Source organism: Streptomyces sp. NPDC005866, assembly GCF_040629895.1.
Taxonomy (GTDB): domain Bacteria; phylum Actinomycetota; class Actinomycetes; order Streptomycetales; family Streptomycetaceae; genus Streptomyces.
Map to the genome: position 1 here is coordinate 1 of NZ_JBEXWP010000009.1, position 115,343 is coordinate 115,343.

The window sequence follows — 115,343 nt, forward strand, 5'->3', positions numbered from 1 at the left end:
AAACGCCCGGTTACATTCCGAACCCGGAAGCTAAGCCTTACAGCGCCGATGGTACTGCAGGGGGGACCCTGTGGGAGAGTAGGACACCGCCGAACGATTATTGAAAGGGTTGGACCCGGAACTTCCGTTCCGGGTCCAACCCTTTTTTGATATGCGTAACTCAAAGTTCATGTTGCGCGCTGAGCATCCAAGCATGGGTACTGCTGCAATGCTCAGGGCCGCCGGTGTCGGAGTCGGTGACGAGGTCATCGTGTCGGCCTTCGGGAACGTGGAAGTCGCCGAGGCCGTGACACTCGCCGGTGCGCTTCCGGTGTTCGCCGACATAGATCCGGTGACCTACTGCCTCGACGTCCCGGCGGTGGAATCGGCGGTAACTGCCCGGTCCGCGGCCGTGGTTGTGGTCCATCGCTTTGGCCGGTGGGCCGACATCCGGCGGTTGCGGGAGCTCGGGCAGCGGCACGGGCTGCTGGTGCTGGAGCAGGGTGAGTCCGAGGCGCCGTACGACGAGATCGCGCAGCGGCGGCAGCGGGCGGCCTACCTCGATGCGAAGCTGCGCGGGGTGCGGACGCCGGACGGTGGTGACGGGCATACCTACCAGCAGTACGTCGTGCGGGTGCCGGGGAACGGCCGGCCCGACCGGGACGCCTTCGCACGGGCCCTGCGGGGCAAGGGGGTTGACTGCCGGGTGCCGGTGAAGACGCCCGTGCACCGGCTGCCGGAGTTCCGGCGCTGCGTCTCGCTGCCGGAAAGCGAGCTGGCCGCCGAGGAGACGCTGGCGCTGCCCGTGGACGCCTCGTTGACGAAGCGGGAGATGCAGCGGATCGTCTCGGCCTGCAACGCCCTCGGCGGACTGCTGCAGCCCGCCTTCTGAACGAGTTTGGGAACACGGGTCCGTTCAGGGTATGATCTCTTCCGTTGCCGCGGGGGAAACCTCAAAAAGGCAACAGGCCCCTATAGCTCAGTCGGTAGAGCGTCTCCATGGTAAGGAGAAGGTCAACGGTTCGATTCCGTTTGGGGGCTCCAGCGAAAAGTCCCGCCCGAAAGGGCGGGACTTTTTTGTGTCCTCTTCCGTCCCCCCGCCCTCAGTCCTGCTGAAGGCCGGGGACCCGCATCGCCAGAATCGCCATGTCGTCCGACGGAGCGTCCGACGCGAAGCGTTCCACCGCGCGCATGATGCGTGCGGCGACCGCGCCGGCCGTCAGGCCCGTGCAGGTCGTCAGGACGTCCGCGAGGCCGTCGTCGCCGAGCATGCGCGTGCCCTCCCGGCGTTCCGTCACGCCGTCCGTGACGCACAGGAGGACGTCACCAGGGTCGAGGTTGACCGTCTGCTCGTAAAGTTCCAGGTCCTCGATGACGCCGAGGAGCGGCTGCGGTTCGGCGGCGGCCTCCACCGTGCCGTCCTGGCGCAGGCGCAGCGGGAGCGGGTGGCCGGCGCAGACCACCTTCATCTCCGCGCTGCCGTCCTCCTGCGGACGCATCTCGCCGTACAGGAGGGTCAGGAAGCGGCTGCGGGAGCCCTCGTCCAGGATGGCCGAGTTGAGGCGCTCCAGGACCGCGGGGCCGCTGAGGCCTTCACGGGCCAGGAGGCGCAGTGCGTGCCGGGCGAGGCCCGTCACGGCGGCCGCGTTGGGACCCGTACCGCAGACGTCGCCGATGGCGAAGCCGTACGCGCCGTCGGAGATGGGGAAGACGTCGTAGAAGTCGCCGCCGACCTCGTTGCCCTCGCCGGCCGCGCGGTAGATGACCTCGACCTCGACGCCCTCGATGTGCGGGGTCCCCGGGGGCAGGAGGCTGCGCTGGAGAGCCTGGCTGATGGCCGTGCGCTCCGAGTACAGGCGGGCGTTGTCCAGGGCCAGAGCGGCCCGGCGGGACAGGTCCTCGGCGAGTTCCAGGATTTCCTGGCGGAAGTGGTCGTCGGCGGGCTTGCCCAGGGTGAGCATGCCGATGACGCGGTTGCGGGCGACCAGGGGGAGGACCACCGTCTCGCCGCCCACGGCCGAGGCCGTGGCGAGCGTCGGGCCGATGCCGGAGGAGAGCTGGCGGGTGGGGCCGCCGGTCAGGCCGAGGCTGCGCATGGAGGTGCGCAGGGCGGCCTGGTGGGCGTGTTCGCCGGGGACCGTCCAGACGCGGGCGCCCGGGGTGGGCACCGGGTCCGGCGAGGGTACCTTGGCGAGCAACGACTTGATGCCGTCGATGAGTTCCTCGTCCTCGTGCAGGACGTACGACAGGTACGGCTCGGAGGCCTGGTCGGCGATCGTGTAGACCGCGCACCAGGTGGCGAGGGTCGGGACCGTCATCTGTGCCATCAGGGCGAGGGTCTGGTCGCGGTCCAGGGTGCCGGCGAGCAGGTCGGAGGCCTCGACGAGGAAGCTGAGCGAGCCGCGGCGCAGCCGCTCCAGCTCGCCCAGGCGGGCCGACTCGACGGCCAGGGCGATGCGGTCGGCGGCGAACTGGAGGCGCAGCGCCTCCTCGTTGGAGTATCTGCCGGGGGCCTCCGCCGCGACGCCCAGGGAGCCCGTAAGACGGCCCTCGACCTTCAGCGGGACCGTGACGACCGAGCGCATGCCGGTGCCGCCCAGGAGGGGGACCGCGCCCGGAACGGCCGTCAGATCGTCGTGGACGGCCGGCATACGGGCCGAGCTGTAGCGGCCGGGGCCGGCTTCGACGGGCACGCGCGCGAAGCGCTGACGGGCGGAGGGCAGACCGGTGGAGGCACGGACCTCCAACTCGGTCTCGTCGTCGGTCGCGAGGAGCAGGAACGCGGAGTCGCCGTCGAGCATGTCGCGGGCGCGCTCGACCGTGCGCTGGAGGAGGCCGTCGAGGTCGTCCGGGGCCGGCGAGCCGATGAACACCTCGAAGGGGTCGCTGCTCTGGCCGTCGGGGGCGACGCCGGCGTCGGAGGCGGGATGGCGCAACGGGGTCTGGAGGACGGCGCGTTCGTGGTCGCGTACCAGCAGGCAGACGGTGGAGGGCTCACCGCCCGTGTCGCGGACCCTCAGGTGCGAGGCATAGACGGCAGTGACGCGGCCGTCGGCGCCGCGGATGCCGTAACTGCCCTCCCAGCGGGAGAGCTGGAGCGCCTCCGCGACGCCGGTGCCGGTGCCCGGGGTGTGCGGCCAGGCGGCGAGGTCGGTCAGCGGCCTGCCGGTGACCTCGGCGGCGGTGTGTCCGAAGAGTTCCTCTGCGTCCTCGTTCCAGGCCGTGACGGAGCCCTTGCGGTCGATCTGGACGACCGCGACCCGGACCCGGCCGTCGGCCAGGGGCAGCAGGTCGGCGGGGAGGGCCGGTCCGGCCGCGCGGGTGCCCACCGGGCGCTCGGGGAGGTCGAGCTGGAACCAGACATTCTTGTGCGTGGGCGTGTACTCGACACCCCAGCGAGCGGCGAGGGCCGCGCAGAGCTGGAGTCCGCGGCCGCCCTCGCGGTCGGGGCTGCCCATGTTGACGGCGGAGCCCTGGAGCGGGACCTCGCGTTCCGGGTAGCGGTCGCCGACCTCGATGCGCACCCCGTCGTCGGCGCGCAGGCACAGGACGTCGGCGTGGGTGCCCGCGTGCACGACCGCGTTGGTCACCAGTTCGCTGGTGAGGACCACGGCGTCGTCGATGACATCCGCGAAGCCCCAGCCCTGGAGCGTGTCCCGGACGAAGGCCCGGGCGGTCGCGACCGATCGCCCGACGGGCTCGAAGCTGGCGGCCGCGCGCGCGGTGATCACAGAACTCCTCGACCGGTTCTCGACATACGGGCTTCCCTGGCCGGCCGGCTCCTGCCGCTGATGCGGCATCCGCCCGCCCGTGGGCCGTGGCTCCGGGTTGTGTCCCCCGGGGATCACTCCGGTGGTCATGGTCTGCGGCCGCCCCTCCGAATGCCCGCTCGTGCTCGTGCCACCGCCCAGGCCGGACGAACCGGTGAGGCTGGACAGCCGGATGCAAGGTTACTTACCTTCGCCGTCCGAGCGGATGCCGGTCGCGGTGTTTACGCCCCCAAGGTGTGCGGACGATGTGCGAAGCTGCCGAACTGTTATGGCCTGGTTCTGCCGGGGTGAAACACTGGGCAAGCTTCCGATGAAGGTCCGGGCAGGCTGAATGCGTTCCGAGTACGGCGGGCAGCAGCCCCTGGTGTGGCCGGATCCGATCCGGCAGAACGACGCAGCAGTAACAGGTACGCCGAAGTAAGCGGTACGCCGACTATGGCGGTATCCGAGCACAGTGGTACGAGCACAGTGGTAACGGTCGACCCCTGCGGGAGGGACACAGTGGAGTCTGGCGCAGCGGCGCGGGGCACTAAGGCGCGTGCGAAAGGCGGACCGTCCCTGAGCAGGCAGCGGGGCGGTGACGGGACCACGGCGGTGGACACGGCTGCCCTGAACCGGCTGTTGGTGGCTCTCGTGGCGATGCGCGACGGGAACTTCCGGAAGCGGCTCACGGTGACCGGCGACGGCGTGATGTCGGAGATCGCGGCGGTCTTCAACGAGGTGGCCGACCGCAATCTCCACCTCACGGGTGAGCTGTCCCGGGTACGGCGTGTGGTCGGACGTGAGGGAAAACTCACGGAACGGCTGGAGACGGGCGCCTGCGAAGGCTCCTGGGCGGCCGCCGTGGACAACTCCAACGCCCTCGTCGACGACCTCGTACGGCCGGTCTCCGAGGTGAGCCGGGTCCTGACTGCGGTGGCCGAGGGCGACCTGTCGCCACGTATGGATCTGCGGTCGCCGTCGCCGTCGCCGGACGGGGCGGGACATCCGCTGCGGGGCGAGTTCCTGAAGGTCGGCAGGACCGTCAACAACCTGGTCGACCAGCTGTCGACGTTCACCGACGAGGTCACTCGCGTGGCCAGCGAGGTGGGTACCGAGGGCAAGCTGGGCGGGCAGGCCCGAGTGCGCGGTATGTCCGGTTCATGGCGGGACCTCACGGACTCGGTCAACACGATGGCGTACCGGCTGACGGCCCAGGTGCGGGACATCGCGCTGGTGACGACCGCGGTCGCCAAGGGTGATCTGTCCCGGAAGGTCACGGTTCAGGTCGCCGGCGAGATGCTTGAGCTGAAGGAAACCGTCAACACGATGGTGGACCAGCTGTCGGCCTTCTCCTCCGAGGTGACCCGGGTCGCCCGTGAGGTGGGTACGGACGGCATCCTGGGCGGCCAGGCTCATGTGCCCGGGGTCGCGGGTACGTGGAAGGAGCTCACCGACTCCGTCAACACCATGGCCGGCAATCTGACGGCCCAGGTGCGCGGGATCTCCGAGGTGACCACCGCGGTCGCCAACGGTGACCTGTCGCGCAAGGTGACCGTTCCGGCGCGCGGTGAGGTCGCCCAGCTCGCCGAGACGATCAACCAGATGACCGAGACGCTGCGGATCTTCGCGGACGAGGTCACGCGTGTGGCCAACGAGGTCGGTGCCGAGGGGCGGCTCGGCGGCCAGGCGAACGTGCCGGGCGCGGCGGGCACCTGGAAGGACCTGACGGACTCCGTCAACACGGTCTTCCGGAACCTCACCACCCAGGTACGGGACATCGCCGCGGTGACGACGGCGGTGGCCAACGGTGACCTGTCGCAGAAGGTCACCGTGGACGTGGCCGGCGAGATGCTGGAGCTGAAGAACACCGTCAACGGTATGGTTGACCAGCTGTCGTCGTTCGGTGCCGAGGTCACCCGCGTGGCCCGGGAGATCGGTGTCGAGGGTGAACTGGGCGGCCAGGCGCAGGTGGCCGGAGCCGCCGGTACCTGGAAGGACCTGACCGACTCCGTCAACACCGCGTTCCGCAACCTCACCGGCCAGGTGCGCAACATCGCCCAGGTGACGACGGCGGTGGCCAACGGTGACCTCTCCCAGAAGGTCACGGTCGACGTCTCCGGCGAGATGCTCCAGCTGAAGAACACCGTGAACACGATGGTGGACCAGCTGTCCAGCTTCGCCGACCAGGTCACGCGGATGGCCAGGGACGTGGGCACGGAGGGCCGGCTGGGCGGTCAGGCCCGCGTGGACGGCGTCTCGGGTACCTGGAAGGAACTCACGGACTCCGTCAACTTCATGGCCGGCAACCTCACCTCGCAGGTACGGCAGATCGCCCAGGTGACGACGGCGGTGGCGCGAGGAGACCTGTCCCAGAAGATCGACGTCGACGCCCGCGGCGAGATCCTTGAGCTGAAGAGCACGATCAACACGATGGTTGATCAACTCTCCGCCTTCGCCGACCAGGTCACCAAGGTGGCCCGTGAGGTGGGTACGGAGGGCCGCCTCGGCGGTCAGGCGCAGGTACCCGGTGTGGCCGGTGTGTGGCGCGACCTGACGGACTCGGTGAACGGCATGGCCGGCAACCTCACCGCCCAGGTGCGCAACATCGCCCAGGTGGCGACCGCGGTCGCCCGGGGTGACCTCTCCCAGAAGATCACCGTGGACGCGCGCGGGGAGATCCAGGAGCTGAAGAACACCCTGAACACGATGGTCGACCAGCTGTCGTCGTTCGCCCAGGAGGTCACGCGCGTCGCGCGCGAGGTGGGCACCGAGGGCATCCTCGGCGGCCAGGCCGAGGTGCAGGGAGTCGCGGGCACCTGGAAGGACCTCACCCAGTCCGTGAACTTCATGGCGAACAACCTGACCATCCAGGTGCGCAACATCGCCGAGGTCACGACGGCCGTTGCCAAGGGCGACCTGTCGAAGAAGATCACTGTTGACGCGAAGGGCGAGATCCTTGAGCTCGTCACGACGGTCAACACCATGGTTGATCAGCTGTCCAGCTTCGCCGAACAGGTGACCCGGGTGGCCCGCGAGGTGGGTACCGAGGGCATCCTGGGCGGGCAGGCGCACGTTCCGGGTGTCACGGGCATCTGGAAGGACCTCAGCAACAACGTGAACCTGATGGCCAACAACCTGACCATGCAGGTGCGGAACATCTCCCAGGTGTCGGCGGCGGTCGCCAACGGCGACCTGACCCGGCAGGTCACCATCGAGGCGCGCGGTGAGGTCGCCCAGCTCGCCGACACCATCAACACGATGGTCAAGACGCTGAGTTCGTTCGCCGACCAGGTCACCAAGGTGGCCCGTGAGGTGGGCACGGACGGCATCCTGGGCGGCCAGGCGCACGTACCGGGTGTGGCGGGTACGTGGAAGGACCTCACCGAGTCGGTGAACGGTATGGCGTCCAACCTGACCGGTCAGGTGCGCAACATCGCGATGGTCACCACGGCCATTGCCAAGGGTGACCTGACCAAGAAGATCGACATTGACGCCCGCGGCGAGATCCTTGAGCTGAAGACGACGATCAACACGATGGTCGACCAGCTGTCCAGCTTCGCCGAGGAGGTCACCCGGGTCGCCCGTGAGGTGGGCACCGAGGGGCAGTTGGGCGGTCAGGCACGCGTGCGTGACGTCGACGGCACCTGGCGGGACCTCACCGAGTCCGTGAACGAGATGGCCGGGAACCTGACCCGGCAGGTGCGTGCCATCGCGCGCGTGGCGACCGCGGTGACCCGCGGCGACCTGAACCTGAAGATCGACGTGGACGCCTCCGGCGAGATCCAGGAACTCCAGGACTACATCAACAAGATGATCGCCAACCTGCGCGACACCACGGTCGCCAACCAGGAGCAGGACTGGCTCAAGGGCAACCTGGCGCGTATCTCCGCGCTGATGCAGGGCCGCCGCGACCTGGCGGACGTGGCGTCGCTGATCATGAGCGAGCTGACGCCGGTGGTCACCGCGCAGCACGGCGCGTTCTTCCTGACGATGCCCCTGGTCGACGGCAAGGATCTGAGCGCCGAGACCGAGGACGCCTACGAGCTGCGCATGCAGGGGTCGTACGGCTACTCGATGGGCTCCATGCCGACGTCGTTCCGGCCCGGTGAGGCGCTGATCGGGACGGCCGCCAAGGAGAAGCGCACGATCCTGGTGGAGAAGGCGCCCAACGGCTATCTGAAGATCTCCTCCGGGCTCGGCGAGGCCCCGCCGGCGCAGGTGATCGCGCTTCCGGTGCTGTTCGAGGGCAATGTTCTGGGCGTGATCGAGCTGGCGTCCTTCACGCCGTTCACGCAGATCCAGAAGGACTTCCTCAACCAGATCGCCGAGATGATCGCGACCAGCGTCAACACCATCTCGGTCAACACCAAGACCGAGGTGCTGCTGAAGCAGTCGCAGGAGCTGACCGAGCAACTGCGGGAGCGGTCGGCGGAGTTGGAGAACCGGCAGAAGGCCCTCCAGGCGTCCAACGCGGAGCTGGAGGAGAAGGCCGAGCTGCTGGCCCGGCAGAACCGCGACATCGAGGTGAAGAACACCGAGATCGAGGAAGCCAGGCAGGTCCTGGAGGAGCGTGCCGAGCAACTCGCCGTCTCCATGCGCTACAAGAGCGAGTTCCTCGCCAACATGTCCCACGAGCTGCGCACCCCGCTCAACTCGCTGCTGATCCTGGCCAAGCTGCTCGCCGACAACCCCGAGGGCAACCTCTCCCCGAAGCAGGTGGAGTTCGCCGAGACCATCCACGGCGCCGGCTCCGACCTGCTCCAGCTGATCAACGACATCCTCGACCTGTCGAAGGTCGAGGCGGGCAAGATGGACGTCTCCCCGACGCGCATCGCACTGGTCCAGCTCGTGGACTACGTGGAGGCGACCTTCCGGCCGCTGACTGCGGAGAAGGGCCTCGACCTGTCGGTGCGGGTCTCTCCGGAGCTGCCCGCCACCCTGCACACGGACGAACAGCGGCTTCTGCAGGTGCTGCGGAACCTGCTGTCCAACGCGGTGAAGTTCACCGACTCCGGGTCGGTGGAGCTGGTGATCCGGCCGGCCGTCGGCGATGTGCCGGTGGGGATCAGGGAGCAGCTCCTGGAGGCCGGCTCGCTCAGCGATCCGGACGCGCCGCTGATCGCGTTCTCGGTGACCGATACCGGTATCGGCATCGCGGCCAGCAAGATGCGGGTCATCTTCGAGGCGTTCAAGCAGGCCGACGGCACGACCAGCCGCAAGTACGGCGGTACGGGCCTCGGTCTTTCGATCTCGCGGGAGATCGCGCAGCTGCTCGGCGGTGAGATCCACGCACAGAGCGAGCCGGGCCGCGGCTCGACGTTCACCCTGTATCTGCCGCTGCACCCCAGCGAACTGCCGCCGCAGGGCTACCAGCAGTCCGTGCCCGCCCTGGAGGCCGGGGACCTGGTCGCCTCCCAGAACCACGCCTCGGGGCTGTCCGGCACGGAGGTCGAGACGCCGGCCGAGGTGAGGTCGTACCAGGAGACCCAGAACGGTGCCGCCGCGCTCTTCCGGCGCCGGCGCCGGATCACTCCCCAGATGGCCGAGTCGTGGCCGGTGCTCGCCGAGCAGGAGGCCACGACCCCGGCGCCGCGCCGGGGCGTGCGGTTCGGCGGGGAGAAGGTGCTGATCGTCGACGACGACATCCGCAACGTCTTCGCGCTCACCAGCGTCCTGGAGCAGCACGGCCTGTCGGTGCTGTACGCCGAGAACGGCCGCGAGGGCATCGAGGTCCTGGAACAGCACGAAGATGTCACGGTCGTACTGATGGACATCATGATGCCCGAGATGGACGGCTATGCGACGACCACGGCGATCCGTCGGATGCCGCAGTTCGCCGGGCTGCCGATCGTCGCGCTGACCGCCAAGGCGATGAAGGGTGACCGGGAGAAGGCGATCGAGTCCGGCGCCTCCGACTACGTCACCAAGCCGGTCGACCCCGATCATCTTCTGGCGGTGATGGAGAAGTGGATGCGCGAGGAGTGACCGCAACGACCGGGCGTGATGTGAACGTTGCGGGAACCTTCCGTGTGCACGGGAAGTTGCTGACTCAGGGTGGTGGAACCCGTGTAGAAGTGCGGGATGGGGGGAACCTTCTGGTCCCCGGCTGCGTTTCTGCTACGTGCACAGTGACATCGCAGTGACAGGGTGTGGCGACAGGCGGGGTGCGGCTACCATGACCGGCACAAGGACGGGCGGCGAAAGGGAGTCGTCCCCTGGGGCGGCGCCCGGTGTACCGCCGGGGCGAGGAGGGCGGGCCATGGTGCAGAAGGCCAAGATCCTCCTGGTCGATGACCGGCCGGAGAATCTGCTGGCGCTGGAGGCCATTCTCTCTGCGCTCGATCAGACACTGGTGCGGGCATCGTCCGGGGAGGAAGCGCTCAAAGCACTGCTCACGGACGACTTCGCGGTCATTCTGCTGGACGTCCAGATGCCGGGCATGGACGGTTTCGAAACCGCGGCCCACATCAAGCGGCGGGAGCGGACCCGGGACATCCCGATCATCTTCCTCACCGCGATCAACCACGGCCCGCACCACACCTTCCGGGGCTACGCGGCGGGCGCGGTGGACTACATTTCCAAGCCCTTCGACCCGTGGGTGCTGCGCGCCAAGGTCTCGGTGTTCGTCGAGCTGTACATGAAGAACTGCCAGCTCCGTGAGCAGGCGGCGCTGCTTCGGCTCCAACTGGAGGGCGGCGGCAAGAACGCGGTCGCCGGCAAGGAGTCCGCGGGGCTGCTCGCCGAACTGTCCGCGCGGCTCGCGGCCGTCGAGGAGCAGGCCGAGGCGCTGTCCAAGCAGCTGGACGACGAGTCAGCGGACGCGGCGGCGGTGGCCACGGCGGCCCATCTGGAGCGCAAACTCACCGGCCTGCGCCGGGCGCTGGACGCCCTCGAACCGGGCACCGGCGGCGGCACTCCACCGCTTCCGTCGCAGAACTGACCGCGAAGGCGGCCACAGTTGCCCATGAGTGCGCGTCAGTTCCGTGTCCCGGTAAGGGCGACACGAACGGGTGAAGCAGTGGGCACGCGTGTCCCCTGTCGCATCCCCCGGTAACCTCACACCCATGGCCTCACGTCCCTCGGCAGCCAAGAAGCAGCCCCCGAAGAAGGCCGCTCCCTCGAAGGCTCCGGCGAAAAGGGCCGCCGCGAAGAAAGCCCCGGCCAAGAAGGCGCCCGCCAAGAGGACCGCGGCGAAGAAGTCCGCGCCGGCGCCCAGGCCGGCGCCCAGCCCCACCGGGGGCGTCTACCGCCTGGTGCGCGCCCTCTGGCTCGGCCTCGCGCACGCCGTCGGCGCCGTCTTCCGCGGCATAGGACAGGGAGCCAGGAACCTGGACCCGGCCCACCGCAAGGACGGCATCGCCCTGCTTCTGCTCGGCATCGCCCTGATCGTCGCCGCCGGCACCTGGGCCGACCTGCGTGGCCCGGTCGGCGACCTGGTGGAGATCCTGGTCACCGGCGCCTTCGGCCGCCTCGACCTGCTGGTGCCGATACTGCTCGCGGCGATCGCCGTACGGTTCATGCGCCACCCGGAGCAGCCGGAGGCCAACGGCCGGATCGTGATCGGCCTGTCCGCGCTCATCATCGGCGTGCTCGGCCAGGTCCACATCGCCTGCGGCTCACCCGCCCGCAGCGACGGCATGCAGGGCATAAGGGACGCCGGCGGCCTCATCGGCTGGGCGGCGGCGACCCCGCTGACGTACACCATGACCGACGTCCTCGCCGTACCGCTGCTCGCGTTGCTCACGATCTTCGGGTTGCTCGTCGTGACCGCGACCCCGGTGAACGCGATCCCGCAGCGGCTGCGCGTGCTCGGCATCCACCTCGGGCTGCTGCACGACCCCGAACCCGACGAGTACACCGACAACAACGGGGACGACGAGCGCTACGACGAGCAGTGGCGCGAGGCGCTGCCCGCGCGCTCCCGCAGGCGCTCCAGCGCCCCCCGGGACTACGACCCTGAGGGCGCCGAGCAGGACGCCCTCGCCAAGCGCCGTGGCCGCCCGCGGCGCTCCGCCGTGCCGCAGCCGGACATGGGCCGTCCGATGGACGCCGTGGACGTCGCCGCGGCCGCTGCCGCCGCGCTCGACGGCGCGGTCATGCACGGCATGCCGCCCTCGCCGCTCGTCGCCGACCTCACCCAGGGCGTCAGCGTCGGCGACCGCGAGGACACCGCGCCCACGCCCGTGCCGGCCCCGAGTCCGAGTCCGGTCCCGGCCGCGCGGCCCAAGCAGGAGAAGCTCAAGGTCGAACCGGTCGTCGCCGACCTGACCAAGCCGGCCCCCGAAAAGCCCCGCGACCTGCCCCCGCGCGCCGAGCAGCTCCAGCTCTCCGGAGACATCACCTACGCGCTGCCCTCCCTCGACCTGCTCACCCGGGGCGGGCCGGGCAAGGCGCGCAGCGAGGCCAACGACCGGGTCGTCGCCTCGCTCACCACCGTGTTCTCCGAGTTCAAGGTGGACGCGCGTGTCACCGGCTTCACCCGCGGTCCGACCGTCACCCGGTACGAGGTCGAGCTCGGGCCCGCCGTGAAGGTCGAGCGGATCACCGCGCTCACCAAGAACATCGCGTACGCCGTCGCCAGCCCCGACGTGCGGATCATCAGCCCGATCCCCGGCAAGTCCGCCGTCGGCATCGAGATCCCCAACACCGACCGGGAGATGGTCAACCTCGGTGACGTGCTGCGGCTCGCCGAGTCCGCAGAGGACGACGACCCGATGCTGGTCGCCTTCGGCAAGGACGTCGAGGGCGGCTACGTCATGCACTCGCTGGCGAAGATGCCGCACGTGCTCGTCGCGGGCGCCACCGGCTCCGGCAAGTCGTCCTGCATCAACTGCCTGATCACCTCGGTCATGATGCGAGCCACCCCGGAGGACGTACGGATGGTCCTGGTCGACCCCAAGCGGGTCGAGCTGACCGCCTACGAGGGCATCCCGCACCTGATCACGCCGATCATCACCAACCCGAAGCGGGCCGCCGAGGCGCTGCAGTGGGTCGTACGCGAGATGGACCTGCGCTACGACGACCTGGCCGCGTTCGGCTACCGGCACATCGACGACTTCAACGAGGCGGTGCGGACCGGCAAGCTGAAGACGCCCGAGGGCAGTGAGCGGGAACTGCAGCCCTACCCGTATCTGCTGGTGATCGTCGACGAGCTCGCCGACCTGATGATGGTCGCCCCCCGCGACGTCGAGGACGCGATCGTGCGGATCACGCAGCTCGCGCGGGCGGCCGGTATCCACCTGGTGCTCGCCACCCAGCGGCCTTCGGTCGACGTGGTCACCGGTCTGATCAAGGCGAACGTGCCCTCCCGGCTCGCCTTCGCCACCTCCTCGCTGGCCGACAGCCGCGTCATCCTCGACCAGCCCGGCGCCGAGAAGCTCATCGGCAAGGGTGACGGCCTCTTCCTGCCAATGGGGGCCAACAAGCCCACCCGTATGCAGGGCGCGTTCGTGACCGAAGCCGAGATCGCGGTGATCGTCCAGCACTGCAAGGACCAGATGGCGCCGGTCTTCCGGGACGACGTCACCGTGGGCAGCAAGCAGAAGAAGGAGATCGACGAGGACATCGGCGACGACCTCGACCTGCTGTGCCAGGCGGCGGAACTGGTCGTCTCCACTCAGTTCGGCTCCACCTCCATGCTCCAGCGCAAGCTACGGGTGGGCTTCGCCAAGGCCGGCCGGCTCATGGACCTCATGGAGTCGCGCGGCGTCGTCGGGCCGAGCGAGGGGTCCAAGGCGCGCGACGTTCTGGTGAAACCCGATGAGCTGGACGGAGTGCTCGCTGTGATCCGCGGGGGCTGAAGGGGTACATCTGCCTCAGGGCTGCGGGCGCCTGGAGACCGTGGGGAGTCACTGTCGTGATCCACCCGTTAGAGATCGTCGGGCAACCGTTTCCCTTTGACGAACGTCAAGTTGAGCGAGAGGAAAGGTGGGTACCCCACCCTGGGGCGCACGCCTGACCCGCCATCGAGATGCCCGGCCATACCGATGGCGTACAAAGTCCCACCGCCCGGTTGCCCCACCCTTTCGTACCCCCCCTAGACTGAACTTCCAGCACAGGTGGCTACACGCTCGAAAGGCGCCCCCGTGTCCATCGGCAGCAACTCCCCTGAAGACGAGCGTCCGTTCCCAGACGTGCCCGAGGAAAACCGCCCCTCCGTAGGCCGAGCCCTCAAGCAGGCCCGCATCGCCGCCGGGCTGACCGTCGACGACATCAGCGGGAGCACGCGGGTCCGCATCGCCATCGTGCACGCCATCGAAGCCGACGACTTCGCCCCCTGCGGCGGCGACGTCTACGCCCGCGGGCACATCCGGACCCTGGCCAAGGCCGTCGGCCTCGACCCCGAGCCGCTGCTGGCGCAGTTCGCGGCCGAGCACGGTGGTGGGCGGCCCGCGCCGACGCCCGCCGCTCCGCTGTTCGAGGCGGAACGTATCCGCCCCGAGCGCCGAGGACCCAACTGGACGGCGGCCATGGTCGCCGCGATCGTCGTCGTGATCGGTTTCGTCGGCTTCACCGCCTTCAAGGGCGGCAACGGCGACGACGCCAAGCAGTCGGTCGCCGGGGGAGCCACCCCGACGACCAAGAAGTCGGCCTCGCCGACCCCCAAGGAAAGCAAGCCCGACAACACCCCCCAGCCCTCCGACAGCGCGATTGCCGCCGCCCCCCAGGACAAGGTCACCGTCCAGGTCGGCGCGGTAGGCGGACGCAGCTGGATCTCGGCCAAGGACCACAACGGCCGGATGCTGTTCGACGGGCTTCTGAAGAAGGGCGACTCCAAGACCTTCCAGGACAGTTCCAAGATCAACCTGATCCTCGGTGACGCCGGAGCCATCCAGCTCTACGTCAACGGCAAGAAGATCGAGGACCAGTTCCGGCCCGGAGCCGTGGAGCGCCTGACCTACACCAAGGGCGACCCGGCAGTCGGATAACCGTTCGGAGCGGGCACGTACACAAGGGGTTGGCCATGATCGGCCAGCCCCTTCGACGTGGGCTGTCGGTGAGACGAAGTAGTCTTGAGCCCATGCCTGAACGCCGTACCGTCGCACTAGTCACTCTCGGCTGCGCCCGTAACGAGGTGGACTCGGAGGAGCTCGCAGGCCGTTTGGAGACGGACGGCTGGCAGCTCGTCGAGGACGCCGGGGACGCCGATGTCGCCGTGGTCAACACCTGTGGTTTCGTAGAGGCCGCCAAGAAGGACTCCGTCGACGCCCTCCTTGAGGCCAACGACCTCAAGGGCCACGGCAGAACCCAGGCCGTCGTGGCGGTGGGCTGCATGGCCGAGCGGTACGGCAAGGAACTCGCCGAGGCGCTGCCCGAAGCGGACGGCGTACTCGGCTTCGACGACTACGCCGACATCTCCGACCGGCTGCAGACCATCCTCAACGGCGGCATCCACGCCTCGCACACCCCGCGCGACCGGCGCAAGCTGCTGCCCATCAGCCCGGCCGAGCGACAGGAGTCGGCCGTGTCGGTGGCCCTGCCGGGGCACGGTCCTGCCGACCTCCCGGAGGGCGTCGCGCCCGCCTCCGGCCCACGTGCGCCCCTGCGCCGTCGGCTGGACGGCTCCCCGGTCGCCTCGGTCAAGCTCGCCTCCGGCTGCGACCGGCGCTGCTCCTTCTGCGCCATCCCCTCCTTCCGCGGCTCCTTCATCTCACGCCGCCCGAGCGATGTGCTGAACGAGACCCGGTGGCTGGCCGAACAGGGCGTTAAGGAGATCATGCTGGTCTCCGAGAACAACACCTCCTACGGCAAGGACCTGGGCGACATCCGCCTCCTGGAGTCCCTGCTGCCGGAGCTGGCCGAGGTCGACGGCATCGAGCGGGTGCGCGTCAGCTACCTCCAGCCGGCCGAGATGCGCCCCGGCCTGATCGACGTACTGACCTCCACGCCGAAGGTCGTCCCGTACTTCGACCTGTCCTTCCAGCACTCAGCCCCGGGCGTGCTGCGGGCCATGCGCCGCTTCGGCGACACCGACCGCTTCCTGGAACTGCTCGACACCATCCGGGGCAAGGCCCCGCAGGCCGGCGTCCGCTCCAACTTCATCGTCGGCTTCCCCGGCGAGTCCCAGTCCGACCTGGCCGAGCTGGAGCGCTTCCTGAACGGCGCGCGGCTCGACGCGATCGGCGTCTTCGGGTACTCGGACGAGGAGGGCACCGAGGCGGCGACGTACGACAACAAGCTCGACGAGGACGTCGTCGCCGAGCGGCTCGCGCGGGTTTCCCGGCTCGCCGAGGAACTCGTCTCGCAGCGGGCCGAGGAGCGCCTCGGTGAGACCGTGCACGTCCTCGTGGAGTCCGTCGACGGCGAGGACGGCGCCTACGGCCGTGCGGCCCACCAGGCGCCGGAGACGGACGGGCAGGTGCTGCTCACCAGCGGCGAAGGGCTGCGGGCCGGTCGTATCGTCGAGGCGAAGGTGGTCGGTACCGAGGGTGTCGACCTGGTGGCCGAGCCGCTGCAGGGCTCGCCCGCGTGGAGTGAGGAGGCCGGCAGATGACCGGAGTCCCGGCGTCCGCCGCGGGCGGCTCCTCCGGCGCACAGGGCGCCCCGGGCTCCGCCGCCACCACCTCCGGTGCCGGTGCCGCTCAGGACGTCTCCGGTCCGCAGCACGCTGGTACTGAGAGCGTCGGCGCCGGGGGCTGCGGTGCCGGGAGTTTCGATGCCGGGAGTTCCGGCTCCCGTGACGCTGAGAGGCCCGTGCGCGGCGGGAAGATCGCCGCTGCCGCCGTCAACCAGGCCAGCGTGTGGAACGTCGCCAACCTGCTGACCATGCTCCGGCTGCTCCTGGTCCCCGGCTTCGTCGCTCTGATGCTGGCCGGCGGCGGATACGACCCGGCCTGGCGCTCGCTCGCCTGGGCCGCCTTCGCCGTCGCCATGATCACCGACCTGTTCGACGGGCATCTGGCGCGCACCTACGACCTGGTCACCGACTTCGGGAAGATCGCCGACCCCATCGCCGACAAGGCGATCATGGGGGCGGCGCTGATCTGTCTGTCCTCGCTCGGCGATCTGCCCTGGTGGGTGACGGTCGTGATCCTCGGCCGGGAACTCGGGATCACCCTGCTGCGTTTCCTGGTCATCCGCTACGGCGTTATCCCGGCCAGTCGCGGCGGCAAGCTCAAGACCCTCACCCAGGGCGTGGCCGTGGGGATGTACGTGCTGGCACTGACGGGATGGCTGGCGACGCTGAGGTTCTGGGTGATGGCCGCGGCCGTCGTTCTCACCGTGGTGACGGGCCTCGACTATGTGAGACAGGCCATTGTGCTGCGGCGGCAGGGAATCGCCGAGCGCGCAGCAGCGTTGGAGGAAACGGAAGCGTGAGTTCTACCGCCGTCGAACTGGTGCGACTACTGACGGTGAGGGGTCAGACCCTGGCTGTCGCCGAGTCGCTGACCGGCGGCCTGGTGGCGGCGGAGATCACAGCCGTCCCGGGGGCGTCCAAGGCGTTCCGGGGTTCGGTCACCGCCTACGCCACCGAACTCAAGCACGACCTGCTGGGCGTCGACGCCACCCTGCTGGCTCAGCGTGGCGCGGTGGATCCGCAGGTCGCGGCCCAGATGGCGGCCGGAGTGCGGAAGGCACTGGGCGCCGACTGGGGTCTCGCGACCACCGGAGTCGCCGGCCCGGAACCCCAGGACGGCCGGCCGGTCGGCACGGTTTTCGTGGCCGTCGACGGCCCCCTCGATGCCGGTTCAGGTTCTGCCGCGGGCGGAAAAGTGGAGGCCCTGCGGTTGAACGGCGACCGTGCGGAAATTCGTAGAGAGAGTGTACGGAGCGTACTCGCACTGCTTCTGAGGGCGCTTGCGAGCGAACAGACCGGGAATGAGCGGACACAGGATACGGAACAGAACGGGGGGTTTTGATGTTTGCAGCCCTGAGTGAACACGACATCGCTCCCCGCACGGCCGCGGCGCGAGGCGGTACGGTGGGGCGTGAAGGATGCGGCTACGCGGTCCGAGGAGGGAGCCACCGATGATTCTGCTCCGTCGCCTGCTGGGTGACGTGCTGCGTCGGCAGCGCCAGCGCCAGGGCCGTACTCTGCGCGAAGTCTCCTCGTCCGCCCGAGTCTCACTCGGCTATCTCTCCGAGGTGGAGCGGGGGCAGAAGGAGGCTTCCTCCGAGCTGCTCTCCGCCATCTGCGACGCGCTGGACGTACGGATGTCCGAGCTCATGCGGGAAGTGAGCGACGAACTTGCCCTCGCTGAGCTGGCCCAGTCCGCTCAGGCCACCGAGTCCGTGCCCACGACGGTTCGCCCGAGGTTGGGTACCGTCTCGGTGACCGGTGTGCCACCGGAACGGGTGACCATCAAGGCGCCCGCCGAGGCAGTGGACGTGGTCGCCGCGTGACGCCTGTGCGGGCGTAGAACGACGCGGCGCCGACCCGGCGTCGAAGAATGTGTGCGAAGCCCCGGCCGGGCTTCTCCAGGCAGACCTGGGGAGGCGCGGCCGGGGCCTTCTTGTGCCCGCCGGCGGTGTGCGTCCATTTGCCGGTATCCAGTGGTGCGGTCATGGTGGGAGGGACCGACAGGGGGCCGAGGCGACCGGGAGAGACGCATGTACGTCGTGAAGAGCCCACTGTCCGACGCGGACCTGAAGACCGTGGCCGAGGCGCTGCAGGGCGCCCTCGTCGATCTGGTGGACCTGGCGCTGATCGCCAAGCAGATCCACTGGAACGTGGTCGGCCCCCGCTTCCGGACCGTCCATCTGCAACTCGACGAGGTCGTCAGCACGGCCCGGACCTACTCCGACACGGTCGCCGAGCGGGCCTCGGCGCTGGGCGTCTCACCGGACGGACGTGCGGTCACGGTGGCCGCCGGCAGCGGCATCGACCCAGCCCCCGGGGGCTGGGTCAAGGACTCGGACGCGGTGGGTGCCCTGGTGAACGCGCTGGGCGCGGTGATCACCCGGATGCGGGAGCGGGTCACGGCCACCGCGGAGCCGGATCCGGTCACCCAGGACATCTTCATCGGGATCACGGCGGAACTGGAGAAGCATCACTGGATGTTCCAGGCGGAGCACGCGTAGCAGTGGCCGATGCCGGCCGACGGCCGTTGCATCGGTGAGCCCTCGGTGCGCCTCCCCGGTGGACCGGGCGGCGTTCTAGCGTCCGGCTGGAGGTGGCGGCCATGGTGGGGCGGATAGTGCGCCGGGGGGTTGCCCTGGGAGTCGCGGCGGTGTGGTGGTGGGCCGTACTGCGGATCGTCTTCGCCGGTGGTGCCGGGGCGCTGGAGGGGACCGTGGCCGCCGGGGGATGGGGACTGAGCCTGCTGCCGGTGAACTGTGTGCCGAGGGGCCGGGCGGCAGGGGCCCTGGGCCCCGGGCGGTGGCGGGCCGCCTGGCGGTCGCAGGGTGCCACCGGGACACCGGGTGCTACCAGGGCATCGCCACCCCTCCGTTCGGACGCAGGATCTGGCCCGTCGTGAACGAGGAGGCGTCGGACGCCAGACAGAGCACGGCGTGTGCGACGTCCGCCGCCTCGCCGACCCGGCCCAGAGGCGACCTCCGGGCCATCCACGCCTTCGTCTGCCGCTGCTCCTCGCCGTCGTCGCGGCCGGTCATGGGAGTCCGGGTCCAGCCCGGGGCGACCGCGTTGACGCGGATGCCCTGCCGGCTGACCTCGCCCGCGAGCGTCTTGGTCAGCTGGACCACGGCCGCCTTGGCGGCGCCGTAGCAGAGCAGGCCGGGGCCGCCGGTGTCGATCGCGCCGGACGCCATGGTGATGATGCTGCCCCCGGTCTGCCGGGCGATCATCAGCCGCGCCGCCTCCTCGCAGGGGTGCCGAACGCCCTTGAAGTTGACGTCCAGTACCCGGTCGAGGTCCTCGTCCCTGGTCTCCAGGACCGGGCTGCGGTGCCAGATCCCCGCGATCGCCGCCATGACGTCCAGCCGCTCGCGGGAACCGGACGGCCCGCCCGAGGTGCGCCCGGTCGGTGTCGAGGATGTGGTGCGGGCGTGCCGCCGCCGTCCTTGATCAGCGCGGCCGTCTCGTGCGGGCCTTCCGCGTTCCGGTCGGCACAGTGCACGGTCGCGCCCGCTTCGGCGAGCAGCACGGCGGAGGCCCGGCCGATACCGCTGGCGGCCCCGGTGACGAATGCGGTGCGTCCGGTGAGGTCGTACGCCTTGAGGGGACATGAAGGGACGGACGAGCGCTCCTGACGAGTCGTCAATTGGCCGTGCGGGGGCGGGTTCTCGGGGGGCGTGGGGAGCCCGGGGCGGGCGCGGGGCCGGTCTGGCAGGCGGGGCACCAGTAGGTGGGGCGCTCGCGGGAGCCGTCGCCCTGTTCGGCCACCCGGATCTGGGTGTGGCAGCGCAGACAGGGGCGGGGTGCGCGGCCGTAGACGAACAGGTCCTGGTTGCGCAGGCCGGTGGTCTGGCGGACCAGGCGGTCGCGGTTCGCCTCCAGGAGCCGCTTCGCGAGGCCGGGGAGCTTCGCGGCGCGGTCGGCGGGCAGCGCGCCGACCGGGAGCCAGGGAGTCGCGCCGAGCAGGAAGCAGAGCTCGCTCTTGTAGATGTTGCCGATGCCGGCGAGGTTGCGCTGGTCGAGCAGGGCCTCGCCGAGCGGGCGGGCGGGGTCGGAGAGGAGGTTGGCGAGAGCGCGGTCGGGGTTCCAGTCAGGGCCGAGCAGGTCTGGGCCGAGGTGGCCGACGACGCGTTCCTCCTCGCCGGTGCGCAGAAACTCCAGGACCTGGAGGCGGTAGCCGACGGCCGTGCGGTCGGCGGCGCCGAGAATGACCCTGATCTGGTGGGCGGGGCCGCCCTTCCAGCGTTCGCCGCTCCCGTAGACCTTCCACGCACCCTCCATCCGTAGATGCGTGTGCAGGGTCAGGCCGCCCTCGAAGCGGGTGAGCAGATGCTTGCCGCGCGGGGCGGTGCCGAGGACGGTACGGCCGGTGAGGTCGACGGTGGCGTACTTGGGCACCCGGAAGTCGCTGCGGGTCAGCACCTTGCCCGCGAGCGCGTCGTGCAGGCGCCTTGCGGCCTGCCAGACCGTGTCACCTTCGGGCATGGGTCAAGGGTGACACGGGGGCGTGGCGCGGGATCGGCGAGAGCGCGTGCGGCGCACCGGGGGAGCGGTGTTCATGGCGGTTCACGCTCGTATGCGCAGGCCGCGTGGGGTGGCGATGAAGCCCGCTCCTTCCAGGAGGGTGCCCAGGGGCGAGGTCAGGGCCGCAGCGCCGTTGACACGCTCCACCGTCACCGTGCCGAGGGTGCCGGCGCGGGCGGTGGCCGCGAGGGCCTCGGCGGCCGTACGCAGGCGGGGGTCGTCGCCCACGTCCGTGTCCGGTGCGGAGGGCCAGGCCAGCAGGGTCTTGCCGCCGCGCTCCATGTAGAGGGTCAGCTCGCCGTCGACCAGGACGACCAGCGAGCCCGCCTTGCGGCCCGGCTTGTGCCCGGCGCCGGTCGGCGGTTCGGGCCAGGGGAGAGCGGCGCCGTAGGCGTTGGCGGGGTCCGCGGCGGCGAGGACCACGGCTCTGGGGTCGGGGGCGGCGGGGGTGCGGGTGTGGTGGTTGCCGTAGGTGTAGGGGTTGGCGGGGCTGCCGCCTCGGGGGCCGCCGTAGCCGGGGGCGGCGAAGGGGTCGATGGGGGCGAGGTCCTTGGGGGAGACATAGTCGCCGGGGGCGGTGCTGATCTCGGGGGGCCAGGTGAAGTCGCCGTCCAGGCCGGGGAAGTCGGCCTCGTCGATGGGGCCGAGGGGGGCTCCGGTGCTGAAGGCGGCGGGAGTGGCTGGGCCGACGTTTCCGAAGCCGCTGCCCGGCAGTGCCTCGCCTCGCTCGCGGGCGTTGGACACCGCGCGCAGCCGGTCGACCGCGCCGTCCATCGCGAACTGGGCGGCGCCGAGGCCCTCGACGACGTAACCCCGGCGGGCCTGACCGCTCTCCTCGAACGCCGACAGGATGCGGTACACCGCCGAGAAGCCGCCCTCGACGCCCTCCGCCGCGACCGCTCCCCGGGTGACCACACCATGACGGTCGAGCAGGGTGCGGGCCAGCGCATGGGCGCGCACGGTGGCGTCCGGCTCGCGCTGCGGGAGCAGGGACCAGCGGCCGGCGACGGTCGGCGGGCCGGTACGGGAGGCGGTGCGGGCGGCGGCCGTCAGGGAGCCGTAACGGCCGCGCGGGACGGTGCGCTTGGCGCGGTGGGCCGTGGCACCCGCGGTACGGCCCGAACCCAGCAGCGAGCGCATCGGCGCCAGCGTGTCGTTGGTGAGCCGGCCGGACCAGGCCAGGTCCCAGATGGCGTCGGCCAGTTGGGGGTCGGTGGCGTCGGGGTGGGTGGTGGCGCGGACCTGGTCGGCGATCTGGCGGAAGAACAGGCCGTATCCGCCGGAGAGGATGTCCAGGACGGACTGGTGGAGGGCCGTCAGCTCCAGGGGGTGCGGCGGTGGCAGGAGCAGCGGGGCCGCGTCCGCCATATACAGGGAGACCCAGCCGTCCTTGCCCGGCAGGGCGCCCGCGCCGGCCCACACGATCTCTCCGGCTGCGGTGAGTTCGTCGAGCATCGAGGGCGTGTAGTTGGCCACCCGGGACGGCAGGACCAGCTTCTCCAGGGCCGACGCCGGTACGGACGCGCCCTGCAACTGCTCGACGGCACGCACCAGTCCGTCGAGGCCGCGCAGCCCGTGCCCCTTGCCGATGTGCTGCCACTGCGGCAGGAACTGTGCGAGCGCGGCCGGTGCCACCGGCTCCAGTTCGTGCCGGAGCGCGGCCAGGGAACGGCGGCGCAGCCTGCGCAGCACGGCCGAGTCGCACCACTCCTGGCCGATGCCCGCCGGATGGAACTCGCCCTGCACCACCCGGCCGCTCGCCGCGAGCCGCTGCAACGCGCCCTCCGTGACCGCCACCCCGAGCCCGAAGCGGGCCGCCGCCGTGGTCGACGTGAACGGGCCGTGCGTGCGGGCGTACCGGGCGAGGAGGTCGCCGAGCGGGTCCTTCACCGGCTCCGTGAACGCCTCGGGGACACCGACCGGCAGGGCCGTACCGAGGGCGTCGCGCAGCCGGCCCGCGTCCTCGATCGCCGCCCAGTGGTCGGCGCCGGCGATCCGGACCTTGATCGCCCGCCGGGCACCGGCCAGTTCGTTGGCCCACTGCGGCTCGGCGCCCCGCTCGGTCAACTCGGCGTCCGTGAGCGGCCCGAGCAGCCGCAGTACGTCGGCGACGCCTTCGGGGTCCTTGATCCGGCGGTCTTCGGTGAGCCACTGGAGCTCACGCTCCAGCTCGGTCAGCACGTCCGCGTCGAGGAGCTCGCGCAGCTCCGCCTGGCCCAGCAGCTCGGCCAGCAGCCGGGAGTCCAGGGAGAGCGCGGCCGCGCGGCGCTCGGCGAGCGGGGAGTCGCCCTCGTACAGGAACTGGGCGACATAGCCGAACAGGAGGGACCGGGCGAAGGGGGACGGCTCCGGGGTGGTGACCTCGACCAGGCGGACCTTCCGGGACTCCAGGTCACCCATCAGCTCGACCAGGCCCGGGACGTCGAAGACGTCCTGGAGGCACTCGCGGACGGCCTCCAGGACGATCGGGAAGGACCCGAACTCGCTCGCCACCTGGAGCAGCTGGGCGGCGCGCTGACGCTGCTGCCACAACGGGGTGCGCTTGCCGGGGCTGCGGCGGGGCAGCAGCAGTGCGCGGGCCGCGCATTCGCGGAAGCGGGCAGCGAACAGGGCCGAGCCGCCCACCTGGTCGGTGACGATCTGGTCGACCTCGCCCTTGTCGAAGGCGACGTCCGCCGCGCCGACGGGTGCCTGGTCGGCCTCGTACTCCGTACCGGCCGTCATGGGGGCCTGGTCGAGCAGGTCCAGGCCCATCAGGTCGGCGTCGGGCAGCCGCAGCACGATGCCGTCGTCGGCGTGCATGACCTGGGCGTCCATGCCGTAGCGCTCGGACAGGCGGGCGCCGAGGGCGAGCGCCCAGGGGGCGTGGACCTGGGCACCGAAGGGCGAGTGGACGACGACCCGCCAGTCGCCCAGTTCGTCGCGGAAGCGCTCCACGACGATCGTCCGGTCGTCGGGGACATGGCCGCAGGCCTCGCGCTGTTCGTCGAGGTACGACAGCACGTTGTCCGCCGCCCAGGCGTCCAGGCCCGCCGCGAGCAGGCGCAGCCGGGCGTCGTGCTTGGCGAGCGAGCCGACCTCGCGCAGGAACGCGCCCACCGCACGGCCCAGTTCTAGCGGGCGGCCCAGCTGGTCGCCCTTCCAGAAGGGCAGGCGGCCCGGCACTCCGGGGGCGGGGGAGACCAGGACGCGGTCGCGGGTGATGTCCTCGATGCGCCAGGAGCTGGTGCCCAGGGTGAAGACATCACCCACCCGGGACTCGTACACCATCTCCTCGTCCAGCTCGCCGACCCGGCCGCCGCCCTTCTTGGGGTCGGCGCCTGCGAGGAAGACCCCGAAGAGGCCGCGGTCGGGGATCGTGCCGCCGGAGGTGACGGCGAGGCGCTGGGCACCCGGACGGCCCGTGATCGTGCCCGCGACCCGGTCCCAGACCACGCGCGGGCGCAGCTCCGCGAAGGCGTCGGACGGATAGCGGCCCGCGAGCATGTCGAGGACCGCGGTGAACGCCGACTCCGGGAGCGAGGCGAAAGGAGCCGCGCGGCGGACCATGGAGAGCAGGTCGTCGAACTGCCAGGTGTCCAGCGCCGTCATCGCGACCAGCTGCTGCGCCAGCACGTCGAGGGGGTTGGCCGGCACCCTCAGGGACTCGATGGAGCCGGTGCGCATCCGCTCGGTGACCACGGCCGCCTGCACCAGGTCGCCCCGGTACTTGGGGAAGACCACGCCGGTGGAGACCGCGCCGACCTGGTGTCCCGCGCGACCGACGCGCTGCAGCCCGGAGGCCACCGATGGCGGGGACTCGACCTGGACGACCAGGTCCACCGCGCCCATGTCGATACCCAGCTCGAGGCTGGAGGTGGCCACCACGGCGGGCAGCCGGCCGGCCTTCAGATCCTCCTCGACCAGGGCGCGCTGCTCCTTGGAGACCGAGCCGTGGTGCGCGCGGGCGATGACCGGCGGGGCGCCCTGGGCCGCGCCCGAGCCGCCCATCAGCTCGGCGGGGGAGTGGTGTTCGTCGAGCGGCTCGCCGGTCACGCGCTCGTAGGCGATCTCGTTCAGCCGGTTGCACAGCCGCTCCGCCAGCCGGCGCGAGTTGGCGAACACGATCGTCGAGCGGTGGGCCTGGACCAGGTCGGCGATCCGCTCCTCCACATGCGGCCAGATCGAGGGCCGGTCCCCGCCCTCCTTGGCGTCGGTGGCCGGGGAGCCGCCCAGCTCGCCCATGTCCTCCACGGGGACGACGACGGAGAGGTCGAACTCCTTCCCGGACTCGGGCTGGACGATCTCCACCTTGCGGCGCGGCGAGAGATAGCGGGCCACCTCGTCGACCGGGCGGACGGTCGCCGACAGGCCGATGCGGCGGGCCGGCTTCGGCAGCAGTTCGTCCAGCCGCTCCAGGGAGAGCGCGAGATGCGCGCCGCGCTTGGTGCCGGCGACCGCGTGCACCTCGTCCAGGATCACCGTCTCGATGCCCGTCAGCGCGTCACGCGTGGCCGACGTCAGCATCAGGAACAGGGACTCCGGGGTGGTGATCAGGATGTCCGGCGGGCGGGTGGACAGGGCGCGGCGCTCGGCGGCCGGAGTGTCGCCGGAGCGGATGCCGACCCTGATCTCCGGCTCGGGCATGCCGAGGCGCACCGACTCCTGGCGGATGCCGGTCAGCGGACTGCGCAGATTCCGCTCGACGTCGACCGCGAGGGCCTTGAGCGGAGACACGTACAGCACCCGGCAGCGCTTCCTCGGATCGGCCGGGGGCGGGGTCGAGGCCAGCTGGTCCAAGGCGGCGAGGAAGGCGGCCAGCGTCTTGCCGGAGCCGGTCGGGGCGACCACCAGCACGTCCGAGCCCTCGCCGATGGCCTGCCACGCGCCCTCCTGGGCCGCGGTGGGCGCGGAAAACGCCCCCGTGAACCAGCCGCGGGTCGCGGGGGAGAAGCCGTCGAGGGCTCGATGCGCGGATTTCGCCATGGGTCAATCCTGCACCCGGCCACTGACAATTGCGCTGACCTGCGGAAATGGGGATGCGGGCGGGGTCAGGCAGGGGGGACAATGGCCGTATGGCGGGATCCGGGGAGCGGGCACGACACTGGCGGTACGAGGCGCTGCCCGACGTCGATCTGCTGCGCGCCCGGTATATCCGGAAGACGTTCGTCCGGCACACTCACGAGCATTTCGTGATCGCCGGGATAGCGGACGGGGTCGAGGTCTTCCGGCACCGGGGCTCCGACGTGACCGTCGGGGCGGGGGCGCTCGCGCTCGTCAACCCCGACACCGCGCACACCGGCAGGGCCGGGGTCCCCGAGGGCTGGCGGTACGGGGCGGTCTACCCGTCCCCCGAGCTGGTGGCGGCGATCGCCGCGGAGACGACCTCGATCCGTGGCACCCCCGGCTTCGTCAGCCCGATGCTCGACGATCCGTACTCCGTCGCCCTGGTGCACCGGGTGCTGCGCGCCGCCGACGAGGGCAACGCGCTCGCCGCCGACACCCTGCTGCGGGTGGCGGTGACGCGGCTGCTGCGGTTGAACGGCGGCCCGCTGCCGCGGCGGCAGGTCCGCACCGCCGGCGCCCGGCTCGCCGTACGTGCGCGTGCCGTGCTGGAGGAGCGGATGGCCGAGCCGCCGACCCTGGAGCGGCTCGCCACCGACTTCGGCACCAGCCCCTTCGCGCTGCTGCGGGCGTTCCGCGACGCCTACGGCATGCCCCCGCACACCTGGCTGACCGACGCCCGGGTGCGCCGCGCCCGGCTGCTGCTGGACTCGGGCACGGCACCCGCCGAGGCGGCCGTCGCCGTCGGCTTCACCGACCAGCCGCACCTCAACCGGCACTTCGCCAGGATCGTCGGCGTCCCGCCGGGTGCCTACCAGCGCGAGCGCAGTCCCGGCGCGCACTCACGCGAGCGCAGTCCCGGCTCACACCCGCGCGAGCGCAAGAACGTACAAGACGCACAGGACAGCCGTCCGTAGCGTCCCGTGCGTGGCACAGCAGACAGCACTCGCAGACATACGCGGCGAAGGCGAGCCGAAACCCGACTCCGCCGTCGTCCGGGACGCCCTCGGGGTCGGCGTCGCCGTGGGACTCTCCGGGTTCGCCTTCGGGGTGACCTCGGCCGGCAGCGGGCTCGGCCTGCTCCAGACCTGCGTACTCAGCCTCCTGGTGTTCACCGGCGCCTCCCAGTTCGCCCTGGTCGGAGCGCTCGCGGCCGGCGGCAACCCGCTCACCGCGGCCGCCGGAGCCTTCTTCCTGGGGGTGCGCAACGCGTTCTACGGGCTACGTCTGTCGCAGGTGCTGGCCCTCCCGCGCGCGGTGCGGCCGCTGGCCGCCCAGTGGGTGATCGACGAAACCACCGCGGTGACCCTCGCGCAGCCGACGCGGCGCGCCGCGCGGATCGGCTTCACCGTCACCGGGCTAAGCCTGTACGTGCTGTGGAACCTCACCACCCTGCTCGGCGCGCTCGGCGCCAAGGCCGTCGGGGACACCGACGCCTGGGGCCTGGACGCGGCCGGACCCGCCGTCTTCCTGGCGTTGCTCGCCCCCATGCTGAAGACCACGACGGACCGCGCGGTCGCCGCTCTCGCGGTGCTGCTGGGGCTCGGCCTGCTGCCCGTGCTGCCCGCCGGGGTGCCGGTCCTGGCGGCAGCGCTGGCGGCGCCGGCCGCCCTGTACGTCTCCGGCCGCCGGTCCGGCCGTACCCGCGACGACGCTTCCGAGGAGACCCGTTGAACACCTGGATCGCGATCGCCGCGACCGTCCTCGGCTGCTACGCCGTCAAGCTCGCCGGACTGCTGGTGCCCGCGGGCGTCCTGGAGCGGCCGCTGGTGCGGCGGCTGGCCGCCCTGCTGCCGGTGGCCCTTCTCGCCGCCCTCACGGCCCAGCAGACGTTCGCCGACGGGCACACGCTCGTGCTGGACGCCCGGGCCGCGGGGCTCGGGGCGGCGGCCCTGGCGCTGGTGCTGCGCGCGCCCTTCCTGGTCGTCGTCGGCGTGGCCGTGCTGGTGACGGCAGGGGTGCGGGCCATCGGAGGCTGAGCGGGGGCGTCAACGGCTGAGAGCGCGACAGCGGCTGAGGGCGGCTGGCAGATACCTCACCCCGCGAAGTGGCCGTAGGCCTTGAGCGTGCGCAGGGCCTCGATCGTCACTATCGGGCGGCCCTCCAGAGCGGTGGTCGGCGCCCACTGGCGCCAGCGGATCGGCCAGCCGCCGTCGTCCTGCTGCTCGGCGGTGAGGTGGTCCAGCGAGCGGGTCATCTCCTCGTCGGTGAACCACGCGCGCGCGAGCGATTGCGGGGACCTCGCGAAGTCGTGCGGGAAGTGGTGCTCGCCCGGGGCGTAGCCGGGCGCCACCGGGTACGCGTCCAGGTGCTCCGGGTCCAGCGCGGCCAGCCGGTGCTCGCGCACCAGGCGGCCCAGCCGGTCGGCGGCCGCCTCCGCGCGGGCGTGGTCGGGCGCCGCGTCGAGGAAGGCGACGGCGGCCTCGATCTCGTAGGGATGCGACTTCTCCAGGGACTCCACGGCCTCCCAGCAGAAGTCGGTGGCGCGGAACAGCCAGGCGTGCCACACCTCGTTGCGGTGCAGCAGACCCACCACCGGCCCGGTGGCGAGCAGCTCACTGGGCGGGTCATCGGTGATCGGGATGAACGGGGCGGCCGGATAGCCGCGCTGGCTCGGATGGACCGCCGGCAGCGCCCCGTCCGCCGTGGAGACGGACGTCAGATAGCGGCACACGCGCTCCACCCGCTGCCCGCCGCAGCGCCCGATGGCGTCCAGGACACCCAGCGCGTGCCCGGTGTGCAGCGGCTGGCTCACCGGGCCGCGCAGATCGGGCTCCAGCGCGTGGCCGTACCCGCCGTCCTCGTTGCGGTAGGCGTCCAGTGCCCTCTCCACCGGATCTGGACTGCCGCTCAGGAAGTAGTACGCGAAGAGGCGTTGCTCCAGCACGCGCGCGGTGAGCCACATGAACTGTTCGGCGCGCGAGAGCGGGGAGTGCGCCGGGGGCGTAGGGGGGAGTGGGGAAGCTCCGGTTTCGGCCATGCGTCAGACCGTAGGACGGAAAGCGGTCTCGGCAAGCGGTCCCGGGCAGGGCCCACCCTCAGGGGCGGGATACTGGTGTCATGCGGTTGACGGTCTTCTGGCAGCGGATGGCGGAGCACTTCGGTTCCGGGTACGCCGACACCTTCGCACGCGATCATGTGATGACGGAGCTCGGCGGACGCACGGTGCACGAGGCGCTGAACGCCGGCTGGGAGGCCAAGGACGTGTGGCGCGTGGTCTGCACGGTCATGAACGTTCCGGGGGAGAAGCGCTGAGCGTGCACGAAGATCGGATACGGGCCACGCGTTGTCAGTGGCGTGGGCGAGACTTGCACCGTGCCAACCACTGACGACGACGGGCGGACCGCCCAGGACGCATCCCCGGTCGACACGGCGCCGCCCGCCCGACCCCCGGCCGCCGGTGCCGCGGTACCGGGCGCCCGCATGCCGCGCTGGCTGCCGCGCGCGATGGTGCTGGCGCTTGCCCTCATCGCCGCCTTCCAGCTGGGCAGCTGGGCCTTCCACCAGCTCACCGGTCTGCTGATCAACATCCTCATCGCGTTCTTCCTGGCGCTCGCCATCGAGCCCGCGGTGAGCTGGATGGCCGCCCGTGGCATGCGCCGCGGGTTCGCGACCTCCCTGGTCTTCATCGGCCTGGCCATCGCCACTGCCGGATTCGTCACGCTGCTGGGCTCGATGCTGGCCGGCCAGATCATCAAGATCGTCGAGGACTTCCCGAACTACCTGGACTCGGTCATCAACTGGGTCAACCACACCTTCCACACCGACGTGAAGCGGGTCGACGTCCAAAAGGGCCTGCTGCACTCCGACTGGCTGCGCAAGTACGCGCAGAACAGCGCGGCCGGTGTGCTCGATGTCTCCGGGCAGGTGCTCGGCGGCCTCTTCCAGCTGCTGACGATCACGCTGTTCGCCTTCTACTTCGCCGCCGACGGCCCGCGGCTGCGCCGCACCCTGTGCTCCGTCCTGCCGCCCGCCCGCCAGGCCGAGGTGCTGCGCGCCTGGGAGATCGCCGTGGACAAGACGGGCGGCTATCTGTACTCGCGGGGTGTGATGGCGCTGATCTCCGGCGTCGCCCACTACATCCTGCTGGAGGCCCTGGGTGTGCCGTACGCGCCCGTGCTCGGTGTCTGGGTGGGCCTGGTCTCGCAGTTCATCCCCACCATCGGCACCTATCTGGCGGGCGCGCTGCCGATGCTGATCGCGTTCACCGTCAACCCCCTGTACGCGGTGTGGGTGCTGGTGTTCGTCGTGATCTACCAGCAGTTCGAGAACTACATGCTCCAGCCCAAGCTGACCTCGAAGTCCGTCGACATCCACCCGGCGGTCGCCTTCGGCTCGGTCATCGCGGGCACCGCGCTCCTCGGCGCCGTCGGCGCCCTGATCGCGATCCCGGCGGTCGCCACGCTCCAGGCGTTCCTGGGCGCCTATGTGAAGCGGTACGACGTCACGGACGACCCCCGGGTGAACGGGCACCGCCGACGCGGCACGGACGGTCCCGGGCTGCTCACGCGCGCGTGGCGGGCGATATGGCAGCGGCCGGCCGAGGACTCACGGGAGGGCTCGCCCTGACGGCCGCCGCGATCAGTGACGGCCGCCGGGATCAGTCACCTTCACCTCGATCAGTCACCTTCGCCTCGATCAGCGACGGCCACCGCGATCAGTAGGTGAGCACCGACCACACCCCGGCGGCGGCCACGGCGGCCGCGTAGCAGCCCGCCGCCGTGGCCACGACCCGCCACCGGACCTGTTCGCTCCAGGAGGTGCGGGACAGCAGCCAGGTCAGCGCGGGCAGGACCAGCACCGCGTGCAGACTGACTCCGTGCAGCGGCTTGAGCGAGGCCGTCGAGTCGTACGCCGCCTCCTGGTGCCCGGTCCGGACGAGCACCACCCCGCGCGCGATCATCGCGGCTCCCGAGGCCAGCCCGACGAGCAGGACCCCGAAGCCGGAGCGCATGGCGAGCGCCATGCCCACAGGACCGGCCGGCCGCCGCCGGAAGGACACCACGGCGAAGACGGTGAGCAGCACCACCAGGACCCCCCCGCCCACCGCAAGCATCATCGACACCGCTGTGTCGAACGGCGTCTCCATGTCGAGGTGCGAGGGCACCCGGCGCCACGCCTGCAGGGTGATCCCGCCGACCTCCACCACACAGTCGGCGGCGAACCCCAGGAGCAGTACGGTCCGCAGCCGCTCCCCGATCCTCAGATACGAGGTGACCCAGGTGACCGCGATCAGGGTCAGCCCGAAGGAGAGCCCGAACGTGACCGGCTTGCGCCAGGAGACCGGGCCGTACCAGGGGCCGCCGTCCACCGCGAACACCACCAGATGCACCAGGCCGGAAAGGACGAGGAGCATCCCCGTCGCATGACAGAGACGCTCGGCGGGGCGGATCCCGCGCAGGAGGCCCGCCGGTGGATTCCGGTGCGGACTTTCCAGGGAGGGCGCACTTTCCAGGGGGGAGGGCATGCCACCACCCTTCCGGGGGCCGTCCGCGCGGTCGTCGTCCGTCCGAAGACACTCGTCGTACGCCGTGGGAAGTAGGCGGGCCTCAGGAGACTGTGGCGGCCGGCGGGGTCCACCGCCGGGTGCGGGGCACCGCGCCCGAGACGCCGTAGTCCTTCTTGAGGTGTTCGGGGATGGCGTAGTGCATGACGCGGCCACGGGTGAGGGAGGACAGCTCGAAGACGGTGGTGAGATGGCCGAGGCGGTCCAGGGCCCAGGCGCCCAGCGGGGAGCGGTCCTCGATGGTCTCCAGGACGCCCAGGAGGTGCGGTACGGCCCTGACGACGGTGTCCCACGGGGTGCGCGGCACGTCCAGCCAGTCCGCACAGGTGTCGCCGACGAGGTGGCGGATGAGGGCCGAGACGATCGGGTCGAGGAAGGTGCCGGGGACGACCTCCTCGTAGAGCTCGATGAGCTGCCGGGTGAGTCGGCTGCCCTCCTCGGAGGGGCCCATGTACCGGATCATGTACAGGTCGAGGAAGCGGCGTGCCTCGTCGAGGGTCCCGGGGACGGCCTCCTGGTCGACGCCGAGCATGGCGCCCACCACCCGCCACGCGTAGTAGTACGCCTCCGCGCCCTCCGTGGACAGATGGACGCCCAGCCGGTGCAGGCTGTCGAGGACCAGCAGCGAGAAGAACATCTGACCGCCGATCATGTCCTCCTGGCAGATCGGCGTCCCCAGCGCCTCGGTGTCCCAGCGGTTCTCGCGCTTGAGATGGTGCCGGATCGACGCGTGCAGCAGGCGCACCTTCTGGGCGGCGGGGATGAAGCGGCCGCCGGCCTCGAAGGCGTCGGGCTGCATCAGATAGACGGTGAACTGGCCGGTCTCCGCCATGCGCTTCGAGGGGTAGCTGAGCCCGTGTGTGGCCGACAGCAGCTTCGCCACGCGCGGGACGACGTAACAGGCCGGCATGGAGGCGAACGAGAGCGCGGTCGCGATGTGCACGTTGTTGTCGATGAAGAACAGCCGGGCCTTCTCCATCTCGCCCCAGTCCACCCACGACGGCGGGACCCGGGTGGCCTCCAGATACTCCCGCGCGACGTCGGGCAACCCGTCCGGCAGGGGAGCGCCGGTGGTGGAGACATGGCGCATCAGGGTGTTGAACGTGCCCACCTCCCCGCGCTCGAAGAGTGCGGCGACCGTGGCGTCGGCGAGTCCGTCGCCGGCCTGCCGCAGGGCGTCCATCGATGCCTCGGTGTGGGTCACGGCGGGGCTCCTTGTCTTCGCGGGTGTCGTCCGTGCCACCGGGTGGTGTCAGGACCGGCGGACCGCCGCCGAGTGGGCCAGCGTGGTCAGGGCGCCGACGGCAGGGGCCGGCACGTCCAGTCCGTGGAGGGCGTCGAGCGCTTCCGTGACCCGCGCGCCGATCATGTCCTCGACCCGGTCGGGCGCTCCGAGCCGGCACATCACCTCGCGGACCGCGTCCAGGCCCTCCGCGCCCAGATCGCGCCTGCCGAGCAACGCGCCGAGCCGCTCACGGTCGTCGTCATGGGCGAGCCGCCAGGTCTCGGCGAGCAGGGCCGTGGGCCGGTGGCCGCGGACGTCGTCAGTGTTGGCCTTGCCGGTGTGCTCCGGCTCCCCGAACAGGCCGAGCAGGTCGTCGCGCAGCTGGAACGCCTCTCCCAGCGGGAGCCCGTACGAGGAGTACCCCTGCCGCAGCCGCTCGCCGGCTCCGGCCAGGGCGCCGCCGATCAACAAGGGCTGCTCGACGGTGTACTTGGCGGTCTTGTAGCGGATCACCTTCAGCGAGGCCGTGGTGTCCGGACCGGTCCCCGTGCGCAGGATCTCCAGGCACTCGCCCGCGATCAGCTCCCGGGCCAGCAGCGACCACAGGGGGCGGGCCCGGGCGAGATAGGCGGCGGGCAGACCGCAGGTCGCGAACAGCTGCCCGGCCAGCGACATCAGCAGATCACCCACGAGCATCGCCAGCGACCGCGCGGTGCCGTCGGCGCACGGGTGAGCCGATACGGCGGTACGCAGTGCGACGTGTGCCGTGGAGCGCCCGTGCCGCAGCGGGCTGTCGTCGATGAGGTCGTCGTGCACGACGGCGGCGGCGTGCACCAGCTCCATGGCGGCCGCCGCCCGCACCAGCGCGTCGCTGTCCGGCTGCCCCACGGCACGCCACCCCCAGTAACAGAACGCCGCCCGCAGCCGTTTGCCGTCGGCGACCGCTGCCTCCAGTTGCTCGGCCACCGGACCCAGGAGCGGATCGATCGCCGCGAACAGGTCGGCCTCCTGGGCGGCGAACCGGCGCAGTACCTCGTCGACGCGGATCTTGAAGGCGATCGGATCCCACTGGTCAGTCATCGCAGGCGGTCCGCCGCGCGAGGGCGTGCCGGGCGAGGATCTCCAGATGGGCCGGGGGGACGGTCGCGTACCGGTCCAGGGCCAGGCGTCCCCGCGCGGTGAGGTCGTGCTCGGCTTCCGCCGCCAGTGCGCCGGCGTCCGAGCGGCGCAGCAGGCCTCGTACCGTACCGACGGCGGTGCCAAGGGTGCTCACGGCCAGATCGGCCAGCCCTGCCGCCAGCAGCACGGCCTGCTCGTCCAGGCCGCGTCGTCCCGTCTCACGTGTCATGCGCTCTCCCACCCACGGCACACAGGGGCGGCGCCGCTCACCGGCCGCCTCTTCGAGCATCGCGGCACGAGGGGAGTGGACATGCGGAAACTCGCGATCGGATGAACCCTCGCCAGACAGTGCGGATTGCTACGGCGGGCCGGCCCACCCGCGATGACTTCCGCGCCTTCGCGCTCCCGCTCATGCGCCGTGCGCGCCCGCTCGTCATGCTCGGTGCGCTTCCGTCTCGCTCGCCCCGTCGCCGTATGCTGCGCGCCACGTCGCGGGCTCCGTCCCCACGCGCCGCACCGCCCGGATACCGCCCGGAAGCCGTCGGTGTGCGGTGGGTGAGTGCCGTGCGGGGAAGTATGGGAGCACCGTGTGGTGCGCTTGACACAAAAATCGAACATCCATTCTGATGGAGGCTCCGGCGAGGTTCTCGACGGGGACTCCGGTGGCAGTTCGACATGGTTTCGGCGGAGAAGTGCCCGAGTTATCCACAGGCCGGACCGGCGTCGGGGCGCATTGTCAGTGGCAGGCGTTAGCGTCTTTGACGTGAAGCGAACGACTCAAGCAAACCGGGTGGAACCCATGGCAGGAACCGACCGCGAGAAGGCGCTCGACGCCGCGCTCGCACAGATTGAACGGCAATTCGGCAAGGGCGCGGTCATGCGCATGGGCGACCGGACGAAGGAGCCCATCGAGGTCATCTCGACCGGGTCGACCGCGCTCGACGTGGCCCTCGGCGTCGGCGGCCTCCCGCGCGGCCGCGTGGTGGAGATCTACGGACCGGAGTCCTCCGGTAAGACGACCCTGACCCTGCACGCGGTGGCGAACGCGCAGAAGGCCGGCGGTCAGGTCGCGTTCGTGGACGCGGAGCACGCCCTCGACCCCGATTACGCGCAGAAGCTCGGCGTCGACATCGACAACCTGATCCTGTCCCAGCCGGACAACGGCGAGCAGGCCCTGGAGATCGTGGACATGCTGGTCCGCTCCGGCGCGCTCGACCTCATCGTCATCGACTCCGTCGCCGCGCTCGTCCCGCGCGCGGAGATCGAGGGCGAGATGGGCGACAGCCACGTCGGTCTGCAGGCCCGGCTGATGAGCCAGGCGCTGCGGAAGATCACCAGCGCGCTCAACCAGTCCAAGACCACCGCGATCTTCATTAACCAGCTCCGCGAGAAGATCGGCGTGATGTTCGGCTCCCCGGAGACCACGACCGGTGGCCGGGCGCTGAAGTTCTACGCCTCGGTGCGGCTCGACATCCGCCGCATCGAGACGCTGAAGGACGGCACCGACGCGGTTGGCAACCGCACCCGCGTCAAGGTCGTCAAGAACAAGGTCGCGCCCCCCTTCAAGCAGGCCGAGTTCGACATCCTCTACGGCCAGGGCATCAGCCGTGAGGGCGGCCTGATCGACATGGGCGTGGAGAACGGCTTCGTCCGCAAGGCCGGTGCCTGGTACACCTACGAGGGCGACCAGCTCGGCCAGGGCAAGGAGAACGCGCGCAACTTCCTCAAGGACAACCCCGACCTGGCCAACGAGATCGAGAAGAAGATCAAGGAGAAGCTGGGCGTCGGTGTCCGCCCGGAGGAGCCCGCCGCAGAGCCGGGCAAGGACGCGGCGGTCACCACCGCGACCACGGACGACCCGGCGAAGACGGTGCCCGCCCCGGCCGCCGCCAAGGTCACCAAGCCCAAGGCCGCCACCGCCAAGAGCTGACGCCGTGACACGACGAACCGACTGGGCCGATCACGAGTACACGTCCTCCGGTACCCCGTGGGGGAAGGGCACCAGGGACGACTCGGGCTCCGCCGGGGGCGGTGCCGAGGCCCATGGCACGGGCGGCGACAGGTACGGGGGCGACGGCGAGGGGCGCCCGGCGGCGCGCCGACGCCGGGCCGGGGGTACGACACGGGGGAGCGATGGCTCATACGGGCGTGGCGGCTCGTACGAGGACGACGGCCCGCCCGACTCGTACGGCGCCTACGAGAACGGCACGCCCGAGAACGGCACGCCCGAGAACGGCACGCCCGAGAACGGCACGCCCGAGAACGGCACGCCCGAGAACGGCACGCCCGAGAACGGCACGCACGAGAACGGCACGCACGAGAACGGCACGCACGAGAACGGCATGCACGACGGCCCGGACGGGCCCCGCGGGCACGGATCACCCGGCCGTGGCTCGCGGAAGCCCGGGGCGCGCCGTCGGCGTGGCTTCGGGGAGCCGTCCGGTGAGGACGGGGGTTCCTCCTCCTTGTCGAGGGCCGAGCAGGGGGAGCCCCCAGCGGACCCGGCTGAGCGGGCGCGGGCGATCTGTCTGCGCCTGCTCACCGGGACCCCACGCACCCGGAAACAGCTCGCGGACGCCCTGCGCAAGCGGGAGATCCCGGAGGACATCGCCGAGGAGGTGCTGTCGCGGTTCGAGGAGGTCGGGCTGATCAACGACAGCGCGTTCGCGGACGCGTGGGTGGAGTCCCGGCATCACGGCCGGGGGCTGGCCCGGCGCGCGCTCGCCCAGGAACTGCGGACCAAGGGCGTCGACACGGCGCTCATCGACGAGGCCGTCGCCCGGCTCGACTCCGAGCAGGAGGAGGAGACGGCCCGCGAACTCGTCGCCCGCAAGCTCCGCTCCACCCGGGGCCTCGACCGGGACAAGCGCATCCGCCGCCTCGCCGGCATGCTCGCCCGCAAGGGATACCCCGAGGGCATGGCCCTCAGGGTCGTCCGGCGAGCCCTGGAGGAGGAGGGCGAGGACACGGATTTCCTTGAGGGCGGGGACTTCTGACGGACGGGCAGATCTGACGGTTGGCGGCGGTGATGACGGCGTAGGACCGGGATCCGCGTCGTCAGGGTGTGACCGGCAGTCCCGCCGACTTCCATGCCTGGAAGCCGCCGATCAGGTCCGTCGCCCGGTGCAGGCCCAGCTGGTGCAGGGAGGCGGCGGCCAGGCTGGAGGCGTAGCCCTCGTTGCAGATCACGACGACCTGGAGGTCGTGGCCGGTGGCCTCGCGGGTCTTGTGGCTGCCCTGGGGGTCCAGGCGCCACTCCAGCTCGTTGCGCTCGATGACGAGGGCGCCCGGGATCACCCCGTCCTGCTCGCGCAGCGCCGCGTACCGGATGTCAACCAGCAGGGCGTCTCCGGTCCGCGCCGCCTCGTACGCCTCCTGCGCCGCCACGCGCCGGTAGCCGGCACGCACCCGCTCCAACAACTGGTCGATACCCATCGGCTGTTGTCCGGGGCCGCTCACTGCCAGTCCTCCGGGCGCTCGACCTGCTCCAGGCGCAGCACCGGTCCGCTGCGGCTGTAGCGGCGGATCCGCGGCAGCGGCGGGTAGTAGGCGTGGACGGAGATCGCATGGCGCTCGGTGGACTCGTTGAGCACCTCGTGCACGTGGTCGCGGCCGAAGGAGCGGCCCTTTCCGGCGGGCAGCCGGCGCTCGCGGTCGACGTCCTCGGAGAGCTCCAGGGTCTTCCAGCCGTCGGTGGGCAGCCGGGTGGCGAGCGAGTGCTCCCGCAGCTCACCGGCGGCGGTGAGGAAGGCACCGACCGACTCGGCGTGGTCGTGCCAGCCGGTGCCGCTGCCGGGCGGCCAGCCGATCAGCCAGGCCTCGCTGCCGCCGGGGCCGTCGAGCCGTACCCAGGTGCGGCCCTCGGGGTCGAGCGGGAGCGAGGAGATCAGCTCGGTGTCGGCGGCCGCACGCCGGACGAAGTCGAGAAGGTCCGACTGGGTGGGCGCGGCGCCCGGCGCGGAGGCGGACGGTGAGACGGGGGAGGACGGGTTGGAGAGAGAGGCAGACACGTGCACCGTTCCTGATGAAGGTTCGCCGAAGGGGGCGCAGACGGCGCCCCGGAAGAAGGAAGGAGACAAGCGAAATCAGCAGGATGGAAGACACACGCAGCCCGCATAGCGGACCAGGTCGACATGGACCTTCCGCCACAGGCGCACAATGGTGTCCTTCACGTTGCGGAGTACACCATGTCGGTGCAGACCGGTCAACTCACTGTCAGCATGTGGACCGCGCGGTCACCGCCCGCTGGAACCGGCCTGTGCCTCCGCCTCCGTCCTCTCCGTGTCCTTGCCGCCCAGCGTCGCCTCGGCGGCGGCGTACAGATCGGCCGGGCGGACCCCGCTGAGGGCGGTGACCAGATGGCCGTCGGGGCGCACGAGCAGCACGGTGTGCGCCGGCGCGCCCGGGTAGGCCTCGGCGACCAGCAGTTCGGCGGGGTGCGGCAGCGCGGTCACGGCCGCGGCGAGGCGGGGCATGATCCCCGCGGAGACCCAGTGCTTGCGCGCCCACACGCCCGTACCGGGCGCGATGAGTACGACGAGCAGCGCGCCGCGGCCGAGCCGGGAGCGCAGCTGCACGAAGGTGCCGTCCTCCGCGGTGACCCGGACGTCGGTGACCTGCGCCCCCGGCGGGGTGTCGACCGGGATCTCGTGCTCCAGTTGCCGGGGCGCGAGCGGCGAGTCGGCGTACGCCCCCGGCGCACCGAGCGGGCCGTGCCCCAGGTGACCGTCGGTGAGGAGCACATCGTGCCCCCGGGCCGCGCCGGGCACGATCCCGCGCAGCCCGCCACCGCCGCGCAGCACCGGCAGCATCTGGTCGGCGGCGCGCAGGCGGGCGGCGACCACCCCCCGCCGCTCGGTCTGGTAGCTGTCCAGCAGCGCCTCGTGCGGGCCGTGGTGCCAGGCCGGGGCCAGCTTCCAGGCGAGGTTGTCCACGTCCCGCAGACCCTCCTCCAGGCCGTGCGTGCCGAACGCGCCGAGGAGATGCGCCGCGTCCCCTGCGACGAACACCCGGCGCACCCGCCACCGGCGGGCGAGGCGGTGGTGGACCGTGTGCACTCCGGTGTCGAGCAGGTCGTACGGCGGTGCCGTGCCGTCCGACCAGCCCGCGAGGGTCTCGCGGATCCGGTTCACCAGGAGCTCGGGCGTGACCAGGTCCTTGCCGGGCGGCAGCATCCAGTCCAGGCGCCACACGCCGTCCGGGAGGGGGCGGGCGGTCACCTCCCCGGCCGAGGGCCCGGACATCCGCCACGGCGGTGTCCGATGGAGCAACGCCTGACCGGGCCAGGGAAGTTCCGCGCGCAGCGCGGCGACCGCGTGCCGCTCGACCGCCGTACGGCCCGGGAAGCGGATGTCCAGGAGCTTGCGCACCGTCGAGCGGGGGCCGTCGCAGCCCACCAGGTAACTGCCGCGCCACCAGGTGCCCTTGGGGCCACGGGTGTGCGCGGTGACGCCGGAGCGTTCCTGCTCGACGGTGTCCAGACGGCTGTCCGTGGCGACCCTGATCAGCGGCTGGTCGGCGATCGCGGCGCGCAGGGCGTTCGTGAGCGTGTGCTGGGCGATGTGCAGCGGGGAGGGTTCGCCGGCGTCGTCGAAGACGACCTCGCGCATCACCTGCTTGCGGCGCATCGAGCGCCAGCCGGTCCAGCGGGTGCCCAGCTCGTCGAGCGGGGCACCGGACAGCCGGGCCAGCAGGGCGGCGGTGTCCTCACGCAGCACCACCGTGCGCGCCGGCCGCGGCTCGTCCTTGCCAGGGCCCTCGTCCAGGACCACGGTCGGCACCTCCTGACGCGCCAGCGCCAGGGCGAGCGTGAGCCCGACGGGCCCCGCTCCGACGATGATCACCGGGTCCACGGCGCGGCGCCCCCCGCCCGTACGCAAGTCCCGGCGGACACGGATGAACAGGATGTTGGAGCAGGGTGCACGATCACAGAACGTATGCAACCGACTGGGCGCCACCCGGTCAAGCGGCGCACCCGGGGACACGTCAGCATGGCGGGCGCGCGGACGCGGTGACGCAGGGGAAAACGGCGGAGGCAGCGGCCGTACGGCCACTGCCTCCCTGTCTGTTGCATGAGTTGACCCGGTGTCAGGGGTTGGCTCCGCCCGCCCCTGTCGCGAAGGTGCCCGCGATCTCGGCCCCGTTCAGTTCGTTGACGTCCTCGGCGCCGAGGACCGCGCCCGTGCCGCGCTTGCTGCGCCGCAACCGGCGCTCCAGCCAGGAGGCGAACGTGGTGAGGACCAGGTTCAGCAGGATGAAGATGATCGCCACGACGATGAAGCTGGGGATGACGTTGGCGTAGTTGGCGGCCAGTGTGCCGCGGGCGTTGAGCAGATCGGTGAACTGGAGCATCACACCGCCCAGCGCGGTGTCCTTCACGATCACCACCAGCTGGCTGACGATGGCGGGCAGCATCACGGTGACGGCCTGCGGCAGCAGGATGCTCGTCATGGTCTGCCCCTTGCGCAGGCCGACCGCGTACGCCGCCTCCGTCTGCCCCTTCGGCAGGGCCAGGACACCGGCCCGTACGACCTCGGCGAGCACCGAGGCGTTGTAGAGCACCAGGCCGGTGACGACCGCGTACAGCGGCCGTTCGGCGCTGCCGATGCCGGTGGAGCGGACGTAGAACTCCATGGCGAACAGCATCAGCAGCAGGACCGGGATCGCGCGGAAGAACTCCACGACGGCGCCGGCCGGGACGCGTATCCAGGCGTGGTCGGACATCCGGGCTATGCCGAAGACCGCGCCCAGCGGAAGGGCGATGACCATGGCGAGGGCCGCGGCCTTGAGGGTGTTGCCGAGGCCGGGCAGCAGATACGTGGTCCACGCCTCGGAGGTGGTGAACGGCTGCCACAGGGACCACTTGAGCTGGCCCTTGTCGTCCATCTTCTGCCAGACCCACCAGAGCAGGAGAGCGAGGAGCAGGACGAAGACGACGGACAGCAGGACGTTGCGCCGCTTGGCGCGGGGCCCGGGGGCGTCGTACAGAACCGAACTCATCGCTTCACCGCCAGGCGCTTGGCGAGCCAGCCCAGGAACAGGCCGGTCGGGAGGGTCAGGACCACGAAGCCGAAGGCGAAGACGGCTCCGATGGCCACCGTCTGGGCCTCGTTCTCGATCATCGTCTTCATCAGGGCGGCGGCCTCGGCGACGCTGATCGCGGCCGCCACGGTGGTGTTCTTGGTCAGGGCGATCAGGACGTTGGCCAGCGGGCCGATCACCGCGCGGAAGGCCTGCGGCAGCACGATCAGCCGCAGGGTCTGCGAGAAGTTCAGCCCGATCGCGCGGGCCGCCTCGGCCTGGCCGACGGGCACGGTGTTGATGCCGGAGCGGATCGCCTCGCAGACGAAGGCCGCGGTGTAGGCGATGAGACCGAGCACGGCCAGCCTGAAGCCCTGGATCTTGAAGTCATGGGCGCCCAGGGTGACGCCGAAGATGTCGGCGAGGCCGAGCGAGGTGAAGATGACGATGACCGTCAGGGGGATGTTCCGGACGATGTTGACGTAGGCCGTGCCGAACCCGCGCATCAGCGGGACGGGGCTGACCCGCATCGCGGCCAGCAGGGTGCCCCAGACCAGGGAGCCGACGGCGGAGAAGACGCTCAGTTGCACCGTCGTCCAGAACGCCCCTAGGACGTCGTAGCCTTGAAGAAAGTCGAACACGATATCCCGCGCTTCCGGGTGTGTGGCGTAGGTGGAGGGCATGGCGCACCGCCGCCAGGGGAAGCGGTGGCGGCGGCGCGCCCTGGGAACCGTGCGACCTGCCGGGTCCCTGCGTCGGCGGATCCGCGGGCCGCGGAACCGCGCCTTACTTGACGATCACTCCGGTCTTCGGGGCGGGCTCGTTCTTGTAGCTCGCCGGGCCGAAGTTCGCGTCGACGGCCTTCTGCCAGGAGCCGTCGCTGACCATCTTCTCCAGCGCCTTGTTGATCTTGTCGAGGGTCGCGGAGTCGCCCTTCTTGACGCCGACGCCGTAGTTCTCGTTGCTCAGCTTCAGACCGGCGAGCTTGAACTGGCCCTTGTACTTGTCCTGCGCGGCGAAGCCCGCGAGGATCGAGTCGTCCGTGGTCACGGCGTCGACGGCACCGCTCTGGAGGCCGGCGATGCACTCCGAGTAGGTGCCGACCTCCTTGAGGTTGGCCTTCGGGGCGATCGTCTTCTGGACGTTCTGCGCCGAGGTCGAACCCGTTACAGAACACAGGTTCTTGCCGTTGAGGTCAGTGCCCTTGGCGATGTTCGAGTCCTTCTTGACCAGCAGGTCCTGGTGGGCCAGCAGGTACGGGCCGGCGAAGTCCACCTTCTGCTTGCGCTCGTCGGTGATCGAGTAGGTGGCCGCGATGAACTTCACGTCACCGCGCGCGAGGGCGTTCTCGCGGTCGGCGCTCTTGGTCTGCACGAACTCGATCTGGTTGGGCTTGTAACCGAGCTGTCCGGCGACGTACGTGGCCACGTCCACATCGAAGCCCGAGAAGGAGCCGTCGGGCTCCTGGAGGCCGAGACCGGGCTGGTCGTACTTGATGCCGATCTTGACCTTGCCGCCGCCCGCCGAACCGCTGTCGCCGTTCTTGTCGCTGCTGCCGCACGCCGTGGCGGACAGGGCGAGGGCGAGTACGGCGGCCGAGGCGGCGGTGACCTTGCGGAGCTGCATGATGAACATCCTTTGAGTGGTGAAAGACGAGGCCCGTGCGGGGCGGGGGTCAGGTCGGCCCGAGCGCCGTGCGGATCAGTGGTGCAGGATCTTCGACAGGAAGTCCTTGGCCCGGTCGCTGCGCGGGTTGCTGAAGAACTGGTCGGGCGCCGCCTGTTCGACGATCCGGCCGTCGGCCATGAAGACCACGCGGTTCGCGGCCGACCGGGCGAAGCCCATCTCGTGGGTGACGACGATCATCGTCATGCCGTCCCGGGCCAGCTGCTGCATGACCTCCAGGACCTCGTTGATCATCTCGGGGTCGAGGGCCGAGGTCGGCTCGTCGAAGAGCATGACCTTCGGGTCCATCGCCAGCGCCCGCGCGATCGCGACGCGCTGCTGCTGGCCGCCCGAGAGCTGCGCGGGGTACTTGTCGGCCTGGCTGCCCACGCCGACCCGTTCGAGCAGGACGCGGGCCTTCTCCTCGGCCTGCTTCTTGTCCGCCTTGCGGACCTTCACCTGCCCGAGCATCACGTTCTCGAGCACCGTCTTGTGCGCGAAGAGATTGAAGGACTGGAAGACCATGCCGACGTCGGCGCGCAGCCGGGCCAGCTCCTTGCCCTCCTGAGGCAGCGGCTTGCCGTCGATCGTGATCGTTCCCGAGTCGATGCTCTCCAGACGGTTGATGGTGCGGCACAGAGTCGACTTACCGGACCCGGAGGGCCCGATCACCACGACGACCTCGCCGCGGGCGATCGTCAGGTCGATGTCCTGGAGCACGTGCAACGCGCCGAAGTGCTTGTTGACGCTCTTCAGGACGACCAGTTCGCCGGTCGAGGCCATGTCTTCCTTGGCCACCGATACTTCGGTCATCGCTATCGGGCTCCGTCCTCCTCGGTTTCGGAGGAAATGTAGTTACCGCGCATGACCAGCGTCATTACATCTGAGGGAGATCTGAGCATCACGATCCGATAGCATTCGGGCACGTGTCGTAGCAGTCGCGGCCTGCGCGCGTATCGGCCGGGTAACGGAACCCGCGCGCCGCCGAATCCCTCTTGACGTCGTCATCGTCCATCAGCGTGACTTCCATCGTGCACGCGCGCGTGCGCGCGTTTTCTACAAGGGGCAGGTTTTCCGCAGGCAAGCCGACAACGAACCAGGACGATACGACCGCTGAACCGGAGGGGGCCGGATGAGAGTGCTGCTCGTCGAGGACGACAACCACGTCGCCGCCGCACTCTCCGCGGTCCTGGCCCGGCACGGCTTCTCCGTCACCCACGCCCGCAGCGGCGAGGAGGCCCTCCAGGCGCTCGTCCCCGAGGGCGCCGGCTACGACGTCGTCCTGCTCGACCTCGGCCTGCCCGACCAGGACGGCTACGAGGTCTGCGGCAAGATCCGCAAGCGCACCAGCACCCCGGTCATCATGGTCACGGCCCGCGCCGACGTCCGCTCCCGCATCCACGGCCTCAACCTGGGCGCGGACGACTACGTGGTGAAGCCGTACGACACCGGGGAACTGCTCGCCCGGATACACGCCGTCAGCCGGCGCACCCACCACGAGGACGGCCCGGCCGGCGGCGACGACGCGCTCAGGCTCGGCCCGGTCCACATCGAACTGCCCACCCGCCAGGTCAGCGTGGACGGCACCGTCGTCCAGCTCACCCGCAAGGAGTTCGACCTGTTGGCGCTGCTCGCCCAGCGGCCCGGTGTGGTCTTCCGCCGGGAACAGATCATCAGCGAGGTCTGGCGCACCAGTTGGGAGGGCACCGGCCGCACCCTGGAGGTGCATGTCGCCTCCCTGCGCGCGAAGCTGCGCATGCCCGCGCTCATCGAGACCGTGCGCGGCGTGGGTTACCGGCTCGTCGCCCCGGCCGCGTAGCGGGGACGGGTGCGCACACGTCTCCTCCCGCTGCTCATCGTCCTGCTGGCGGCCGTCCTGCTCGCGCTCGGTGTCCCCCTCGCCGCCAGCGTGGCCGCCGCCCAGCAGCAGAAGGTCGTCGTGGACCGGATCGACGACACCGCGCGGTTCGCGGCCCTCGCCCAGTTCGTCACCGACGCACCCACCACCGCGCGTCCGATGCGTACGTACGACCGGCAGGAGACCCTGCGCCGTGAACTCATCAGCTACTACGAGGTCTACGGCATTCGCGCGGGCGTCTTCTACCGCAACGCGTCCTCCATGGCCAACGCGCCCGACGACTGGGTCCTGCCGAAGACGGGCGAGGTACGTGAGGCCTACGACGAGGCGCTGCTCAGCCGGCGCAGCCATGACCCGCAGCAGGTGTGGCCCTGGCAGGACAGCCGGCTCGTCGTGGCCTCGCCGGTGATCCGCGACGGTGATGTCGTCGCCGTGGTGGTCACCGACTCGCCCACCGGCCCGATGCGCTCGCGCACCCTGCGCGGCTGGCTGTTCATCGGCGCCGGCGAGATCGCCGCGATGCTGCTCGCCGTCGGCGCGGCGCTGCGGCTGACCGGGTGGGTGCTGCGGCCCGTTCGGGTGCTCGACGCCACCACCCATGCGATCGCCAGCGGCCGGATCAAGTCCCGGGTCGCGGCGGCCGGCGGTCCGCCGGAACTCAGACGGCTGGCCCGGGCGTTCAACGAGATGGCGGACAACGTCGAGGACGTGCTGGAGCAGCAGCGCGCGTTCGTCGCCGACGCCTCCCACCAGCTGCGCAACCCGCTGGCCGCGCTGCTGCTGCGCATCGAACTGCTCGCGCTCGAACTCCCCGAGGGCAACGAGGAGATCGCCTCGGTCCGCACCGAGGGCAAGCGGCTCGCCCAGGTCCTGGACGACCTGCTCGACCTAGCGCTGGCCGAGCACGCCGAGGCGGACCCGATGCTGACCGACGTCGGGCGGCTGGCAGCGGAGCGGGTCGCCGCGTGGGCGCCGACCGCGACCGCGAAGGGGGTCCGGCTGAACGGGAAGTGCCCGCCGACCACCGGATGGGCCGACCCGATCACGCTGTCCAGCGCGCTGGACGCGGTGATCGACAACGCGGTGAAGTTCACGCCGGAGGGGGGCGCTGTGGAGGTGGGCGTCGCCGCCGCCGGTGACGTGTCGACGGTCGTGGTGACCGACACGGGGCCGGGGTTGACCGATGAGGAACTCGCGCGCGTGGGGGACCGGTTCTGGCGGAGCGGGCGGCATCAGAACGTGAAGGGGTCGGGGCTGGGGTTGTCGATCACTCGGGCGTTGCTGGCGGCGGGTGGAGGCGCCATCGCGTTCGAGCACCATGAGCCGCGGGGGTTGCGGGTGGCGGTTTCGGTGCCGCGGAGCGGGTGAAAGCAGGGCAGGGGTTGGGGCGGGGCGGGTTCGGTTGCGGCTCGGGTGCGGGTGGCTGGGAGTTGTTCGCGCGGTTCCCGGCGCCCCTGAAGGGGCGCTTCAGGGCTTGACCGAGCGGTAGTACCGCCGTGCGCCTTCCTGCAGGGGCAGTGGGTCCGTGTAGATCGCTGTGCGCAGGTCCACCAGTTGGGCCGAGTGGACATGGGCGCCGATGTCGTCGCGGCTCTTGATGACCGTGCGGGTCACCCACTCGGTGAGGCGCGGGTCCATGTCCTGGCGGGTCATGAGGAGGTTGGAGACCGCGATGGTCGCCACCGTCATGCCCTGCTGCACGGACGGATACGCCGACTCGGGCATGTTGGTCGCCCGGTAGTACAGCGCGGCCTCGCCCTCGGAGTGGAGTTTGGTGACGAGACTGCCGTCTATCGGCACGAACGTGAAGCTGAACTTCTTGGCGAGGTCCAGCAGTCCCTTGGTCGGCAGTCCGCCCGACCAGAAGAACGCGTCGATCTCGCCCCGCCGCAGCTGGTCCGGGCCGGTGTCTATGCCGTCGGACGCCGGGGTGATGTCCTTCGCGGGGTCGATCCCGGCGGCCCTGAGCACCCGGTTGGCTATCAGCCGTACACCCGAGTTGGGCAGCCCTATCGCCACCTGCTTGTGCCGCAGCTGCGCGACGCTGGTGATGCCCGAGTCGCGCCGCACGACAAGCTGGACGTAGTCGTCGTAGAGCCGCGCCACCCCGCGCATCCGGCCGGCGCCCCGGCCGTCGTTCAGTTCGTACGTCTCCACCGCGTCGGCCGCAGCGATGGTGAAGTCGGCCTGGCCGGTCGCCACCCGCCGCACGTTCTCGTACGACCCCGCGCTCTGGACCAGTTTCACCTCCAGGCCCGGCATGTCCTTGCCCAACTCGGTGCGCAGCCGCTCGCCGTACTCCTGGTAGACCCCGCGCAGCGTCCCCGTGCTGAAGGTGATCGTCCCGGTCGGCGGCTTCTCACCCAGCGGCATCAGCCACCACAGCAGCAGGCCGAACGCGAGGAAGCCGGCGGCCGAGCCCTGGAGCGCGCGGCGCCTGCCGATACGGGGGAACACCTTGGACATGCGCGCGATCCTGCCAGCCGCTCACGCACCTGACCAGGGCCGGGGGCCGGGCGGCGGACCGGAATCCGCGGCGGGCGCCGGCGCTTGTGGACTCCCGTCACCTCACGGACGAGGCGACGGGACGACCGGTTCGCTCCCTACTTTTCACACCTGAGGACATCTCATGGGATCTGTTGATCTGACCGGACGCGTGGCCCTGCTGACCGGGGCGACCAGCGGTATCGGCGCCGCGACCGCGACTCTGCTCGCCGAACGGGGCGCCCATGTGCTGGTCGCGGGACGGGACGCGGAGCGCGGCGAGAAGGTGGTCGCGGCTGTTCGGGACCGCGGTGGCAGGCCGACTTCCTGGCGGCCGAGCTGCGCGACGCCGACGCGGTACGGCAGCTGGCCAGGCGGGCCACCGAGCTGGGCGGCGGCCGCGTGGACATCCTCGTCAACAGCGCCGGCATCTTTCCGTTCGGCGCGACGGCCGAGACACCGTCCAGCGATGTGGACGCCGTCTACGACCTGAACGTGAAGGCGCCGTTCTACCTGGTCGCCGAGCTCGCACCGGCCATGGCCGAGCGCGGGCAGGGCGCGATCGTCAACGTCAGCACGATGGTCGCCGAGTACGGCGTCGTGGGCATGGCGCTGTACGGGTCGAGCAAGGCGGCGGTCAACCTGCTGACCAAGTCCTGGGCCGCCGAGTTCGGCCCGCGGGGCGTGCGGGTCAACGCCGTCGAGCCCGGCCCGACCCGCACCGAGGGCACGGCCGCCATGGGCGACGACCTGCACGCCCCGGCCGCCCAGGCGCCCGCCGGCCGGCCCGGCGAGGCCCGGGAGATCGCCGAGGCGATCGCCTAGCTGGCGAGCGACGCGGCGAGCTTCGTGCAAGGCGCGATCCTGCCGGTCGACGGCGGCCGCACGGCCGTCTGACGCACGGGGCGCGGGCGCATCCCCGCCGACGCCCAAGCCATGTCCGCCGGTGCGCCAGCCGTCCCGGCGGGCTGGGTGTGTCCGTGGGCGGGCCTGCCGTGTCCCGGCGGGCGAGGCGTGTCGTCGGGGGCCAGCTGTGCCTGTCGGGGGGCCGGGCGTGTCCGCCGGCGGTCGAGGTGTGTCCCGGCGGGCCGGGTGTGTCGTCGGGGGCCAGTGGTGTCGGCGGCTCGCCGACCAGCGCCGTCCCCGCCTCGGTGGCGCGCACCCCGCTGCGCCCGCGCACCAGCAGCCGCACGCCCAACTGCCGCTCCAGCCCCATGATCGTCCGGGACAGCGCGGGCTGGCTCACATGCAGACGCCGCGCGGCAGCGGACATCCCGCCCTCCTCCACCACCGCCACGAACGCCCGCAGTTCCCGCAACTCCATGCCGCCCATGCCATCACGCCTGCCGACGGAGTCACACGCTTACCTAATCCTTATGAATTCTATCTTTTATGGTGATAACACTTATCTTCGACTATCTACCCCAAGCGGGAAACAGCGGCACTTTCCGCACGTTGGTACATACGGAAACCACCATCGAGGATCGGAGTGCTGTGATGTCGCTGACGTCATCCGAACGGCCGTACGGGCCGTACGCCGCTCGCGCGCGCACGGTGAAAGCTGAGACCGGGAAGCCCGCCGAGCGTGGCGAGCGATCGCGGCGCGGCGACCGCTCGGGTGCCCTGCGTGCCTCCGTGTTCGGCGTCAACGACGGCCTGGTCTCCAACACGGCGCTTGTGATGGGCTTCGCCGGATCCGGCGTCTCGGGCACGGCGGTGCTGTTCGCCGGAGTCGCGGGACTGCTTGCCGGAGCGTTCTCCATGGCGGCCGGCGAGTACATCTCCATGCGCAGCCAACGCGAGGCCTACGAGCGGGAGATAGCGGTCGCGGCCGACCAGCTGCGCGCGGACCCGGGCGGGCAGGAGGAGGCACTCGCCCAGCTCTACCGGGACAAGGGACTGGACGCGGACGACGCCCGGCATGTCGCGTCGACCATCATGCGGGACCACGACACGGCCCTGAACACCATGGTCCGCGAGGAACTCGGGCTGGACCCGGACGAGTTGGGTTCGCCGTGGTCGGCGGCGCTCTCCAGCCTCGCCTCGTTCGCCGTCGGCGCCCTGGCCGCCGTACTGCCCTTCCTCTTCCTCTCGGGAACGGCCGCGCTGTTCCTCGCCGTCGCCCTGGCGGGCAGCGCCCTGTTCACCGTGGGCGGTGTGATCGGCCTGCTCAACGGCCGGGCCGCGCTGCGCTCCGGCGCCCGGCAGCTCTTCGTGGGCGCCCTCGCCGCCGGGGCCGTCTTCGGAATCGGGCATGTGATCGGCGCCAGAGTCAGCTGACCTCGGCCGCCGCTCCCGGTCAACAGCACAGCCGAATGACTCATCACGCACGGAGGACATTCATGCGCACCACGGATCTCAAGGACATCGACCCGAACATGGCGGCCACCCCGGTCGCCGGACCTCCTCCGGAGAGTGTGTGATGACCGAACGGACAAGGACAGAAAGGGCCCGGGTCGCCGTTCTCGGCACGGGTGTGATGGGCGCCCCCATCGCGCGCAGTCTGCTGCGCGCCGGGTTCGACGTGACGGTGTGGAACCGGACCCGGCAGAAGGCCGAGGCACTCGCCGGCCGGGGTGCGCGGGTCGCCGGCACCCCGGCCGGGGCGGCCGCGGAGGCCGAGTTCCTGATCACCATGCTCACCGACGGCGCCGCCGTGGAGAGCGCGATGACCGGTGCCGACGGCGCCCTGACCGCGCTCGGTCCGGACGCGGTCTGGATCCAGATGAGCACGATCGGCGTCCACGCCACTCGGCGCCTGGCGGAACTGGCCGAGGGGACCGCCGCGTTCGTCGACGCCCCCGTCTCCGGGAGTTCCGAGCCCGCGGAACGGGGCGAGCTGCTCGTCCTCGCCTCCGGGAATCCGGCACTGCGCCCCCGCGTACAGCCGTTGTTCGACGCGCTGGGCCACCGGACGCTGTGGCTGGACCGCCTCGGCGACGGCAGCCGCTTCAAGCTCGTGCTGAACAACTGGCTCGCCGTTCTGGTGGAAGGCATGGCCGAGACCGTCAGCCTGATCAACGCGCTGGGGCTGGATCCGGTTCTGGTGCTCGGCACCCTCGACGAGAGCCCGCTGGGATCCGCCTACGCGACGGCCAAGGGGCGTGCCATGGTCGAGCGCGACTTCGCGCCGGGCTTCCCGCTGCACCACGCGGGCAAGGACGCGGCCCTCGCCCTGGCGGCCGCCGACCACCGGGGGATCGAACTGCCTCTCACCGAAGCTCTGCTGAAGCGCTGGGACGAAGCGATCGCGTCCGGCCACGCCAACGACGACGTGGCCTCGGCCATCACCGCGGCCGGCCCGCCACGGCTCTGAGCCCGGCGAGGGCGGCGCCGGCCTACGCCCGCACGGATCGCCGCCCGCCCCTCGGGCCACGGCAGAAACACGCACACGGCGGCCTTTACGCGCCTCGGTCCCCGCACGCCGTCCACGGGCATCGCCCGCCCCTCTGCCGGACCGGCCACGTCAGGAGGCGAAGCAGCGTCACCGTGTTCGCGTGATCGGCGGCGGCGACCACACCGCCTGGCCCGACCGCCCCATGCGTGGGACGAAGCTGACGAAGCAGTCGCCCGCACCCTCGGCGAGGCCGGGCTCCGGACGTGTGGGGACAGGGCGCCAAGCACAACGCCTACCCTTGACCCATGACCAGCAGCAGCGACCGGAGCCCGGCAGTGGACATTCGTTCATCTAAAACCTATGAAATCCGCACCTACGGGTGCCAGATGAACGTCCATGACTCCGAGCGATTGTCCGGGCTGCTGGAGGAGGCGGGCTACGTACGCGCCCCCGAGGGCTCCGACGGCGACGCCGACGTCGTCGTCTTCAACACCTGCGCCGTCCGGGAGAACGCCGACAACCGCCTCTACGGCAACCTCGGCCGCCTCGCCCCGATGAAGACGAAGCGCCCCGGGATGCAGATCGCGGTCGGCGGCTGCCTCGCCCAGAAGGACCGCGACACCATCGTGAAGAAGGCCCCCTGGGTCGACGTCGTCTTCGGCACGCACAACATCGGCAAGCTGCCGGTCCTGCTGGAGCGCGCCCGGGTCCAGGAAGAGGCGCAGGTCGAGATCGCCGAGTCGCTGGAGGCGTTCCCCTCCACGCTGCCGACCCGGCGCGAGAGCGCGTACGCGGCCTGGGTGTCGATCTCCGTCGGCTGCAACAACACCTGCACCTTCTGCATCGTCCCGGCCCTGCGCGGCAAGGAGAAGGACCGCCGCACCGGCGACATCCTCGCCGAGATCGAGGCCCTGGTCGGCGAGGGCGTCTCCGAGATCACGCTGCTCGGGCAGAACGTCAACGCGTACGGCTCCGACATCGGCGACCGCGAGGCCTTCAGCAAGCTGCTGCGCGCCTGCGGGAACATCGAGGGTCTGGAGCGGGTGCGGTTCACGTCCCCGCACCCCCGCGACTTCACGGACGACGTGATCGCGGCCATGGCGGACACCCCGAACGTCATGCCCCAGCTCCACATGCCGCTCCAGTCCGGCTCGGACACCGTCCTGAAGGCGATGCGCCGCTCGTACCGGCAGGACCGCTACCTCGGGATCATTGAAAAGGTGCGCGCCGCCATCCCGCACGCAGCGATCACCACCGACATCATCGTGGGCTTCCCGGGCGAGACGGGGGAGGACTTCGAGCAGACCCTGCAGGTGGTCCGCGAGGCCCGCTTCACCCAGGCCTTCACCTTCCAGTACTCCAAGCGGCCCGGCACCCCGGCCGCCACCATGGACAACCAGATCCCCAAGGAGGTCGTCCAGGCGCGTTACGAGCGTCTCGTCGCCCTCCAGGAGGAGATCTCCTGGGACGAGAACAAGAAGCAGATCGGCCGCACCCTGGAGCTGATGGTCGCCGAGGGCGAGGGCCGCAAGGACGGCGCCACCCACCGCCTCTCCGGCCGTGCCCCCGACAACCGCCTGGTCCACTTCACCAAGCCCGACCAGGAGGTCCGCCCCGGCGACGTCGTCACGGTCGAGATCACATACGCCGCTCCGCACCACCTCCTCGCCGAGGGCGCCGTACTCGACGTACGCCGGACCCGCGCGGGTGACGCCTGGGAGAAGCGCAACGCCGCCGAGGCGGCCAAGCCGGCGGGCGTGCTGCTGGGGCTGCCGAAGATCGGGGTGCCGGAGCCGCTGCCGGTGGCGACGGGGGGCTGCGCGGCGCACTGAGCGCAGGCCATACTCCTCAGGTCGATCAGGAGCCGGGGGACGGAGCATGGCGCGCTGGGTGGTTGTCGTGCAGTTCGGCTACGGGGACCAGTACAAGGTCGAGGAGGCCGCTCGCTTCGAGGCCACCCCGGAACAGGCCCGGGCCACTCTGTATGAGTTCGCCTGTACCCACCGTCCGCGCATGGGCCTGCGCCAGCAGCGCCGTGACGTGTACCGGATGGGGGACGGGGACGCGTACTACGTGCACATCGAAGGCATGATGTCCACGCACCGCGTGCTCTACCGCCTGGCGGAACTGGCGTGGAGTACCGATTCGGCGGCCGAGTACCGGCAGTAGGCTGCCGGTCGTGCTTGTCGCCGCAGCAGTCTGCCCCTGCCCGCCGGTCCTCGTCCCCGAGGTCGCCGCGGGCGCGGCCCCCGAGCTGGACGCGGCCCGTGCCGCGTGTGCCGACGCGCTGGGCGTGCTCGCCGCCGCGCGGCCCGACCTGCTGGTGGTGGTCGGGCCCGCCGAGAAGCCCGAGCGGGGCGTGTTCCCGCAGGGCAGCCGGGGCTCCTTCCGCGGCTTCGGCGTCGACGTCGACGTACGGCTGGGAGGCGGCGAGGCCGGTGAGCGGGAGCTGCCGGCCTCGCTCGCCGTCGGCGCCTGGCTGCTGGAGCGCACCGGCTGGGCCGACGCGCCGATCGAGGGGCTCGGCGTGGGCGAGCCCCTGGAGGCCGAGCGGTGCGTCCGGACCGGCCGGGAGATCGCCGGCCGGGCCCCGCGGGTGGCGATGCTGGTCATGGGCGACGCCAGTGCCTGCCGCACCCTCAAGGCGCCGGGCTACCTCGACGAGCGGGCGGCCCCCTTCGACGCCGAGGCTGCCCGCGCGCTCGGCACGGCCGACATCGCGGCGATCAAGGCCCTCAACGCCGAGCTGGCGTACCAGCTCAAAGCCGCCGGCCGGGCTCCCTGGCAGGTCCTGGCCGGCGCGGCCGAGGACGCGGGCCTCGACGGGGCGCTGCTCTACGACGAGGCGCCGTACGGCGTCTGCTACCTCGTGGCGACCTGGTCCTGACCGTGTCGCGAAACGGCGGACCTCCGGGAGTCGGGTGACTCTCGGCCGTCCGCCGATCTTCGTGGTCCGCCCGGCTCAGGAAGCCGGCGGCGGGCCCTCCGGGCGGGTCGGGGTGGCGGGGTCGGTCGACGCGGTACCGCCCGTCGCGTCCGGGTGCACAAACCGGTCCATGGCGTCCTTGGCCCTGCCCGTACCCGTCTGGATCTTGTCGCTGTACTTGCCCTTGGTCTTCTCGTCGACGACCCGCGCGGCCTTGTCGATGCCGTGCTGGAGCTTGTCGATCTTGTCCTCGTGCTGGTGCGCGAGGTCAGAGACCCGGTCCTTGGCCGGGGCGAGCTTGGCCCTCAAATTGTCCAAAAGACCCATGGCTACCTTCCCTATGGCTTCCCTCACGGGCCGCTATGTGCGGGCGCCTTCGCCTGCCTCGTTGTCGGCGGCCTCCTTGGCGGACTGCTGCTTGGGGATCTCGGTGCTCTCGTTGCCGGCGACCGCGAGGGGTTCCGGTTCCGTCCGCGCCTCCGCGCTCCCGCCGTCGTCCTCGCCCGGTCCCTTCGCCGCCGTCGCCCCGGCCGCCTCCTCCGCGGCGTTCTCCGCTTCCGACCCGTCCGGCTCGGAACCGGCCGGTGCCTCGGTGCCCGGCTCCTCCGTCGCCTTCGACTTCTTCCCGAGGAATCGTGCCAAAACGCCCATGTCCACTCCATACGTTACTCGTGTGAGCGAAATCCCGCGTGACCCGGTGCGTCCGTTTGCGCCACCCCGGTCACCGCCTCTCGTCGGCGGCGGGAACCTCGCAACGGGCAACGAAGCCGGACACGGACTGTCACGTAACTCGTTCGAGACCCGCCTCCGAGGTTTGCGAGACTGGTGCGGTGAGCAGCGAACCCCCCGCCCCCCGTGTCATCGCCGTCGTAGGCCCCACCGCGGCCGGTAAGTCCGACCTCGGCGTCTTCCTGGCCCAGCGGCTCGGCGGTGAGGTCGTCAACGCCGACTCCATGCAGCTGTACCGGGGGATGGACATCGGCACCGCCAAGCTGACGCCCGAGGAGCGCGCCGGCGTCCCGCACCACCTGCTCGACATCTGGGACGTGACCGTCACGGCCTCCGTCGCCGAGTACCAGCGACTCGCCCGCGCCCGTATCGACGCCCTGCTTGCCGAGGGCCGCTGGCCGATCCTGGTCGGCGGCTCCGGGCTCTACATCCGCGGTGCCGTCGACAACCTGGAGTTCCCCGGCACCGACCCCGAGGTCAGGGCCCGCCTGGAGGGGGAACTCGCGCTGCGCGGCTCAGGCGCCCTGCACGCCCGGCTGTGCGCCGCCGACCCCGAGGCCGGACGCGCCATCCTGCCCGGCAACGGACGCCGTATCGTCAGGGCCCTGGAGGTGATCGAGATCACCGGCCAGCCCTTCACCGCCAACCTCCCGGGCCATGACTCGGTCTACGACACCGTCCAGATCGGCGTCGACGTGGCCCGCCCCGAGCTCGACGAGCGCATCGCGCTGCGCGTCGACCGGATGTGGGAGGCCGGGCTCGTGGAGGAGGTGCGCGCACTGGAGGCGCACGGGCTGCGCGAGGGCCGTACGGCGTCGCGTGCGCTCGGCTACCAGCAGGTCCTCACGGCGCTCGCCGGGGAGTGCACGGAAGCGGAAGCGCGGGCGGAGACCGTCCGTGCCACCAAGCGCTTCGCGCGCCGCCAGGATTCATGGTTCAGGCGCGACCCCCGGGTGCACTGGTTGAGTGGGGCCGCGGCGGACCGAGAGGAACTTCCGCAGCTGGCCCTGGCGTTGCTCGAACGACCGGTCACAGCCTGATCACGTCATGGCATCGGGATGCGCCACCGGTCATCGAGGCCTCCGGCGCCGTGCCATCATCGAGCTTCGATCGCAAGTGGAGTCCTAGTTGGGAGGGCGCGTGGCGATGGAGGCCGGCCCTCGCGACACCGCACGAGACACCGAGCACGTCGCTCTGGAACCGGGTGATCCGGAAGAGGGCGAGGACCGACTGACGCCGGACGGTCCGGACGACACGGTGGGTGGCGGCGTGACCGCCGACGGCCCCGAGCCGGAGGAGATGTTCACCAGCGGCCCCGAGGTCGAGGTCGAGCTCCGCCCGCAGCGCCGTCTGCGCCTGTGGCAGCTGGCCCCCATCGTGGGGCTGGCCGCGGTGGGCTCCCTGATGTTCGCCTTCCCCCTGGCTTTCGTCTTCGGCGACAGCGGCGCGGTGATCGCCATGCTGGGCCTGCTGATCTGCTCCTGCGCGGCGGGCTGGGGAATGATGGCGGCTCGCCGGGTCGGTTACACGTGGCCGGGCCTCCCGCCGAAGGGCTCGGGCCGCAGGCCCGACTGGCGCGTGGTGATCGGCTACGTGGTCCTGGTGGCGATCGTGGTCGTCCTGGCCGTCTGGCGAGTGGCCCGACTCCGCTGAGAGACGCCCCGGGGTGGCGCGTCCCACAGCGGGCGCGGGGCCGTACCGACATGTGGCTCAGTCGTGTGATCTGTACGCGGCTCCGCCGCGTCATCGATGTCCGGCTCCGCCGCGTGGGCGCGCGCCCAGCCCCCCCCGGCCCGCGGCCAAGAGCACCGCACCCTCTTCCTCTACGATCGAAGAATGCGCATCCCCTTCCTCAAGGGCCACGGCACCGAGAACGACTTCGTGATCGTCCCGGACCCCGAGAACGCCCTGGACCTCACCCCCGCCGCCGTAGCCGCCCTCTGCGACCGCCGCGCCGGCCTAGGCGCCGACGGCGTGCTGCGCGTCGTCCGGTCCGCCGCGCACCCCGAGGCCAAGGGGATGGCCGCCGACGCGGAGTGGTTCATGGACTACCGCAACGGCGACGGCTCGATCGCCGAGATGTGCGGCAACGGCGTCCGTGTCTTCGCCCGCTATCTCCAGCACGCCGGTCACGTCACGGGGGGCGACCTCGCCATCGCCACGCGTGGCGGCGTGAAGAGCGTCCACCTCGCCAAGGACGGTGACGTCACCGTCGGCATGGGTCGCGCCCGCCTCCCCGAGAGCGATGTCACCGTGAGCGTCGGCGACCGCACCTGGCCCGCGCGGAACGTGAACATGGGCAACCCGCACGCCGTCGCCTTCGTCGAGGACCTCGCCGACGCCGGCGACCTCTACAGCTCGCCCCCCTTCAGCCCGCCGTCGGCCTACCCCGAAGGGGTCAACGTCGAGTTCGTCGTCGACCGCGGCCCCCGCCACGTCGCGATGCGCGTGCACGAGCGCGGCTCCGGCGAGACCCGCTCCTGCGGAACCGGCGCCTGCGCGGTCGCCGTGGCCACCGCACGCCGTGACGGCGCCGACCCCGCCGTCACCGGCACCCCGGCGACGTACACCGTGGACGTGCCCGGCGGACGGCTCGTCATCACCGAACGACCCGACGGCGAGATCGAGATGACCGGCCCCGCGGTGATCGTGGCCGAAGGCGAGATCGACGCCGCATGGCTGGAAAACGCCGCCCGCTGAGCGGGCCGAACGTCACGAACCGTGGTCCGGGACGTCGTACAACACCCGGAACCACGGCTTGTGTTACTCCCCGTGGCGAGAAACGGCGGCCACCCCCCGAACAGGTGGCGCAAAATCGTAAACCTCCAAATCGTCGCTCGAATGGGTGATCCGTTTCACGCTGGGCGAGAGGCGGTCAGTCGGGCGTGTTGGGCTCGATAGCATCAAGCACCGGCGCGGACGGGGGAATCTCACCATTCCCTGAGCCGTTTATGCCCTGGGACCCCGTCCGCCGGTCGACGAGCCGGAGGTGCCCATGAGTGCGGAGGCCACGAACCCTGCGACGCCCGGACCTGTAGCGCCCACAGCGGCCCGCAGGAAGGCCCGCGCCCGGATCGACCTGCGCCGGCTCGGCCGGGCCGCGCTGCTCGGCAACGCCGCCCGCGGCAAACTCCCGGACGCCATCGGCCATGTCGTCGAGGCGCACCGCGCCCACTACCCCGACGCCGACCTCGAACCCCTGCGCCGCGCGTACGTGCTGGCCGAGTCCTCGCACCGCGGTCAGATGCGCAAGAGCGGCGAGCCGTACATCACCCACCCCCTCGCGGTCACCCTGATCCTCGCCGAACTCGGCGCCGAGACCACGACCCTGACGGCTTCTCTGCTCCACGACACCGTCGAGGACACCGATGTGACCCTCGACCAGGTGCGGGAACAGTTCGGCGAGGAGGTCCGTTATCTGGTCGACGGGGTGACGAAACTCGAGAAGGTCGACTACGGGGCCGCCGCCGAACCCGAGACGTTCCGGAAGATGCTCGTCGCCACCGGCAGCGACGTCCGCGTGATGTCTATCAAGCTCGCCGACCGGCTCCACAACATGCGCACCCTCGGCGTGATGCGCCCCGAGAAACAGGAACGCATCGCCAATGTCACCCGCGACGTCCTCATCCCGCTCGCCGAACGGCTCGGCGTGCAGGCGCTGAAGACCGAGTTGGAGGACCTGGTCTTCGCGATCCTGCACCCCGAGGAGTACGAGCACACACGGGAGTTGATCGCCGAGAACGCGGCCCGCGCGGACGACCCCCTCGCCGAGATCTCCGACGAGGTGCGCGGGGTACTGCGCGAGGCCGACATCCCCGCCGAAGTCCTCATCCGGCCCCGGCACTTCGTCTCCGTCCACCGCGTCAGCCGCAAACGCGGCGAACTGCGCGGCGCCGACTTCGGCCGGCTGCTGGTGCTGGTCAACGAGGACGCGGACTGTTACGCCGTCCTCGGCGAACTGCACACCTGTATGACCCCGGTCGTCTCGGAGTTCAAGGACTTCATCGCCGTACCGAAGTTCAACCTCTACCAGTCGCTCCACACGGCGGTCGCCCGCGCCGACGGGCAGGTCGCCGAAGTCCTCATCCGCACCCACCAGATGCACAAGGTCGCCGAGGCCGGCGTCGTCGCCCTGGGCAACCCCTACGCCCCGGACGCCGACGCGCCCGCCTCCGACGCCCCCGCCGACGGCGAGCGCGCCGACCCGACCCGCCCCGGCTGGCTCTCCCGCCTCCTCGACTGGCAGAAGGCCGCGCCCGACACCGACACCTTCTGGTCCACCCTCCGTGAGGACCTCGCCCAGGACCGCGAGATCACCGTCTTCCGCCCCGACGGCGGCACCCTAGGCCTCCCCGAGGGCGCCACCTGCGTCGACGCCGCCTACGCCCAGTACGGCGAGGACGCGCACGCCTGCATCGGCGCCCGGGTCAACGGCCGCCTCGCCACCCTCAGCACCGTCCTCACGGACGGTGACACCGTCCAGCTGCTGATGGGCCAGGACCCGGCCTCCGAACCCTCCCGGGAGTGGCTGGAGCACGCCCACACGCCCGCCGCCCGCATCGCCATCCAGCGCTGGCTCGCCACCCATCCGGACAGCGCCGAAGAGCTCCACGCCCCCGCGGCCGTGCCCGCGCGCCCCATCCCCGAAGCCCAGGCCCCCATCCCCCGTACCGCAAGCGCCGTGGTCGTCGACCGGCCCGACGCGACCGTACGGCTGGCCGGCTGCTGTACCCCCGTACCGCCCGACGAGGTCACCGGCTTCGCCGTGCGCGGGGGAGTGGTCACCGTGCACCGCGTGGCGTGCGCCTCGGTGGCGCACATGAAGGGCACCGGACGCCCGGAGGTCGCCGTGAGCTGGGGCGACAGCACCGCCTGCCGGGTCACCCTGGTCGCCGAATCGTTCGGCCGCCCCCATCTGCTCGCCGACCTCACCGAGGCGATGGCCCAGGAGGGCGCCGAGATCGTCTCGGCGACCGTGGAACCGCCCAGCCAGCAGCGCGTCCGCCACACCTACACCGTCGAGCTCCCCGACGCGGCCCACCTGCCCGCCCTGATGCGCGCGATGCGCAACGTGGCCGGGGTGTACGACGTCGACCGAGCGCAACACCAGTGAGTCAGGGCCCGTCTTTCGGATCACTCCCAGACGCGTGGTCCGGCACGCCCCAGCCACAGGGGGGTACCCCAAGCGGCGTTGCCGTCAGTCGCCGCCTCCCCGACGCCCGGCCTCGCTCGCCCGGGGGTCCCCATCGCGTCGACTCGTTCGAGTGGATCAGGCGCGCGTCGTCGTCATGAGCCGGGAGTGCGCTGGTAGCGGTGGTCCATGTCGCTCACCCTCCGCACCCGCCGGCCGCGGCGCCGGCATGCCGCCCTCCTCGCGTCCGCCGTCTCCGTCGCCCTGCTCGGCGCGAGCGCCCCGCCGGTCCCGCTGGGCCTCGGTGACCGGATCTTCCCGTACCTCGGCAACCCGGGGTACGACGTGGTGTCGTACGACCTCTCCCTCACCTATCCCGGCAGCAACGACACGCCGCTCCAGGCCGTCACCACCATCGACGCCTGGACCACCGCCGACCTGGACCGGGTCAACCTGGACTTCGCGCACGGCAAGGTCGAGTCCGTCGAGGTGGACGGCCGGTCCGCCGCCTTCGACAGCGCCGGTGAGGACCTGGTCGTCACACCGGACAAGCCGCTGCGGCAGGGCAGCTGGACGCGGATCACCGTGAAGCACACCAGTGACCCGGTGGCCGCCAAGGGCCAGGACGGCGGCTGGGTGCGCACCGCCGACGGGCTCGCCATGGCCAACCAGGCCGACGCAGCCCACCTGGTCTTTCCGTGCAACGACCACCCGTCCGACAAGGCGATGTTCACCTTCCGCATCAGCGCCCCGAACGGCTACACGGTCGTCGCCAATGGGCTGCCCACCGAGTCCGCCCGGATCGGCCCCCAGACCACCTGGACATACCGCACCCAGCACCCCATGGCCACCGAGCTCGCGCAGGTCTCCATCGGCCGCTCCGCCGTACTCCACCGCACCGGCCCGCACGGCCTGCCCGTCCGGGACGTCGTCCCGAGCGCCGACGCCAAGAAACTCGAACCCTGGCTGGCCAAGACCCCAGACCAGATCGCCTGGCTGGAGAGCAAGGTCGGGACGTACCCCTTCGAGACGTACGGCGTGCTCATGGCACAGGCGTCCACCGGCTTCGAGCTGGAGACCCAGACCCTCTCCCTCTTCGAGAAGAACCTGTTCACCGAACCCGCGTATCCCAAGTGGTACCTCGAGTCGATCATGGTGCACGAGCTGTCCCACCAGTGGTTCGGCGACAGCGTCAGCCCGCGCGTCTGGTCGGACGTGTGGCTGAACGAGGGGCACGCCACCTGGTACGAGGCGCTGTACGGGGAGGAGAAGGGCCACAAGCCCATGATCGACCGGATGAAGGCCGCCTACGGCGCCTCGGACCGCTGGCGCGCCGCCGGCGGGCCGCCCGCCCTGCCCAAGCCCCCCGAGCCCGGCCAGAAGATCAGCATCTTCCGTCCCAACATCTACGACGGCGCCGCCCTCGCCCTCTACGCCCTGCGCCAGGAGATCGGCAAGCCCGCCTTCGAGCGCCTGGAGCGGATCTGGGTGCAGCGCCACCAGGACGCCACCGCCACCACCGCCGACTTCGTCCAGCTGGCCTCCGCGATCGCCAACCGCGACCTCACCGGCTTCTTCAACGCCTGGCTGTACGGCGAGAAGACCCCGCCGATGCCCGGCCACCCGGACTGGAAGCAGGTCCCGGCCCCGGCCAAGCATGCCAAGAAGGTGACGGCCGGGCGGCCCCGGGAATAACACCGTGCCGGGACCGGGCTTACCGTGCGACCATCAAGGGGTTCGGCGCGGTACGGGTCGGGGAATGTCCCGGGGTACTCGTACGTTGAGCAAGTGAACGCCTATTTAGGCAATCCCAACGACGTAAGGACCCAATGACCTCCTCTTCTTCCCCTTCCCAGGACACCAGGCGCCTCGCGCAGGACTACCCCGACGGTCTTCGGGCCGATGCCCTGATGGAAGAGGACGTCGCCTGGAGCCACGAGATCGACGGAGAGTGGGACGGCGACCAGTTCGACCGCTCCGAGCGCGCGGCCCTGCGCCGCGTCGCCGGCCTCTCCACCGAGCTCGAGGATGTCACCGAGGTCGAGTACCGACAGCTCCGATTGGAGCGGGTCGTGCTGGTCGGGGTGTGGACCACGGGCACCGCGCAGGACGCGGACAACTCCCTCGCGGAGCTGGCCGCCCTCGCCGAGACGGCGGGCGCGCTGGTGCTCGACGGTGTCATCCAGCGCCGCGACAAGCCCGACGCGGCAACCTACATCGGCTCCGGCAAGGCCCTGGAGCTGCGCGACATCGTCCTCGAAACGGGCGCGGACACCGTCATTTGCGACGGTGAGCTGAGCCCGGGCCAGCTGATCCAGCTGGAGGACGTCGTCAAGGTCAAGGTCATCGACCGGACCGCCCTGATCCTGGACATCTTCGCCCAGCACGCCAAGTCCCGAGAGGGCAAGGCGCAGGTCGCGCTCGCGCAGATGCAGTACATGCTGCCGCGACTGCGAGGCTGGGGTCAGTCCCTGTCCCGGCAGATGGGTGGCGGTCGCGGTGGCCTGGCCACACGTGGTCCCGGTGAGACCAAGATCGAGACGGACCGGCGGCGGATCCGCGAGAAGATGGCGAAGATGCGCCGGGAGATCGCGGAGATGAAGACCGGCCGCGAGATCAAGCGCCAGGAACGCCGCCGCAACAAGGTGCCGTCCGTCGCCATCGCGGGCTACACCAACGCCGGCAAGTCCTCCCTGCTCAACCGCCTCACCGGCGCCGGCGTCCTGGTCGAGAACGCCCTGTTCGCGACCCTGGACCCGACCGTCCGCCGCGCGGAGACCCCGAGCGGCCGCCTGTACACGCTGACGGACACCGTCGGTTTTGTCCGGCACCTGCCGCACCACCTGGTCGAGGCGTTCCGCTCCACCATGGAGGAGGTCGGCGACGCCGACCTGATCCTGCATGTGGTCGACGGCTCGCACCCGACCCCGGAGGAGCAGCTGGCCGCGGTGCGCGAGGTGATCAGGGACGTCGGTGCCACCGACGTACCCGAGATCGTGGTGATCAACAAGGCGGACGCGGCGGACCCGCTGGTCCTGCAGCGCCTGCTGCGCAACGAGAAGCGCTCCCTCGCGGTCTCGGCCCGCACCGGCCGGGGCATCCAGGAGCTGATCGCCCTGATCGACAACGAGCTGCCCCGCCCGTCGGTCGAGATCGAGGCCCTCGTCCCGTACACCCACGGCCAGCTGGTCGCCCGCGCGCACAACGAGGGCGAGGTGCTGTCGGAGGAGCACACGGCGGAGGGCACCCTGCTCAAGGTCCGGGTCCACGAGGAACTGGCGGCGGAACTCGCGCCGTACGTTCCGGCTCCCGCTGCCTGACCGGCTCAACCGGAAGGCCCGCCCCCTTTTGAGGGGGCGGGCCTTTTCGCGCCCCCCAGGCGGCGGGGGAGCTGCGCGAGCAATCACGACGACGGGTCAGCCGCCGCCTGCGGGGAGCGAGGCAACGCCGCGGCAAGGATCTTGAAGTGACCCGTAACCCGGTGGACGGTCCGGGGTTGGTAGCGGTGGGGGTCCCGCTGCCTGTGCCCGGTGCCCGCCGATCAACTCGCCTCTGGACAGCGGGGAGGACAGCGAGCCGTGGCCGTGACGGAGTCGGTGACCGGGGGGACGTTCGGGGGAGCGCTCGCGGTGCACGAAGGGATCCTGAGACGCCAGTCGGCGCGCGAGTCGCGGGCGCGGACTTATGCGCGGGCCCTCCCCATCGTGCCGGTGCGGGCCCGCGGCCTGACCATCGAGGGCGCCGACGGCCGCCGCTACCTGGACTGCCTCTCCGGCGCCGGCACCCTCGCGCTCGGCCACAACCACCCGGTCGTGCTGGAGGCGATCCGCAAGGTCCTCGACTCCGGGGCCCCGCTCTCCGTCCTCGACCTGGCGACCCCCGTCAAGGACGCCTTCACCACCGAACTGTTCCGCACCCTGCCGCCCGGCCTCGCGGACCGCGCCCGCGTCCAGTTCTGCGGGCCCGCCGGTACGGACGCCGTCGAGGCCGCCTTCAAACTCGTCCGGGCCGCGACCGGCCGCACCGGCATCCTCGCCTTCACCGGCGCCTATCACGGGATGACCACCGGCGCGCTGGCCGCCTCCGGCGGGGCCGGCGACGTCCGCGTCGCCCGGCTGCCCTATCCCCAGGACTACCGATGCCCGTTCGGCGTCGGCGGCCCAGGCGGCGCCGAACTCGCCGCCCGCTGGACCGAGTCCGTCCTCGACGACCCCAAGTCCGGCGTCCCGCTGCCTGCCGGGATGATCCTCGAACCCGTCCAGGGCGAGGGCGGGGTGATCCCCGCGCCGGACGACTGGCTCCGCCGGATGCGCAGCCTCACCGCCGACCGGACCATCCCTCTGATCGCCGACGAGATCCAGACCGGAGTGGGCAGGACCGGTGCTCTCTGGGCCGTCGAACACAGTGGCGTGACCCCCGATGTGATGGTCCTGTCCAAGGCCATCGGCGGCAGCCTTCCCCTTGCCGTCGTCGTCTACCGCGACGACCTCGACGTCTGGGAACCCGGCGCCCACGCCGGCACCTTCCGGGGCAACCAACTCGCCATGGCCGCCGGCACGGCCACCCTCGCCCATGTCCGCGAGAACGGCCTGGCCGAGCGCGCGGGCCGGCTCGGCTCCCGAATGCTTTCCCAGCTGCGCGGGCTCCAGGAGGAGTTCGCGTGCGTGGGCGATGTGCGGGGGCGGGGACTGATGATCGGGGTGGAACTGGTGGACCCGGAGGAGGGGTGGGCGGAGGCCACGGGGGAGGGAAACGACGACGTCCGGGGCTCCGGTGGGTCGGTGGAGATGCGGGTCGGTGCCGTCAGCGGGTGGGACGGTGCGCCCCGGCCCCGGCCGTACCCCGCCGCCCCCGAACTGGCCTCCGCCGTGCAGCGCGCCTGCCTGGAACGCGGCCTGATCGTCGAACTCGGCGGCCGCCACGCCGGCGTCGTACGACTCCTCCCACCGCTGACCATCACCGACGAACAGGCCGCCGCCGTCCTGGACCGCCTCGCCGACGCCGTGGCGGCGGTGGCCCGCGACCCGGCCGCCCACGGCGTCCGGCCCCGTCGACGCGAGGGCCGCAAGGAGCCGGCCGGCTAGCCCACTCATCCGGAACGGGCCCCGGCCGGCCACAGCGCCCGAGACGAACCAGGCGAACGGACCGCCCGGAAGGCGCCCGCCCGCCGGACCGCCGTGAGTAGGCCGACCGCCCGGTACCGCCGAGGCGAACCAGTCGCCCAGCGCGCCCGGAGCGGCCCGGACGGCCCACGCGTAAAACCCCACATCGTCCACACCTCTCTCGTCAGGACACCCAGCACTCAACTCACCACCCGGCCAGCCCGGTTCGCCGCGCACGACGGCCGACCCCGCGCCGCCCGAGCCCCCGAGGAACCCCCCTTGAACGCCACCCCCACCCCCGACGACCACGGAGACCAAGGCCCACAGGGACGTCCCGTTCCGCTGGCCGAGTCGGTTCCCCAGCAACGCGGCCGCACCTTCGAGCCCGAGTTGCCCCGCGACGACACCGGGGACCTTCTGGAACACCCCGACCCGCACACCGCCGCCCAGGGCGCCGCCGTGGAGAACCTGCTGCGCTGCTGGGCACGCGAGAGGAACCTCCCCGCGCCCCACACCGGCACCCTCCGAATCCCGCTGCCCGCCAGCGGTACGGCCCTGATCACCCCGGTCCGCCACTGGTCCCCGACCGGCTGGCACCGCTTCGGCCCACCCCGCCTGGCCGGCGCCCCCGACACCGCCCCACCCGTCGACGCGGTCACCCTCGCCGCCCTTCTCACCCGCGAGACGGCCGGAGCAACGGGGGGCACGGTCGGCCGAGCCGAAGGTAGCGTCGGTCCGGCGGCGGGCACTCCCGAGAGCAGTCTCGGTCCCGGAGATGGGAGCGCCGAGGGCAGTTTCGGTCTCGACGGTAGGAGCGCTGGCCGAGGCGACGGCAGCCTCGGTGCGGCGGTGGGCACCGCCGAGGGAAGTCCCGGTGCCGCTGATGGGAGCGCTGGCCGAGCTGAGGGCAGCCCCGAGGGCAGCCTCGGCCGCGCCGCGGGCGCCGTCGTCCAAGCCAACGGCAGCGCCGTCCGCGCCGACGGCCAACCCCGCGTCGCCGAGGGCACACCCGGCACCCAGGCCGCTCCCGACGCCGGCGACCTCGTCGCGCGGGTCGCCGACTCCCTGCGCCGCACGGTCACCTTCATCGCCGACCGGCGGGCCCGCCCCGCCGACGGCCCCGACCGTTTTCTCGCCGCCGAGCAGGCACTCCTCCTCGGGCATCCGCTGCACCCGACCCCGAAGAGCCGCGAGGGCCTGACCGACGCCGAAGCCCGGCTCTACTCACCGGAGTTGCGCGGCTCCTTCCCTCTGCACTGGATGGCTGTCGCCTCCTCCCTTCTCGCCACCGACTCGGCCTGGACCGAGCGCGGCCGCCCCGTCCCCGCGCCGCACCTCATGGAACGCCTGGCCGGCACGGCCCTGCCCCTGCCCGACGGCTATGCCGCCGCCCTGCCCCTGCACCCCTGGCAGGCCCGCGAGATCCGCCACCGCGAGACGACCGCCGCCCTTCTCGACGCCGGACTCCTGCGCGACCTGGGCCCTCTCGGCGCCCCCTGGCATCCCACCTCCTCCGTACGAACCGTTCACCGCACCGGCGCTCCCGCCATGCTCAAGCTGTCGCTGGGCCTGCGCATCACCAACTCCCGCCGGGAGAATCTCCGTAAGGAACTCCACCGAGGCGTCGAGGTGCACCGCCTGCTGCGCACCGGCCTCGCCAAGCAGTGGCAGGCCGCTCACCCCGGCTTCGACATCGTGCGCGATCCCGCCTGGCTGGCCGTGGACGGCCAGGACGGGCGGCCCGTGCCCGGACTCGACGTGGTAATCCGGCACAACCCGTTCACCCCCGCCGACGACGTGTCCTGCGTCGCCGGGCTGGTCGCACCCCGCCCCCTCGACGCCCCGGCGGCGAACGGCAGTCCCCGGCCGTACCGGTCCCGGCTGGCCCGGGTGGTCGCCCGGCTCGTCGAACGCACCGGCCGCCCCGTCGGCGCCGTCAGCGCCGAGTGGTTCCTGCGCTACCTGGAGCAGGTCGTCCGCCCGGTGCTCTGGCTCGACGGCGAAGCCGGTATCGCCCTGGAGGCGCACCAGCAGAACACCCTGCTCCTGCTGGACGCCGATGGCTGGCCCACCGGCGGGCGCTACCGCGACAACCAGGGCTACTACTTCCGTGAGTCCCGGTGGGCAGACCTCGACGCCCGCCTGCCCGGCATCGGTGAGCACAGCGAGACGTTCGTCTCCGACGAGGTCACCGACGAACGCTTCGCCTACTACCTCGGCATCAACAACGTGCTCGGTCTGATCGGCGCGTTCGGCTCCCAGCGGCTCGCCGATGAGCGCCTGCTGCTCGCCGCCTTCCGCCGGTTCCTCACCGACGCGGCCTCCGGACCCGCCCGGCTGCGCTCCTCCCTGCCCGGCCGCCTGCTCGACTCACCCGTCCTGCGCTGCAAAGCCAACCTGCTGACCCGGCTGCACGGCCTCGACGAACTCGTCGGCCCGGTCGACACCCAGTCCATCTACGTCACCATCACCAACCCCCTCCACCCCTGACCGTCCGACCGTCCTGACCACGCCGACTTCATCACCGGCCGTCGACCGAGGAACATGACCCACCTCGTCTCCTGAGAGGAGCGCACCATGCCTCCCACCGACGCGAGTGCCGACACAGGCCCCGTACCGGTCCACCCCGTCCACCCCGGCCGCTCCGGTCCCGCCGAGGACACCAGCGACTGCGAGGACACCCTGGACCTCCGCCTTCCCGCCGAACTCCTCGCCCTCTTCGCCGTGAAGGCGACCGGCCCGGGTCTCGGTGGGGCGCCACCCGCCGACGCCGGTAGGACGCCCGGCCCCGACAGCGGCGGTGGGGGACTGCCCGCGCCGGCCGCCCCGGACGGTACTCGCACCGCCCCGACCACCGAGGCCCAGGCCCCCGCACTCGACCATGAACGAGCCGCCACACCCGGTCATGAACGCGCCGCCGTGCTTGACGATGAACTAGTCGTCACACCCGGTCATCACCGACCGACCCCGCTCCACCACGACCGGCTCGGCCCACTCGACACGCTCGACCTGCTCGATCAGCTGGCCGCCTGGGGCCCCACCGAGACCCCCGCCGGTGTCTTCCACCTCGTGCCGGTCCGCGTCGAACGTGACCTGCCGATCATCAGCCGCTGGATGAACGACCCCGCCGTGGCCGCGTTCTGGCAGCTGGCCGGCTCAGGGGCGCAGACGGAGGACCACCTGCGCGCCCAGCTCGCGGGAGACGGACGCAGTGTGCCGTGCCTGGGCAGCCTCGACGGCACCCCGATGAGCTACTGGGAGATCTACCGGGCCGACCTGGACCCACTCGCCCGCCACTATCCGGCCCGCCCGCACGACACCGGGGTCCACGTCCTGATCGGCGATGTCGCCGACCGGGGGCGGGGACTGGGGTCCGCCCTGCTCAGAGCCGTGGCCGATCTCGTACTCGATCACCGCCCCGCCTGTGCGCGCGTCGTCGCGGAGCCCGATCTTCGCAACACCCCCTCCGTGGCCGCCTTCCTCGGCGCGGGCTTCCGCTACGCCGCCGAGGTCGACCTGCCTGCCAAACGGGCCGCTCTCATGATCCGAGACCGGTCCCTACGTCATCTGATGTAGCGCTGAGTGATGGCCGGTACACATGTAGTACGAAGCGGCCGCCGATCAAGTTCCCGGCTCCTCGGAAGAATTCGGAAGAATCTGGTTACCGGCCCGCACGGACGAAAAGGACGCGGCCCAGCCCCCGGCCTGCCCTCCCCTCCTCAGCCCACCTGCCCTGGAGCACCCGGCGTGATCCCACCCCCCGTCCCCGCCTTGACCGCCCGGTTGTCAGTGCCGGGCCGTAGGGTGGTCGGGCTATGACGAAGCCCTCACTCCCTGAACTCCTGCACGCTGCTGTCACAGCTGTCGGCGGTACGGAGCGCCCCGGCCAGGTCACCATGGCCGAATCGGTCGCCGAAGCGATCGACGACGGATCCCATCTGCTGGTGCAGGCCGGCACCGGCACCGGAAAGTCGCTCGGCTATCTGGTACCCGCGCTGGCCCACGGGGAGCGGGTCGTCGTGGCGACGGCGACCCTCGCCCTGCAGAGACAGCTGGTGGAGCGGGACCTGCCGCGCACCGTTGACGCCCTGCACCCGCTGCTGCGCCGCCGCCCGGAGTTCGCGATGCTCAAGGGCAGGTCGAACTACCTGTGTCTGCACCGGCTGCACGAGGGTGTGCCGCAGGACGAGGAGGAGGGCCTCTTCGACCAGTTCGAGGCGGCCGCGCCGACCAGCAAGCTCGGCCAGGATCTGCTGCGGCTGCGGGACTGGGCGGACGAGACCGGCACCGGTGACCGTGACGGCCTCACGCCGGGTGTCTCCGACAAGGCCTGGGCCCAGGTCTCGGTCTCCTCCCGGGAGTGTCTCGGCGCGTCCAAGTGCGCCTATGGCGCTGAGTGCTTCGCCGAGACGGCCCGCGAGCGCGCGAAGCTCGCCGAGGTCGTCGTCACGAACCATGCCCTGCTCGCGATCGACGCCATCGAGGGCGCCCCGGTGCTCCCGCAGCACGAGGTGCTGATCGTGGACGAGGCGCACGAACTCGTCTCGCGGGTCACCGGCGTCGCCACCGGTGAACTCACTCCGGGCCAGGTCAACCGCGCGGTCCGGCGCGCCGCCAAGCTGGTCGACGAGAAGGCCGCCGACCAGCTCCAGACCGCCGCCGAGGGCTTCGACCGGCTGATGGAGCTGGCCCTGCCCGGCCGTCTGGAGGAGATCCCGGAGGACCTCGGCTACGCCCTGGCGGCCCTCCGGGACGCCGCCCGCACCGTGATCTCCGCGCTCGGCACGACCCGCGACAAGTCGGTCCAGGACGAGGACGCGGTCCGCAAGCAGGCACTGGCCTCCGTGGAGACCGTGCACGACGTGGCGGAGCGGATCGTGAACGGCTCCGAGTGGGACGTCGTCTGGTACGAACGCCACGACCGCTTCGGCGCCTCGGTGCGAGTCGCCCCGATGTCCGTCTCGGGCCTGCTCAGGGAGAAGCTCTTCGCGGACCGCTCGGTCGTCCTCACCTCGGCGACCCTCAAGCTCGGCGGGGACTTCAACGGCCTCGGCGCCTCCCTGGGCCTCGCCCCGGAGGGCACCGAGGGGGATGCCCTCCCGCAGTGGAAGGGCATCGACGTCGGATCCCCCTTCGACTACCCGAAGCAGGGCATCCTTTACGTCGCCAAGCATCTCTCACGCCCCGCGCGGGACGGCGACCGCGCCGACATGCTCGACGAACTGACCGAGCTGATCCAGGCCGCCGGCGGCCGCACCCTCGGCCTCTTCTCCTCGATGCGGGCCGCCCAGCAGGCCGCCGAGGAACTGCGCGTGCGGATCCCCGAGTTCCCGATACTCCTGCAGGGCGAGGAGACCCTCGGCGAGCTGATCAAGAACTTCGCGGCGGACCCCAAGAGCTGCCTCTTCGGCACCCTGTCGCTTTGGCAGGGCGTCGACGTCCCGGGCCCCAGCTGCCAGCTGGTCGTCATGGACAAGATCCCGTTCCCCCGCCCCGACGACCCGCTGATGAGCGCCCGGCAGAAGGCCGTCGAGGATGCAGGCGGCAACGGCTTCATGGCGGTCGCCGCCACCCATGCCGCGCTGCTGATGGCGCAGGGTGCGGGCCGCCTGGTCCGGGCGTCGGGGGACCGGGGCGTGGTCGCCGTACTCGATCAGCGACTGGCCACCGCTCGGTACGGCGGCTATCTGAAAGCGTCACTGCCCGATTTCTGGTACACCACGGACCGTAACCAGGTCCGGAAGTCGCTGGCGGCCATCGACGCTGTGGCGCGGCAGGCGGAGGCGGAATGATCGTGGGTTAGCCTGTCCGGCGCCGGGACAGGCTAACCCACGATGCCCAGAGGCGGTCGCCGGGGGCCCGGACAGTGCAGGACCCCGGAACCGGCGCAGGGGTCCCGGGGCCCGATCGGAGGGCGGGCGAGATGGCCGCCCGCCGCAGGCGTCACACGCGCCGCAGTACCGCGACGACCTTGCCCAGGATGGTCGCGTCGTCGCCGGGGATCGGCTCGTAGGCCGAGTTGTGGGGGAGGAGCCACACGTGGCCGTCCTCGCGCTTGAAGCGCTTGACGGTGGCCTCGCCGTCGAGCATGGCGGCGACGATGTCGCCGTTCTCGGCGACCGGCTGGCGGCGGACGGTGACCCAGTCCCCGTCGCAGATCGCGGCCTCGATCATGGAGTCACCGACGACCTTGAGCACGAACAGCTCGCCGTCACCGACCAGCTGCCGGGGGAGAGGGAAGACGTCCTCGACCGACTCCTCGGCGAGGATCGGGCCACCGGCGGCGATCCGGCCGACCAGCGGGACATATGACGCGGCGGGCTTACCGGCGGTGTCCGTCGGCTGCACGGACACGGCCTGGTCGGAACCGCGCACCTCGTACGCGCGCGGGCGGTGCGGGTCGCGGCGCAAGAAGCCCTTGCGCTCCAGTGCCATCAGCTGGTGTGCCACCGACGACGTGCTGGACAGGCCGACGGCCTGGCCGATCTCCCGCATCGACGGCGGGTAGCCGCGCCGCTGCACCGAGTCCCGGATGACCTCGATCACCCGGCGCTGCCGGTCGGTGAGGCCCGAGCTGTCCGCCCGGATGCCTGGAGGTCGGCCCGGCAGGGAGCGCTTGGGTCCCTCGGGATTCACGGCTTCGTTCATGGCATGCACCGGGTCGAGTCGGCCCTGGGAGCGGTCCTGGGCGGTGATGATGGCACTGTCTGCGGTCGTGGTCACGTCGGCCCCTCTCGATGGTCTCCCTGCTGCACAACGGTAGTTGCTTTCGAAAGGTTGCGCCAAACACACGTTCGAGTGAAAAAACGCGGTTCACCGTACGCAATCACATGTCTGGGTGTATGACTCACGCGGTACCCGACGGGCAAAAGGTCCCATTGTTGTACTCTCCACCGCCGAGGTGATGGCCTCGTGCGTGTGCCCAGTCTGTCATCCCGGCCGCCGCTGACCGGGACTGCCGTCCCCATCTGCGCCGGAGTCGCACGTGACCTCCGTGCGACGCCCACGGTATCTCCGTATCCGCCGTAGCGGTACGTGTGCGACACGCGCAACCTGGCGATGTATCTGCCAATCACCACATCTAGTGGTTGGATTGCTACGGCAGCCCACAAGTTGTGGTCCCCCGGGTCTCGGGTCTCTCAGAGATCGCCTATGCTTGGGGCTGCTTCGCGGGGCCCAGGTGGCCCAGTGAGGCCATTGAGTCTGCTGTGAGGAGGGTTGGAGATCATGCACTGCCCCTTCTGCAGGCACCCCGACAGCCGTGTGGTCGACAGTCGTACGACCGATGACGGCACGTCGATCCGCAGGCGCCGCCAGTGTCCTGACTGCTCCCGTCGTTTCACGACCGTGGAGACGTGCTCGCTCATGGTGGTCAAGCGGTCCGGAGTCACCGAGCCATTCAGCCGTACCAAGGTCATCAACGGCGTGCGCAAGGCGTGCCAGGGACGGCCAGTCACCGAGGACGCACTCGCCCAGCTCGGCCAGCGGGTCGAGGAGGCGGTGCGGGCCACCGGAAGTGCCGAGCTGACCACCCACGACGTGGGGCTGGCCATACTCGGCCCATTGCAGGAGCTCGACCTCGTCGCCTACCTGCGATTCGCCTCCGTCTACCGGGCGTTCGACTCGCTCGAGGACTTCGAGGCCGCGATCGTGGAGCTCAGGCGGGCGGCGCGGGGCCCCGTCGCGGACGACGAAGACGCGGGAACGGGGAGCCAGGAGGACGATCACGGGCCGGGCGAGACCGCTCGGGCGCCCGCGCCCGTCCACTTCGCCGGCTGACGGGCGGACCGGAACCGGGCGGGGGACTCGGGTCCGGTTGTCAAACGGCGATCCAGGACTTGTTGCGGGCGGCAGCCGAGGGTGCCCGCAACGTGAGAACAGAACAGTGTGTCACGGGAACATCGTGGCATTTCAGGGCGTTTTTGCCCGTAGGGAGGCGGCATGACAGAGACGGCGAGCGGTCCGGCACGGAGTTCCCGCGCGAAGGGCGCCAAGGCCACCAAGGGGCTGCGTATCGAGCGCATCCACACCATCCCCGGCGTACACCCGTACGAGGAGGTGAGCTGGGAGCGCCGTGACGTCGTCATGACCAACTGGCGCGACGGCTCGGTCAACTTCGAGCAGCGTGGCGTCGAGTTCCCCGACTTCTGGTCGGTGAATGCGGTCAACATCGTCACCAGCAAGTACTTCCGGGGTGCCGTCGGCACCCCGCAGCGCGAGACCAGCCTCAAGCAGCTGATCGACCGCATCGTGAAGACGTACCGGAAGGCCGGCGAGGACTACAAGTACTTCGCCTCGCCCGCCGACGCCGAGATCTTCGAGCACGAGCTGGCGTACGCCCTCCTGCACCAGATCTTCAGCTTCAACAGCCCCGTGTGGTTCAACGTGGGCACCCCGCAGCCCCAGCAGGTCTCGGCCTGCTTCATCCTGTCCGTCGACGACTCCATGGAGTCGATCCTCGACTGGTACAAGGAAGAGGGCATGATCTTCAAGGGCGGCTCCGGCGCCGGTCTGAACCTGTCCCGGATCCGCTCCTCCAAGGAGCTCCTCTCCTCCGGCGGCAACGCCTCCGGCCCGGTCTCCTTCATGCGCGGCGCCGACGCCTCCGCCGGCACCATCAAGTCGGGCGGTGCCACCCGCCGCGCCGCCAAGATGGTCATCCTGGACGTCGATCACCCCGACATCGAGGACTTCATCGAGACCAAGGTCAAGGAAGAGGAGAAGATCCGCGCCCTGCGCGACGCGGGCTTCGACATGGACCTGGGCGGTGACGACATCACCTCCGTCCAGTACCAGAACGCCAACAACTCGGTCCGTGTGAACGACGAGTTCATGAAGGCGGTCGAGCAGGGCGGACAGTTCGGTCTGCGCGCCCGGATGACCGGCGAGGTCATCGAGGAGGTCCAGGCCAAGGCCCTGTTCCGCAAGATGGCCGAGGCCGCCTGGGCCTGTGCCGACCCGGGCATCCAGTACGACGACACCATCAACCACTGGCACACCTGCCCGGAGTCCGGCCGGATCAACGGCTCGAACCCCTGCAGCGAGTACATGCACCTGGACAACACGTCCTGCAACCTCGCCTCGCTGAACCTGATGAAGTTCCTGAAGGACGACGGCCAGGGCCATCAGTCCTTCGAAGTCGAGCGCTTCGCCAAGGTCGTCGAGCTCGTCATCAGCGCGATGGACATCTCCATCTGCTTCGCGGACTTCCCGACCCAGAAGATCGGCGAGAACACCCGCGCCTTCCGCCAGCTCGGCATCGGCTACGCCAACCTCGGCGCCCTGCTGATGGCGACCGGCCACGCCTACGACTCCGACGGCGGCCGCGCCCTCGCCGGTGCCATCACCTCCCTGATGACCGGCACGGCGTACAAGCGCTCCGCCGAGCTCGCCGCGGTCGTCGGCACGTACGACGGCTACGCCCGCAACGCCGACGCCCACAACCGCGTCATGAAGCAGCACGCCGACGCCAACACCGTGGCCGTCCGCATGGACGACCTGGACTCCCCGGTCTGGGCCGCCGCCACGGAGGCCTGGCAGGACGTGGTGCGCCTCGGTGAGAAGAACGGTTTCCGTAACTCCCAGGCGTCCGTCCTCGCCCCCACCGGCACCATCGGTCTGGCCATGTCGTGCGACACCACCGGTGTCGAGCCCGACCTGGCGCTCGTGAAGTTCAAGAAGCTGGTCGGCGGCGGCTCGATGCAGATCGTCAACGGCACGGTGCCGCAGGCCCTGCGCCGCCTGGGCTACCAGGAGGAGCAGATCGAGGCGATCGTCGCCCACATCGCCGACCACGGCAATGTGATCGACGCCCCCGGCCTCAAGCACGAGCACTACGAGGTCTTCGACTGCGCCATGGGCGAGCGCGCCATCTCCCCGATGGGCCACGTCCGCATGATGGCCGCGATCCAGCCGTGGATCTCCGGCGCCATCTCCAAGACGGTCAACATGCCGGAGACGGCGACCGTCGAGGAGGCCGAGGAGATCTACTTCGAGGCCTGGAAGCTCGGCGTCAAGGCGCTCGCGATCTACCGCGACAACTGCAAGGTCGGCCAGCCGCTCTCCGCCAAGACCAAGGAGAAGGAGAAGGTCGAGGTCACCGAGAAGGCCGAGGCGACCATCCGCGAGGCGGTCGAGAAGGTCATCGAGTACCGGCCGGTCCGCAAGCGCCTCCCGAAGGGTCGTCCCGGCATCACCACGTCCTTCACGGTCGGTGGCGCCGAGGGCTACATGACGGCCAACTCCTACCCGGATGACGGCCTGGGCGAGGTCTTCCTGAAGATGTCCAAGCAGGGTTCCACCCTCGCGGGCATGATGGACGCCTTCTCCATCGCCGTCTCCGTCGGCCTCCAGTACGGGGTGCCGCTGGAGACGTACGTCTCGAAGTTCACCAACATGCGCTTCGAGCCGGCCGGTATGACGGACGACCCGGACGTGCGGATGGCTCAGTCGATCGTCGACTACATCTTCCGCCGCCTGGCGCTGGACTTCCTGCCGTTCGAGACGCGCTCCGCGCTCGGCATCCACTCCGCCGAGGAGCGTCAGCGTCACCTGGAGACCGGTTCGTACGAGCCGTCCGACGACGAGGTCGACGTCGAGGGCCTGGCCCAGTCGGCGCCGCGCGCCCAGGAGCTGAAGGCCGTCGCCTCCCCGAAGGCCGAGGCGGCCAAGCCGGCTCCCCAGCAGGCCCACACCAGCGCCGAACTGGTGGAGATGCAGCTGGGCATCCAGGCCGACGCCCCGCTCTGCTTCTCCTGCGGTACGAAGATGCAGCGAGCCGGTTCCTGCTACATCTGCGAGGGCTGCGGCTCGACCAGCGGCTGCAGCTGATACCGGGCGGAATTGCGTCGGATGCAACATCCGACGTAGCTGAACCCGAAGCGGGATCTCTGTGAGGGAGGGGCGTCAGCCCAGGGCTGACGCCCCTCCCTTTCTGTGGTTGGTACGCCACGACTGCGTTTGGGGAGTGGTGTCGCGCCCAAGGCGCGAGACGAGATCGTTCCGGGGGTGCGAGCCCCTGGAATGACGAACGCCCAGCCTTGTAGGAGGCCGGGCGGTCGTTGCAGTCAGGAACGTAATGTCCTGCGCGTGTAGGAACCTGCATGACATCACGTTCCTGGGCTGCGATGCAAAAGCAACCAGGAAGGGAGTGATGAATATGACTAACAAGCGTCAGACCAGCAAGAAGGTCGCCTCAAAGGCCAGCAAGCAGCTGAACAGTCCGAAGGCGACCCCGGCGCAGAAGTCTGTGGCGGCCAGCGCGTTGTCGCAGACGAAGTCCGGCAAGACCAAGAAGAAGTGATACCTGGCCGCCCCGGGCCTACACCCGGGGCGGCCAGCCCCGTTTCTGCTGGCCAGGCGCGCGACCGTAACCGATTCAACGATGTTGCGTTGAATGCATCGTGAGTCGAGGGGTGGATATGCCGGGTGCCGCGCACCTGGTGCTGGCCGACGGCGTCGTGCATCTGGAACCGGAGCCGGCGGTTTTCGGCGCGATGCTGGACGGCTGGGCCCGGCAACAGAGGACCCGTTTCCTGGACGAGGACGGGACGATCAAGCCGCGCTTGTCGGTGGTACGGCGGTTCGCGGAGTTCACCAACCAGTACCCGTGGCAGTGGGAGCCCGCCGAGGTCGAGGCGTTCATCGACCACCTGCGGTCGCGGCGGAAGAAGTTCGCCGTGTCCACCGGGCGGAACTACCAGAACGCACTCCGGATGTTCTGTGAGTACATCACCGACGCTCGCTACGGCTGGCCCGTGCGCTGCCTGGAACGCTTCGGCCAGGCGCCTGTGCAGATCCTGCACGAGTGGAACACGGTTACCCACAGCAGCGAATACGAGGGCGACCCCGGCCGGCGCCCTCTGACCTACGACGAGGTCCAAGCCCTTTTCGACGCGGCGGACGCACGACTCGACGAGATCCGGGCCCGGCGCCGCAAGGGCTCGCTTGCCGCCCTTCGGGACGCGATCCTCCTCAAGACCGTCTACGCCTACGGGCTCCGTCGCCAGGAAGCCTGCGGACTGGACCTGGCGGACCTGCGGCGGAACCCGAAGATGCCGCAGTAGGGCCAGTTCGGCGGCTTGTTCGTACGCTATGGAAAGTCCTCCAAGGGTGGCCCACCCAAGCGCCGAACCGTCTTGACCGTCCCCGAACTGGACTGGAGCGTCGACCTCCTCGACCAGTACCTGGAGGAGGTCCGCCCGGCCTTCTCCCCGGGAAAGCACCCCGCCCTCTGGATCACTGAACGCCGTGGTCGGATGTCCCCCCGACGCTTGGACGAAGCCTTCGAGGCCGCCCGCAAAGCCGCGGACCTGCCCGACGAAATCGACTTGCACGGGCTCCGCCACAGCTACGTCACGCATCTCGTCGAGTTCGGGTACCCCGAGCGGTTCGTCCAGGATCAGGTCGGCCACGCCTACGCCAGCACCACCGCGATCTACACCGGAGTCTCGGACGAGTACCGCAACCGACTGATGCAGCGGGTGTTGAAGGAACGCCACGGTGATCTCTGGGAGGACAACGAGACGTGATCAAGAAGATGGGCTACCGCTGGCACTTGCGGCAGATCATGGCCACACGGCAGATGTTCCAGACCACCGATTTGGTCGGGCCGCTCGCCGAACGAGGCATCACCCTCTCCCGCGAACAGGTCTTCCGCCTGGTCACTCAGCCTCCGCAGAGGCTGTCGATGGACACCCTCGCAGCGCTCTGCGACATCCTCGACTGCCAGCCCGGCGACCTCATCGAGGTCCAGGTCCTGAACGAGGAGATCCGCAAAACTGCGGATGGTGCACCGGTCCGACCGCTGCCGGCTGCCCGTCGGACCACTATCCGGCGCCCCGAGGGACTATGACTGGCACCCGAGACCGTGAGCGAGCTGAATTGCGGCAGGCCGCCTTGGATCGCGTGATCACTGCCCTGACCGCTTCGCTGGCTGAACTCGACCAGGCGGAAGCCCTCCAGGCTGTCACCGAAGCAGGGGCCGCCCGGGGCGTCTCGCTCCGTGACCTCGACCAGCACCTAGCCAACCACCCAGATGCCTTGATCTCCGGGGAAGCCCATTGCCCGCCCGTGATCGTGCGCCTCGCCAAGATCCTCCACGCGGCCGGACATACCGCCGTGATCCGCCCGTCCTGCACCGACTGCGGCCGATCCGACGTGGACCTCCCACGACGCGGCCCACGGGGACGCCTCTGCGTCAACTGCGCTACCCGCAGTAGCAAGGGCACCTGCGACAGATGCGGCCGCATCGGCACTCGGCTCGCCGCCCGGAGAGTCGAGGGGGTCATCTGCTACTCCTGCTACCGCGTCGACCCGAATGTCGTCGAGGAATGTGCTGCCTGCGGGCAGTTCCGCATGCCCGTCACCCGGCTACCGGACAACTCGCCGCTCTGTACGAGCTGTTGGATTGCCCCTCAGCGCACCTGCACGAGGTGCGGATCCGTTGGCCCGGCCGGGTCGAACGGCCCCAACGGGCCGCTCTGCGTTCCCTGTCACCACCGACAGCAGAGGCCCGTCCGAGAGTGCGGCCGCTGCGGTCAAGTGCAACGCATCGCCCGCCGGGCCAGCGGATCACGGCCGGATATCTGCGAGGACTGCTACAACGGGCCTACCAAGACCTGCTCTGTCTGCGGAAACGTCCGTCCCTGCCAGCGTGGGACTGGCGGCTCATGGGCCTGCCGAAGCTGCCGCCCGGGGCTAACTCAGGAGTGCTGCCGCTGCGGACAGTCCTGCCCCGTTCACACCTACTGGCCGATCGGACCGGTCTGCTTGACCTGTTACACGGCCGTACTGGACGCGCCCGCGACCTGTTCGGGTTGTAGCCGCCACCAGCCGCTGATCGGCATCACCGAGGACGGCACCGGGATCTGCGGCGCTTGCTCGGGCACTGCCTTTGACTACACCTGCCGCACCTGCGGCCTTGGCGGCCGCGCCTACGCCGACTCCCAGTGCGCCCGTTGCGTACTTGCTGAACGCGTCCAGCAAGTGTTGTCCGGCCCCGACGGGTACGTCCCGGCACAGCTACAGCCGCTGCGGGATGCGCTGAGCCGTGTGGACCGTCCCCGCAGCATCCTGGGCTGGCTCAAGCACAGCCCCAACGCCGCCTTGTTCGCCAGTTTGGCTTCCACCGGTGAACCGATCACCCACCAGCAGCTCGACCAGCTCCTGCCCAGCCGTCACCTTCACTACGTCCGGCACACTCTCGTCCACCTCGGTGTTCTCCCCGAGCGCGATGAGGAACTCGACCGAATCCCTGCCTGGCTGGACACGATCCTCGCCGACCGCTCCGCGAGACACGTCCAGCTGATCTGTCCCTACGTGCACTGGTACTTGCTGCGAAGGGCCCGGCGTCGTGCCGCCCAGAGACGCCGCCCGGCCGAGCCGGGCTCGTTCCTCCGCACCCGTGTCCTGGTGGCCCTGGAGTTCCTCACCTGGCTGGACGAACACGGCATCGCGCTGGGCGAGCTCACGCAAGGTGACCTTGACCGCTGGCTGGACACGGGCAACACCCGTATCTACACGATCCGCTACTTCCTGTCCTGGACCACCGACCGTGGCCTCACCGACGAGCTCAAGGTGCCCTCCATGCCACGGCAGCAGCCCAGCCAACTGATGGATGAAGACGAACGTTGGCAACTGTTGAAACGGTGCCTGACAGACTCGGCCATGGCCCTAGACACCCGGGTTGCCGGCGCTCTGATCCTGCTCTTTGGCCTGCACGCCTCCCACGTCCGGCACCTGACCGCGACCCAACTCACCGGCCGCGCCGACAACAGCTACCTCACGCTCGACCGGCACCCGATCCTGCTGCCGCCCTGCCTCGCTAAGCTCCTGCACCAACTGGCCGAGGCACCGCACACCCGTGCCGCCCTTATTCGCGTCGACCGCGGTGAGCCCTGGCTCTTCCCTGGGCTGGTCCCCGGCCGCCCCACATCGCAGACGGGACTCAGCACGAAGCTCCTGGCTTATGGCATCAACACCCGGCCTGCCCGCAATGCCGCCCCGGTTGCACTAGCCGGAGATCTGCCTGCACCGGTCCTCGCGAGCATCCTCGGTCTCCATCTTGAAACCGCTGTCCGCTGGGCCGGGTTCGCCAAGGCCTCCTGGGCCGACTACCTTGCCGCTCGTGCTGCGGACCTCCGCCAGCAGACGAATACGACACCTCAGGAATAAGCGGTCTCCGCCAGGACACCGAGCGCCTTCACGGCGTGAAGTAGCTGTTCAGAGCGGTGGAGCCGGTCTCGCGGCTCCACCGCCTTCGACGAGCGTGATGCCTGGCTGTTGTGTTTGATGCAACGCGCCGCCGTGTCGAGGGCTTGTCGCGGCGATTGCTCTCGTGGCATGCTCCGGGCCATGATCAAGAGAATCGAGTCCTCCGTCCGCCGATGAGCGGGACGACCGGGACAGGACTGCCCGGATCACCGACAACGCTGTTCGACCACGCGCTGCGGCTACATCAACTGGTTCCGGATGAGCCGCTTCCGCGCGACGGGTACCCCTTTCCCGATGACGCGTTGCACCGTCGCCGAGGCCCGAAGGCACCCAAAGACCGGCACTTGGCCGGCAAGGATATTGCGCTCATTCTGGACACGCATTTCGCGCGGGCCTCCGCCCTGCCCAGCGAACTGGCCGATGTCTTCCACGACGTCTATGTCCCGATTCACCACAACGAGCACATCGCCGCCGCGGCTGCGCGGGTGGACACAGAACGCGCTCGTCAAACGGGCCGCTGGCTGGTCCGCTACGGCACCGATCGCTGCTCAGTCACCGTCGGGCTTGCCCTGCTCGCCGTTGTGGGAACAGCTGACGACATCCCGCTGATTCAGACGATCGGGCTGCTCTCCGACCGCTTCGGGCCGCTGGCGGCGCACGCCTTCGAGCGGCAGACAGGAGGAGTCGAAGCCTTGCTCTGGCTCGCCGAGCGAGTCACCGGCTGGGGACGTGTCTACGTCGTCGAAGCTCTCTGCAGGCTCGACGACCCAGCTGCCCGACCATGGCTGCTGCGCAGGGCCTGTGATGGCGACTTCCTCAACGGATACTTCGCCGGCAAGGTCGCCACAGTCACCAGACTCCATGAGGCGCTTGCAGAGCTCGACACTGACAGCGAGATGGTCGACCACATCGGTCGGCTACTCCATCTCATGAGCGACTGCGGGGGGATGGGACTCACCCTCGCTCACTACCCCCATTCGAGAGTGGTCCTGGAAGCTCATGCCCGCCATGTGGGTTTGCTCAGCCCGACCACGGAGCGCTACTTCACGATCGCGGTTCTCACTCAGCACCTGACTACGGAGCCTTCCGAGGCTGCGGGGTGCACCGTGGCACAACAGGAAGCGCTCCGGGCGACCTACCTCGAGGTGCTCGATCGCGAGGAGTGGACCCAGGCCGCACGTGCCGGGATCGCCGCGGATGACAACCGGATGCGGTGGCTCGCCGACCACCGGGCGCCACAGCTGAGGCTGCGTGCGTTCCCGATCGAGAGCCAGATGCCGAGGAATAGCGCACGCCAGGAATAAGTGGTCTCCGCCAGTACGAGTTGACGTGAAGTGAAGTAAGGGGCGTCGGCCGTGGCCGGCGCCCCTTACCGCTGCTCCTGGCTGTTCGCCGTCACGGTCGGCCGAGGCCGCCCATGACACGGGTGAAGACCACGGGGTCGTCCTCGAAGCCGTGCAGCCCGGGCCGGAAGCTCCAGTCGCCGGACTTGTCGCGCACGAACTCCGCGACGGCGGCCGCCGTCGCCCCGAGCACCGAGCCGAAGTCGTCCTCGGCCAGCACGTTGTAGCCCTCCCGGACACGCACCGCCGGGTTGAGGACGTTCACGAACGTGCGGTGCGCGGACCGCTGTTGGATGACGACTCCGACCACCACGCGCGTGTACCGGCCGTCCAGCCGGTTGAGTTCGAGCGTCATCACCTCGTCCCAGCCGAAACCCTTGCCGTCCTGGCTGTCCCGGTTGAGAAAGATCGTGCCGTCGGGTGAGCGGCTGTCGAAGTGCACCAGATAGGCCGCAGTCCCGTACGGGTCATCCGCCGTGTACGTGCCGGCGATGATGTCGAGATCGGTGGGCGGCTGCCCGGCCGGGCTGGGATCCCACTTCACCGCGACCTCGACCTTCTGGATCGCCTTACTGAAACCGCTCATCACGCGTCCCCTTCCCCCTAGAGGTCCACTGCCCCAACTGATGGACTGCCCAGGCTCTTTGACCATGGTGCCACGCGCGCGGGGGCGCATGCGCGGGTGATCTCCGCCGGAGCGTGACCGACGCCACGTCCCATGGCCTTACGATGGCGCGGTGCTGGTCAAGTGGATTCGCTGCACCGTGGTGGACCGCCGCGGGTTCGAGCGGGGGCAGCGGAAATGGGCGGGGCTTCTGGGGGAGCCGGGTTTTCGGGGACAGGGCGGGGGCTGGAGTCGGCAGCGGCCAGGAGTGGCGCACATCTTCGCCTTCTGGGAGAGCCGTGCCTTCTACGACTCCTTCATGGCGCGCTCGCACGACCGTCTGGCCGCGTCCCAGTCCGGTACGTACAAGGACCAGCAGGTCAAGTTGTTCGAGTACCGGTTCGATGTGAAAACCGGCTTCGAACCGCGGTTCACGGACTCCGACCTGGTCCGGGTGGCCCTCTGCCGGGTACACGAGGAGCGAGTCGAGCACTTCACGCTGATGCAGGAGAAGGTCTGGAACCCGGCGATGGCCGGCTCGCCGGGCATGATCCGCGGCATGCTCGGGGAGGCCGCGGAGCACGAGTTCATGATCCTTTCGATGTGGCGGTCGGCCGCCGAGCACGGCAAGTACCGAACCGAGCGGGTGGAACGTCTGGCGCTGCGCGCCCAGACGGAAGTCGACATCGCGGCCCTCACCGGTGACATCGTGGAGCTCGAACCGAGCTGGATCGTTTGAATCTCCAACCGCTGATTTGTGTGACCTACGCTGTATGGAGCCCATCCGAGTGCTCGACTTCCCGTCACTCGATCTAGGGTTTTGGCATGGCACGACCACGGCGCATCGTCCTTGTCCGGCACGGCGAGTCAACCGGCAATGTCGACGACTCCGTGTATGAGCGGGAACCCGACCACTCACTGCCCCTGACCGACCGGGGCTGGCGACAGGCCGAGGAGACCGGAAAACGCATCCGGGAGATCTTCGGCCAGGAGCGCGTCAGCGTGTACGTCTCCCCGTACCGCCGTACGCACCAGACCCTCCGCGCCTTCCACCTCGATTCGGACCTCATTCGCGTGCGCGAGGAGCCCCGGCTGCGCGAGCAGGACTGGGGAAACTGGCAGGACCGCGACGACGTACGACTGCAGAAGACGTACCGGGACGCATACGGGCATTTCTTCTTCCGCTTCCCCCAGGGCGAGTCCGGGGCCGACGTGTACGACCGGGTCGGAGGCTTCCTGGAGAGCCTGTTCCGCAGCTTCGAGGCGCCGGACCATCCTCCCAACGTGCTCCTGGTGACCCATGGCCTGGCGATGCGGCTGTTCTGCATGCGCTGGTTCCACTGGACGGTTGCGGAGTTCGAGTCGCTCTCCAACCCCGGGAACGCCGAGATGCGGATGCTCGTTCTGGGGAACGACGGCAAGTACACGCTCGACCGGCCTTTTGACCGCTGGCGGGACCCGGAGCCCTACTGGATGAGCGGCTAGGCTGGCCGCGATGACCTCTTCCTCCGACACTCCGAACGCCGGACGCCTGCAACGCGCCCTGGCCAGCCTGCGCGGACTCGCGACCGGCGACGCACTGGGCTCGCAGTTCTTCGTTCCGGCGACCTATTCACTGCTGCAGCGGCGCGAGCTGCCGCCGGCTCCCTGGCGGTGGACCGACGACACGGAGATGGCCTGCTCCGTCGTCGCCGTCCTCGCCGCCCACCACCGCATCGACCAGGATGCGCTGGCCCACTCCTTCGCCGCACATCACGACTTCGACAGGGGGTACGGCCCTGCCGTCAACCGGCTGCTCCGGCTCGTCAGGGAGGGCGGGGACTGGCGCGAACTGGCCGCCGCGGTCTTCAACGGGCAGGGCTCGTGGGGCAACGGCGCGGCGATGCGGATCGCGCCCTTGGGCGCCTGGTACGCGGACGATCCGGAGCAGGCCACCCATCAGGCCGAGATCTCGGCCTACCCCACGCACCAGCACCGCGAGGCGGTGGTCGGAGCCATGGCGGTCGCCGCGGCAGCGGCACTGGCGGGGGCGCCCGGCGGCCCGCCGAGCCCCGAGGCGCTCCTCGACGGGGTCGTGGCGCTCGTCCCCAAGAGCGCCGTCGGCCAGGGCCTGCGACGCGCCCGCGACATGCTCGACTACGACGACGCGGGCACCGTCGCGGCCGTCCTGGGCTGCGGACGGCGTACGAGCGCCCATGACACCGTCCCCTTCGCCCTCTGGTCGGCGGCGCGTGCCCTCGGCGACTACGAGACCGCGTTCTGGGCGACCGCCCAGGCGGGCGGCGATGTGGACACCACCTGCGCCATCGCCGGCGGCGTGCTCGCGGCCGACGAGGCGGGAGCGCCCCCGGCCGCGTGGGTGGAGCGGACGGAGGCGCTGCCGGAGTGGGTGCCGACGGGGATGGGGACCACTGTCGGCGGGTGACCGGCGGCGGAGGAACGGATTTGATCTGGACAGTCCAGATCATCGCAGGTGGGAGCCGCCCTTCCTGCTGTCAGAACGTCAGGTGATGACCGCAGCTGAACACATGAGGTCAAGGCCGCGAGGACGTCAAAGACCATTGCAAGGACGACTCACGCGGGAGTCGCGAAGGGTCAGCCGGATGCGAGCGCCGAGGAGCCCTGGTCGATGAGGAGGCGGGCGGCGGTCACGGCCATCACCTCTCGCACGGTGACGCCCGGAGCGGTTTCCACCAGTCGCAGCCCTTCGGGGGCGACATCGATGACGGCCAGGTCGGTGATGACCCGGTCCACCACACGGCGACCCGTGGCGGGAAGGCTCAACCCCTCGACGATCTTCGGGCTGCCGTTTTTGGCGACGTGCTCCATCACGACAAGAAGCCGGCGGGCACCGTGGACCAGGTCCATCGCACCGCCCATACCCTTGACCATCTTGCCGGGGATCATCCAGTTGGCCAGGTCGCCATGGGCTGATACCTGCATGGCGCCGAGTATGGAGACGTCGATTCGGCCGGCCCGGATCATGCCGAAGGAGAGGGCTGAATCGAAGTAGGCGGTGCCGGCGATGGTGGACACTGTCTCCTTCCCGGCGTTGATCAGATCCGGGTGCTCCTCGCCGTCGTAGGGGTAGGGGCCCACGCCCAGGATGCCGTTCTCGGAGTGCAGCACCACGTGCACCCCGTCCGGCAGGTGGTTGGGGATCAGAGTGGGCAGACCGATGCCCAGGTTGACGTATTGGCCGTCGCGTAGCTCCCGGGCGGCGCGGGCGGCGAGCTGGTCACGGTCGAGCGGCATGGTCACTTCTCCTCGGAGTGGGTGCGCGAGACGGCTGGTTCGGCGCCGGTGTGCGCAGGGCGCACGGTGCGGCGCTCGATGCGCTTGTCCAGCGAGTCGTCGGCGGCGATCACGCGGTCCACGTACACGCCCGGCAGATGGACGGTATCCGGCGGCAGTTCGCCGGCCTCCACGACGCGTTCGGCCTCCACGACGGTCACCCGTCCCGCCATCGCGCACAGCGGGTTGAAGTTGCGTGCCGCCGCGTGGAAGACGCAGTTGCCGTGCCGGTCGGCGACCGCGGCCCGCACCAGGGCGAAGTCGGCCGTGATGGCTTCCTCCAGCAGGTAGCGGCGACCGCCGAACTCCCTTGTCTCCTTGGGTGGGGAGGCCAGCGCGACGCCTCCGTCGGCGCTGTGGCGCCAGGGCAGGCCGCCCTCTTCCACCTGGGTGCCCACTCCTGCCGGGGTGTAGAACGCGGGGATGCCGGTGCCGCCGGCCCGCAGCCGCTCGGCGAGGGTGCCCTGCGGTGTCAGCTCCACCTCCAGTTCGCCGGCCAGGTACTGGCGGGCGAACTCCTTGTTCTCACCCACGTAGGAAGAGGTCATCCGGGCGATCCGGCCGGACCGCAGCAGCAGTCCCAGCCCCCAGTCGTCCACCCCGCAGTTGTTGGACACCACCCGCAGACCGGACGCGCTCGTCTCGGTCAGCGCGGCGATCAGCGTCGACGGTATGCCGCACAGGCCGAACCCGCCGACCGCGAGTGTCGCACCGTCAGGGATGTCCGCCACTGCCTGCGCGGCCGCGGCCATCACTTTGTCCATGCCGTTTCCTTCCCCACCGGGGTGTTGCGTTCGTCGACCCGGCCTGCCCACCACGTCGCGAACAGGACCGGGTGTTGCTCACCTTTGCCTGGGCCGACCGTCACGGACCATGTGCGTCGGCGCCATGACTGGGCCTCAAAGAACGGTGATTGGCAACATGCCGCCCGTCGTACGGCGCTCCTAGGGTTCCGACAATCACGCACCGCACTCCCGTCGTCGCGTACCAGGCCGCCGTTCCGGACAAGGCCTGCGGAACCCGGCGACGGGCGGGCGACACACTGTCAGGAGCCGATCGCATGCGTTCCCGCCTCACGGACACCTTCAGAAGCAGATCTGTTCGCGCCCTCTCCCTGATCGCCCTCGGCGCCCTGGTCGCGGGCTGCTCCTCGGCCGGCACCGCCGGCACCGAGTCCGCCGACTCGGTCGGCAAGTCCGCCCCCGTGAAGGTGGGGCTGGTCTACTCCCGCAGCGGACTGCTGGCCGCCTACGGCAAGCAGTACGAGGAAGGCTTCAAGGCAGGCCTGGCCTACGCCACGCACGGCACGAACAAGGCCGGCGGCCACCCGATCCAGGTCACCGAACAGGACGACGCCGGTGACCCGGCGAAGGCGGTCGCCGCGGCCAAGACCCTCGTGGGCAAGGGCTACAAGATCCTCGCCGGCACCACCGACTCCGGTGTGGCACTCCAGATGGCGCCGCTGGCCGCGCAGAACAAGATGCTCTACGTCAGCGGCCCCGCCGCCACCGACGCGGTCACCGGCATCAACGCCTACACCTTCCGCTCGGGTCGGCAGTCGTATCAGGACATCCTCGCCGCCGGGGCCCTGCTCGGTGACGCCAAGGGCAAGAAAGTCACCGTGCTCGCCCAGAACTCCGCGTTCGGACAGGCCAACGTGGCCGCGGTGAAGGCCGTCCTGGGTGCGAAGGGCGCAAACGTCGGCTCCGTGCTCGCCCCGCCGAGCGCCACCGACCTCACGCCCTTCGCCCGCCAGACCAGGGCCGGTAAACCGGACCTGGTGTTCGTCGCCTGGGCCGGCGCCACCGCCCCCGCCCTGTGGACCGCGCTGAACCAGCAGGGCGTGCTGGACGCGAGCAAGGTCGTCACCGGACTCGCGGGAACCGCCTCGTACCCGGTCTTCGGCCCGGCCGGCTCCAAGGTCGCCTTCCTTGCGCACTACTTCCCGGGCGCCGGCGGCGGCAACCCGGTGGAGAAGGCCATGCTCGACGGCATCACCAAGGCCGGCGGCAACCCCGACCTGTTCAGCCCGGACGGCTTCACCGCCGCCCAGATGATCGTGCACGCGATCGAGTCCGGCAGTGCCACCGACACCACGGCCATGGCCAAGGCGCTGGAGGGCTGGACCTTCGACGGGCCCAAGGGCAAGGAGCAGATCCGCGCGAAGGACCACGCCCTGCTGCAGCCGATGTTCACGGCCCGGCTCAAGGGCAGCGGCAGCGCCGCCCGGCCCGAGCTGATCGACAGCATCCCGACGACAGCAGTCGCACCACCGGCCGCGAGGACGGCGGGCTGAGACGATGTCCTCCTCGAACACGACGTCACCGAGTAACGCGGGGTCTGCGGAATCCGGGGAGACCCGTGCCGTCCCGGCGCCGGTGCTCCGGCTGCGGGACATCGGCTGGACGGTCGGCGGCGCGACCATCGTCGACTCCGTCTCCTTCGACGTCCGCGAAGGCGAGTTCCTCGCCTTCATCGGCCCCAACGGCGCGGGCAAGACCTCCCTGTTCAACCTGGTCAGCGGGCTCAGCCCGGTCTCCCGGGGCACGATCGAACTGGATGGCCGCGACATCACCGCGGAGGCCGCCTACGCTCGGGCCCGACGCGGCCTCGGGCGCACCTTCCAGACCTCCAGCCTGTGGCCGGGTATGACGGTCGCCGACCATGTGAGGCTCGCGGCCCAGGCCGCCGACGGCGGTTCGTACCAGGTTTGGCGCCGTGCTGACACCGACCCGGAACGGGTCGAGCGGGTGCTGGCCCGCACTCAGCTCACGCACCGGGCGGACACCTGCGCCGATGCCCTCTCGCACGGCGAGAAACGCAAGCTCGAACTCGCGGTCCTGCTCGTCGGCGAGCCCAGGCTGATGCTGCTGGACGAGCCGATGGCGGGCGTGAGCGCCGAGGAGGTGCCCGTGCTGACCGAACTCATTCGGTCGCTGCACATGGAGGAGGGACGGACCGTGCTCATGGTCGAGCACCACATGGACGTGCTGCTGGACCTGGCCGACCGGCTGGCCGTGATGCACCACGGCACGCTGCTGGCGCTGGACACCCCGCAGTCCGTGATGGCCGACTCCACCGTGCAGCAGGCCTACCTCGGGGAGGAGCTGTGACCCCCGCTCCGGCACCGCTGCTGGCCGTGCGCGATCTGCGGGTCGTGATCGGGGGCAGGCACATCCTGCACGGCGTCGATCTGGAGGTGGCCGCCTCGGGTACCACTGCTCTGCTGGGCCGCAACGGCGCCGGCAAGACGACCACCGTGCGCGGCATTCTCGGACTGGTGCCCCGGACCGGCAGCGTGCTGCTGGCCGGCGAGGAGACGGTGCGCCTTGCCACCCATGCCCTGGTGCGCCGGGGCATCGGCTACGCCCCCGAGGACCGTGGCGTCTTCGCCGCCCTCAGCGTGGCCGAGAACCTGCGCCTGGCCGAGCGGCCCGGCGCGGGGGAACCGGCCTACGACCTGGTCCACGAGCTCTTCCCGGAGCTGAGGCGACGCGCCCGGCAGGCCGCCGGCACCCTGTCCGGCGGCCAGCAGCAGATGGTCGCCATCGCTCGGACTCTGCTCAACGGCAACCGGCTGATCATCGCCGACGAACCCACCAAGGGCCTGGCGCCCAAGGTGGTCACCGAGGTCGCCCAGGTGCTGGAGCGCGCCGCCGAGGCGGTGCCGGTTCTGCTCGTGGAGCAGAACCTCGCCGTGGTACGCCGCCTCGCCCGCCACTGCGTCGTCCTCGCCGACGGCCGCACCGCGCACCAGGGGCCGGCCGCCGACCTCCTCGCCGACGCCGAGGCGGCCCACCGGCTGCTCGGCGTCGGCAGCACCGGAAGGCCAACTGCCGGTGCGCCTGTTCGCACCGCGGCGCACCCCGCCGCCCGGACCACGGAGGCAGACGCCTGATGTCCACCGTCGTGCTGCTCACCTTCACCGGACTCGGCCTGGGCGCCCTGTACTTCCTGGTCGCCTCCGGCTTGTCGCTGATCTTCGGGCTGATGGACGTGCTCAACTTCGCCCACGGCGCCCTCCTGTCCGTCGGCGCCTACGGCACCTGGTGGGCCGCCTCCGGCCATCTGCCCGGTGCCGGGTCCGGAGGGGCCGGGTTCGCCCTCGCCGTCGTCTTCGGCACCGCTGTGGGCACCATCGCCGCCGTGCTGCTCGAACTCGCCGTGATCCGCCCGCTCTACACCCGCCCCCGCGAGCAGATCCTCGCGACGGTGGGCGTCGGCCTGGCCGTACCGGCCCTGCTGTCCGCGATCTGGGGGTCCGACGCCCGCCCCCTCCCCGGGCCGAAGGCACTGTCCGGCACCTTCGCCCTGCTGGGCGCCGAAGTGCCGCTCAACCGCCTGGTGCTGATCGGCGCGGCCCTGGTCGTGCTCACCGCACTCAAGCTGTTCCTCGGCCGAACCCGGCACGGACTGGTCGTCCGCGCGGGGGTGGAGGACCGGGCGATGGTCACCGCGCTCGGCATCGATGTGCGCAAGGCCTTCACCCTGGTCTTCGCCATCGGCGGTGCGGCTGCGGCCCTCGGCGGTGCCCTAGGCGGCCTCTACTTCGGCTCCGTCGACCCCGAACAGGGCACGTCACTGCTCATCTTCGCCTTCGTGGTCGTCGTGACGGGCGGCATGGGCTCGCTCACCGGCGCCGCCCTGGCCTCGGTGGCCGTGGGCCTCGTCCAGCAGTTCGCCAACTACTACACCACCGCCGGACTCGGCGACCTCGCCGTCGTCGTCCTGCTCGCCGCCCTCCTGCTCGTCAGGCCGCGAGGGCTCACCGGGAGGCTCGCATGACCACCGCCACCCAGCCGAGCGGCCGGGCCCGCGCGGCGGACCACCCCGTCGCCTCCCGCTCCGAGCGGCTGCGGCGAGCCACCCGCTGGTGGCCCGCCCTGCTGCTGGTTGCGCTCTTCACCGTGCCCTACAGCGCGCTGCCGCTGCCGGGCCTGCTCGACGGGCCGATCGGCGGCCCCGGCAACCTGCAACTGCTGGCCCTGTGCCTGCTCTTCGGCGGCCTGGCCACCGGCTACGACCTGCTGCTCGGCCGCACAGGGCTGCTGTCCTTCGGGCATGCGCTCTACTTCGCCGCGGGCACCTACGTCACCAACACCCTGATGCTGGAGGCGGGCCTGCCGTTCGCCGCGTCGGCGCTGCTCGGCCTGCTCGCGGGCACGGTGCTGTCCGCCCTGCTCGGCGCAGTCAGCCTCCGCGTCAGCGGCATCGGATTCTCCATGGTCACCCTGGCCTTCGCGCAGGCCGCGTCGATCCTCGTCCAGCGCGATCCCGGAGGCGTCACCGGCGGCGAGGAGGGCAAGGCCGCGCCCGCGGACAGGCTGCCTGCCTCGCTGGTCGGCATCGAGCACACCGCCAACCTGTACTGGATCGCTCTGGCCTACCTCGTGGTAGTGCTGGCCGTCGTGCAGTGGGTGGTCCGCTCACCCATCGGCCGGGTCTGGGAGGGCATCAAGGAGAACGAGCGCCGGGTGGAGGTGCTCGGGCTGCGCCCGTACGGCTTCAAGCTGGTCGCCTTCGTCCTGTCCGGCACCCTGGCCGCGCTCGGCGGCATCGTCTACCTGCTGCTGACCGGCGGCGCCACCCCGCAGACGACCACCTCCGACTTCACCCTGTCCCTGCTGGTGATGGTGGTGCTGGGAGGTTCGGGCAGCCGGTGGGGCCCCATGATCGGAGGCATCCTCTACACCTGGGCCGACCACCGGCTCGCCGACCTGGCCGGATCGAACGCGGTCGCCGGTCTGCCCTCCGTGGTCCGTGTGCCGCTCTCGCAGCCGCTGTTCCTGCTCGGTGCGCTGTTCGTCGCGGTGATATACCTGCTGCCCGGCGGCGTGGTACGGCTCCCGGCCCGGCTGCGCGCCGCCCACACGTCCCGCGCCACCGCCGACCGCGAGGAGGTCCTTGCGAGATGATTCCGAGTCCGCAGAACGGCACGACGGCCGGTCAGCACGGGGCTGCACCGGCGCGCGAGGAGTTTCAGGTGCCGGTGCCCGGCGGGAAGCTGGCCGTGTCACGCTGGCCGGCCGACGACCCGGGCGCGCCGGTGGTCCTGGCCCTGCACGGCATCACGGCCAACGGCCTGAGCTGGGCGCGCGTCGCCCACCACCTGGCTCGCCGGATCACCCTGGTGGCGCCCGACCTACGGGGCCGGGGCCGCAGCGGGCGACTGCCCGGCCCGTACGGCATCGCGGCCCACGCCGACGACATGGCGGCCGTGGTGGACACGCTGGGCGCTGGGCGGGTGGTGCTGACCGGCCACTCCATGGGCGCCTTCGCGGCGGCCCTGACCGCGGTACGCCACCCGCACCTGCTGACGGGCCTGCTGCTGGTGGACGGCGGCGTGGGCTTCCCCGTTCCCGCCGGACTGGATCCCGACGAGCTGATCACGTCGGTGCTCGGCCCGGCCATGCGACGGCTGTCGATGACGTTCCCGGACCGGGAGGCCTACGGCGCGTTCTGGCAGTCGCATCCGGCCTTCGCCGACTTCTGGTCACCGTGGGTGGATGCTTACATCCAGCGCGATCTCGTCGGGCAGGAGCCCGAACTGCGCTCGTCCTGCAGCCTGGAGGCGGTCCGCGTCGACGGCGTGGACCAACTTGGTGCGGAGGTGTCGGGCGCGGTGCACCGGCTGCCCCGCCCGGCCGTGCTGCTGTGGGCGGAACGCGGTCTGATGGACGAGCCGCAGGGCCTGTACGACGAGCAACGTCTCGGCGCCGCCGGCCTCGATCCCCGCATGGTCCGCACGCAGCTCGTCCCCGGGACCAACCACTACACGGTCATCATCGGCGACGAGGGCGCCCGGGTCGTGGCACAGCACCTGCTGGCCGCGGCCGGTGTGGGGGGAACCGAGGGGCCTGGCGGTACGCCGTCACGGTGACCGGGGCCGGCTCCCGTCCGGGACCTCGCGGGACCGGAAGAACGGCGCGCCGGTCCCGGGGACGTTCTCGCGCATACCCGCTGGGGCGTCAGGCACCCGACATCAGGTGCAAGCGCAGGGCGAGCTGCAGTTCCAGCGTCTGTTCGGGGGTGTTCCAGTCGGGGCCGAGCAGCGCCTGGATGCGGTCCAGGCGCTGCACGACCGTGTTCACGTGCACGTGCAGCTCCTCCTTCGCCCGGGTCAGGCTCCCGCCGCAGTCGAAGTAGGCGCGCAGTGTGCGCACCAGTTGGGTGCCGCGCTGGGCGTCGTACTCCAGCAGCCGTCCCAAAGTGGCGGAGACGAAGCCGTCCACGTCGTGCATGTCACCCAACAACACGCCCAGAAAGCCCAGTTCGGTGACACTCGCCCCGTGCCCGTCGCGGCCGAGGACGTGCAGCGCCCGCAGGCAGCGCAAGGCCTCGGCGTGCACGTCGGCGATGGCCCGCGGCCCGGCAGCCGGCCCGGCGCCGGCCACCGTGACCGGTGCGCCGGCCAGTTGGCCGAGCTGCCCGGCCGCGACGCGGGCCGCCTCACCCGGACCGGTGCCGTCGCACGGGAGCAGCAGCACCACGTCGCCCTCGTGCTCCGCGCTGACGCCGCCGCACCCGAACAGGTACTGCACGGCGGCGTCGGCGAGCCGTTCCCGGACCGCGTCGCCGCTCCGGGCGACGAGCAGCACGTGGGGCCGGTCGAGGTCGAAGCCGAGGCGGCGGCCGCGGGCCACCAGGCCGGCCGGGTCACGGCCGGGCGCGGTGAGCAGATCGGTGATCAGATCGCCGCGTACGCGGTTCTCGGTCTCCGCGACCGAACGCCTCAGCAGGAGCAGCAGCGAGGTCACTACACTGCTGCGCTCGAACAGGCGCCGGTCGGGGCCGTCGAGATCCGGCCGCCCGAACAGGACCAGACAGCCCAGCAGTTCCTGCCCGGCCAGCACCGCGCAGACCCAGCGCCCGTCGTGGAACACCGCGTGGGCGGCGGCGCGTGAGCTCTTCGCCGCCGCGACCAGCGCCGCCGCCTCCTCCTCCGTGCCACCGTCGTCCTCCGTACCCCTGGCGACCGCGCCACCGTGCTCGCCGACAGAGGTGAGCGGCCACCCGGAGCCGTCGTGGACCGCGACGTCCCCCTTCAGCAGACCGGCCACGGCGGCGGCCACGTCCGATACGTCGCCGCCCCGCAGCACCAGATCGGTGAGCCGGTCGTGCGATTCCTCGGCACGCTGCATGGCGGCGGAGTGCTCGCGGATCACGGCGTTGGCCTCGGCCAGTTCGGCCACCGCGATACGCGCGTCGGCCATGGCCTTGGCGGTGTCGATGGCGATGGCGGCGTGGTCGGCCAGCGAGCACAGCAGGGCGACCTCCTCCGGGGCGAACGTGCGTGGCGTGCGATCTGCGGCGAAGAGCGCCCCGATGACCTGGCCGCCACTTCCCGATCCCAGCAGCAGCGGCACGCCGAGGATCGCGACCAGGCCCTCGTCCAGGACCCCGGCGTCGATGCTGCCGGTGTGCAGGAAGCGGTCGTCGGTGCGGTAGTCGGGGGAGGCGTAGGGGCGTGCGGTCTGCGCGACCAGGCCGCCGAGTCCCTCCCCGAGCTCCAGGCGCAGGTTCTGGAACAGTTCCGACACCGAGCCGTCGGTGACCCGCATGTAGGTGCCGCCGGCCTCCTCGTCGGGCAGGGTGAGGTAGGCCGTGTCGGTGCCCAGGAGCATCCTGGCGCGCCGGACGATGGAGCGCAGCACGGCGTCGAGGTCGCGCAGGGCCGCCAGGTCGCCGGCGGTGTCGAAGAGCGCGGTCAGCTCCGCTTCCCGGCGCCGATGCTGCCTGAGCGTGGTCTGGACGCGCAGCGCCGCTTCGGTGGCCTGTTCGACCTCCGCGAGGTCCTGGGCGGCGGCACCGCTGTGCCGGGCCTCGACGGCGACGGCTCCGAGGTCTTCGGCGGGGGCGCCCGCGGCGAGGAGTTCGAGCAGTCTGCGCAGGTGACGTGCGACGGGGGTGGGTGTGTGCGACATGGGCGAACAACCGTTGCGTAGGCGATGGGCACGGGAGGAATCGGCGCACGGCCGAGGAACGAACGGCCGAGGAATGAACGGCCGATGAGGGCCAGTGTCCTCCCCGAACGGAAAGGACCCTGGCCCTCCGGCCGGGAAGCGGTGTCGGCCGTCAGGTGGACGCGGCGGTCTTCTGGTCCGCAAGGCTCTGCGTCGCGGAGCCGTCCGGCTCGATCGCGGCCAGGTTCCTGCCGCGCGTCTCACGGGAGGCGACGACGGCGATCACGGTGATCAGGGCGGCCAGTCCCACGTACACCGAGATCGGGGTGGCGTTGCCGTAGGAGCTGAGCAGCGCCGTCGCGATCAGCGGGGCCGGGGCGCCGGCCGCCACCGACGAGAGCTGGGCTCCGATGGAGGCGCCGGTGTAGCGCATCCGGGTGGCGAACAGCTCGGAGAAGAACGCCGCCTGAGGCGCGTACATGGCGCTGTGGAAGACCAGGCCGACGGTGACGGCCAGGACCAGCGCGGGAAAGGACTTGGTGTCGAGCAGAGCGAAGAAGGCCCACGACCACAGGCCTACGCCGACCGCGCCCACCAGGTACACGGGCTTGCGCCCGACCCGGTCGGAGAGCGCGCCGAACAGCGGGATCAGGCAGAACTGCACGGCCGAGCCTATCAGCACCGCGTTCAGAGCCGTCTGCTTGTCGAGCTCGAGATGCGCGACGCAGTAGGTGAGGACGAAAGCGGTGATCACGTAGTACGAGATGTTCTCGGCCATGCGCGCGCCCATCGCGATCAGGATGTCCCGCCAGTGGTTGCGCACGACCGCGACGAACGGCGGCTGCTCGGCCCGCTGCTCCGCCTTGCGGCGCTCGGCCTTGGCCAGGGCCTCCTTGAACAACGGGGACTCGTCGACGGACAGCCGGATCCACAGACCGATCATGACCAGCACGGCGGAGAGCAGGAACGGCACCCGCCAGCCCCAGGAGTTGAACGCGTCGTCGCTGAACATAGTGGTCATCAAGGAGAGCACTCCGACGGCGACCAGGTTGCCGGCCGGTGCGCCGCCCTGCGGCCAGGACGCCCAGAAGCCACGTCGCTCGGCATCGCCGTGTTCGGACACCAACAGCACCGCTCCGCCCCACTCGCCGCCGAGGGCGAAGCCCTGGATGAGGCGCAGGATGGTCAGCAGCACGGGAGCCGCGACGCCGATCGTGCCGTAGCCGGGGACACAGCCGATCAGGGCGGTGGAAAGCCCCATCATCAGCAGACTGATCACCAGGAGCTTCTTGCGGCCGAGACGGTCGCCGTAGTGGCCGAAGACCACGGCGCCGATCGGGCGCGCGGCGAAGCCGATGGCATAGGTGAGGAAGGACAGCAAGGTGCCGGTCAGCGGGTCCGACTCGGGGAAGAACACCCGGCCGAAGACCAGGGCGGCGGCCGAGCCGTAGAGGAAGTAGTCGTACCACTCGATGGTCGTGCCGATCAGACTGGCAGCGACGATCTTGCGCAGACCGCCCGGTCTTGCCGAGGTGCCTGGGTCGTTCACGGCGTTGTGAGCGCTGGGCATGGTTGTCACCGTTTTCCGGAGTGAGGAGGGAGCGGAACCGCCGGACCCGGTCGCGCTGTTGGACGAAGGGAACGGGTCCGGGGGGAGTCGGTCGGTGCGGTGCGCCGTGGGAGGCGGCGGGCCGGCGCCGTCTTCGTCGGCCTCGGGCGGCCGGAGCCGGCACCCGCGGACGACGGAGGCTGGACGGCCCCTCAGTGGGCCGTCCAGCCTCCGTCCAGGGGGATCGAGCCGCCGGTGATGTAACCGCTGCGTTCGGTGCACAGCCACAGCGCCACCTCGGCGACCTCCGCGGGCTCGATCAGGCGCTTGATCGCGGTGCGTTCCAGGAACACCTGGTCCATCACGTCGGCTGCGGGGATGCCGTGGGCGAGCGCCTGGTCGGCGATCTGCTCCTCGACCAGCGGCGTGCGGACGTAGCCGGGGTTGATGCAGTTGCTGGTCACGCCGTGCGCGGCACCCTCCAGGGCGACCACCTTGCTCAGGCCCTCCAGCGCGTGCTTCGCCGTGACGTACGCCGACTTGTAGGCGCTGGCCCGAAGACCGTGCACCGAGGAGATGTTCACGACCCTGCCCCATGCCTGCGCGTACATGTGGGGCAGGGTGCGGCGGAGGATGCGGAAGGGCGCCTCCACCATCACCCGCTGGATCAGTGCGAAGCGCTCCGGGGGAAACTCGTGCACCGGGGCGACGTGCTGCAGACCCGCGTTGTTGACGACGATGTCGGCGTCGTCCGGCAGCGCGTCCACCGCGTCGGCCTCGGAGAGGTCGGCCACGACGGCGATGCCGCCGGTCGACTCGGCCACCTCCTTGGCGGCCTCGGCGGCCCGGTCCACCACGTAGACCTCGGCACCGGCCGCGGCGAAGCCCTCGGCGCAGGCCCGGCCGATCCCGCTGGCCGCACCGGTGACCAGAACCTTGCGGCCGGTGAGAAACCGGGTCGAGGCCAGGCCGGACGCGGTGGCGTCACCTGGGCCGGAATGCTGGGGCAAGCCCTCGTCGGAGCTCTTTGTGCTGTCCATGGCCGAACACGGTAGGGAGGACCCGTGAGAGGAGACATGTGGGGCGTCGACATATTTTGGCGCCATGAGATAGGTGTCGCCGCCATGTGCCGACATCCCGACGGTCGGCGGGTGTTCCGACAGGCCATGCACGCCGGAAGACCCGATGTGCGTCGGTGCGCGTGGCCCCCGTCACATGTCACAGCGGTACCAACGACACCATGGGTGCGCGAGCCACGCAGGGCACCGCAGTCCTGGCTGTCCCTCACATGTCATGGGCCGGCCGGCCGGTCGTACAGTCCGCTTCCAGCAAGCCGGTACGACAGCGGGCCGGGTGCGGTCAGGTGCCGTACCGGCCGACGCGACGGGCGCGGTCAGAGCCGGGCGGGGTGGGACTGCCGGGCGCCGCGCCGTGCCCGCGCTCCCCCTCCCTCCCCACCATCCAACGGAGTCGCACTATGCCTCACTCCACCTGGCGCGGGTTCTTCCGGCGCACTGCACTGGCTGCCGCACTGGGCGCCTTCATCGCGGGCTTGACCGCCGTCACCCCCCTCGCGTCGAGCGCGGCGGCCGCCGGCACCCTCCAGCAGGTCACCAGCTTCGGCTCGAACCCCGGCAACCTGGCGATGTACGAGTACGCGCCCTCCAACCTGCCCGCCGACGCACCGCTGGTCGTCGCCCTGCACGGGTGCACGCAGTCGGCGAGCGACTACCACACGCACTCCGGCTGGCAGAAGTTCGCCGACCAGTGGGGCTTCGCCGTGGTCTACCCGCAGACCAGCTCGGCCAACAACAGCCTGTCCTGCTTCAGTTGGTTCGACTCGACCAAGGACACCCGGGGCAAGGGCGAGGCGGCCTCGATCATGCAGATGGTCGACACCGCCGCGGCGCAGTTCGGCTCGGACCGCAGCCGTATCTTCGTCACCGGACTGTCCGCCGGGGGTGGCATGACCGCGGACCTGCTCGCCGACTACCCGGACGTGTTCGCCGGCGGCTCCGTCGACTCAGGCCTCCCCGCACAGTGCGCCACCACGCAGACCGCCGCCTCCGGCTGCCAGTACAGCAACCAGAACCTCACCCCGCAGCAGTGGGGCGACAAGGCTCGCAACTCCAATCCGGGGTACTCGGGCCCATGGCCGCGAGTCGCCATCTGGCAGGGCAGCTCCGACACCACCGTCGTCCCGGTCAACGGCACCGAGCTGCGCGATCAGTGGACCGACGTCTGGGGCATCGGTCAGACGGCCTCCAGCACCCAGAGCCTGACCGGCGGCACCACCGAGAGCATCTACAACGACTCAGCCGGCAAGCCCGCCGTCGCCCTGTTCTCGGTCTCCGGCATGGCGCACGGCCTCGCCGTGAACCCCGGTTCGGGCGCCGACCAGTGCGGTAGCACGGGCACCTATTACCTCAACTACATCTGCTCCAGCTACTACACCGCGAAGTTCTGGGGTCTGGACGGCAGCGGCAGCCAGGGCGGCACCGGTTCCCTGCCCGCCCCGTCCGGACTCACGGTGACCGGCACCACCGACACCGGTGCCTCGTTGTCGTGGAACTCCGTCAGCGGCGCCTCCTCGTACAACGTCTACCGCAACAGGACGAAGGTCGGCTCCGCGACGGGCACCACGTACACCGACACCGGCCTGTCCGTCGGCACCTCCTACAGCTACACCGTCGCCGCGGTCGACTCCTCCGGCGCCGTCGGCACGTCGTCCGCGTCGGTCACGGCGACAACGACAGGCTCCGCACCCAAGTGCTACACCGACAACAACTACAACCAGGTACAGGCCGGACGCGCCCACCAGAGCGGCGGTTACACCTACGCCAACGGCTCCGGCCAGAACATGGGCCTGTACAACGTCGCCGTCATCCACACGCTGAAGGAGACTTCCTCGGGCTACTTCGTCATCGCCGACTCCGGCTGCTGAACCGGCAGGAGCCACCTCGCCTGCGCCGCTCGGACCCAGCTCGGCGCGGGCGAGCCCGACGGCGGATCCGGCCCTCTGATCGAGTAGCACGGTCCCGAGGCCGCTCCGGAGACTCTGCGCCATGACCTGCTCCGGCACGTCAACGGCGCTCTCCCATGATGCACCTGGGTTTCAGACCACCGCGGCCGGCGGCCACAGCTGCAAGAGGATGCCGCTCGAATCGGCACGCAACGGGCGTCGCGTGAGCGCTCGTATGCCTATCCGTTGTCCAAGCGATCGTGAGCCGGTGCGGCGCCCACTACGTCGGGCAGATCCAGACGATGACGGGAAGGCGCACGTACATCTGCTCGGGCAAACAGCCCCGTCACGCCGGCAGCCCGGTGTGCGGGTGCAGCCAGATCGATGCGGAGCGGATCGAGCAGGAGGTCTGGCGGCGCGTCAGCAAACTCCTCAAGAGCCCGGACGCGTTGATGGAGCTGGCCCAGGAATGGGCCGATGCCACGCTGGGCGTCCGAAGCGGACAGACCGACCGTATCGAGGAGTCGATGCGCAGATAGCGGTGCAGGAGAAGGCGATCGCCACGGTGATGTCCGTGACGGCCGTCCAGGCCGCGCAGCAAGGTCTCGATCAAGATGCTGCGACCCAGCTCGTGACCCAGACCACTGGCCTGCCGCTCCTGCTCAGGCTGCCTCCCCTCGTCGGCGCGGCGCGGTCCTCGAACGCGCGATCCTGGACGCCGCGTTGGAGCAGCTCAGCACCGTCGGCTGGAACGGCCTCACCATGGAGGGCGTCGCCGCGGGTGCGCAGACCGGAAAGGCGGCGGTGTAGCGGCGCTGGCCCTCCAAGGAGGATCTGGTCGCCGACGCGTTGCAGGCCGGTCTGCCGGGTTTGGAGGAGGCCCCCGACCTCGGAAGTGTGCGGGAAGACCTGCTGGCCCTGTGCCGGAAGGCCCGGGACGCGATGTTCTCGCGCCCTGGCTTCGCACTGCGATCGGTGATTCACGAATGCGATCCGACGCAGGTCGAGCGGTTCCATGGTGTGATCTTCGACGGGGTCGTGGGACCGACCGCCAAGCTGATCGGTGACATCGTCGCCCGTGGCATAGAGCGGGGGGAGGTGCGCGCCGATGCGGCCAACGACTACGTCCTCGACGCCATTCCGGCGATGATGATGTACCGCAACAAGATTTCTGGAAGCGAATGGAACGACCAGGAGCTCGAGCAGATGATTGACCACTACATGCTTCCGCTGTTGCTGTCGCGCGGAGGCTGATCCAGCGCTCCCGCGGCGCAGGGTCCCGTTGGGGAAACCGGGGTGTCGCTCGGGGATCAGTGCGGCGTACCCTAAGGGCGCCATGCCGTACGAACCACCTACTCACACCGTCGAGCGCTCACTCCGCGCCACGACCGGAGCGAAGGTCATTGCCGGTGTCGACGAGGTGGGGCGCGGTGCCTGGGCCGGGCCCGTCACCGTCTGTGCCGCGGTCACCGGTCTTCGCCGGCCGCCGGAGGGCCTCACCGACTCCAAGCTGCTGACCGTCAGGCGGCGTACGCAACTTGCCCAGGCGCTGCGGACGTGGGTCACGGCCTACGCCCTGGGTCATGCCTCGCCGGAGGAGATCGACGACCTCGGGATGACGGCCGCGCTGCGGCTCGCCGCGGTCCGTGCCCTGGAGGCCCTGCCGGTCCGTCCTGACGCGGTCATCCTCGACGGGAAGCACAACTACCTCGGTGCCCCGTGGCAGGTGCGCACGGTCATCAAGGGTGACCGATCGTGTGTGGCCGTCGCGGCGGCCTCGGTGATCGCCAAAGTTCAGCGCGACAAAATGATGGCCGAACTGGGTATCGACCATGCAGACTTCGGATTTGCGGACAACGCCGGGTACCCGTCGCCCGTGCACAAGGCCGCACTGGAGGAGCGGGGACCCACCCCGTACCACCGGTTGTCGTGGGCGTATCTTGATGCGCTGCCCCAGTGGCAGCACCTCAAGAAGGTCCGCAGCTGGGCGGAGGGAAGCGTTCCGGAGATCGAGGGTCAGCTCGGCTTCGACTTCTGACGTTCCAGTCGCACTGTTGTGCCACCCAGTTCACGTGACCTGCACCAACGTTTGATAAATATCAGCTCATGCCTCTCATTCCCGAGGAGCCTCAGATTCACGAGAGTGCCCAGGGTCCCCGCGCCACGCCGGCCAGTGGCCGTACCGCGCCGACCCCCCGTCCCGTACCCGGCCCCCGCCCCGCGGCTCCGTCGCGTCCCGGTCGTCCCGGCCCTCTGCGGCCCACGCCGCCGGTGCAGCGCACGCCGCGTGACGTGGCCAAGCCAGGCCAGCCCGGCCCGGCCGTGCCCGCCGCGGCAGCGGCGGCCCCGCAGATCCAGCTGATCCCGGCATCGGTCGAGAGCGCTCTCGACTCGGCCGAGGAGGCGGTGGACCTGCTTCTTGACTCGGGTCGTGCCCCCGGTGACGTGCTGATGATCACCACCGGCGCGCAGCATCCGTGGGCCGACCACGAGCTGTCCTTCGGCGAAGCCTCCTACTGGGCGCAGCACGACGCGGGCGACGACGTCTTCTACACGGATGCCGCCGTTGCTTCCCGTGCCGCGAGCCGGCCCGTGGTCGTGGTCGCCGTCAACGGCGGTTCCGAAGCCGTCGCCGCCACCGCCCTGCCGTTGGCCCTCTCCCGGGCCGGCGCTCTGCTGATCGTCTGCGGCGACCCGCAGCGGATCAACTCGGTGCTGGGCGCGCGCGTCTGAGCCACCTCCGGCGCCTCTGGGACTCCGGAGGTACCGAAGGAGCCGCGGCGACGGACACGCACGGTGGTGCCTTCGGCATGCCCGGCGCCGGGCGGGCCGGCACTGACCGTCGTGGAGCGGCCGTTCGGCGGACGGAGGCTCCGTAGCGCGGGCACCGGGTCGGATCTGTCGAGTGACGGGACGAGACGGGACGTCCTCCGCGGCCCGGAGCGCGGCGAGCGATCCCGCTGAGCACGCCGGGCGGCATGTTCATGGCGCTGACCCACGACGGCTGGCAGGTGCTCGGCCGGTACCCCCGTGCGGGAGCCGGCCTCAGCGGGCGGCAGCGCGGCGCAGTACCTCGGAGACGGCGCCTCCCGTGCGCGGTGACAGGGGCGGGGCCTCAGACAGGGCGAAGGGTTCGGGAGGCGAGTCGGCGTTCGGGCGCCGGCCGCCGCGGCCCTCGCCGAGCACCTGCCAGCCGTCGTGGGTCAGCGTGATGTACGCCCCGCAGCGCAGTCCGTGCAGGGTGCAGGCGTCCCGCAGCCCCCACATCCAGGCACCGTCCTCCTCCGTCCAACGCCCGTCCCCCTCGCGGCAGTAGAGCAGTACGGCGGTCCGTACCGGGGTGCGGCGGCGCAGGTCGTGCGGGATGACCCGGCGCAGCTGGGCCAGTAGCGCGTTGCGGAACATCCAGCCGTCGGCCTGGGCAGAGCGCCGGGTGAACGAGGCGCTGGCGCACAGCCGTTCTTCCGGGTCGAGGACAGCCACGATCGCCGTCGCCGGCTTGGGCCGGTGCCGGGTGTGCAGCCCGCTGACGACCTCACGGGGGTTGCGCAGCAGTGGTATTCCGGCATCGGCCCACTCCGCGGGCTCGAGCAGACGGGTGGCGGAAGCGGCGGACGCGGACGTCGACAACGATGCCGCCGAGGACGGAGCGAATCCGAAGGTCACGTTCCTCCCTTCGGCTACGCGCCCACACAGCGGGCGAGATCGGATTCGGGGGAGCGCGCACCGCAGTAAGGCCCAACCGGATCACGGACGAACCGTGCGGGGAGCGGACCCCAATTCTTCCTGTCGAACTTGAATGCGGCAATGAGCAAATGGGGCCATCCGTTGTTATCTGGTGGTGCGTGGCTTATATCCCTACCCAGTGAGGCACCGGAGGACCCTGGGACGTTCGAGTACGGCACGTGAGTACGCCGCACCGGGTGCCGTATTCAAACAGCATCGTGTCGGTCAGCCCTGCAAGGCCAGGATCAGCGGCAACACCCCGCGGGCCCCGGACCTGCGCAGCATGCGCGCCGCGACCGCCAGCGTCCATCCGGTCTCGGTGAAGTCGTCCACCAGCAGGACCGGACCCTGGGCCGCGGAGAGCGCGGTGGCGAGGGCGGGTGGCACGGTCAGCGCACCGTCGAGGGCCTTCAGGCGCTGGGCACTGTTGCTGCGCGAGACGCGTGGCGCGTCGCCCGCGTAATCCACGGAACCCAGCAGGGGCAGTCTGCCGATCTCCGCGATGTGGGCGCCCAGGGAGTGGATCAGCCGGGGCCTGGAGCGCGAGGCGACGGTGACGACACCCACCGGGCGCGGCTGCGCGTCGGCCGCGCCCGGCGCCCAGCCGCCGGGACCCTTCGCCCAGTCGGCCAGCACCTCCACCACCGCGCGGGCGACATCGTCCGGCACGGGTGCGTCCGGGGCCTGCGGCGCGAGCAGGGGACGTAGCCGATTTCCCCAGCCGATGTCGGACAACCGCCCCAGGGCCCGGCCCGCCGAGGCCTGTTCACCGGCCGGAATGCGTCCCTTGAGATCGATGCCGATGGCCGGCAGGCCGGTCGGCCACATCCGGCGGGGCTCCACCTCGACGCCCGCGCGGCCGAGGTCGACCCGTGCGGCGTCCAAGGCGGCCGAGGAGGTGTCCGCCGTGAAGCGCGGCCGCGCGCAGTTGTCGCAACGGCCGCAGGGCTTCGCGCCCTCGTCGTCGAGCTGGCGCTGCAGGAACTCCATCCGGCAGTCCGCCGTGGCCGCGTACTCGCGCATCGCCTGCTGCTCGGCCGCCCGCTGCCGCGCCACCCACTCGTACCGCTCCGCGTCGTACGACCACGGCTGGCCGGTCGCGATCCAACCGCCCTTGACCCGCTTGACCGCGCCGTCGACGTCGAGAACCTTCAGCATGCTCTCCAGCCGGGAGCGGCGCAGCTCCACCAGCGGCTCCAGCGCGGGCAGCGACATGGGGCCGCCGGCCCGGGAGAGGACGTCCAGGGTGCGGCGCACCAGGTCCTCCGACGGGAAGGCGAGCGAGGCGAAGTAGTCCCAGATCGCCTCGTCCTCCTTGCCCGGCAGCAGCAGCACCTCGGCATGCTCGACACCGCGCCCCGCGCGGCCCACCTGCTGGTAGTAGGCGATGGGGGAGGAGGGCGAGCCCAGGTGCACCACGAACCCGAGATCGGGCTTGTCGAAACCCATGCCGAGGGCCGAGGTGGCGATCAGCGCCTTGACCCGGTTGCCGATCAGATCGTCCTCGGCCTGCTGCCGGTCGGCGTTCTCCGTCTTCCCCGTGTACGACGCCACGGCGTGCCCGCGCTGCCGCAGGAAGGCGGTGACCTCCTCGGCGGCGGCCACGGTGAGCGTGTAGACGATGCCGGAACCCGGCAGCTCGTCCAGGTGATCCGCGAGCCACGCCATCCGGTGCGCGGCGTCCGGCAGCCGGAGCACACCCAGGCTCAGGCTCTCCCGGTCCAGCGCACCTCGCAGCACCAGCGCGTCCGAGCCGCCGCCGGTGCCGAGCTGCTCGGCCACATCCGCGGTCACGCGCGCGTTGGCCGTGGCGGTGGTCGCCAGCACCGGCACACCCGGCGGCAGGTCGGCGAGCATGGTGCGCAGCCGCCGGTAGTCAGGACGGAAGTCATGGCCCCAGTCGGAGATGCAGTGAGCCTCGTCCACGACGAGCAGCCCGGTCGCCGCGGCGAGCTTGGGGAGGACCTGGTCGCGGAAGTCGGGGTTGTTGAGGCGCTCCGGGGACACGAGGAGCACGTCGACCGTGCCTGCCGCGATCTCCGCCTGGATCGCCTCCCAGTCCTCGGTGTTGGAGGAGTTGATGGTGCGGGCGTGGATGCCGGCCCGGGCCGCGGCGTCCACCTGGTTGCGCATGAGCGCCAGCAGCGGGGAGACGATGACCGTCGGGCCGCTGCCCGCGGCCCGCAGCAGCGAGGTCGCCACGAAATACACCGCGGACTTGCCCCAGCCCGTGCGCTGGACGACCAGGGCCCGGCGCCGGTCGGCGACCAGCGCCTCGATCGCCCGCCACTGGTCCTCGCGCAACCGGGCCGCGCCCGTGTCGTCGCCGACGAGCCGGGCGAGGACGGCGTCCGCCCGGGCCCGGAGTTCCGCGTTGCTCGTGTGCTCCATGCGCCCCATACAACAGGACGGGACCGACAGCCGGGCGGGCTGTGGATGAGGCAGACGGCTTTGGCGTGTCCCTGATTCGACTTATCCACAGGCCAAGCGGAGTCACAAGATCCGCGAGATCGTCGGCGCATGACGAATCACAGCGAAACCACCGGACCCTCCGAAAACGGCGACATCACGGGAGGCGCGGAGCCTCTCGGCCGGTCCGCCCACGACACCCAGATCACGCTGCGCACCCCGGCCGAACTGGCTGACGCGCTGCCCTATCTGCTCGGATACCGACCCGAGGACAGCATGGTGCTGGTGGCCCTGCACGACCGGGCCGGCCGCGGCCGCTTCGGCGGACGGGCCCGGCTCGGCATCCCCGCGAACAAGGACGACTGGGAATCGGCCGCACGCCAGCTGGCCCAGGGTCTGATGACGGGCAGCGAGCGCCGCGGAGCCCGCCCCGAGCAGATGGTCGCCTACGTCTGCCAGGAACCGGCGCCCGGCGAAACCGGCCAGGACGTCATGCGCCGGCTCGCACCGCTGGCCCATCTGCTGCGCACCGAGTGCGGCCGCCTCGATGTGCCGGTGATCGAGGCGCTGTGCGTCTCGGACGGCCGCTTCTGGTCGTACTGCTGCCCGGCGGATGAGTGCTGTCCTCCCGACGGCGCCCCCATGGGCCTGCCCGGCACCTCCGTGCTCGCGGCGGCCGCCACCTACGCCGGGATGCAGGTGCGCGGCCCCCTGCGCGAGCTGCGGGCCAGGCTGCAGCCCTGGGAGACCGGCGCCGCGCCGGACCAGGAGATCGCCCTGGACCGCGCCGGCATGGCACTGGTGCCCCGCATCCTCCACGACGCCTCGCGAGCGGACGTGGCCGAGGAGACGCTCACCCTCGCCGAGCGGATCATGGGCCGGTACGCCGCCGCCACCCCGGTGTCCGGCATCCACCACGCGGATCTCCGCGACGACGCCCTGCTCGCCCACGACGAGGCCGCGGTGCTGATCCTCGGACTGCAGGACCGTACGACCCGCGACCGGGCGGCCGCCTGGATGGAGGGCGACGAGGCCGGACCCGCCCTGCGCCTGTGGCGAGCCCTCGCCCGCCGCTGCGTCGGCCCGTACGGCGAACACGCCGCCGCTCCCTTGACGCTGGCCGGCTGGGTCGCCTGGTCGACCGGCGACGACCTGGAAGCGCGGGAAGCCCTGGCGATGGCCCTGGGAGCGGACCCCGACTACATCTTCGCCCGCCTGTTGCACCAGGCCTGCAACGAGGGCCTGGACCCGGAGTCGATCCGCCGCTGCCTGCGTACGGCACGCGTGGGGCGCGAGGAGGCGGACAGCACGGCAGCGGCCGGCGACACCGCTCCGTTCGCCCCGGGCGCAGGCCACGAGCCGACCGCCGCCCCAGAAACCGGACGTCGCCACCGTCCGCGTACCGGGGACAGTTCCGACCCGCGGCGGCCAGGGCCGGAGGGCACCCGTCCGCGACAGTCGGGCGCGGGCCACACCCGCACCCGCCCCGGTTCGTCCAGGCCGGGCGACGGCACGCGCACCCGCGCGGCGGAGAAGGGCGACCGTCGAGGCGGCCGGGCCGCGCGGGAGGACACCCGCACCGGGAGGGGCCATGGCGAGGGGGACGAATGAACGAGGGTCGGTCAGGCGTGGCATGCCGGATGGCCCTGCCCCTCGGCACCCGCCTCGCCGCCGGCACCCTGCGCGCCCTGGCCCGAACCCAACTCCGCGGCCCGGGGCCGCAGGCCGGCATGATCCCCGGCCCGCGCCGCGACGCCGGAGCACACCTGCCACCGGGCTGCACGGGTACGGAGGCCACCCTGCTCTTCCCCGTCCTGCTGGCGGAGGCCCGCCGCTGGGGGCTCCCGGACCAGGAGACGCGGGAACTGCTGCCCGCGGCCGAGCAGTGCCTGACCTGGCTGCGCACCACGGTGGGCGACCACACCTACCTCTGCGACCCGCAGCCCGGCGGCCCCGCCCGCAGCGAGACCCAGGCCCATGCCCACCGGGCCGCGCTGCTCGGCGCCGACCTCCTCGACGCGTACGACCGGCCCGGCGGCGCCGGACTGCGGCAATGGGCGGGGGAGCTGAGGAAGGCGTTCCAGGCGGACTTCTGGGCCGAGGACAGAGGCGGCGGCCGTCCGGCGGCGGCCCTGACCCCGGACGGCCGCCCCCTGACCCACCTCGGCTCCACCGCCGTCCACCTGCTCGACTCCGGCCTGCTCGGCGCGGGCAGGCCGGCCGCCGGCCTGCTCGACAAGGTGCAGACCGAGCAGCTCGCCCGGCTGCTCGGCGGTCCGGCCATGGACTCGGGGTGGGGGCTGCGCGGACTCGGCGCCAAGGAAGCGGGACACAATCCCTTCGGCCACCGGGCCGGGGCCGTCCGGGTCCCGGAGACGGCACTCGCCGTCGCCGGGCTGGCCGCCGCGGGCTACGAGACGGAGGCGGGCGGGCTGCTGCGCGGCCTACTGGCGGCGGCAGAGCATTTCGGCCACCGGCTGCCCGAGATGTTCGCCGACGAGCAGCGCACCGACGGGAGCGCTCCCCTTCCGCACCCCGCGGCCTGCCGTCCGGCGGCCACGGCGGCCGCCTCCGGGGTTCTGCTCCTCACCACGCTCGCCGGCATCCGCCCCGACGCCACGGCCGGGACCGTCACCCTCCGGCCTGTCCGCAGCGCGCCCCTGGGCGAACTCGGCCTGACCGGTCTGCGGGTGGCCGGCGCACCCTTCTCGGTACGGGTCAGCCGGCTCGGCCTGGCCATGGTCGAGGAGGCCGCGGACGGTCTGCGGTTGGGGGTGTGACCGCCTGCGTGGGCCCTGCGCGACGCGACGGCCACGACAAAGATCAGCCGTCGAAGCGAGCTACGAAGGGAGTGTTTATCGTCAGGCAGACGACTATGATCACGGCATGCCCTACGACCCGTCAGCCTTTCCGCCCTTCGCCGTCACCGTGGACCTGGTCGTGCTGACCGTGCGCCGCCACGCACTGTGCGCGCTGGCGGTACGCAGAGGGGAGCAGCCGTTCCAGGGTCGCTGGGCGCTGCCGGGCGGCTTCGTACGGGCCGACGAGGATCTCTCGCAGGCGGCGGCGCGGGAACTCGCGGAGGAGACCGGGCTGCGCGCGCACGACCCCGACGCGCCGGCCCAGGACGGCGGAGCCCACCTGGAGCAACTGGCGACCTACGGTGACCCGAAGCGCGACCCCCGGATGCGCGTGGTCAGCGTGGCCCACCTGGCCCTCGCTCCCGACCTCCCCGCACCGCGCGCGGGCGGCGACGCCAGCAACGCGCGGTGGGCACCGGTAGAGGAACTGCTCGCGCAGGGCGGATACGGCCGGGACGGCGAGGCCGTCGCGCCGCTCGCCTTCGACCATGCCCAGATTCTGTCCGACGGGGTGGAGCGCGCCCGCTCCAAGATCGAATACTCGTCCCTCGCCACCGCGTTCTGCACGCCCGAGTTCACGGTCGGTGAGCTGCGCCGGGTCTACGAGGCGGTGTGGGGCGTGGCGCTCGACCCGCGCAACTTCCATCGCAAGGTGACCGGAACCCCAGGCTTCCTCGTCCCCACCGGCGGCACGACCACCCGTCAAGGCGGCCGTCCGGCCCAGCTCTTCCGCGCCGGTGGCGCGACTCTGCTCAACCCGCCGATGCTGCGACCGGAGGTGTGACCGTCCGACAGCGCGAACCTGGAGAGGTTAAACCCTCCTATACCCGGAAAAACGGTCATTCCGCGCTATCTTCCCTAAGGTGATCGAGGCCTTCGGACTGACCAGCAACCCCCGCAAGGCGCACCCGCCCGCCGTGGACGACGTGACCTTCGAAGCGCACGCGGGCCGCGTCACCGCACTCCTGGGCGTGACGGGCGCGGGCAAGACCACGACGCTCAGACTGATGCTCGAACTTCAACAGGGCCGTGGACTCACCTACTTCAGGGGCCGCCCCCTGCATCGCATCGCCCACCCCTCGCGTGAGGTCGGCGTGCTCCTCGGTGACGTCCCCGGTCACCCGTCCCGCTCCGTCCGCGGCCATCTGCGCATGCTGTGCGCGGCGACCGGGGTCCCGGTCCGGCGTGCCGACGAAGTGCTCGAAGCGGTCGGGCTCGTCAGCCTGCGCGAGGAGCGCCTGGGCACGCTGTCACGCGGCATGGACCGTCGGCTGGGCCTGGCCTGCGCCCTGCTCCCCGACCCGCACACCCTCGTCCTGGACGAACCCGCGCACGGTCTCTCCACCCGTGAGGGCCACTGGCTGCACCGCATGCTCCGGGCGCACGCCGCGCAGGGTGGCACGGTCCTGTTCACCACCTCCGACCCCAAGGAGGCCGCCCGCGCCGCCGACCGTGTGGTCACCCTGGGGGCCGGCAGGCTCGTCGCGGACCAGGAGGCCGCCGACTTCGCCCGCACCCGGCTGCGCCCACGTGTGGCCGTCCGCAGCCCCCACGCCGCCCGGCTCGCCGCCCTCCTCACCAAGGAGGCCCGCACGGCCCACCGCTCCGTGGAGGTCGTGACAGAAGACGGCAACCGCCTGTCGGTGTACGGCAGCACGACGGCCGAGGTCGGCGAGACCGCGTTCCGCCACGGCATCCTCGTCCACCAACTCGCGGATGAGGTGGGCGACATGGGAGCGGGGGCCGGAGCGGAGCCGCCGACGGACGCCGTATCGGAGGAGGCAGTACGACGGCAGCGCGGCGCGAGCGTGCCGGCCGTGGCGGACGCGGCTCGGACGGCGGACGAAAGCCGGAGGGCCGACGAGGCGCCGACCACTGAGCGCTGGGACACGCCCGGCGCCGACCGGCGCCAGGACGCGGGAGTTTCTGCGGTCACCCCACAGCCACGGGCGTCGGCCTCGCCGAGGTCCGTGAGTCAGTCATGCACCGCCGGCAGGGAGTCAGGCCCGGGTCGGCCGTCGAACACGGCGGAGCCGTCCGCCACGGCCGAACAGCAGCCGACCGCGTCCACCGAGGCGCGCGCCGAAGGTCCGGCGGCCGCACCCAGGTCTCCCCACGCGGAACCTCACGGCCGCGCCCTCGCCACCGAGGCCCCGACCGTCGCGATCTCGGCCCGGTCGCCAGGCGCTTCCACGACTGCCCGGCCGTCGGCCACCACCGCGTCCTCACAGCGTCCGGCCCCGGCCACCTCACCCGCCCCGCCGCCCCACGCCACCTCCCCGGACCGGGTGTCCGCCACCGTCCCCGCCCAGCCCCCGTCCACCGCCCATTCCGCTCACCACTCGACCGCCGCCGCCTCCGCTCGCCCGTCGGCGGCCACCGCGTCCGCCCGGCCACCGGCCGGCGCCGCCTCGGCTCACTCCTCGACCGCCGCCACTCACCCCTCGGCCACCGCCTCTGCCCAGGCGCCGGCCGCAGCGGCCTCGGCTCACCCATCGGCCGCTGCCGTGTCCGACCAACCGCAGGCCCGCGCCGTATCCCCCCAGTCATCGCCCCGCCCCGTACCAGGCGAGCCCTCCTCCGCTCCCGCTGCCGCTCCGGAGGCACCGACCCCCGCCGTACCCGACGAAGCCCCGACCACCCAGCTCACTGCCAAGCAGCCGCAGCCACAGCCCGGTGAAGCCCCCACCGCCCAGCTCCCTGCCAAGCCGCAGCGGAAGCCGCAGCCCGGCGAGCCCCTGGCAGTCGGCGGAGACTCCGCCCCCGTCCCGGCCGGGTCCGCGCGGCGGGCCGAAGTCGCCGCTCTGGATGACCCGTCCCCGCTCCCACCTGCCATCTCCGTCCGCCCCGCCCCCAGCCCCCTCCGTCCCCTGCGCTACGAGCTCCGCCGGGCCGCCGGGATCCGTACCGGCTTTGTCACCTGCGCTGCCGTCCTGGCGGTTTCCGCCCTCACCGCCCTCCTGCTCGCCCGGCTCGGGCACACCCCGCAGGCCAGGCTGTTCGCCGCCTGGCCGCGGGAGCTGCCGCTGCCTCCCGCGGCGCTCGGCGCGGGGCTGCTCGGCGCGCTGGCCTTCGGAGAGGAGTTCCGCCACCCCGCGCTGGCGGCGGACCGCGGCACCGTGCCCCGCCGGCTGGGGCTGCTCACCGCGAAGCTGGTGGTCTCGGGAGCCACCGCGGTGCTGCTCTCGTTCCTCACCCTGGGCTGCGACGCCGAAGTGCTTTATCTCGTCTACGGTCGGGAGCTCGCGCAGGTTCCCGCCGACTGGCTTTCGCTCACCGCAAGTTGGTTCGCATTGGTCGTCGGCTGTGCCTGGGCCGGGGTGCTGGCGGCGGGCGTCTTCCGGTCCACCACGGCCGGTCTCGCCGCGGTGCTCGCCGTACCCGTACTCGTCGTGCCCGTCGTACACAAGGCGCTTCAGGGGCCGGGTGCGCGGATGGCAGCCGGACTCCCGATGCGGATGCGGGAGATGTTCCTGCTGCAGTGGCCCTTCGGGGGAGAGCGCTATCTGGTCGCCGCGGTCCGGGTGCTCGCCCAACCCGTGGGCGGGGCACTGGTGTTGTCGCTGACCGCGCTGCTCTGCGCGTATCTGTTCACGACCCTGCGGGGCAGGCTTCGATGACCACGGACCGGGCGCTTCCGATCCCCCTGTGTACACAACTCCCTGCAGAAAGGCCATTTCTTTCCGATAAGGCGTCAATTGCGACGGGGTGAGCGATCACCCTTTCGTGTGCTTTTCACCAAAGACCTCAAGGGAGTTGGAGGCAGCGCCGACAAAGGATCCGTGAGTACCCTTGCGCACACCATGATGACCGCCGCCCGCTCCGCAGACTCTGGTCTGGTCGGCCCGGGCGGACTCGACCGCTACCCGTACGCGGATGCGCCCGCCACCGATCGTGTCGGGGCGCCCTCCTGGGAGGGCCCGGACCCGGAGCTGGGCCGTGTGCACCGACGTGCCGCGGGCAGCCGCGGCCGCGGTCTGCACGGTCAACTCGTCCAACAGCTGGGTCAGATGATCGTCTCCGGCGACCTGGGCGCCGACCGCCCGCTGGTGCCCGAGGAGATCGGCCAGCGTTTCGAGGTCTCCCGCACCGTCGTCCGCGAGTCCCTCCGGGTCCTGGAGGCCAAGGGCCTGGTCAGCGCCCGCCCGAACGTCGGCACGCGCGTACGTCCCGTCAGTGACTGGAACCTCCTAGACCCCGACATCATCGAGTGGCGGGCCTTCGGGCCGCAGCGCGACGACCAGCGCCGCGAGCTCAGCGAGCTGCGCTGGACGATCGAGCCACTCGCCGCCCGGCTCGCCGCCGGACACGGGCGCGAGGACGTCCAGCAGCGTCTGTGCGACATGGTCGAGATCATGAGCCACGCGATGGCTCAGGGGGACGCGCTGACGTTCTCGCGCGCGGACGCCGAGTTCCACTCGATGCTCATCCAGCTCGCGGGCAACCGCATGCTGGAGCACCTCTCCGGCATCGTGTCGGCGGCTCTCCAGGTCTCCGGCGGCCCGTTCACCGGCTGTGAGCGGCCGAACGAGACGTCCCTGTCCCAGCACGCCCGGATCGTCGACGCACTCGGCACCGGCGACGGCACGGCGGCCGAGTCGGCCATGCGGCAATTGCTCACCGTCCACCCCGAGGTCGAGCGCGTGGTTCCCGCCCCGCGTGAGCACTGACCCGCGTCGAGAGCGGTGCGCTCGGTCGGCTCCGCGCTCTCGGGGCGCCGGCCCCTGCTTCCGCCGGACCCCGCCGGATCCCTCAGGGCTCCGGCGGGGTCCGGCGGCGGGGTGGGCGCGCAGCGGTCGTAGGACAGGCGGTCGTATGACAGACACCGCAACGGTCGTGCGGTGTATGGCAGGCTCCGCTGTGGTCGTACGGCGAACCCGCTGCCGTCCGAAGGGCCTGGAGAGATCGTCCCGACAACCTCTGTCCATGTCTGACCGTTTTTGAGCGCTTACGGGGTGTGACTCGGGCCACGCAGATTGGGCGTAACGCTCTTGCGAACAGCGCGATGACCTAAGAGGTGACTGCCGCGGAGGGAATACGGACGCCATTTATGGCGCTGTGCAACCTCCCGGCCCCCGCCCGCGCCGTCGGCCCATCCCCAAGCCGGCGGTCGGCTCCAGTCCGTCCCGGACGGGGCCGGAAGCCGTTTTTCAACGTTCCGAGAGGTTGTTCGTGTCGGCCAGCACATCCCGTACGCTCCCGCCGGAGATCGCCGAGTCCGTCTCTGTCATGGCTCTCATTGAGCGGGGAAAGGCTGAGGGGCAGATCGCCGGCGACGATGTGCGTCGGGCCTTCGAAGCTGACCAGATTCCGGCCACTCAGTGGAAGAACGTACTGCGCAGCCTCAACCAGATCCTTGAGGAAGAGGGTGTGACGCTGATGGTCAGTGCCGCGGAGCCCAAGCGCACCCGAAAGAGCGTCGCAGCGAAGAGTCCGGCCAAGCGCACCGCCACCAAGACGGTCGCGGCGAAGACGGTGACCGCCAGGAAGGCCACCGCTACGGCCGCCCCTGCCGGGCCCGCCGCCGTGGCCGACGATCCGGCAGAGGAGGCGGCGCCCATGAAGAAGGCCGCTGCCAAGAAGGCCCCCGCCGCCAAGAAGGCGCCCGCGAAGAAGACCGCGACCGCCGCGAAGAAGACGGTGGCGGCGAAGAAGACCACCGCTAAGAAGGACGACGCCGAGGTTCTTGAGGAAGAGGTCCTCGAGGAGGCCAAGGCGGGCACCGAGGAGCCCGAGGGCGCCGAGAGCGCGGGCTTCGTCCTGTCCGACGAGGACGAGGACGACGCGCCGGCGCAGCAGGTCGCCGCGGCCGGTGCCACCGCCGACCCGGTCAAGGACTACCTCAAGCAGATCGGCAAGGTCCCGCTGCTCAACGCCGAGCAGGAGGTCGAACTCGCCAAGCGCATCGAGGCCGGTCTCTTCGCCGAGGACAAGCTGGCCAACGCAGACAAGCTGGCGCCGAAGCTCAAGCGCGAGCTGGAGATCATCGCCGAGGACGGCCGCCGCGCCAAGAACCACCTCCTGGAGGCCAACCTCCGACTGGTGGTCTCCCTGGCCAAGCGCTACACCGGCCGCGGCATGCTCTTCCTGGACCTCATCCAGGAGGGCAACCTCGGTCTGATCCGCGCGGTCGAGAAGTTCGACTACACCAAGGGCTACAAGTTCTCCACGTACGCCACCTGGTGGATCCGTCAGGCGATCACCCGCGCCATGGCCGACCAGGCCCGCACCATCCGAATCCCGGTGCACATGGTCGAGGTCATCAACAAGCTCGCGCGCGTGCAGCGCCAGATGCTCCAGGACCTGGGCCGCGAGCCCACCCCGGAGGAGCTGGCCAAGGAACTCGACATGACCCCCGAGAAGGTCATCGAGGTCCAGAAGTACGGCCGCGAGCCCATCTCCCTGCACACTCCGCTGGGTGAGGACGGAGACAGCGAGTTCGGTGACCTCATCGAGGACTCCGAGGCCGTCGTCCCCGCGGATGCCGTCAGCTTCACCCTCCTCCAGGAGCAGCTGCACTCGGTGCTGGACACCCTGTCCGAGCGCGAGGCCGGTGTCGTCTCCATGCGGTTCGGTCTCACCGACGGTCAGCCGAAGACCCTCGACGAGATCGGCAAGGTCTACGGCGTCACGCGTGAGCGCATCCGCCAGATCGAGTCCAAGACCATGTCGAAGCTGCGCCATCCGTCGCGTTCCCAGGTGCTGCGCGACTACCTCGACTAGGTCGCGGTCGTACGACCTCGAAGGCCCGGTCTCCCCGCGGGGAGACCGGGCCTTCGGGCTGCGGGTCGCGATGCACTGGATGACTCTGGGTTTCCCGGTACCACCCAGAGTGAGGAGTGTGCATGCGCCGTCCCTTTGCCCCGGTCCTGACCCGACCGCTGATCCTGGCGGCCGTCGCCGCCGTAATACCGCTGGCCGGCCCGCCGCCGGCTGCCGCCGACAGCGTTGTCGTCGGCGGGTTTCCCGTCGACGTCTCCCAGACTCCCTGGACGGTCGCGCTGTCCAGCCGTGACCGGTTCGGGGGTACGCGGGCCGGTCAGTTCTGCGGCGGGGTGGCGATCGGCCGGACCACGGTGCTGACCGCCGCCCACTGCCTGGCCGACGAGGTGATCGGAGGGCCCTCCGACCGGGTACGCGACCTCAAGGTCATCGCGGGCCGCACGGATCTGCTCTCGGCGCAGGGCCAGGAGATCCCGGTGACCGTCGCCCGGGTCAATCCTCGCTACGACCCCGACGCGAACACCGGCGACTTCGCCATCCTCACCCTCGCCCAGCCACTGCCGGGCGACGCGGTCGTCAAGCTGGCCGCAAAGGGCGACGCCGCCTACCGGCCCGGCACCGCTGCCCTGGTCACCGGATGGGGCGACATCACGGGCGGTGGCGACTACGCGCGCCGGCTGTACGCGGCGCAGGTCCATGTGCTGCCCGACGAGACGTGTGAGCGGGCCTATCCCGGCGGCCCCGACGGCACCTACCGGGCGGATTCGATGGTGTGCGCCGGAGAGGCCCCGGGCGGCCGTGACGCCTGCCAGGGCGACAGTGGGGGACCGCTGGTCGCCAAGGGCCGGCTGATCGGTCTCGTGTCGTGGGGGAGCGGCTGCGGTCGGCCGGGGAGTCCCGGCGTCTACACGCGCGTCTCCGAGGTCGTGGGTGCACTAGGGCCGGGCGGTGCCCTCAGCGGCTCACGACGGCCTCACAGGCCCTCCTGAGCGCCGTTGCGGGCGCATGACGACGGGCGGTCGCTCCACCGAGGGAGCGACCGCCCGTTCACCGGTCTGGGCCGGAGCTGGCTCGTCGTGTGTGCGAGAGGTCAGCGCTCATCTTCGGCGGTGTCCGGAACGGACGTCAGGCGCTCCGTCTCGTCCTGTATCTCAGCGGCGATCTTCTTGAGTTCCGGCTCGAACTTGCGACCGTGGTGGGCGCAGAAGAGCAGTTCTCCGCCGCTGAGCAGCACGACGCGCAGGTATGCCTGGGCGCCGCAGCGGTCGCAGCGATCGGCGGCCGTCAGGTGGCTCGCGGGGGTCAGAACAGTAGTCACGTCGCCTCTTCTCTAGCTCGACGAGCTGTCGTACCAGGGTCAACATCCAACCAGCCCGAAAACGTTCCCGCTCGGGGCTTCTCCTCGAAAAAAATCTTTCGAGGTGGCCGTCTGCTGCCGGTTGGCGGCGAATGTGCCGTAGTGCGCCGTTTGAGTGCTTACGGGTTCGCGCGATTCATCGGTCTCATCCTCCCGGCCGGGTTGCCGGTTGTTTGTGAGGACGTGCCCGGAGCCTAAATGGTTCATGCCTCGAAGGGAACGTGATATGTACTTCACTCCATCGAGGGATCGAACACGTATGCGACCTTGGACTAGTGTGAGTTCAGGACGAGGGTGGCGTTACAACGGCTCTACCAGGCCTCGGTACCCTCTGAACGGCGACCGAAGCCGGCCCCTTACCCAAAAGGGGCACCACTGAAATTCAGCGAGGAGCGAACCGCGTGACCGCCGATACGTCCGTGCCGTCCACAGCGCTGCTGGCAGGAGCAGACCGGGACGGCTCCAACTACACCGCGCGGCAC

General features: G+C 70.8%; 91 protein-coding genes, 1 tRNA gene, 1 rRNA gene and 5 pseudogenes (1 of these 98 running past the window's edge). 67 read left to right on the plus strand and 31 right to left on the minus strand.

Features of this window, described 5'->3' with window-relative positions:
• From rrf to ABZ396_RS15310, 3 genes are all read left to right on the plus strand, one after another.
• Positions 1–95 (plus strand): 5S ribosomal RNA (gene rrf / locus ABZ396_RS15300); the annotation flags it as partial.
• A 113-nt stretch (positions 96–208) separates the two neighbouring features.
• Entirely contained in the window at positions 209–871 is a 663-nt protein-coding gene (locus ABZ396_RS15305; RefSeq protein WP_358920221.1) for a DegT/DnrJ/EryC1/StrS family aminotransferase, read from the plus strand.
• Positions 872–947: 76 nt separating this feature from the next.
• Positions 948–1,023 (plus strand) — tRNA-Thr (locus tag ABZ396_RS15310).
• A 59-nt stretch (positions 1,024–1,082) separates the two neighbouring features.
• On the opposite strand, the gene ABZ396_RS15315 is transcribed toward ABZ396_RS15310, so the two are convergent.
• On the minus strand, positions 1,083–3,839 hold the full coding sequence (locus ABZ396_RS15315) for a SpoIIE family protein phosphatase (RefSeq protein WP_358920074.1): 2,757 nt from the start codon (positions 3,837–3,839) through the stop codon (positions 1,083–1,085).
• Between the two features lie 411 nt (positions 3,840–4,250).
• On the opposite strand from ABZ396_RS15315, the gene ABZ396_RS15320 reads away from it, so the two are divergent.
• From ABZ396_RS15320 to ABZ396_RS15365, 10 genes are all read left to right on the plus strand, one after another.
• Entirely contained in the window at positions 4,251–9,716 is a 5,466-nt protein-coding gene (locus ABZ396_RS15320; RefSeq protein WP_358920076.1) for a HAMP domain-containing protein, read from the plus strand.
• A gap of 274 nt (positions 9,717–9,990) precedes the next feature.
• Positions 9,991–10,671 (plus strand): response regulator, encoded by a 681-nt coding sequence (locus tag ABZ396_RS15325; protein ID WP_358920078.1) that lies wholly within the window; start codon positions 9,991–9,993, stop codon positions 10,669–10,671.
• A gap of 124 nt (positions 10,672–10,795) precedes the next feature.
• Complete coding sequence (locus tag ABZ396_RS15330) at positions 10,796–13,531, plus strand: DNA translocase FtsK (protein WP_358920080.1); 2,736 nt, start codon at positions 10,796–10,798, stop codon at positions 13,529–13,531.
• A gap of 285 nt (positions 13,532–13,816) precedes the next feature.
• Complete coding sequence (locus ABZ396_RS15335) at positions 13,817–14,659, plus strand: RodZ domain-containing protein (RefSeq protein ID WP_358920082.1); 843 nt, start codon at positions 13,817–13,819, stop codon at positions 14,657–14,659.
• 92 nt (positions 14,660–14,751) lie between these two features.
• Positions 14,752–16,224 (plus strand): 30S ribosomal protein S12 methylthiotransferase RimO, encoded by a 1,473-nt coding sequence (gene rimO, locus ABZ396_RS15340; RefSeq protein WP_358920083.1) that lies wholly within the window; start codon positions 14,752–14,754, stop codon positions 16,222–16,224.
• Positions 16,221–17,048 (plus strand): CDP-diacylglycerol--glycerol-3-phosphate 3-phosphatidyltransferase, encoded by an 828-nt coding sequence (pgsA, locus tag ABZ396_RS15345; RefSeq protein ID WP_358920085.1) that lies wholly within the window; start codon positions 16,221–16,223, stop codon positions 17,046–17,048. The genes rimO and pgsA overlap by 4 nt, the downstream gene beginning before the upstream one ends.
• Positions 17,045–17,590, plus strand: coding sequence for a CinA family protein (locus ABZ396_RS15350; protein ID WP_358920087.1), 546 nt, complete (start codon positions 17,045–17,047; stop codon positions 17,588–17,590). Before pgsA ends, ABZ396_RS15350 begins: the two co-directional genes overlap by 4 nt.
• A 109-nt stretch (positions 17,591–17,699) precedes the next feature.
• Positions 17,700–18,074, plus strand: coding sequence for a helix-turn-helix transcriptional regulator (locus ABZ396_RS15355; protein WP_358920089.1), 375 nt, complete (start codon positions 17,700–17,702; stop codon positions 18,072–18,074).
• Between the two features lie 207 nt (positions 18,075–18,281).
• Positions 18,282–18,752, plus strand: a complete 471-nt coding sequence (locus ABZ396_RS15360) for a DNA starvation/stationary phase protection protein (RefSeq protein ID WP_358920091.1) — start codon at positions 18,282–18,284, stop codon at positions 18,750–18,752.
• Between the two features lie 101 nt (positions 18,753–18,853).
• The gene (locus tag ABZ396_RS15365; RefSeq protein ID WP_358920093.1) at positions 18,854–19,150 is read left to right on the plus strand and encodes a hypothetical protein; all 297 of its coding nucleotides are present in this window, start codon (positions 18,854–18,856) and stop codon (positions 19,148–19,150) included.
• On the opposite strand, the pseudogene ABZ396_RS15370 reads toward ABZ396_RS15365, so the two are convergent.
• The 3 genes and pseudogenes from ABZ396_RS15370 to ABZ396_RS15380 all read right to left on the minus strand — a co-directional run bounded on the left by ABZ396_RS15370 (position 19,098) and on the right by ABZ396_RS15380 (position 25,737).
• A pseudogene (locus ABZ396_RS15370) lies at positions 19,098–19,894 on the minus strand (SDR family oxidoreductase). The gene ABZ396_RS15365 and the pseudogene ABZ396_RS15370 sit on opposite strands and share 53 nt — an antisense overlap.
• Entirely contained in the window at positions 19,891–20,733 is an 843-nt protein-coding gene (locus ABZ396_RS15375) for a DNA-formamidopyrimidine glycosylase family protein (protein WP_358920095.1), read from the minus strand. The pseudogene ABZ396_RS15370 and the gene ABZ396_RS15375 overlap by 4 nt, the downstream one beginning before the upstream one ends.
• 81 nt (positions 20,734–20,814) lie before the next feature.
• Positions 20,815–25,737, minus strand: coding sequence for an ATP-dependent helicase (locus ABZ396_RS15380; protein ID WP_358920097.1), 4,923 nt, complete (start codon positions 25,735–25,737; stop codon positions 20,815–20,817).
• An 89-nt stretch (positions 25,738–25,826) separates the two neighbouring features.
• Between ABZ396_RS15380 and ABZ396_RS15385 the strand changes: the two genes are divergently transcribed.
• From ABZ396_RS15385 to ABZ396_RS15395, 3 genes are read left to right on the plus strand one after another with little or no spacing between them, the layout of a single operon-like run.
• Positions 25,827–26,732: an AraC family transcriptional regulator gene (locus ABZ396_RS15385; RefSeq protein ID WP_358920099.1), complete on the plus strand. Its 906-nt coding sequence runs from the start codon at positions 25,827–25,829 to the stop codon at positions 26,730–26,732.
• Positions 26,733–26,742: 10 nt separating this feature from the next.
• On the plus strand, positions 26,743–27,489 hold the full coding sequence (locus ABZ396_RS15390; RefSeq protein WP_358920101.1) for an AzlC family ABC transporter permease: 747 nt from the start codon (positions 26,743–26,745) through the stop codon (positions 27,487–27,489).
• The gene (locus ABZ396_RS15395; protein ID WP_358920103.1) at positions 27,486–27,794 is read left to right on the plus strand and encodes an AzlD domain-containing protein; all 309 of its coding nucleotides are present in this window, start codon (positions 27,486–27,488) and stop codon (positions 27,792–27,794) included. Before ABZ396_RS15390 ends, ABZ396_RS15395 begins: the two co-directional genes overlap by 4 nt.
• Before the next feature lie 56 nt (positions 27,795–27,850).
• Here ABZ396_RS15395 and ABZ396_RS15400 read toward each other — a convergent pair whose 3' ends face one another.
• Positions 27,851–28,795 carry a hypothetical protein gene (locus ABZ396_RS15400; protein WP_358920105.1) on the minus strand — a complete coding sequence of 315 codons (945 nt, stop codon included), beginning with the start codon at positions 28,793–28,795 and terminating at the stop codon, positions 27,851–27,853.
• 80 nt (positions 28,796–28,875) lie between these two features.
• Between ABZ396_RS15400 and ABZ396_RS15405 the strand changes: the two genes are divergently transcribed.
• Both ABZ396_RS15405 and ABZ396_RS15410 read left to right on the plus strand, forming a co-directional pair.
• On the plus strand, positions 28,876–29,070 hold the full coding sequence (locus ABZ396_RS15405; RefSeq protein WP_358920107.1) for a DUF3046 domain-containing protein: 195 nt from the start codon (positions 28,876–28,878) through the stop codon (positions 29,068–29,070).
• A gap of 60 nt (positions 29,071–29,130) precedes the next feature.
• Entirely contained in the window at positions 29,131–30,384 is a 1,254-nt protein-coding gene (locus ABZ396_RS15410) for an AI-2E family transporter (protein ID WP_358920109.1), read from the plus strand.
• A gap of 88 nt (positions 30,385–30,472) precedes the next feature.
• Here ABZ396_RS15410 and ABZ396_RS15415 read toward each other — a convergent pair whose 3' ends face one another.
• The 4 genes from ABZ396_RS15415 to ABZ396_RS15430 all read right to left on the minus strand — a co-directional run bounded on the left by ABZ396_RS15415 (position 30,473) and on the right by ABZ396_RS15430 (position 33,894).
• Positions 30,473–31,171, minus strand: coding sequence for a hypothetical protein (locus ABZ396_RS15415; protein WP_358920223.1), 699 nt, complete (start codon positions 31,169–31,171; stop codon positions 30,473–30,475).
• A gap of 193 nt (positions 31,172–31,364) precedes the next feature.
• Entirely contained in the window at positions 31,365–32,525 is a 1,161-nt protein-coding gene (locus tag ABZ396_RS15420) for an oxygenase MpaB family protein (protein ID WP_358920111.1), read from the minus strand.
• A gap of 48 nt (positions 32,526–32,573) precedes the next feature.
• Positions 32,574–33,626 carry a polyprenyl synthetase family protein gene (locus tag ABZ396_RS15425; protein WP_358920113.1) on the minus strand — a complete coding sequence of 351 codons (1,053 nt, stop codon included), beginning with the start codon at positions 33,624–33,626 and terminating at the stop codon, positions 32,574–32,576.
• A complete protein-coding gene (locus tag ABZ396_RS15430; protein WP_358920115.1) occupies positions 33,619–33,894 on the minus strand; it encodes a polyprenyl synthetase in 276 nt (91 codons plus the stop codon). The genes ABZ396_RS15425 and ABZ396_RS15430 overlap by 8 nt, the downstream gene beginning before the upstream one ends.
• Before the next feature lie 570 nt (positions 33,895–34,464).
• On the opposite strand from ABZ396_RS15430, the gene recA reads away from it, so the two are divergent.
• Positions 34,465–35,595, plus strand: a complete 1,131-nt coding sequence (gene recA / locus ABZ396_RS15435) for a recombinase RecA (protein ID WP_358920116.1) — start codon at positions 34,465–34,467, stop codon at positions 35,593–35,595.
• Between the two features lie 4 nt (positions 35,596–35,599).
• Positions 35,600–36,661 carry a recombination regulator RecX gene (gene recX / locus ABZ396_RS15440; protein WP_358920118.1) on the plus strand — a complete coding sequence of 354 codons (1,062 nt, stop codon included), beginning with the start codon at positions 35,600–35,602 and terminating at the stop codon, positions 36,659–36,661.
• A gap of 61 nt (positions 36,662–36,722) precedes the next feature.
• On the opposite strand, the gene ABZ396_RS15445 is transcribed toward recX, so the two are convergent.
• The 8 genes from ABZ396_RS15445 to ABZ396_RS15480 all read right to left on the minus strand — a co-directional run bounded on the left by ABZ396_RS15445 (position 36,723) and on the right by ABZ396_RS15480 (position 43,163).
• Entirely contained in the window at positions 36,723–37,100 is a 378-nt protein-coding gene (locus tag ABZ396_RS15445) for a rhodanese-like domain-containing protein (RefSeq protein WP_358920224.1), read from the minus strand.
• Positions 37,101–37,120: 20 nt separating this feature from the next.
• Entirely contained in the window at positions 37,121–37,675 is a 555-nt protein-coding gene (locus tag ABZ396_RS15450; protein WP_358920120.1) for a cysteine dioxygenase, read from the minus strand.
• 75 nt (positions 37,676–37,750) lie between these two features.
• Positions 37,751–37,837 carry a putative leader peptide gene (locus tag ABZ396_RS15455; RefSeq protein ID WP_358920226.1) on the minus strand — a complete coding sequence of 29 codons (87 nt, stop codon included), beginning with the start codon at positions 37,835–37,837 and terminating at the stop codon, positions 37,751–37,753.
• Between the two features lie 63 nt (positions 37,838–37,900).
• On the minus strand, positions 37,901–39,517 hold the full coding sequence (locus ABZ396_RS15460) for an FAD-dependent monooxygenase (RefSeq protein WP_358920122.1): 1,617 nt from the start codon (positions 39,515–39,517) through the stop codon (positions 37,901–37,903).
• A gap of 235 nt (positions 39,518–39,752) precedes the next feature.
• Positions 39,753–40,664, minus strand: coding sequence for an amino acid ABC transporter permease (locus tag ABZ396_RS15465; RefSeq protein WP_358920124.1), 912 nt, complete (start codon positions 40,662–40,664; stop codon positions 39,753–39,755).
• A complete protein-coding gene (locus tag ABZ396_RS15470; protein WP_358920227.1) occupies positions 40,661–41,326 on the minus strand; it encodes an amino acid ABC transporter permease in 666 nt (221 codons plus the stop codon). Before ABZ396_RS15470 ends, ABZ396_RS15465 begins: the two co-directional genes overlap by 4 nt.
• Before the next feature lie 145 nt (positions 41,327–41,471).
• Positions 41,472–42,311: a glutamate ABC transporter substrate-binding protein gene (locus ABZ396_RS15475; RefSeq protein WP_358920126.1), complete on the minus strand. Its 840-nt coding sequence runs from the start codon at positions 42,309–42,311 to the stop codon at positions 41,472–41,474.
• A gap of 75 nt (positions 42,312–42,386) precedes the next feature.
• Positions 42,387–43,163 (minus strand): amino acid ABC transporter ATP-binding protein, encoded by a 777-nt coding sequence (locus tag ABZ396_RS15480; protein WP_358920128.1) that lies wholly within the window; start codon positions 43,161–43,163, stop codon positions 42,387–42,389.
• 319 nt (positions 43,164–43,482) lie between these two features.
• Between ABZ396_RS15480 and ABZ396_RS15485 the strand changes: the two genes are divergently transcribed.
• Together ABZ396_RS15485 and ABZ396_RS15490 are read left to right on the plus strand one after the other, a co-directional pair.
• Positions 43,483–44,169, plus strand: coding sequence for a response regulator transcription factor (locus tag ABZ396_RS15485; RefSeq protein ID WP_358920129.1), 687 nt, complete (start codon positions 43,483–43,485; stop codon positions 44,167–44,169).
• A gap of 9 nt (positions 44,170–44,178) precedes the next feature.
• The gene (locus tag ABZ396_RS15490; protein WP_358920131.1) at positions 44,179–45,576 is read left to right on the plus strand and encodes a HAMP domain-containing sensor histidine kinase; all 1,398 of its coding nucleotides are present in this window, start codon (positions 44,179–44,181) and stop codon (positions 45,574–45,576) included.
• 99 nt (positions 45,577–45,675) lie between these two features.
• Here ABZ396_RS15490 and ABZ396_RS15495 read toward each other — a convergent pair whose 3' ends face one another.
• Complete coding sequence (locus tag ABZ396_RS15495) at positions 45,676–46,674, minus strand: TAXI family TRAP transporter solute-binding subunit (protein ID WP_358920133.1); 999 nt, start codon at positions 46,672–46,674, stop codon at positions 45,676–45,678.
• A 163-nt stretch (positions 46,675–46,837) separates the two neighbouring features.
• Between ABZ396_RS15495 and ABZ396_RS15500 the strand changes: the two are divergent.
• Positions 46,838–47,454 (plus strand): annotated as a pseudogene (locus tag ABZ396_RS15500) (SDR family oxidoreductase); the annotation flags it as partial.
• On the opposite strand, the gene ABZ396_RS15505 reads toward ABZ396_RS15500, so the two are convergent.
• On the minus strand, positions 47,384–48,025 hold the full coding sequence (locus tag ABZ396_RS15505; protein WP_358920135.1) for a LysR family transcriptional regulator: 642 nt from the start codon (positions 48,023–48,025) through the stop codon (positions 47,384–47,386). The pseudogene ABZ396_RS15500 and the gene ABZ396_RS15505 overlap by 71 nt on opposite strands.
• A 164-nt stretch (positions 48,026–48,189) precedes the next feature.
• Here ABZ396_RS15505 and ABZ396_RS15510 point away from each other — a divergent pair, with 164 nt between their 5' ends.
• The 5 genes from ABZ396_RS15510 to ABZ396_RS15530 all read left to right on the plus strand — a co-directional run bounded on the left by ABZ396_RS15510 (position 48,190) and on the right by ABZ396_RS15530 (position 52,916).
• Positions 48,190–48,972, plus strand: coding sequence for a VIT1/CCC1 transporter family protein (locus ABZ396_RS15510; RefSeq protein WP_358920137.1), 783 nt, complete (start codon positions 48,190–48,192; stop codon positions 48,970–48,972).
• Positions 48,973–49,114: 142 nt separating this feature from the next.
• A complete protein-coding gene (locus ABZ396_RS15515) occupies positions 49,115–50,008 on the plus strand; it encodes an NAD(P)-dependent oxidoreductase (protein ID WP_358920139.1) in 894 nt (297 codons plus the stop codon).
• A 326-nt stretch (positions 50,009–50,334) separates the two neighbouring features.
• A complete protein-coding gene (miaB, locus tag ABZ396_RS15520) occupies positions 50,335–51,861 on the plus strand; it encodes a tRNA (N6-isopentenyl adenosine(37)-C2)-methylthiotransferase MiaB (protein ID WP_358920141.1) in 1,527 nt (508 codons plus the stop codon).
• Positions 51,862–51,907: 46 nt separating this feature from the next.
• The gene (locus ABZ396_RS15525) at positions 51,908–52,198 is read left to right on the plus strand and encodes a hypothetical protein (RefSeq protein ID WP_358920143.1); all 291 of its coding nucleotides are present in this window, start codon (positions 51,908–51,910) and stop codon (positions 52,196–52,198) included.
• A 10-nt stretch (positions 52,199–52,208) separates the two neighbouring features.
• A complete protein-coding gene (locus tag ABZ396_RS15530) occupies positions 52,209–52,916 on the plus strand; it encodes a class III extradiol dioxygenase subunit B-like domain-containing protein (RefSeq protein ID WP_358920145.1) in 708 nt (235 codons plus the stop codon).
• A gap of 75 nt (positions 52,917–52,991) precedes the next feature.
• Here ABZ396_RS15530 and ABZ396_RS15535 read toward each other — a convergent pair whose 3' ends face one another.
• Positions 52,992–53,282 (minus strand): antitoxin, encoded by a 291-nt coding sequence (locus ABZ396_RS15535; protein WP_358920147.1) that lies wholly within the window; start codon positions 53,280–53,282, stop codon positions 52,992–52,994.
• Between the two features lie 33 nt (positions 53,283–53,315).
• A complete protein-coding gene (locus ABZ396_RS15540) occupies positions 53,316–53,606 on the minus strand; it encodes a hypothetical protein (RefSeq protein WP_358920149.1) in 291 nt (96 codons plus the stop codon).
• 179 nt (positions 53,607–53,785) lie between these two features.
• Here ABZ396_RS15540 and miaA point away from each other — a divergent pair, with 179 nt between their 5' ends.
• The 10 genes from miaA (at position 53,786) to ABZ396_RS15590 (ending at position 69,709) form a co-directional block, all read left to right on the plus strand.
• Positions 53,786–54,724 (plus strand): tRNA (adenosine(37)-N6)-dimethylallyltransferase MiaA, encoded by a 939-nt coding sequence (gene miaA, locus ABZ396_RS15545; RefSeq protein ID WP_358920151.1) that lies wholly within the window; start codon positions 53,786–53,788, stop codon positions 54,722–54,724.
• A 106-nt stretch (positions 54,725–54,830) separates the two neighbouring features.
• Entirely contained in the window at positions 54,831–55,337 is a 507-nt protein-coding gene (locus ABZ396_RS15550; protein WP_358920229.1) for a hypothetical protein, read from the plus strand.
• Between the two features lie 183 nt (positions 55,338–55,520).
• The gene (dapF, locus tag ABZ396_RS15555) at positions 55,521–56,384 is read left to right on the plus strand and encodes a diaminopimelate epimerase (protein WP_358920152.1); all 864 of its coding nucleotides are present in this window, start codon (positions 55,521–55,523) and stop codon (positions 56,382–56,384) included.
• Positions 56,385–56,679: 295 nt separating this feature from the next.
• Positions 56,680–58,797 carry an HD domain-containing protein gene (locus ABZ396_RS15560; protein WP_358920154.1) on the plus strand — a complete coding sequence of 706 codons (2,118 nt, stop codon included), beginning with the start codon at positions 56,680–56,682 and terminating at the stop codon, positions 58,795–58,797.
• A 207-nt stretch (positions 58,798–59,004) separates the two neighbouring features.
• A complete protein-coding gene (locus tag ABZ396_RS15565; RefSeq protein ID WP_358920155.1) occupies positions 59,005–60,510 on the plus strand; it encodes a M1 family metallopeptidase in 1,506 nt (501 codons plus the stop codon).
• Positions 60,511–60,644: 134 nt separating this feature from the next.
• Positions 60,645–62,135 carry a GTPase HflX gene (gene hflX / locus ABZ396_RS15570; RefSeq protein WP_358920157.1) on the plus strand — a complete coding sequence of 497 codons (1,491 nt, stop codon included), beginning with the start codon at positions 60,645–60,647 and terminating at the stop codon, positions 62,133–62,135.
• 258 nt (positions 62,136–62,393) lie between these two features.
• Positions 62,394–63,899 (plus strand): diaminobutyrate--2-oxoglutarate transaminase family protein, encoded by a 1,506-nt coding sequence (locus ABZ396_RS15575; RefSeq protein WP_358920159.1) that lies wholly within the window; start codon positions 62,394–62,396, stop codon positions 63,897–63,899.
• A 408-nt stretch (positions 63,900–64,307) separates the two neighbouring features.
• The gene (locus ABZ396_RS15580) at positions 64,308–66,407 is read left to right on the plus strand and encodes an IucA/IucC family protein (protein WP_358920231.1); all 2,100 of its coding nucleotides are present in this window, start codon (positions 64,308–64,310) and stop codon (positions 66,405–66,407) included.
• A gap of 87 nt (positions 66,408–66,494) precedes the next feature.
• Positions 66,495–67,493 carry a GNAT family N-acetyltransferase gene (locus tag ABZ396_RS15585; protein WP_358920161.1) on the plus strand — a complete coding sequence of 333 codons (999 nt, stop codon included), beginning with the start codon at positions 66,495–66,497 and terminating at the stop codon, positions 67,491–67,493.
• A gap of 239 nt (positions 67,494–67,732) precedes the next feature.
• Positions 67,733–69,709 carry an ATP-dependent DNA helicase gene (locus ABZ396_RS15590; protein ID WP_358920163.1) on the plus strand — a complete coding sequence of 659 codons (1,977 nt, stop codon included), beginning with the start codon at positions 67,733–67,735 and terminating at the stop codon, positions 69,707–69,709.
• A gap of 151 nt (positions 69,710–69,860) precedes the next feature.
• Here ABZ396_RS15590 and lexA read toward each other — a convergent pair whose 3' ends face one another.
• Positions 69,861–70,640, minus strand: a complete 780-nt coding sequence (gene lexA, locus ABZ396_RS15595) for a transcriptional repressor LexA (RefSeq protein WP_358920164.1) — start codon at positions 70,638–70,640, stop codon at positions 69,861–69,863.
• A 504-nt stretch (positions 70,641–71,144) separates the two neighbouring features.
• Between lexA and nrdR the strand changes: the two genes are divergently transcribed.
• The 7 genes and pseudogenes from nrdR to ABZ396_RS15630 all read left to right on the plus strand — a co-directional run bounded on the left by nrdR (position 71,145) and on the right by ABZ396_RS15630 (position 80,434).
• A complete protein-coding gene (gene nrdR, locus ABZ396_RS15600; protein ID WP_358920166.1) occupies positions 71,145–71,696 on the plus strand; it encodes a transcriptional regulator NrdR in 552 nt (183 codons plus the stop codon).
• Positions 71,697–71,858: 162 nt separating this feature from the next.
• On the plus strand, positions 71,859–74,747 hold the full coding sequence (locus ABZ396_RS15605) for a vitamin B12-dependent ribonucleotide reductase (protein WP_358920168.1): 2,889 nt from the start codon (positions 71,859–71,861) through the stop codon (positions 74,745–74,747).
• A gap of 328 nt (positions 74,748–75,075) precedes the next feature.
• Entirely contained in the window at positions 75,076–75,219 is a 144-nt protein-coding gene (locus tag ABZ396_RS15610) for a hypothetical protein (RefSeq protein WP_274563086.1), read from the plus strand.
• Between the two features lie 118 nt (positions 75,220–75,337).
• Positions 75,338–76,447 (plus strand): annotated as a pseudogene (locus ABZ396_RS15615) (tyrosine-type recombinase/integrase).
• Entirely contained in the window at positions 76,444–76,770 is a 327-nt protein-coding gene (locus ABZ396_RS15620; protein ID WP_358920170.1) for a helix-turn-helix transcriptional regulator, read from the plus strand. The pseudogene ABZ396_RS15615 and the gene ABZ396_RS15620 overlap by 4 nt, the downstream one beginning before the upstream one ends.
• Before the next feature lie 917 nt (positions 76,771–77,687).
• The gene (locus tag ABZ396_RS15625) at positions 77,688–79,091 is read left to right on the plus strand and encodes a hypothetical protein (RefSeq protein ID WP_358920172.1); all 1,404 of its coding nucleotides are present in this window, start codon (positions 77,688–77,690) and stop codon (positions 79,089–79,091) included.
• 212 nt (positions 79,092–79,303) lie between these two features.
• Positions 79,304–80,434, plus strand: a complete 1,131-nt coding sequence (locus ABZ396_RS15630) for a hypothetical protein (RefSeq protein ID WP_358920174.1) — start codon at positions 79,304–79,306, stop codon at positions 80,432–80,434.
• Between the two features lie 91 nt (positions 80,435–80,525).
• Here ABZ396_RS15630 and ABZ396_RS15635 read toward each other — a convergent pair whose 3' ends face one another.
• Entirely contained in the window at positions 80,526–81,059 is a 534-nt protein-coding gene (locus tag ABZ396_RS15635; protein ID WP_358920176.1) for a TerD family protein, read from the minus strand.
• 151 nt (positions 81,060–81,210) lie between these two features.
• Between ABZ396_RS15635 and ABZ396_RS15640 the strand changes: the two genes are divergently transcribed.
• The 3 genes from ABZ396_RS15640 to ABZ396_RS15650 all read left to right on the plus strand — a co-directional run bounded on the left by ABZ396_RS15640 (position 81,211) and on the right by ABZ396_RS15650 (position 83,502).
• A complete protein-coding gene (locus tag ABZ396_RS15640) occupies positions 81,211–81,816 on the plus strand; it encodes a YdbC family protein (RefSeq protein WP_358920178.1) in 606 nt (201 codons plus the stop codon).
• A gap of 86 nt (positions 81,817–81,902) precedes the next feature.
• A complete protein-coding gene (locus tag ABZ396_RS15645; protein WP_358920180.1) occupies positions 81,903–82,562 on the plus strand; it encodes a histidine phosphatase family protein in 660 nt (219 codons plus the stop codon).
• Between the two features lie 10 nt (positions 82,563–82,572).
• On the plus strand, positions 82,573–83,502 hold the full coding sequence (locus ABZ396_RS15650; protein ID WP_358920182.1) for an ADP-ribosylglycohydrolase family protein: 930 nt from the start codon (positions 82,573–82,575) through the stop codon (positions 83,500–83,502).
• 170 nt (positions 83,503–83,672) lie between these two features.
• On the opposite strand, the gene ABZ396_RS15655 is transcribed toward ABZ396_RS15650, so the two are convergent.
• Together ABZ396_RS15655 and ABZ396_RS15660 are read right to left on the minus strand one after the other, a co-directional pair.
• Positions 83,673–84,332, minus strand: coding sequence for a CoA transferase subunit B (locus tag ABZ396_RS15655; RefSeq protein ID WP_358920184.1), 660 nt, complete (start codon positions 84,330–84,332; stop codon positions 83,673–83,675).
• A 2-nt stretch (positions 84,333–84,334) separates the two neighbouring features.
• Positions 84,335–85,135, minus strand: a complete 801-nt coding sequence (locus ABZ396_RS15660) for a CoA transferase subunit A (RefSeq protein ID WP_358920186.1) — start codon at positions 85,133–85,135, stop codon at positions 84,335–84,337.
• A 296-nt stretch (positions 85,136–85,431) separates the two neighbouring features.
• Between ABZ396_RS15660 and ABZ396_RS15665 the strand changes: the two genes are divergently transcribed.
• From ABZ396_RS15665 to ABZ396_RS15690, 6 genes are read left to right on the plus strand one after another with little or no spacing between them, the layout of a single operon-like run.
• A complete protein-coding gene (locus ABZ396_RS15665; protein WP_358920188.1) occupies positions 85,432–86,667 on the plus strand; it encodes a substrate-binding domain-containing protein in 1,236 nt (411 codons plus the stop codon).
• 4 nt (positions 86,668–86,671) lie between these two features.
• On the plus strand, positions 86,672–87,484 hold the full coding sequence (locus ABZ396_RS15670) for an ABC transporter ATP-binding protein (RefSeq protein WP_358920189.1): 813 nt from the start codon (positions 86,672–86,674) through the stop codon (positions 87,482–87,484).
• Entirely contained in the window at positions 87,481–88,269 is a 789-nt protein-coding gene (locus ABZ396_RS15675) for an ABC transporter ATP-binding protein (RefSeq protein ID WP_358920191.1), read from the plus strand. The genes ABZ396_RS15670 and ABZ396_RS15675 overlap by 4 nt, the downstream gene beginning before the upstream one ends.
• Positions 88,269–89,156 carry a branched-chain amino acid ABC transporter permease gene (locus tag ABZ396_RS15680; protein ID WP_358920193.1) on the plus strand — a complete coding sequence of 296 codons (888 nt, stop codon included), beginning with the start codon at positions 88,269–88,271 and terminating at the stop codon, positions 89,154–89,156. The genes ABZ396_RS15675 and ABZ396_RS15680 overlap by 1 nt, the downstream gene beginning before the upstream one ends.
• Positions 89,153–90,286, plus strand: a complete 1,134-nt coding sequence (locus tag ABZ396_RS15685) for a branched-chain amino acid ABC transporter permease (RefSeq protein WP_358920194.1) — start codon at positions 89,153–89,155, stop codon at positions 90,284–90,286. Before ABZ396_RS15680 ends, ABZ396_RS15685 begins: the two co-directional genes overlap by 4 nt.
• On the plus strand, positions 90,283–91,251 hold the full coding sequence (locus tag ABZ396_RS15690; protein ID WP_358920196.1) for an alpha/beta fold hydrolase: 969 nt from the start codon (positions 90,283–90,285) through the stop codon (positions 91,249–91,251). The genes ABZ396_RS15685 and ABZ396_RS15690 overlap by 4 nt, the downstream gene beginning before the upstream one ends.
• An 88-nt stretch (positions 91,252–91,339) precedes the next feature.
• Here the strand turns inward: ABZ396_RS15690 and ABZ396_RS15695 are convergent, their stop codons facing one another.
• The 3 genes from ABZ396_RS15695 to ABZ396_RS15705 all read right to left on the minus strand — a co-directional run bounded on the left by ABZ396_RS15695 (position 91,340) and on the right by ABZ396_RS15705 (position 95,863).
• Positions 91,340–93,295: a helix-turn-helix domain-containing protein gene (locus ABZ396_RS15695; RefSeq protein WP_358920197.1), complete on the minus strand. Its 1,956-nt coding sequence runs from the start codon at positions 93,293–93,295 to the stop codon at positions 91,340–91,342.
• Positions 93,296–93,446: 151 nt separating this feature from the next.
• The gene (locus ABZ396_RS15700) at positions 93,447–94,844 is read right to left on the minus strand and encodes an MFS transporter (RefSeq protein WP_358920199.1); all 1,398 of its coding nucleotides are present in this window, start codon (positions 94,842–94,844) and stop codon (positions 93,447–93,449) included.
• A 191-nt stretch (positions 94,845–95,035) separates the two neighbouring features.
• Entirely contained in the window at positions 95,036–95,863 is an 828-nt protein-coding gene (locus tag ABZ396_RS15705; protein WP_358920201.1) for a 3-hydroxybutyrate dehydrogenase, read from the minus strand.
• 437 nt (positions 95,864–96,300) lie between these two features.
• On the opposite strand from ABZ396_RS15705, the gene ABZ396_RS15710 reads away from it, so the two are divergent.
• From ABZ396_RS15710 to ABZ396_RS15730, 5 genes and pseudogenes are all read left to right on the plus strand, one after another.
• Positions 96,301–97,767, plus strand: a complete 1,467-nt coding sequence (locus tag ABZ396_RS15710; protein WP_358920203.1) for a PHB depolymerase family esterase — start codon at positions 96,301–96,303, stop codon at positions 97,765–97,767.
• 278 nt (positions 97,768–98,045) lie between these two features.
• Positions 98,046–98,324, plus strand: coding sequence for a zinc ribbon domain-containing protein (locus tag ABZ396_RS15715; RefSeq protein ID WP_358920204.1), 279 nt, complete (start codon positions 98,046–98,048; stop codon positions 98,322–98,324).
• Positions 98,325–98,436: 112 nt separating this feature from the next.
• Positions 98,437–99,039: pseudogene (locus ABZ396_RS15720) on the plus strand (TetR/AcrR family transcriptional regulator); the annotation flags it as partial.
• Between the two features lie 82 nt (positions 99,040–99,121).
• Positions 99,122–99,823, plus strand: coding sequence for a ribonuclease HII (locus tag ABZ396_RS15725; RefSeq protein WP_358920206.1), 702 nt, complete (start codon positions 99,122–99,124; stop codon positions 99,821–99,823).
• Positions 99,824–99,891: 68 nt separating this feature from the next.
• On the plus strand, positions 99,892–100,518 hold the full coding sequence (locus ABZ396_RS15730) for a hypothetical protein (protein WP_358920208.1): 627 nt from the start codon (positions 99,892–99,894) through the stop codon (positions 100,516–100,518).
• A gap of 312 nt (positions 100,519–100,830) precedes the next feature.
• Here ABZ396_RS15730 and ABZ396_RS15735 read toward each other — a convergent pair whose 3' ends face one another.
• Together ABZ396_RS15735 and ABZ396_RS15740 are read right to left on the minus strand one after the other, a co-directional pair.
• Complete coding sequence (locus ABZ396_RS15735) at positions 100,831–101,451, minus strand: hypothetical protein (protein WP_358920209.1); 621 nt, start codon at positions 101,449–101,451, stop codon at positions 100,831–100,833.
• Between the two features lie 285 nt (positions 101,452–101,736).
• A complete protein-coding gene (locus ABZ396_RS15740) occupies positions 101,737–103,902 on the minus strand; it encodes a RecQ family ATP-dependent DNA helicase (RefSeq protein ID WP_358920211.1) in 2,166 nt (721 codons plus the stop codon).
• A 129-nt stretch (positions 103,903–104,031) separates the two neighbouring features.
• Here ABZ396_RS15740 and ABZ396_RS15745 point away from each other — a divergent pair, with 129 nt between their 5' ends.
• From ABZ396_RS15745 to ABZ396_RS15775, 7 genes and pseudogenes are all read left to right on the plus strand, one after another.
• Entirely contained in the window at positions 104,032–105,531 is a 1,500-nt protein-coding gene (locus tag ABZ396_RS15745) for a DUF4192 family protein (RefSeq protein ID WP_358920213.1), read from the plus strand.
• A 20-nt stretch (positions 105,532–105,551) separates the two neighbouring features.
• Positions 105,552–106,700, plus strand: a pseudogene (locus tag ABZ396_RS15750) (glycogen debranching protein); the annotation flags it as partial.
• A gap of 106 nt (positions 106,701–106,806) precedes the next feature.
• Positions 106,807–107,565, plus strand: coding sequence for an NUDIX hydrolase (locus tag ABZ396_RS15755; protein WP_358920215.1), 759 nt, complete (start codon positions 106,807–106,809; stop codon positions 107,563–107,565).
• A 79-nt stretch (positions 107,566–107,644) separates the two neighbouring features.
• Complete coding sequence (locus tag ABZ396_RS15760) at positions 107,645–110,401, plus strand: ATP-binding cassette domain-containing protein (RefSeq protein ID WP_358920217.1); 2,757 nt, start codon at positions 107,645–107,647, stop codon at positions 110,399–110,401.
• Between the two features lie 162 nt (positions 110,402–110,563).
• On the plus strand, positions 110,564–111,451 hold the full coding sequence (locus tag ABZ396_RS15765) for a FadR/GntR family transcriptional regulator (protein WP_358920219.1): 888 nt from the start codon (positions 110,564–110,566) through the stop codon (positions 111,449–111,451).
• 502 nt (positions 111,452–111,953) lie between these two features.
• On the plus strand, positions 111,954–113,504 hold the full coding sequence (locus ABZ396_RS15770; RefSeq protein WP_358923103.1) for an RNA polymerase sigma factor: 1,551 nt from the start codon (positions 111,954–111,956) through the stop codon (positions 113,502–113,504).
• 122 nt (positions 113,505–113,626) lie between these two features.
• A complete protein-coding gene (locus ABZ396_RS15775; protein ID WP_358923105.1) occupies positions 113,627–114,493 on the plus strand; it encodes a serine protease in 867 nt (288 codons plus the stop codon).
• 101 nt (positions 114,494–114,594) lie between these two features.
• Here the strand turns inward: ABZ396_RS15775 and ABZ396_RS15780 are convergent, their stop codons facing one another.
• On the minus strand, positions 114,595–114,822 hold the full coding sequence (locus ABZ396_RS15780; RefSeq protein WP_358923106.1) for a hypothetical protein: 228 nt from the start codon (positions 114,820–114,822) through the stop codon (positions 114,595–114,597).
• A 440-nt stretch (positions 114,823–115,262) separates the two neighbouring features.
• Between ABZ396_RS15780 and ABZ396_RS15785 the strand changes: the two genes are divergently transcribed.
• Positions 115,263–115,343: the 5' end (the start) of a DNA topoisomerase IV subunit B gene (locus tag ABZ396_RS15785; RefSeq protein WP_358923108.1), read on the plus strand. It continues 2,043 nt past the right edge of the window; only the first 81 of its 2,124 coding nucleotides appear in the window; its start codon is at positions 115,263–115,265; its stop codon lies beyond the right edge, outside the window.

Bases quoted from the DNA above. Each gene is read 5' to 3' on its own strand.
- ABZ396_RS15305 (WP_358920221.1), top strand. From the start codon at position 209: ATGCTCAGGGCCGCCGGTGTCGGAGTCGGTGACGAGGTCATCGTGTCG.
- ABZ396_RS15315 (WP_358920074.1), bottom strand. From the start codon at position 3,839: ATGACCACCGGAGTGATCCCCGGGGGACACAACCCGGAGCCACGGCCC.
- ABZ396_RS15325 (WP_358920078.1), top strand. From the start codon at position 9,991: ATGGTGCAGAAGGCCAAGATCCTCCTGGTCGATGACCGGCCGGAGAAT.
- ABZ396_RS15330 (WP_358920080.1), top strand. From the start codon at position 10,796: ATGGCCTCACGTCCCTCGGCAGCCAAGAAGCAGCCCCCGAAGAAGGCC.
- rimO (WP_358920083.1), top strand. From the start codon at position 14,752: ATGCCTGAACGCCGTACCGTCGCACTAGTCACTCTCGGCTGCGCCCGT.
- pgsA (WP_358920085.1), top strand. From the start codon at position 16,221: ATGACCGGAGTCCCGGCGTCCGCCGCGGGCGGCTCCTCCGGCGCACAG.
- ABZ396_RS15355 (WP_358920089.1), top strand. From the start codon at position 17,700: ATGATTCTGCTCCGTCGCCTGCTGGGTGACGTGCTGCGTCGGCAGCGC.
- ABZ396_RS15360 (WP_358920091.1), top strand. From the start codon at position 18,282: ATGTACGTCGTGAAGAGCCCACTGTCCGACGCGGACCTGAAGACCGTG.
- ABZ396_RS15365 (WP_358920093.1), top strand. From the start codon at position 18,854: ATGGTGGGGCGGATAGTGCGCCGGGGGGTTGCCCTGGGAGTCGCGGCG.
- ABZ396_RS15375 (WP_358920095.1), bottom strand. From the start codon at position 20,733: ATGCCCGAAGGTGACACGGTCTGGCAGGCCGCAAGGCGCCTGCACGAC.
- ABZ396_RS15380 (WP_358920097.1), bottom strand. From the start codon at position 25,737: ATGGCGAAATCCGCGCATCGAGCCCTCGACGGCTTCTCCCCCGCGACC.
- ABZ396_RS15385 (WP_358920099.1), top strand. From the start codon at position 25,827: ATGGCGGGATCCGGGGAGCGGGCACGACACTGGCGGTACGAGGCGCTG.
- ABZ396_RS15400 (WP_358920105.1), bottom strand. From the start codon at position 28,795: ATGGCCGAAACCGGAGCTTCCCCACTCCCCCCTACGCCCCCGGCGCAC.
- ABZ396_RS15405 (WP_358920107.1), top strand. From the start codon at position 28,876: ATGCGGTTGACGGTCTTCTGGCAGCGGATGGCGGAGCACTTCGGTTCC.
- ABZ396_RS15415 (WP_358920223.1), bottom strand. From the start codon at position 31,171: ATGCTCCTCGTCCTTTCCGGCCTGGTGCATCTGGTGGTGTTCGCGGTG.
- ABZ396_RS15425 (WP_358920113.1), bottom strand. From the start codon at position 33,626: ATGACTGACCAGTGGGATCCGATCGCCTTCAAGATCCGCGTCGACGAG.
- ABZ396_RS15430 (WP_358920115.1), bottom strand. From the start codon at position 33,894: ATGACACGTGAGACGGGACGACGCGGCCTGGACGAGCAGGCCGTGCTG.
- recA (WP_358920116.1), top strand. From the start codon at position 34,465: ATGGCAGGAACCGACCGCGAGAAGGCGCTCGACGCCGCGCTCGCACAG.
- ABZ396_RS15445 (WP_358920224.1), bottom strand. From the start codon at position 37,100: ATGGGTATCGACCAGTTGTTGGAGCGGGTGCGTGCCGGCTACCGGCGC.
- ABZ396_RS15465 (WP_358920124.1), bottom strand. From the start codon at position 40,664: ATGAGTTCGGTTCTGTACGACGCCCCCGGGCCCCGCGCCAAGCGGCGC.
- ABZ396_RS15475 (WP_358920126.1), bottom strand. From the start codon at position 42,311: ATGCAGCTCCGCAAGGTCACCGCCGCCTCGGCCGCCGTACTCGCCCTC.
- ABZ396_RS15480 (WP_358920128.1), bottom strand. From the start codon at position 43,163: ATGACCGAAGTATCGGTGGCCAAGGAAGACATGGCCTCGACCGGCGAA.
- ABZ396_RS15485 (WP_358920129.1), top strand. From the start codon at position 43,483: ATGAGAGTGCTGCTCGTCGAGGACGACAACCACGTCGCCGCCGCACTC.
- ABZ396_RS15495 (WP_358920133.1), bottom strand. From the start codon at position 46,674: ATGTCCAAGGTGTTCCCCCGTATCGGCAGGCGCCGCGCGCTCCAGGGC.
- ABZ396_RS15505 (WP_358920135.1), bottom strand. From the start codon at position 48,025: ATGGGCGGCATGGAGTTGCGGGAACTGCGGGCGTTCGTGGCGGTGGTG.
- ABZ396_RS15510 (WP_358920137.1), top strand. From the start codon at position 48,190: ATGTCGCTGACGTCATCCGAACGGCCGTACGGGCCGTACGCCGCTCGC.
- ABZ396_RS15515 (WP_358920139.1), top strand. From the start codon at position 49,115: ATGACCGAACGGACAAGGACAGAAAGGGCCCGGGTCGCCGTTCTCGGC.
- miaB (WP_358920141.1), top strand. From the start codon at position 50,335: ATGACCAGCAGCAGCGACCGGAGCCCGGCAGTGGACATTCGTTCATCT.
- ABZ396_RS15525 (WP_358920143.1), top strand. From the start codon at position 51,908: ATGGCGCGCTGGGTGGTTGTCGTGCAGTTCGGCTACGGGGACCAGTAC.
- ABZ396_RS15535 (WP_358920147.1), bottom strand. From the start codon at position 53,282: ATGGGTCTTTTGGACAATTTGAGGGCCAAGCTCGCCCCGGCCAAGGAC.
- ABZ396_RS15540 (WP_358920149.1), bottom strand. From the start codon at position 53,606: ATGGGCGTTTTGGCACGATTCCTCGGGAAGAAGTCGAAGGCGACGGAG.
- ABZ396_RS15550 (WP_358920229.1), top strand. From the start codon at position 54,831: ATGGAGGCCGGCCCTCGCGACACCGCACGAGACACCGAGCACGTCGCT.
- dapF (WP_358920152.1), top strand. From the start codon at position 55,521: ATGCGCATCCCCTTCCTCAAGGGCCACGGCACCGAGAACGACTTCGTG.
- ABZ396_RS15560 (WP_358920154.1), top strand. From the start codon at position 56,680: ATGAGTGCGGAGGCCACGAACCCTGCGACGCCCGGACCTGTAGCGCCC.
- ABZ396_RS15565 (WP_358920155.1), top strand. From the start codon at position 59,005: ATGTCGCTCACCCTCCGCACCCGCCGGCCGCGGCGCCGGCATGCCGCC.
- hflX (WP_358920157.1), top strand. From the start codon at position 60,645: ATGACCTCCTCTTCTTCCCCTTCCCAGGACACCAGGCGCCTCGCGCAG.
- ABZ396_RS15585 (WP_358920161.1), top strand. From the start codon at position 66,495: ATGCCTCCCACCGACGCGAGTGCCGACACAGGCCCCGTACCGGTCCAC.
- ABZ396_RS15590 (WP_358920163.1), top strand. From the start codon at position 67,733: ATGACGAAGCCCTCACTCCCTGAACTCCTGCACGCTGCTGTCACAGCT.
- nrdR (WP_358920166.1), top strand. From the start codon at position 71,145: ATGCACTGCCCCTTCTGCAGGCACCCCGACAGCCGTGTGGTCGACAGT.
- ABZ396_RS15605 (WP_358920168.1), top strand. From the start codon at position 71,859: ATGACAGAGACGGCGAGCGGTCCGGCACGGAGTTCCCGCGCGAAGGGC.
- ABZ396_RS15610 (WP_274563086.1), top strand. From the start codon at position 75,076: ATGACTAACAAGCGTCAGACCAGCAAGAAGGTCGCCTCAAAGGCCAGC.
- ABZ396_RS15630 (WP_358920174.1), top strand. From the start codon at position 79,304: ATGAGCGGGACGACCGGGACAGGACTGCCCGGATCACCGACAACGCTG.
- ABZ396_RS15635 (WP_358920176.1), bottom strand. From the start codon at position 81,059: ATGAGCGGTTTCAGTAAGGCGATCCAGAAGGTCGAGGTCGCGGTGAAG.
- ABZ396_RS15645 (WP_358920180.1), top strand. From the start codon at position 81,903: ATGGCACGACCACGGCGCATCGTCCTTGTCCGGCACGGCGAGTCAACC.
- ABZ396_RS15650 (WP_358920182.1), top strand. From the start codon at position 82,573: ATGACCTCTTCCTCCGACACTCCGAACGCCGGACGCCTGCAACGCGCC.
- ABZ396_RS15655 (WP_358920184.1), bottom strand. From the start codon at position 84,332: ATGCCGCTCGACCGTGACCAGCTCGCCGCCCGCGCCGCCCGGGAGCTA.
- ABZ396_RS15660 (WP_358920186.1), bottom strand. From the start codon at position 85,135: ATGGACAAAGTGATGGCCGCGGCCGCGCAGGCAGTGGCGGACATCCCT.
- ABZ396_RS15665 (WP_358920188.1), top strand. From the start codon at position 85,432: ATGCGTTCCCGCCTCACGGACACCTTCAGAAGCAGATCTGTTCGCGCC.
- ABZ396_RS15670 (WP_358920189.1), top strand. From the start codon at position 86,672: ATGTCCTCCTCGAACACGACGTCACCGAGTAACGCGGGGTCTGCGGAA.
- ABZ396_RS15680 (WP_358920193.1), top strand. From the start codon at position 88,269: ATGTCCACCGTCGTGCTGCTCACCTTCACCGGACTCGGCCTGGGCGCC.
- ABZ396_RS15685 (WP_358920194.1), top strand. From the start codon at position 89,153: ATGACCACCGCCACCCAGCCGAGCGGCCGGGCCCGCGCGGCGGACCAC.
- ABZ396_RS15690 (WP_358920196.1), top strand. From the start codon at position 90,283: ATGATTCCGAGTCCGCAGAACGGCACGACGGCCGGTCAGCACGGGGCT.
- ABZ396_RS15695 (WP_358920197.1), bottom strand. From the start codon at position 93,295: ATGTCGCACACACCCACCCCCGTCGCACGTCACCTGCGCAGACTGCTC.
- ABZ396_RS15700 (WP_358920199.1), bottom strand. From the start codon at position 94,844: ATGCCCAGCGCTCACAACGCCGTGAACGACCCAGGCACCTCGGCAAGA.
- ABZ396_RS15705 (WP_358920201.1), bottom strand. From the start codon at position 95,863: ATGGACAGCACAAAGAGCTCCGACGAGGGCTTGCCCCAGCATTCCGGC.
- ABZ396_RS15710 (WP_358920203.1), top strand. From the start codon at position 96,301: ATGCCTCACTCCACCTGGCGCGGGTTCTTCCGGCGCACTGCACTGGCT.
- ABZ396_RS15725 (WP_358920206.1), top strand. From the start codon at position 99,122: ATGCCGTACGAACCACCTACTCACACCGTCGAGCGCTCACTCCGCGCC.
- ABZ396_RS15730 (WP_358920208.1), top strand. From the start codon at position 99,892: ATGCCTCTCATTCCCGAGGAGCCTCAGATTCACGAGAGTGCCCAGGGT.
- ABZ396_RS15740 (WP_358920211.1), bottom strand. From the start codon at position 103,902: ATGGAGCACACGAGCAACGCGGAACTCCGGGCCCGGGCGGACGCCGTC.
- ABZ396_RS15745 (WP_358920213.1), top strand. From the start codon at position 104,032: ATGACGAATCACAGCGAAACCACCGGACCCTCCGAAAACGGCGACATC.
- ABZ396_RS15755 (WP_358920215.1), top strand. From the start codon at position 106,807: ATGCCCTACGACCCGTCAGCCTTTCCGCCCTTCGCCGTCACCGTGGAC.
- ABZ396_RS15775 (WP_358923105.1), top strand. From the start codon at position 113,627: ATGCGCCGTCCCTTTGCCCCGGTCCTGACCCGACCGCTGATCCTGGCG.